The 115,343-nt window shown below is 57.7% G+C and carries 95 protein-coding genes and 1 pseudogene (1 of these 96 running past the window's edge); 64 read left to right on the top strand and 32 right to left on the bottom strand.

What is annotated here, in order from left to right:
- From secD to HUV26_RS00440, 8 genes are all read right to left on the bottom strand, one after another.
- Positions 1 to 1,503 carry the 5' portion of a protein translocase subunit SecD gene (gene secD, locus HUV26_RS00475; protein ID WP_174408140.1) on the bottom strand. Its footprint begins 96 nt before the window's first position, so only the first 1,503 of its 1,599 coding nucleotides appear in the window; its start codon is at positions 1,501 to 1,503; its stop codon lies beyond the left edge, outside the window.
- 236 nt (positions 1,504 to 1,739) lie between these two features.
- Positions 1,740 to 2,078 (bottom strand): preprotein translocase subunit YajC, encoded by a 339-nt coding sequence (yajC, locus tag HUV26_RS00470; protein WP_174408139.1) that lies wholly within the window; start codon positions 2,076 to 2,078, stop codon positions 1,740 to 1,742.
- A 176-nt stretch (positions 2,079 to 2,254) separates the two neighbouring features.
- Positions 2,255 to 3,013, bottom strand: coding sequence for a GltB/FmdC/FwdC-like GXGXG domain-containing protein (locus HUV26_RS00465; protein ID WP_174408138.1), 759 nt, complete (start codon positions 3,011 to 3,013; stop codon positions 2,255 to 2,257).
- A gap of 2 nt (positions 3,014 to 3,015) precedes the next feature.
- Positions 3,016 to 4,107, bottom strand: a complete 1,092-nt coding sequence (locus HUV26_RS00460; RefSeq protein WP_174408137.1) for a class II glutamine amidotransferase — start codon at positions 4,105 to 4,107, stop codon at positions 3,016 to 3,018.
- 25 nt (positions 4,108 to 4,132) lie between these two features.
- Positions 4,133 to 5,413: an NAD(P)/FAD-dependent oxidoreductase gene (locus tag HUV26_RS00455; RefSeq protein ID WP_174408136.1), complete on the bottom strand. Its 1,281-nt coding sequence runs from the start codon at positions 5,411 to 5,413 to the stop codon at positions 4,133 to 4,135.
- Between the two features lie 23 nt (positions 5,414 to 5,436).
- Positions 5,437 to 5,877: a 4Fe-4S dicluster domain-containing protein gene (locus HUV26_RS00450; RefSeq protein ID WP_174408135.1), complete on the bottom strand. Its 441-nt coding sequence runs from the start codon at positions 5,875 to 5,877 to the stop codon at positions 5,437 to 5,439.
- Between the two features lie 4 nt (positions 5,878 to 5,881).
- The gene (locus HUV26_RS00445) at positions 5,882 to 7,405 is read right to left on the bottom strand and encodes a glutamate synthase-related protein (RefSeq protein WP_174408134.1); all 1,524 of its coding nucleotides are present in this window, start codon (positions 7,403 to 7,405) and stop codon (positions 5,882 to 5,884) included.
- A 284-nt stretch (positions 7,406 to 7,689) separates the two neighbouring features.
- The gene (locus HUV26_RS00440) at positions 7,690 to 8,487 is read right to left on the bottom strand and encodes an alpha/beta hydrolase (protein WP_174408133.1); all 798 of its coding nucleotides are present in this window, start codon (positions 8,485 to 8,487) and stop codon (positions 7,690 to 7,692) included.
- Positions 8,488 to 8,631: 144 nt separating this feature from the next.
- Here HUV26_RS00440 and HUV26_RS00435 point away from each other — a divergent pair, with 144 nt between their 5' ends.
- The 14 genes from HUV26_RS00435 to dapA all read left to right on the top strand — a co-directional run bounded on the left by HUV26_RS00435 (position 8,632) and on the right by dapA (position 23,486).
- A complete protein-coding gene (locus tag HUV26_RS00435) occupies positions 8,632 to 9,951 on the top strand; it encodes an amidohydrolase (RefSeq protein ID WP_174408132.1) in 1,320 nt (439 codons plus the stop codon).
- Between the two features lie 142 nt (positions 9,952 to 10,093).
- On the top strand, positions 10,094 to 10,366 hold the full coding sequence (locus tag HUV26_RS00430; RefSeq protein ID WP_174408131.1) for a PxxKW family cysteine-rich protein: 273 nt from the start codon (positions 10,094 to 10,096) through the stop codon (positions 10,364 to 10,366).
- A gap of 161 nt (positions 10,367 to 10,527) precedes the next feature.
- The gene (locus HUV26_RS00425; protein WP_174408130.1) at positions 10,528 to 11,748 is read left to right on the top strand and encodes a M20 family metallo-hydrolase; all 1,221 of its coding nucleotides are present in this window, start codon (positions 10,528 to 10,530) and stop codon (positions 11,746 to 11,748) included.
- A 108-nt stretch (positions 11,749 to 11,856) separates the two neighbouring features.
- Positions 11,857 to 13,764 carry a tRNA uridine-5-carboxymethylaminomethyl(34) synthesis enzyme MnmG gene (mnmG, locus tag HUV26_RS00420; protein ID WP_174408129.1) on the top strand — a complete coding sequence of 636 codons (1,908 nt, stop codon included), beginning with the start codon at positions 11,857 to 11,859 and terminating at the stop codon, positions 13,762 to 13,764.
- 140 nt (positions 13,765 to 13,904) lie between these two features.
- Entirely contained in the window at positions 13,905 to 14,966 is a 1,062-nt protein-coding gene (locus tag HUV26_RS00415; RefSeq protein WP_174408128.1) for a PilZ domain-containing protein, read from the top strand.
- A 115-nt stretch (positions 14,967 to 15,081) separates the two neighbouring features.
- Positions 15,082 to 15,900, top strand: coding sequence for a hemolysin family protein (locus HUV26_RS00410; protein WP_174408127.1), 819 nt, complete (start codon positions 15,082 to 15,084; stop codon positions 15,898 to 15,900).
- 84 nt (positions 15,901 to 15,984) lie between these two features.
- Positions 15,985 to 17,511 (top strand): apolipoprotein N-acyltransferase, encoded by a 1,527-nt coding sequence (gene lnt, locus HUV26_RS00405; protein WP_174408126.1) that lies wholly within the window; start codon positions 15,985 to 15,987, stop codon positions 17,509 to 17,511.
- A gap of 9 nt (positions 17,512 to 17,520) precedes the next feature.
- Positions 17,521 to 18,631, top strand: a protein-coding gene (gene prfB / locus HUV26_RS00400; RefSeq protein ID WP_174408125.1) for a peptide chain release factor 2 whose coding sequence is annotated in 2 segments (ribosomal slippage) — positions 17,521 to 17,595 and positions 17,597 to 18,631 — 1,110 coding nt in all. Because the reading frame shifts where the segments join, the coding sequence is not laid out codon by codon here.
- Entirely contained in the window at positions 18,618 to 19,490 is an 873-nt protein-coding gene (locus HUV26_RS00395; protein ID WP_174408124.1) for a GGDEF domain-containing protein, read from the top strand. The genes prfB and HUV26_RS00395 overlap by 14 nt, the downstream gene beginning before the upstream one ends.
- Positions 19,491 to 19,505: 15 nt before the next feature.
- The gene (locus HUV26_RS00390; protein WP_174408123.1) at positions 19,506 to 20,324 is read left to right on the top strand and encodes a MinD/ParA family protein; all 819 of its coding nucleotides are present in this window, start codon (positions 19,506 to 19,508) and stop codon (positions 20,322 to 20,324) included.
- A 118-nt stretch (positions 20,325 to 20,442) separates the two neighbouring features.
- Positions 20,443 to 20,718 carry an HU family DNA-binding protein gene (locus HUV26_RS00385; RefSeq protein ID WP_174408122.1) on the top strand — a complete coding sequence of 92 codons (276 nt, stop codon included), beginning with the start codon at positions 20,443 to 20,445 and terminating at the stop codon, positions 20,716 to 20,718.
- Positions 20,711 to 21,628 carry a UshA-like (seleno)protein family 2 gene (locus tag HUV26_RS00380; protein ID WP_420705185.1) on the top strand — a complete coding sequence of 306 codons (918 nt, stop codon included), beginning with the start codon at positions 20,711 to 20,713 and terminating at the stop codon, positions 21,626 to 21,628. Before HUV26_RS00385 ends, HUV26_RS00380 begins: the two co-directional genes overlap by 8 nt.
- Positions 21,629 to 21,688: 60 nt before the next feature.
- On the top strand, positions 21,689 to 22,534 hold the full coding sequence (gene dapF, locus HUV26_RS00375) for a diaminopimelate epimerase (protein WP_243451194.1): 846 nt from the start codon (positions 21,689 to 21,691) through the stop codon (positions 22,532 to 22,534).
- A gap of 73 nt (positions 22,535 to 22,607) precedes the next feature.
- Positions 22,608 to 23,486, top strand: a complete 879-nt coding sequence (gene dapA / locus HUV26_RS00370) for a 4-hydroxy-tetrahydrodipicolinate synthase (RefSeq protein ID WP_174408120.1) — start codon at positions 22,608 to 22,610, stop codon at positions 23,484 to 23,486.
- Positions 23,487 to 23,561: 75 nt separating this feature from the next.
- On the opposite strand, the gene HUV26_RS00365 is transcribed toward dapA, so the two are convergent.
- From HUV26_RS00365 to modB, 3 genes are read right to left on the bottom strand one after another with little or no spacing between them, the layout of a single operon-like run.
- Positions 23,562 to 24,344 (bottom strand): ABC transporter ATP-binding protein, encoded by a 783-nt coding sequence (locus tag HUV26_RS00365; protein WP_174408119.1) that lies wholly within the window; start codon positions 24,342 to 24,344, stop codon positions 23,562 to 23,564.
- A gap of 59 nt (positions 24,345 to 24,403) precedes the next feature.
- Entirely contained in the window at positions 24,404 to 25,150 is a 747-nt protein-coding gene (gene modA, locus HUV26_RS00360) for a molybdate ABC transporter substrate-binding protein (RefSeq protein ID WP_174408118.1), read from the bottom strand.
- Positions 25,151 to 25,171: 21 nt separating this feature from the next.
- On the bottom strand, positions 25,172 to 25,834 hold the full coding sequence (gene modB / locus HUV26_RS00355; protein WP_174408117.1) for a molybdate ABC transporter permease subunit: 663 nt from the start codon (positions 25,832 to 25,834) through the stop codon (positions 25,172 to 25,174).
- Between the two features lie 589 nt (positions 25,835 to 26,423).
- Between modB and HUV26_RS00350 the strand changes: the two genes are divergently transcribed.
- The 13 genes from HUV26_RS00350 to HUV26_RS00290 all read left to right on the top strand — a co-directional run bounded on the left by HUV26_RS00350 (position 26,424) and on the right by HUV26_RS00290 (position 41,041).
- Positions 26,424 to 28,286, top strand: a complete 1,863-nt coding sequence (locus tag HUV26_RS00350; RefSeq protein ID WP_174408116.1) for a long-chain-fatty-acid--CoA ligase — start codon at positions 26,424 to 26,426, stop codon at positions 28,284 to 28,286.
- Between the two features lie 30 nt (positions 28,287 to 28,316).
- Positions 28,317 to 28,826 carry a D-aminoacyl-tRNA deacylase gene (gene dtd, locus HUV26_RS00345; protein WP_174408115.1) on the top strand — a complete coding sequence of 170 codons (510 nt, stop codon included), beginning with the start codon at positions 28,317 to 28,319 and terminating at the stop codon, positions 28,824 to 28,826.
- A complete protein-coding gene (locus HUV26_RS00340; protein ID WP_174408114.1) occupies positions 28,823 to 29,977 on the top strand; it encodes a PP2C family protein-serine/threonine phosphatase in 1,155 nt (384 codons plus the stop codon). The genes dtd and HUV26_RS00340 overlap by 4 nt, the downstream gene beginning before the upstream one ends.
- Positions 29,970 to 30,401 (top strand): ATP-binding protein, encoded by a 432-nt coding sequence (locus HUV26_RS00335; RefSeq protein WP_174408113.1) that lies wholly within the window; start codon positions 29,970 to 29,972, stop codon positions 30,399 to 30,401. The genes HUV26_RS00340 and HUV26_RS00335 overlap by 8 nt, the downstream gene beginning before the upstream one ends.
- The gene (locus HUV26_RS00330; RefSeq protein ID WP_174408112.1) at positions 30,389 to 30,733 is read left to right on the top strand and encodes an STAS domain-containing protein; all 345 of its coding nucleotides are present in this window, start codon (positions 30,389 to 30,391) and stop codon (positions 30,731 to 30,733) included. Before HUV26_RS00335 ends, HUV26_RS00330 begins: the two co-directional genes overlap by 13 nt.
- 13 nt (positions 30,734 to 30,746) lie before the next feature.
- Positions 30,747 to 31,865, top strand: coding sequence for a flagellar assembly protein A (locus HUV26_RS00325; protein WP_174408111.1), 1,119 nt, complete (start codon positions 30,747 to 30,749; stop codon positions 31,863 to 31,865).
- A gap of 8 nt (positions 31,866 to 31,873) precedes the next feature.
- Positions 31,874 to 32,626, top strand: a complete 753-nt coding sequence (locus HUV26_RS00320) for a motility protein A (RefSeq protein WP_174408110.1) — start codon at positions 31,874 to 31,876, stop codon at positions 32,624 to 32,626.
- Between the two features lie 3 nt (positions 32,627 to 32,629).
- Entirely contained in the window at positions 32,630 to 33,385 is a 756-nt protein-coding gene (locus HUV26_RS00315; RefSeq protein WP_174408109.1) for a flagellar motor protein MotB, read from the top strand.
- Between the two features lie 2 nt (positions 33,386 to 33,387).
- On the top strand, positions 33,388 to 35,184 hold the full coding sequence (locus tag HUV26_RS00310; protein WP_174408108.1) for a CgeB family protein: 1,797 nt from the start codon (positions 33,388 to 33,390) through the stop codon (positions 35,182 to 35,184).
- Between the two features lie 6 nt (positions 35,185 to 35,190).
- Positions 35,191 to 36,630 carry a glycosyltransferase family 9 protein gene (locus HUV26_RS00305; protein ID WP_174408107.1) on the top strand — a complete coding sequence of 480 codons (1,440 nt, stop codon included), beginning with the start codon at positions 35,191 to 35,193 and terminating at the stop codon, positions 36,628 to 36,630.
- 117 nt (positions 36,631 to 36,747) lie between these two features.
- Positions 36,748 to 38,526 (top strand): flagellar hook-length control protein FliK, encoded by a 1,779-nt coding sequence (locus HUV26_RS00300; protein ID WP_174408106.1) that lies wholly within the window; start codon positions 36,748 to 36,750, stop codon positions 38,524 to 38,526.
- 12 nt (positions 38,527 to 38,538) lie between these two features.
- Positions 38,539 to 39,258, top strand: a complete 720-nt coding sequence (locus HUV26_RS00295) for a flagellar hook assembly protein FlgD (protein WP_174408105.1) — start codon at positions 38,539 to 38,541, stop codon at positions 39,256 to 39,258.
- Between the two features lie 130 nt (positions 39,259 to 39,388).
- A complete protein-coding gene (locus HUV26_RS00290) occupies positions 39,389 to 41,041 on the top strand; it encodes a flagellar hook protein FlgE (protein ID WP_174408104.1) in 1,653 nt (550 codons plus the stop codon).
- 184 nt (positions 41,042 to 41,225) lie between these two features.
- Here HUV26_RS00290 and HUV26_RS00285 read toward each other — a convergent pair whose 3' ends face one another.
- Both HUV26_RS00285 and HUV26_RS00280 read right to left on the bottom strand, forming a co-directional pair.
- Positions 41,226 to 42,800: a methyl-accepting chemotaxis protein gene (locus tag HUV26_RS00285; RefSeq protein WP_174408103.1), complete on the bottom strand. Its 1,575-nt coding sequence runs from the start codon at positions 42,798 to 42,800 to the stop codon at positions 41,226 to 41,228.
- 205 nt (positions 42,801 to 43,005) lie between these two features.
- Positions 43,006 to 43,407, bottom strand: a complete 402-nt coding sequence (locus HUV26_RS00280; RefSeq protein WP_174408102.1) for a flagellar protein FlaG — start codon at positions 43,405 to 43,407, stop codon at positions 43,006 to 43,008.
- A 281-nt stretch (positions 43,408 to 43,688) separates the two neighbouring features.
- On the opposite strand from HUV26_RS00280, the gene HUV26_RS00275 reads away from it, so the two are divergent.
- The gene (locus HUV26_RS00275) at positions 43,689 to 44,582 is read left to right on the top strand and encodes a flagellin N-terminal helical domain-containing protein (protein WP_174408101.1); all 894 of its coding nucleotides are present in this window, start codon (positions 43,689 to 43,691) and stop codon (positions 44,580 to 44,582) included.
- Positions 44,583 to 44,662: 80 nt separating this feature from the next.
- Here HUV26_RS00275 and rnc read toward each other — a convergent pair whose 3' ends face one another.
- Positions 44,663 to 45,364: a ribonuclease III gene (rnc, locus tag HUV26_RS00270; RefSeq protein WP_174408100.1), complete on the bottom strand. Its 702-nt coding sequence runs from the start codon at positions 45,362 to 45,364 to the stop codon at positions 44,663 to 44,665.
- Positions 45,365 to 45,386: 22 nt separating this feature from the next.
- Between rnc and acs the strand changes: the two genes are divergently transcribed.
- Together acs and HUV26_RS00260 are read left to right on the top strand one after the other, a co-directional pair.
- Entirely contained in the window at positions 45,387 to 47,492 is a 2,106-nt protein-coding gene (gene acs / locus HUV26_RS00265) for an acetate--CoA ligase alpha subunit (RefSeq protein ID WP_174408099.1), read from the top strand.
- Positions 47,493 to 47,593: 101 nt separating this feature from the next.
- Positions 47,594 to 48,661 carry a phosphotransacetylase family protein gene (locus HUV26_RS00260; protein WP_174408098.1) on the top strand — a complete coding sequence of 356 codons (1,068 nt, stop codon included), beginning with the start codon at positions 47,594 to 47,596 and terminating at the stop codon, positions 48,659 to 48,661.
- 84 nt (positions 48,662 to 48,745) lie between these two features.
- On the opposite strand, the gene HUV26_RS00255 is transcribed toward HUV26_RS00260, so the two are convergent.
- On the bottom strand, positions 48,746 to 48,928 hold the full coding sequence (locus tag HUV26_RS00255; protein ID WP_174408097.1) for a hypothetical protein: 183 nt from the start codon (positions 48,926 to 48,928) through the stop codon (positions 48,746 to 48,748).
- Positions 48,929 to 49,179: 251 nt separating this feature from the next.
- On the opposite strand from HUV26_RS00255, the gene HUV26_RS00250 reads away from it, so the two are divergent.
- From HUV26_RS00250 to HUV26_RS00240, 3 genes are all read left to right on the top strand, one after another.
- Positions 49,180 to 50,382, top strand: coding sequence for an MFS transporter (locus tag HUV26_RS00250; RefSeq protein WP_174408096.1), 1,203 nt, complete (start codon positions 49,180 to 49,182; stop codon positions 50,380 to 50,382).
- A 57-nt stretch (positions 50,383 to 50,439) separates the two neighbouring features.
- Complete coding sequence (locus HUV26_RS00245) at positions 50,440 to 50,784, top strand: hypothetical protein (protein WP_174408095.1); 345 nt, start codon at positions 50,440 to 50,442, stop codon at positions 50,782 to 50,784.
- A gap of 131 nt (positions 50,785 to 50,915) precedes the next feature.
- Positions 50,916 to 53,501, top strand: a complete 2,586-nt coding sequence (locus tag HUV26_RS00240; RefSeq protein ID WP_174408094.1) for a TIGR03960 family B12-binding radical SAM protein — start codon at positions 50,916 to 50,918, stop codon at positions 53,499 to 53,501.
- A 47-nt stretch (positions 53,502 to 53,548) separates the two neighbouring features.
- Here HUV26_RS00240 and HUV26_RS00235 read toward each other — a convergent pair whose 3' ends face one another.
- On the bottom strand, positions 53,549 to 55,540 hold the full coding sequence (locus tag HUV26_RS00235) for an STAS domain-containing protein (RefSeq protein ID WP_174408093.1): 1,992 nt from the start codon (positions 55,538 to 55,540) through the stop codon (positions 53,549 to 53,551).
- 422 nt (positions 55,541 to 55,962) lie between these two features.
- On the opposite strand from HUV26_RS00235, the gene HUV26_RS00230 reads away from it, so the two are divergent.
- From HUV26_RS00230 to HUV26_RS00185, 10 genes are all read left to right on the top strand, one after another.
- The gene (locus HUV26_RS00230; RefSeq protein ID WP_243451193.1) at positions 55,963 to 58,725 is read left to right on the top strand and encodes a M16 family metallopeptidase; all 2,763 of its coding nucleotides are present in this window, start codon (positions 55,963 to 55,965) and stop codon (positions 58,723 to 58,725) included.
- A gap of 255 nt (positions 58,726 to 58,980) precedes the next feature.
- Complete coding sequence (gene ychF / locus HUV26_RS00225) at positions 58,981 to 60,081, top strand: redox-regulated ATPase YchF (RefSeq protein WP_174408092.1); 1,101 nt, start codon at positions 58,981 to 58,983, stop codon at positions 60,079 to 60,081.
- A gap of 64 nt (positions 60,082 to 60,145) precedes the next feature.
- A complete protein-coding gene (locus HUV26_RS00220; RefSeq protein ID WP_174408091.1) occupies positions 60,146 to 61,054 on the top strand; it encodes a transporter substrate-binding domain-containing protein in 909 nt (302 codons plus the stop codon).
- A 274-nt stretch (positions 61,055 to 61,328) separates the two neighbouring features.
- Positions 61,329 to 64,922 carry a PAS domain-containing hybrid sensor histidine kinase/response regulator gene (locus HUV26_RS00215; protein WP_174408090.1) on the top strand — a complete coding sequence of 1,198 codons (3,594 nt, stop codon included), beginning with the start codon at positions 61,329 to 61,331 and terminating at the stop codon, positions 64,920 to 64,922.
- Between the two features lie 135 nt (positions 64,923 to 65,057).
- Positions 65,058 to 66,737, top strand: a complete 1,680-nt coding sequence (pgm, locus tag HUV26_RS00210) for a phosphoglucomutase (alpha-D-glucose-1,6-bisphosphate-dependent) (RefSeq protein WP_174408089.1) — start codon at positions 65,058 to 65,060, stop codon at positions 66,735 to 66,737.
- A 70-nt stretch (positions 66,738 to 66,807) separates the two neighbouring features.
- A complete protein-coding gene (locus HUV26_RS00205) occupies positions 66,808 to 67,221 on the top strand; it encodes a response regulator (RefSeq protein ID WP_174408088.1) in 414 nt (137 codons plus the stop codon).
- A gap of 225 nt (positions 67,222 to 67,446) precedes the next feature.
- A complete protein-coding gene (gcvH, locus tag HUV26_RS00200; protein WP_174408087.1) occupies positions 67,447 to 67,830 on the top strand; it encodes a glycine cleavage system protein GcvH in 384 nt (127 codons plus the stop codon).
- Between the two features lie 317 nt (positions 67,831 to 68,147).
- On the top strand, positions 68,148 to 69,479 hold the full coding sequence (gcvPA, locus tag HUV26_RS00195; protein WP_174408086.1) for an aminomethyl-transferring glycine dehydrogenase subunit GcvPA: 1,332 nt from the start codon (positions 68,148 to 68,150) through the stop codon (positions 69,477 to 69,479).
- Positions 69,479 to 70,927 (top strand): aminomethyl-transferring glycine dehydrogenase subunit GcvPB, encoded by a 1,449-nt coding sequence (gene gcvPB, locus HUV26_RS00190; protein WP_174408085.1) that lies wholly within the window; start codon positions 69,479 to 69,481, stop codon positions 70,925 to 70,927. The genes gcvPA and gcvPB overlap by 1 nt, the downstream gene beginning before the upstream one ends.
- A gap of 9 nt (positions 70,928 to 70,936) precedes the next feature.
- Positions 70,937 to 72,298 carry a dihydrolipoyl dehydrogenase family protein gene (locus tag HUV26_RS00185; RefSeq protein ID WP_174408084.1) on the top strand — a complete coding sequence of 454 codons (1,362 nt, stop codon included), beginning with the start codon at positions 70,937 to 70,939 and terminating at the stop codon, positions 72,296 to 72,298.
- 63 nt (positions 72,299 to 72,361) lie between these two features.
- On the opposite strand, the gene HUV26_RS00180 is transcribed toward HUV26_RS00185, so the two are convergent.
- The 12 genes from HUV26_RS00180 to HUV26_RS00125 form a co-directional block, all read right to left on the bottom strand.
- Positions 72,362 to 72,547: a YegP family protein gene (locus HUV26_RS00180; RefSeq protein ID WP_174408083.1), complete on the bottom strand. Its 186-nt coding sequence runs from the start codon at positions 72,545 to 72,547 to the stop codon at positions 72,362 to 72,364.
- Between the two features lie 145 nt (positions 72,548 to 72,692).
- A complete protein-coding gene (ilvC, locus tag HUV26_RS00175) occupies positions 72,693 to 73,682 on the bottom strand; it encodes a ketol-acid reductoisomerase (RefSeq protein ID WP_174408082.1) in 990 nt (329 codons plus the stop codon).
- A 107-nt stretch (positions 73,683 to 73,789) separates the two neighbouring features.
- Positions 73,790 to 74,278, bottom strand: a complete 489-nt coding sequence (gene ilvN, locus HUV26_RS00170) for an acetolactate synthase small subunit (RefSeq protein ID WP_174408081.1) — start codon at positions 74,276 to 74,278, stop codon at positions 73,790 to 73,792.
- A 9-nt stretch (positions 74,279 to 74,287) separates the two neighbouring features.
- The gene (gene ilvB / locus HUV26_RS00165; protein ID WP_174408080.1) at positions 74,288 to 75,979 is read right to left on the bottom strand and encodes a biosynthetic-type acetolactate synthase large subunit; all 1,692 of its coding nucleotides are present in this window, start codon (positions 75,977 to 75,979) and stop codon (positions 74,288 to 74,290) included.
- Positions 75,980 to 76,210: a DUF465 domain-containing protein gene (locus tag HUV26_RS00160; protein WP_174408079.1), complete on the bottom strand. Its 231-nt coding sequence runs from the start codon at positions 76,208 to 76,210 to the stop codon at positions 75,980 to 75,982.
- Between the two features lie 24 nt (positions 76,211 to 76,234).
- A complete protein-coding gene (locus tag HUV26_RS00155; RefSeq protein WP_174408575.1) occupies positions 76,235 to 76,543 on the bottom strand; it encodes a DUF167 domain-containing protein in 309 nt (102 codons plus the stop codon).
- A gap of 2 nt (positions 76,544 to 76,545) precedes the next feature.
- Complete coding sequence (locus tag HUV26_RS00150; RefSeq protein ID WP_174408078.1) at positions 76,546 to 77,052, bottom strand: DivIVA domain-containing protein; 507 nt, start codon at positions 77,050 to 77,052, stop codon at positions 76,546 to 76,548.
- 9 nt (positions 77,053 to 77,061) lie between these two features.
- On the bottom strand, positions 77,062 to 77,364 hold the full coding sequence (locus tag HUV26_RS00145) for a YggT family protein (protein WP_174408077.1): 303 nt from the start codon (positions 77,362 to 77,364) through the stop codon (positions 77,062 to 77,064).
- 146 nt (positions 77,365 to 77,510) lie between these two features.
- Positions 77,511 to 78,188, bottom strand: a complete 678-nt coding sequence (locus tag HUV26_RS00140) for an HAD family hydrolase (RefSeq protein ID WP_243451192.1) — start codon at positions 78,186 to 78,188, stop codon at positions 77,511 to 77,513.
- A gap of 314 nt (positions 78,189 to 78,502) precedes the next feature.
- The gene (locus HUV26_RS00135) at positions 78,503 to 79,345 is read right to left on the bottom strand and encodes a hypothetical protein (protein ID WP_174408076.1); all 843 of its coding nucleotides are present in this window, start codon (positions 79,343 to 79,345) and stop codon (positions 78,503 to 78,505) included.
- Positions 79,346 to 79,553: 208 nt separating this feature from the next.
- A complete protein-coding gene (locus HUV26_RS00130; RefSeq protein WP_174408075.1) occupies positions 79,554 to 79,967 on the bottom strand; it encodes a hypothetical protein in 414 nt (137 codons plus the stop codon).
- Between the two features lie 122 nt (positions 79,968 to 80,089).
- Positions 80,090 to 81,769: a rhodanese-like domain-containing protein gene (locus HUV26_RS00125; protein WP_174408074.1), complete on the bottom strand. Its 1,680-nt coding sequence runs from the start codon at positions 81,767 to 81,769 to the stop codon at positions 80,090 to 80,092.
- A gap of 342 nt (positions 81,770 to 82,111) precedes the next feature.
- Between HUV26_RS00125 and HUV26_RS00120 the strand changes: the two genes are divergently transcribed.
- Complete coding sequence (locus HUV26_RS00120) at positions 82,112 to 82,306, top strand: twin-arginine translocase TatA/TatE family subunit (protein WP_174408073.1); 195 nt, start codon at positions 82,112 to 82,114, stop codon at positions 82,304 to 82,306.
- A gap of 208 nt (positions 82,307 to 82,514) precedes the next feature.
- Here the strand turns inward: HUV26_RS00120 and HUV26_RS00115 are convergent, their stop codons facing one another.
- Entirely contained in the window at positions 82,515 to 83,444 is a 930-nt protein-coding gene (locus HUV26_RS00115) for a hypothetical protein (protein WP_174408072.1), read from the bottom strand.
- Between the two features lie 22 nt (positions 83,445 to 83,466).
- Positions 83,467 to 84,537 (bottom strand): phosphoribosylformylglycinamidine cyclo-ligase, encoded by a 1,071-nt coding sequence (purM, locus tag HUV26_RS00110; protein ID WP_174408071.1) that lies wholly within the window; start codon positions 84,535 to 84,537, stop codon positions 83,467 to 83,469.
- Between the two features lie 86 nt (positions 84,538 to 84,623).
- Here purM and HUV26_RS00105 point away from each other — a divergent pair, with 86 nt between their 5' ends.
- From HUV26_RS00105 to HUV26_RS00085, 5 genes are all read left to right on the top strand, one after another.
- On the top strand, positions 84,624 to 84,956 hold the full coding sequence (locus tag HUV26_RS00105; protein ID WP_174408070.1) for a hypothetical protein: 333 nt from the start codon (positions 84,624 to 84,626) through the stop codon (positions 84,954 to 84,956).
- 14 nt (positions 84,957 to 84,970) lie between these two features.
- Complete coding sequence (gene amrS / locus HUV26_RS00100) at positions 84,971 to 86,005, top strand: AmmeMemoRadiSam system radical SAM enzyme (RefSeq protein WP_308483132.1); 1,035 nt, start codon at positions 84,971 to 84,973, stop codon at positions 86,003 to 86,005.
- Positions 86,002 to 86,505, top strand: a complete 504-nt coding sequence (locus HUV26_RS00095; protein WP_174408069.1) for a cob(I)yrinic acid a,c-diamide adenosyltransferase — start codon at positions 86,002 to 86,004, stop codon at positions 86,503 to 86,505. Before amrS ends, HUV26_RS00095 begins: the two co-directional genes overlap by 4 nt.
- Positions 86,505 to 86,945 (top strand): Hpt domain-containing protein, encoded by a 441-nt coding sequence (locus HUV26_RS00090; protein ID WP_174408068.1) that lies wholly within the window; start codon positions 86,505 to 86,507, stop codon positions 86,943 to 86,945. The genes HUV26_RS00095 and HUV26_RS00090 overlap by 1 nt, the downstream gene beginning before the upstream one ends.
- Before the next feature lie 470 nt (positions 86,946 to 87,415).
- Entirely contained in the window at positions 87,416 to 88,639 is a 1,224-nt protein-coding gene (locus HUV26_RS00085; RefSeq protein ID WP_174408067.1) for a tyrosine-type recombinase/integrase, read from the top strand.
- Between the two features lie 379 nt (positions 88,640 to 89,018).
- On the opposite strand, the gene HUV26_RS00080 is transcribed toward HUV26_RS00085, so the two are convergent.
- Positions 89,019 to 90,287: an HDOD domain-containing protein gene (locus HUV26_RS00080; RefSeq protein ID WP_174408066.1), complete on the bottom strand. Its 1,269-nt coding sequence runs from the start codon at positions 90,285 to 90,287 to the stop codon at positions 89,019 to 89,021.
- A gap of 161 nt (positions 90,288 to 90,448) precedes the next feature.
- A complete protein-coding gene (locus HUV26_RS00075) occupies positions 90,449 to 91,393 on the bottom strand; it encodes an MJ1477/TM1410 family putative glycoside hydrolase (RefSeq protein WP_243451191.1) in 945 nt (314 codons plus the stop codon).
- A 165-nt stretch (positions 91,394 to 91,558) separates the two neighbouring features.
- Here HUV26_RS00075 and HUV26_RS00070 point away from each other — a divergent pair, with 165 nt between their 5' ends.
- From HUV26_RS00070 to HUV26_RS00005, 15 genes and pseudogenes are all read left to right on the top strand, one after another.
- Positions 91,559 to 92,131 (top strand): CsgG/HfaB family protein, encoded by a 573-nt coding sequence (locus HUV26_RS00070; RefSeq protein WP_243451190.1) that lies wholly within the window; start codon positions 91,559 to 91,561, stop codon positions 92,129 to 92,131.
- 39 nt (positions 92,132 to 92,170) lie between these two features.
- Entirely contained in the window at positions 92,171 to 94,291 is a 2,121-nt protein-coding gene (locus HUV26_RS00065) for a polysaccharide deacetylase family protein (protein WP_174408065.1), read from the top strand.
- Entirely contained in the window at positions 94,288 to 97,146 is a 2,859-nt protein-coding gene (locus tag HUV26_RS00060; RefSeq protein ID WP_174408064.1) for a tetratricopeptide repeat protein, read from the top strand. The genes HUV26_RS00065 and HUV26_RS00060 overlap by 4 nt, the downstream gene beginning before the upstream one ends.
- 42 nt (positions 97,147 to 97,188) lie before the next feature.
- Entirely contained in the window at positions 97,189 to 99,351 is a 2,163-nt protein-coding gene (locus tag HUV26_RS00055; protein ID WP_174408063.1) for a tetratricopeptide repeat protein, read from the top strand.
- Positions 99,352 to 99,357: 6 nt separating this feature from the next.
- Positions 99,358 to 100,767 carry a diguanylate cyclase domain-containing protein gene (locus HUV26_RS00050; protein WP_174408062.1) on the top strand — a complete coding sequence of 470 codons (1,410 nt, stop codon included), beginning with the start codon at positions 99,358 to 99,360 and terminating at the stop codon, positions 100,765 to 100,767.
- Positions 100,745 to 101,884, top strand: a complete 1,140-nt coding sequence (locus tag HUV26_RS00045; RefSeq protein ID WP_174408061.1) for a HEAT repeat domain-containing protein — start codon at positions 100,745 to 100,747, stop codon at positions 101,882 to 101,884. Before HUV26_RS00050 ends, HUV26_RS00045 begins: the two co-directional genes overlap by 23 nt.
- On the top strand, positions 101,881 to 103,425 hold the full coding sequence (gene pelF, locus HUV26_RS00040) for a GT4 family glycosyltransferase PelF (protein ID WP_174408060.1): 1,545 nt from the start codon (positions 101,881 to 101,883) through the stop codon (positions 103,423 to 103,425). Before HUV26_RS00045 ends, pelF begins: the two co-directional genes overlap by 4 nt.
- On the top strand, positions 103,413 to 104,783 hold the full coding sequence (gene pelG / locus HUV26_RS00035) for an exopolysaccharide Pel transporter PelG (RefSeq protein ID WP_174408059.1): 1,371 nt from the start codon (positions 103,413 to 103,415) through the stop codon (positions 104,781 to 104,783). The genes pelF and pelG overlap by 13 nt, the downstream gene beginning before the upstream one ends.
- Before the next feature lie 157 nt (positions 104,784 to 104,940).
- Positions 104,941 to 105,066: a hypothetical protein gene (locus HUV26_RS16890; protein ID WP_274602445.1), complete on the top strand. Its 126-nt coding sequence runs from the start codon at positions 104,941 to 104,943 to the stop codon at positions 105,064 to 105,066.
- Between the two features lie 109 nt (positions 105,067 to 105,175).
- On the top strand, positions 105,176 to 106,258 hold the full coding sequence (locus tag HUV26_RS00030; RefSeq protein WP_174408058.1) for an HDOD domain-containing protein: 1,083 nt from the start codon (positions 105,176 to 105,178) through the stop codon (positions 106,256 to 106,258).
- 9 nt (positions 106,259 to 106,267) lie between these two features.
- A pseudogene (locus HUV26_RS00025) lies at positions 106,268 to 106,723 on the top strand (ISL3 family transposase); the annotation flags it as partial.
- Positions 106,724 to 107,132: 409 nt separating this feature from the next.
- Positions 107,133 to 111,686, top strand: a complete 4,554-nt coding sequence (locus tag HUV26_RS00020; protein ID WP_174408056.1) for a chemotaxis protein CheB — start codon at positions 107,133 to 107,135, stop codon at positions 111,684 to 111,686.
- Positions 111,687 to 111,799: 113 nt separating this feature from the next.
- Positions 111,800 to 112,276: a hypothetical protein gene (locus HUV26_RS00015; RefSeq protein ID WP_174408055.1), complete on the top strand. Its 477-nt coding sequence runs from the start codon at positions 111,800 to 111,802 to the stop codon at positions 112,274 to 112,276.
- Positions 112,277 to 112,279: 3 nt separating this feature from the next.
- Entirely contained in the window at positions 112,280 to 112,972 is a 693-nt protein-coding gene (locus tag HUV26_RS00010; protein WP_174408054.1) for a cobalamin B12-binding domain-containing protein, read from the top strand.
- Positions 112,965 to 114,881 (top strand): hybrid sensor histidine kinase/response regulator, encoded by a 1,917-nt coding sequence (locus HUV26_RS00005; protein ID WP_174408053.1) that lies wholly within the window; start codon positions 112,965 to 112,967, stop codon positions 114,879 to 114,881. The genes HUV26_RS00010 and HUV26_RS00005 overlap by 8 nt, the downstream gene beginning before the upstream one ends.
- Positions 114,882 to 115,343 lie beyond the last annotated feature (462 nt).

Below are 115,343 nucleotides of genomic sequence, written 5' to 3'. Positions count from 1 at the left end.
CAGACTCAGGGTGACGGCAAACCCACGAATGGGGCCGGTGCCGAACTGGTACAGGATTATGGCGGTCAGCAGCGTGGTAACGTTGGCGTCCATAATGGTCAGCGTCGCACGGCTGTAGCCTTCCGCTATGGCTGCAAGCGGAGTGAGGCCTCGCCGCAGTTCTTCGCGTATGCGTTCGAATATGAGCACGTTGGCGTCTACAGCCATGCCTATGGTGAGGATAATGCCTGCGATGCCGGGAAGCGTGAGCGTGGCACCGAACGCGGCAAGGCCCGCCATGATGAGCACAATGTTCAGGCACAGCACAAAGTTGGTCACAAGCCCGCTCATGCCGTAATAGATGACCATGAACACGAGAATCATGGCACCACCGATAAGAGCGGCATTAACGCCCTGATCAATGGATTCCTGCCCGAGGGAGGGACCAACGGCACGCTCTTCCAATATGGTAACAGGCGCAGGAAGTGAACCTGCACGCAGCACAATGGCAAGGTCGTGTGCTTCGTCACGGGAAAAGTTGCCTGTAATGGAGGCACGGCCGCCGCGAATCTTTTCCTGTATGACAGGTGCGGAATGAATTTTTCCGTCCAGCACTATGGCCATACGGCGCTCGGTGTATTCGCCGGTCAGCTGCTCAAAGCGACGGGCACCGCTTTCATTAAAATTGATGCCCACGTATGCCTGATTGAACTGGTCAAAATTCACGTAGGCGTCCTGAATGTACTCGCCGGTCATGGCTGCATCGCGTTCAACCACAAGAACGCTCTCATAGTAGCCGCCAGCCTGATTCCGCACCATGTAGGGCAGTGCTTCATGACCGGGAGGAACAATACCGCGCTGGGCGTTCTCCAGATTGGCGTCGTCCTTGACGATGCGGAACTCCAGATGAGCCGTCTTGCCGATAAGCTGTATGGCGCGCTCCGGGTCATCAAGACCCGGCAGCTGAATCTGTATGCGATGATCCTGCTGCTTACGGATATCAGGCTCCGCGACACCGAACTGGTCTATGCGGTTACGGATGGTCTTCACGGCCTGATCAAGAGCCAGATCAGCAAGATATTCACGGTACTGGGAGGTATAGGAGAGCGTGTAGCGCACCTTGCCGTCTTCAAGATCAACCGGATTCTCGTTGACCACGTTAGAAAAACGGTCAGCCAGCAGCTTGTTCAGTGCCGCTTTCTGGTCGGCGCGCAGCAGCACCAGTTCCAGCTTATCTGTTCCCACCATGCGGGGGCGCAGAATGTTAATGCTTTCATCCCGCGCCACGCTGCGGATGTCCTGTCCGGTCTGGGAAAGATTGTTTTCCACTGCCTTGTCCACATCCACCCCCAGGGTAAGGTAGATGCCGCCGCGCAGGTCAAGTCCCAAACTGATGGTGTCCTCGGGCAGTACCTTGCCCAGCGGGGAGTTTCCGACAATCGGAATACTCGGCAGCGCATAGGCAAGCCCCAGTACGGTCACGAACAAGGCGACCACAATGCGCCATCGCAGACCTTCTCTCATTGCAACTCCTTGACGCTGTTCCGTTTGTCTAACCAGGGGCCGTGCACGGAATCTGCATTCCGCAGAAGCAACGGTCGGAGGGAGCATATCGGGAAACAGCAAAACCCGAAGCGGCGCATGCCACCCGGGGCCAAATGACAAACGAACAACACTAACGCCCGTCTGCACGTAACGGCAGGCACAGCGCAAACGGCATTACCGTGCGCCCGTGCCTGCCGCAAAGAATATGCAGTATCCTACTTTTTCTTTTCCTTGGGTGCTGCGGACGGAGCCGAAGCAAGACCGGAAACGAACTGACGTCCAACACGCACGGTTGTAGACCCAAGGTCCACCGTAAGCACATCGTCCTTCACGTCCGTCACCGTGCCGTACAGACCGCCGGCAGTGATCACGACATCGCCCTTCTTCAGACCGTCGAGCATCGCCTTGTGTTCCCGCGCCTTCTTCTGCTGAGGACGGATGAGCAGAAAGTAGAAGATGGCAAACATGAGGATAAGGGGAACAAACGCGGCAAATCCGCCCTGCCCGCCCTGACCGGCATCACCCATTGCCCAAGCGGCATTAACAAACGACATGATGTGCTCCTTATTGGGGTAATCATGGAAGATGAAAAACTGTGTCGAACCGTGCATGACGTACCTGTTAGGCAAAAAACATGCAACCGTTTTTGCTGAAAATCCACCCTCGGGCAACAGCAAAGACGGTCCGGTCCGAAACCAAGACCCCCCGTTTCCGGGGGGCCTTAAGCAGTCTAGTTGGTTCCCACGTACATGTTGCCGTAAGGCCTTTTGGAGAAAGGCTTAACCTTGCGGAAGGCCCCCTCCATCACCTCTTCGGCATCCTTGCCAAAAGCTTTGGCCCAGTCTTCCACATGCTTGCGGATAAAGGCTATGTCCTCGTCTTCCAGCGGGTGAAAGCTGAGGCCAGGACCAAGCTGGTATTCCGGTACATCGCCCCGGATGTAGATAACGCCGCCATGCATACCGGTACCAAGACTACGCCCCGTGATGGGGGCAGCCTCAGGCATGGTGGAATCCATGCCGAGCAGGATGATCGCTCCGCCCGCCATGTATTCGCCTAAAAAATCGCCGGCTTTGCCGCCTGCCACAATTACGGGAGACTTGTCCATGTAGGCCTTCATATGAATGCCTACCCGGTAGCCCACGTCCTGCTTCACAAGCACCCTGCCGCCGCGCATGCCATACCCCAGAACATCACCGGCCATGCCGTTGATCTGGATTTCGCCGTCATCCATGGTGTTTGCCACGCCATCCTGTGCGTTGCCCTCCACACGAATGAACGCGCCGCGCATGAAAGCCGCCATATCTTGCCCGGGAACGCCGTGAATGGTAAACCGCACGGGCTTGTCTATGGCATTGCCGATATACCGCTGACCGCGCACATTCAGCAGCTCAATCTCATCCGCGCCGCCGCGCACGGCGTCACGGATTTTTTCGTTCAACTGCCTGTAGTAAACGCCGTCGGCGTCCAGAGTAATCCTGTTGCCCATGGTTACGCCTCCAGTCTTACGATAACGGGTTCACCGGCCTTAGGTGCCCATACGCGGTCAAGATCGCGACACACCTCACGGATGGAGCTTTCCTCGCTGGACATGAACACCATGGAATCCTTTTCCGCAATGACAAGGGGCCGCAGCTTCACCCTGTCGTTCAGGCCCATCATGGTGTTGGCATCGGTTACCAGAATGGCAAAAGGCCCGTTCAGGCATCCGGAACCATAGACCATTCGCAGCGCCTCGTAGAGCTTTCTGTCATCGGCATCCATGCGGTCTATCTCGTCCCAGAAGGGCGGTGCAAGCACCTTGCAGGCCATCTCATGCGTCATTCCGTGCTTGCGGATAAGCAGGTCCAGCATATAGGCCACCACCTCCGTATCCGTCATCATGGTACATTCGTAGTCATGCTGACAAAGATACCGGCGGTTTATGCCGTAAGAAGAAATCTCGCCGTTATGCACAATGGCCCAGTCCAGAATGGTAAACGGGTGCGCCCCGCCCCACCAGCCCGGCGTGTTGGTGGGAAAACGGTTATGCCCGGTCCAGATGTAGGCCGTGTATTCGTCCAGCCGGAAGAAGTCTGCGATGTCTTCCGGAAAACCCACCCCCTTGAACGCCCCCATGTTCTTGCCGCTGGAGAAGACAAATGCCCCCCCGATGCGGTTGATGAACATGACCACGTTCACCACATAGTCCTGTTCACCAAGCTCTTCCCATCTGGGACGCCGCGCCTTGGGCGTGACAAAGAAGCGCCACATGACGGGCGGATTCTTTATGCTCAGCACCCGGCGCGTGGGAATAGGCTCCGAAACGGAAATATCAAAGTGTTCCTTGATAACCTCTTCCGCCCGGTCCAGCGATGCCTTGTCGTCACACATGAGGTGAAAGGCGTACTCTTCCGCCCGCTCAGGGTATATGCCGTAGGCGGCAAAACCACCGCCAAGCCCGTTCCCCCTGTCGTGCATGGTGCACATGGCGTTAATGGGCATGGTGCCGGGTATAAGGTTCTTCTGCCTGTCAATAACGCCGAAGACACCGCACCCGGAGATATCCTTGTCAAATTGCCAGAAATTACTGGGAGCCTTCATATATCTTCTCCGATGGTGGCCGCCCCTACTCGCATTCGGGGGTCCACCTCGTCTCGAAATCGTGTTCGGGCCAGAGCAGCGCGGAAGGCCGCCCATCCTTGAGGTCCTGCTTCACTTCGTCGGTCAGCGGCAGCTGGAAACGGACAAACCCGGTGTACAACCCGGCAAAGTCTATATCTCCCACCAGCACATAGCCGACAAGCTTGTCATTGCGGAACACAAGCTTGCGGTACGACTGCTCTTCTTCATCCACAAAGGTGAAGACATCGCACCCGTCTTCCGGCGCAGGGTTCACAAGGCCCAGCGAGGCAGTGGCCAGCCCGTAAAAGGATATGGCGTTCATAGCCAGCCCGCCGGGATGCTTCTCGCTCTTTTTGCCGGTCATGTTCAGGCCCGCGTAATAGCCCTGACTGTAGGCGTTGGGCCATATGGGCGTCACACGGGCATCGTCCGCAATCATGTCGTAGGCCTCGGCCACGTCACCTGCGGCGTATACGTCCGTCGCGCTGGTGCGCAGGTAGTCGTCCACCTTTATGCCGCGCTTCACCTGCAATCCGGCTTCCTTGGCCGGAGTAAGGCTGGGCACCACACCTATGGCCACCACCACGGCTTCGCATTCAAGCTCCTCGCCGTTGGTCAGGCGCACGCCGATAACTCTGGAATATTCAGCGTCGCGCAGAATCTCTTCCACGGTATTTCCGCAGCGGATATGCAGCCCTTCATGTTCCAGCCTGCGGGAAACCATGCCCCCCGCCACATCATCGAATGCGGCGGAAAGAACCCGCGGGGCAAGTTCCACAATCGTTACGGAAAGGCCGTTGTCGAAAAGGCCTTCGGCAGCTTTCAGACCTATAAGCCCGCCGCCTATGACCACCACCTTGCGGATGCTCTGGGAAAGCGTGATAAGCTCTTCTGCATGTGCCAGGGTGGTGAAGTTGTATATATCCGGCCCTGCCAGCCCCTTTATGGGGGGCATGAACGGAATTCCGCCTGTGGCAAGCAGCAGGCTGTCATATGCAATGGTAGAACCGTCAGCCAGCGTTATGGTCTTTCCGTCCGGATTCAGTCCGGTAACGCGGGCTCCGAGTTTCAGTTCCACGTTGTTCCTGTCGTAGAAGTCGTCGGGTCGCAGACTCATGCGGTCCAGACCGATCTTGCCCGCAAGGAAGTAGGAAATAAGCGGACGGCCATAGGTGGGGGTCTGCTCCTCGCTCACCACGAGGATACGCCCTTCCTTGTCCACCTTCCGTATGCCCTCAATGGCCCCCACGGACGCGACACCGTTGCCGACGATGACATATGTCATGTTTCTCTCCCGAATGCTGGTTGCTAGCGGTCTTCGTAGCTCAGTGCGGCATTGGGACAGGCCTGAACACAGGCCGGCATATCCCGTCCTTCACACAGATCGCACTTGATGATCTTGCCCTTGGCGGGGTTGCGCCGAATGGCACCGAAAGGACATGCCATCAGGCACGACCAGCATCCCACGCATTTGGACTCGTCATACACGGTCCTGCCGCTTGCTTCGTCCTTGTACAGCGCACCGGAGATGCAGGCCGTAACACAGGTGGGGTTCTCACAGTGCCTGCAACTCAGCGAAACACATACGGGGCCTTTCTCATATACCGCCTTGCAGGGCCGCAGGCCCGTGGCCTGTTCCTCGCGCACGGCAATGATCAGGTCCTTGCTTTCCGAATGGGCGGTAAGACACGCCAACTCGCAAATGTGGCAACCGATGCAGAAATCCTTGTTGGGATACACTCTGCGCATACCGCTACCTCCCCGCGTGTTTGACACCAAGGATGTCAAGTTCCACTTCATTCAGGCCAATGCCGCGCAGCTTGTCGCGGTTGCCCCGCAGGCTCTCAATGGAGTTAAGCCCCATACCGCCGAGCATTTCCTGAATCTCGTGTCCCCACGCCCTGACCAGATTGGTCATGCGACGGGCCGCAATTTCGGGATTCTGGCGCTTCTTCAGACGTGCCTCGTTGGTGGCTATGCCCCACGGGCACTTGCCGGTGTAGCAGCGCCCGCACAAGGTGCAACCCACGGAGATGAGAGCGGCGGTCGCTATGTACACGGCGTCAGCACCAAGGGCTATGGCCTTGATAACGTCCGCCGAGCAGCGCGTGCCGCCTGCCACCACAAGAGAAGCCCAGTTGCGTATGCCTTCATCGCGCAGGCGGTTATCCACCTGAGCAAGGGCCAGTTCCACAGGAATGCCCACGTTGTCGCGGATCATGGTGGGAGCTGCCCCCGTGCCGCCACGGAAACCATCCAGCACCACAATATCGGCCCCGGCCCGGACAATGCCCGAAGCAATGGCAGCCGCATTATGCACGGCGGCTATCTTCACCGAAACAGGAACCCGGTATTCCGTGGCTTCCTTCAGGGCGTAGATAAGCTGCAGCAGGTCTTCAATGGAATAGATGTCGTGGTGCGGCGCAGGAGAAATGGCATCCGACCCGACGGGAACCATACGGGTCTTGGAAACTTCCTCGTCAATCTTCTCACCGGGCAGATGCCCGCCGATTCCCGGCTTGGCTCCCTGTCCCACCTTAATCTCAATGGCGGCACCGGCATTAAGGTAATCCTTGTGCACGCCGAACCGTCCGGAAGCCACCTGTACAATGGTGTTGGGACCGTATTCATACAGGGTGGGGTGCAGGCCGCCCTCGCCCGTGTTGTAGACAATGCCCAGCTCCGTGGCCGCCATGGCCATGGCCTTGTGCAGGTTGAAGTTGATGGAACCGAAGGACATGGCCGAGAACATGATGGGATATTCCAGCTTGATCTGCGGCCCGATTTTGGTCTTCAACTTCGGCCCTTCCGGGGTCTGCTCCACTTCCACCTTGTCCGGCTTGGAGCCAAGGTACGTCCGCAACTCCATAGGCTCGCGCAGCGGGTCTATGGAAGGGTTGGTCACCTGGCTGGCATCAAGCTGCAGGTTGTCCCAGTAAATGGGTTTGGCGCTCGGGCTGCCCATACCGGAAAGGAGAATGCCTCCGGTGTCGCCCTGCTTGTATATGTGCTTCATATACGTGGGCGTCCACAGGGCATTGTCGCGGAAATCCGCCGGGTTCTTTTTTATTGTCAGGCACCCGGTGGGACAGAGCGCCTCGCACCGGTGACAGCCGACACACTTGGTATTGTCGTGATTCACACACTGGCGTGCGTCATCCCAGAAATGGGCTTCATAGGAGCACTGGCGTACACACACTTCGCAGTTGATGCAACGCTCTTTGTCCCTGTCTATCACGAAATCGTTGAAATTCTGGCTAATCGGCTTGAAAAGCAAGACAGTCTCCTCGCTTTGCACGGAAGCAGCCCCGGAACCCTCTCCCCGTTCTTCCGGAACCGCTAACAATTTTGATAAAAAAAGCGAAAAAACGCTATGAGGGCATTTCTCATCGAACGGAGGTACGAATTACCGCAAAAATACAAAAATTGTCAACTCTGCAATTTCCCCTTCCCGGAGCAAACCCGCATTCATAGCTCTTTACTATGTGTTTTCAAATAGATAGAGTATACAGTTTCAATATTGTCACAAAATACGCTTTTGAAACCTGTTCACAATTTTGTCTAGTCACGCTGAATATCCCGCACAAACCCGCACACAAGCTCACGCACCCGCTCTCGTGTCTCCCTGTGCGTGGTGAGCATGTGGTGGGCGGTCACACGTTCACGGATGGGAATAAGCTCAATTCGCCTGCGCACGGACGAAACCCTGCGGGCTATCTCCCACACATTACCCGGAGGAGCGGTGCGGTCTGTCGGGCAATGCATGGCGAGAAGAGGTGCCGTCACCCTGTGCAGTTCTTTGCCCACGGCCCGAACCCCTTCAATAAGGCTCCACAACTGTGGCAGACTGGTTGCTCCGTCATATCCCTCCCATGGGGCTATCTCCTGCGCCTCGGCTCGTCTCGGCGTTCCCGGCCAGACAGGGCGCACATGCCGGAGAAGACGCACAAACGGCAGCCGCCAATCCTTCATCTCCGGCGGAAACAGTCTGTAGACATAGATCGGCGATGCCATCGTCACCACGCCGTCCACAGCATGGCGTGAGGCAATGTGCAACGCCAGCGTGCCCCCCATGGAAAGCCCTATCACAATAACGCGATCCGCCTCCTCCCGGAGTGTCATATACGCCTGCTCCGCCCCGTCGGCCCAATCCCGGAACCATGTGCGACGAAAGGCGTTAAAATCCCCTTCGTGCCCCGGCAACGTTACATTGCACACAAGGCATCCCATCGCCTGCAACGGAGCCACAAGCGGTTGCATTTCAAACGGACTGCCCGTCCAGCCGTGTATGAGCAGGCAACCTGTCTTCACATCCTCCCGCAGCGGCTCCGCGCTTCCGGCCTGTTTTTCTTCCAGCATATTTCCTCCCCGCGGCCCGCACGCTTGCATGCGCCGCGCCGATACTCTATTTTAGTCCAGCCTGCGGAAAAACAGGGTAACCCACCCTGCCGCACGACCTCACATTCACGCACCCCCTTCCGGCCCGAGCCCGAGGAGCCACCTATGCCGATGGTATGCGACATTCTCATACAGGCCAATACCATTCTCACTCAAGACCCGCAGCGCACCGTGCTTGAGAACGCCGGCGTCGCCATTACGGGCGACACCATTACAGCCGTAGGGCCGTGGGAAAACCTGAGTCGCCGGTATACCGCCGGACAAACGCTCAACCTCAATCACGCCATGGTCATGCCCGGCCTCATCAATGCACACACCCATGCGGCCATGTCACTGCTCCGGGGCGTGGCAGACGACCTGCCCCTTATGGAGTGGCTCACCAAACACATTTTCCCGGTGGAAAAACACCTCAGCCCGGAGATTGTGGAACTGGGGGCAATGCTTGCCTGCGCGGAAATGACGCGGCTCGGCACCACCTCGTTCTGCGACATGTACCTGATCGAAGACGCCACCTACCGCGCCGTGGACCGGGCAGGCCTGCGCGTGCTGGGCGGCGAGGGCATCTTCATGTTCCCGTCCCCGGCCTATGCGGATACGGAACGCGGCTTTGACCTTGTGCGTGAACTCCATGAACGATGGAAGGACCATCCGCGCATCCGCCAAGCCGTCATGCCCCATGCCGTCTACACCACCACGCCGGAGATACTGCGCCGCTGCCTGGCACTGTCGCAGGAGCTGAACATGCCACTGCATATCCACCTTGCCGAAACCGTTACGGAAACAGAGCAATGCCTTGCCGCCACAGGCCTGCGTCCGGTGCAATACGTGCATGAACTTGGTCTGCTGACCCCAAAAACCACCATTGCTCACGGCGTGGACCTTACCGAGGCAGAAATCGACCTGCTGGCCGGAACAGGAACCGTGGTGGCCCACAATCCGGAAAGCAACATGAAGCTGGCTTCAGGCATCGCCAATGTACCCTACATGCTACAACGCGGCGTTCCCGTAAGCCTTGGTACAGACGGTGCCGCCTCCAACAATGCCTTGAACATGTTTACAGAAATGACATCCTGCGCTCTGCTGCACAAGGTGCGCTGCATGGACCCCACCTGCGCCCCGGCACAGGCCGTGCTGGACATGGCCACTCTCGGCGGCTCCCGAACCATGTGCATGCCGGACATCGGCTATATTGCTCCCGGAATGCGGGCAGACATGGTAGCTCTGGACCTTCGGGCTCCCAACCTGCAACCCCTGCACAATCCTGTTTCGCATGTGGTCTATGCCGCCACAGGCGCAGAGGTGTGCATGAGCATGGTCGGCGGAGAGGTATTATATAATGATGGAGCCTTCCTGAAAATTGACTATCCTTCCCTGCTCAAAGAAGTGTCCGCCCTGCGCTCTTGGGTGCGCGAAAAGCTGTCCTGACGTGCTGCTTTTCCCTGTCCCGGAACGGACAACATCTTCCGATCCATATTTATGTTGACTTTTTCCCGAATCTGTTTAATTCAACCCTGCTTTCAGGAACAATATTCGCGCGCAGCCCGCGCGGTTTAAGGAGGACGATACAATGAGTGCCAATTTTGAAGGTGCAGTAAAGACTGCGGAAGGCGTGCTCTTCAACGGCGTTATCTGCCAGCCCGTAGTGGAAAAGTGCGAGGGCTGCGACCGTACCAAGCAGTTCGAAGATGCCACCTATTGCGGCAGCTACGCACAGCCCGCAGCCAAGTGGGCTCTGGGCGCATGTAACTTTGCCACCCACGTCAAGGCTTCCCTTGACAAGCAGGGCAAGGTTAAGCTTAACCCCCTCAAGGCTTCCAAGCGCGCTGCCAAGGGCCGCTAGGCTCCCTTTTTCAGCCGTCAAACGGGAAGGTGCGCAAACTGCGGTGCCTTCCCGTTTTTCTTTCACCCGCAAGCGGCTTCCGGCAGTTTTCAAGCAAACTGCCCAAAACTGCCCACCCAGCCGGTCGCATACCGGGCCGGCCAACCCACCGGAGCGAATCCATGCTGGAACAACTGTTCGCCTTTCTGGATCGGCAGCGCGACCTCGTTATCTCCCTGCAGACAGAAATGTCCGCCCGCCCTGCCCTGTGCCCCTCCAGCGGTGGCATAGGCGAAGTGGAAAAAGCCGCCTTCCTCAAGGACTGGCTCACCGCTAACGGCATCGCGTACATCGAAGAATTGCGCGCACCGGATAACCGCGTCCCCTGCGGTTACCGCCCCACTCTTATCGCGCGTGTTCCCGGAAAACAGAAGAAAACCGTCTGGATTCTCGCTCACACAGACGTGGTGCCCACCGGCGACCCGGACCTGTGGACCGGCGATCCGTGGGTGGTGCGTGTAGACGGCGACACCCTGTGCGGACGCGGCGTGGAAGACAACCAGCAGGGCATAGTCTCCGGCCTGCTTACCGCCAAGGCTCTGCTGGAGCTCGGTGTGCAGCCGGATTTGACGCTGGGCCTCATCTTCGTGGCCGACGAAGAAACAGGAAGCATCTACGGCCTCGACTACCTCATGCGGCAACGCCCGGACCTTTTCGCCAAGGACGACCTCATTCTCGTGCCTGACGTGGGCAACGCAGAAGGCTCCATGATTGAGGTGGCAGAAAAGTCCATCCTCTGGCTCAAGGTCACGGTCCGGGGCAGGCAGTGCCACGCCTCGCGCCCCGCACTCGGCGTCAACTCACTGGAAGCAGCGGCAGACCTCATCCTGCGTGTGCGCTCCCTGCACGATGCCTTCAACCGGGTAGATGAACTTTTCGAACCGCCCATCTCCACCTTCACACCCACCAAAAAAGAACTGAACGTGGAAAACGTGAACACCGTTCCGGGCATGGACGTGTTCTACATAGACTGCCGCGTCCTGCCCGGGTACGACATTGCGGACGTCCGTTCGGCTGTGCGCTCCCTTGCCGATGAGGTAGAGCGTGAGCGCGGTGTGAGCATAACCCTTGAGGATGTGCAGGCAAACCAGTCCACCGTCTCCACCCCTGCGGACTGCGAGGTGGTCAAACGCCTTGCCTCAGCCATACGCGCCGTATACGCTGTTGAACCCCGCGCCATGGGCATAGGCGGCGGCACCGTGGCGGCACATATGCGTGTCCACGGGCTTGAGGTAGCCTGCTGGAGCAAGCTTGGCGGTCAGGCGCACCAGCCAGACGAAAAAAGCCTTATATCCAGCAATATCAATGACGCCAAGGTCATGACAAGCCTGCTGTTCAAGTAACACGTTCCTTACGTATCCATGCCGCCTGTGCCGGGTTCTGGCGGCAGCCTAACCTGTCTATCCGCCCCGGAGTGTGCCAAAGCCGCTCCGGGGCATTTGAGCCAAATCATGCACAGCCACCCCAGTTCTTCCCGCCCGCTCAAGGCCATGCCCGACACGTTCGACGTCATCGTCGTCGGAGCGGGCCATGCGGGCTGCGAAGCCGCAATGGCCGCCTCCAGCCTGAGCCTGAATACCCTCCTGCTCACGGTCAATGCAGACCACATCGGCGCGCTTTCCTGCAACCCTGCCATAGGCGGCCTTGCCAAAGGCCACATGGTGCGCGAAATAGATGCCCTGGGTGGCATGATGGGCCTCTGGGCCGATGAATCAGGCATTCAGTTCCGTACCCTGAACACCAGCAAAGGCCCGGCCGTTCACGCCACACGCGCCCAGATAGATCGCGATGCCTACATGAGGGCCGTAAAAAGAGATATCTTCGCGCAGGACCATCTCTGGGTCTTTCAGGATACCGCCGAGGAAATTCTCGTGGAGAAGGAGCGCTGCGCCGGGGTACGCACCCGTCTGCAGCAGGTCTTCCGCTCCCGCGCGGTCATTGTCACGGCAGGCACCTTCATGCGCGGCCTTATTCACGTAGGCATGACCAGTTTTTCCGGCGGCAGGCTGGGTGATCCCGCCGCCATGGGCCTTTCCGCCTCGCTGGAATCGGTGGGCCTTGTGCTGGGAAGACTCAAAACAGGCACCACCCCACGCCTGCTGAGAGACAGCATTGACTTTTCCGTCATGGAGGTTCAACCGGGCGACACGCCGCCACCGCTGTTCAGTTTCCGCTCCACGGGTACGGGCATGCCGCAACTGCCCTGCCATATGACATGGACCAACGAACGCACCCACGCCGCCATCCGCTCCGGGTTCGACCGCTCCCCCATGTTCACGGGCGTTATAGAAGGAACAGGCGCGCGCTACTGCCCGTCCATAGAAGACAAGGTGGCCCGTTTTCCCGAAAAGGAACGCCACCAGATTTTCGTGGAGCCGGAAGGGGCAAACAGCCCGGAATGCTACCCCAACGGCATCCCTACCAGCCTGCCGCTGGACGTCCAAAAAGCCATGATTGCCACCATTCCCGGATTGGAAAAAGCGCAGATCGTCCGCCCCGGCTACGCCATAGAATACGATTACGCAAACCCCGTTCAGCTGCTGCCCACGCTGGAAACCAAATGCCTTCCCGGTCTGTACATGGCTGGTCAGGTCAACGGCACCTCCGGCTATGAGGAAGCTGCCGCGCAGGGGCTGTGGGCCGCGCTTAATGCCGCCAGCGCCCTTACGGGACACTCTCCCTTTCTGCCCGGACGCGATACGGCATACATGGCAGTGCTGGTGGACGATCTGGTAACCAAGGGAACCAAAGAGCCTTACCGCATGTTCACATCCCGCGCAGAGCACAGACTGCTCCTGCGCGAAAGCAACGCAGACAGCCGCCTCACCCCTCTGGGGCGCGAGATCGGGCTGGTAAAAGATGAACAATGGGCATGTTTTACCGCCAAGCACACGGCACTAAAAACGCTGCTCTCAGAACTGGAGGAACGCAGGCTCACCCCCGATGCCGAAACCCGCTCCCGGCTGGAAGCCATGGGCGAACCCGCTCCCACCAAGGCCATTTCCCTCGGCGATCTGCTGCGGCGCCCGGCCCTGCGCATCTCTGATCTGGCCCCGTTCTGGCCCGATCTGGCACATTTTCCGCATGATGCCTTGCAGGAAGCGGAAACAGTGACAAAATATGCCGGGTACCTTCGCAGGCAGGAAGAACTGGTGGAGCGTTTCTCCCGTGCGGAGACTCTGGTGCTGCCAGAAGACCTGCCCTACGCCGATGTCGCGGGACTCACCCGCGAAGCGGTTGAAAAACTCAGTGCAGTACGCCCCCGCACGCTCGGGCAGGCTTCCCGAATTTCAGGCATCACTCCGGCAGCCATATCCTGCCTGGAAATACACCTGAAAAAAATGGAACGGTCACGGTAACTCCATGCCGGCACTGGCATAATGCTTTTCACATTGCAGGATTTGCGGTATGCACGGCAATATATACATGGCAGATTTATGCTTCTGCATCAGGACACGGCGTTTTTTCGTAACTCCCCAGCAAGGATGATATTGCTACCGTGAATTTTCTCACCCCCATGGCGGCGGACAGAACCACCGACTATTTCTCGGAGATAGGACGCAGCTTTTCCCAATCCTCCATGCGGGACCAGCTTTCCATGCAGGTCATAGGGTTGCTTGCGATCATCGTAGCCATCCTTGTGGTCATCATTATCCTCATGTGGCTGCGCGCCAAGCGCAATGCGGTCTACATCCCTCATGGCTGGATTCTCACCCCCACGGATATCGAAGTTACGATCAGGTCTGCCATGGACCAGCGTAGTAAGTTTGAGGTGCAATTCCACTCGGAAACAGAAAAACGCCGTTCCACCTTCTGCACAGTAATTGATGTGGGCAACGGCGTAATCACCATGGAATGTTCCGGGCTTAAAAATATCAGCAAAAGCTGGATGGGCCGCATGGTAGATTGCTACTTCCGGGTGCAGGATGAAAAACGCAATCAAATGTACTACATGTTTTCCTCTTCCATTGCAGGCATACGCCCCGTCACCACAGAAATAAGCCATATCAGCATCACCATTCCTGAAAAGATTGAGCAGAAACAAAAGCGTGCTTCTTTGCGAGTGGACCCGCCGGAACAATACATCCTCGGTATAGCAGTCTGGAAAGAACGCATGCTGGGCGACGGCAACCACGACTTGAATATCAAGAACTGGGGCAAGCCACTCCTTAGCTTCATTCCCGGCAAGCGTGCTCAGGTGCGGCTCTCAAATATTTCCGCAGGCGGCATAAAATTGCACGTCAAGCGACAGGATGCCAAAGACTCCGGGCTGGAGTTCAATATTGGTGACAAGCTTTTCATCCTGCTGGATTTGTGGGAGCCTGAAACGGGCCAGCGTCAGCGCCACTGGTTGCTGTGCCGCCTGCAATTGCCCTATACCGATTTCGAAACCCGCGACGTGGACCTCGGCTTGCAGTTTCTGCACCGGGCAGAGATGAAAGAAGGCTCCAATTCCGAACTGGTTTGGGGCCCCTCCCTGCGCAGCAACGAGGTGGACGAAATAGGCAACTGGGCCATGCGCAGGCATCTTGAGCTTTACAGGGAGAAGGGGCTGGAATAAATGCAGCTTCACCCCAATTTGCACTTGCGTCATATAAAAGTGATGGATATTGTCGCACAATCCTAGGTGGCCGTCATGCACCTCATTTCAACAACTATTACCAAGGAGACAGGTTTTGGACGGAGGCTCTGACAGTCGACTCTGGTCACTGTTCTCAAACATTTTTCACAACAAAACCGGAGACAGCGTAGAAAAAGCCATTCTGGAGGCGCGTGAAGACGGTGAGCTGGAAGCCGTAGAAGGCTCCATGCTCCTTAACGTGCTCAGTCTGGATGAAACGCAGGTTGATGAAATCATGGTGCCGCGCACGGATATCCACTGCGCCTCCATAGATTCTTCACTCATAGACGTAGTGAAGATCATTGTCGAATCCGGTCATTCCCGCATTCCCATCTTCGAAGGCAACAGAGACAACATCATCGGCGTAGCGTATGCCAAAGATCTGTTGCAATATCTTTACGATCCGGCACGCCACGATACCCCGCTGCGCACCATCATGCGCAAACCGTTCTTTGTTCCGGAAACCAAGATGGTGAGCGACCTGCTGCAGGAATTCCGCGTACGCAAGCTGCACTTTGCCATCGCGGTAGACGAATACGGCGGCACTTCCGGAGTGGTGACAATAGAAGACATACTCGAAATCATCGTGGGCGACATCGATGACGAATACGATCTTCCTAAAGAAGACGACATCCAGCCGCTGACCGATACCAGCTACCTCCTTTCCGGGCGGGCACTGCTGGAAGAACTCGAGCCTGCCCTCGGAATCTCGCTGGCATCGGAACAGGTGGAAACCATCGGCGGATATCTGAGCGAACTCGCAGGGCATGTCCCTCAGGCCGGAGAATCATTCATGCTGGAAGGCTACCGCTTCAGCGTGCAGGATGCCAACGCCAAGCAGATCCAGTCTATCCTTGCGGAACGACAGGAATAATTGTGTTTCACGCAAAACACTCCTCCGGCTGCATGTCATTTGCCGCTTGACCTTTTACAAAAAACGCCTTTTCCTCTGCCCATCATGCACATATTCGCAACGGCCATCGCTGCCCTTGGCCTCTGGCTCGGCATGGCGAACGACCTTATTCAGGTTCCCCTGTTCGCCATGGCCTTTCCCGTGGCGCTGTACCACATTGCTCAAAACTCCCCCACATGGCAAAGCGCCCTGCGCTCTGCGCTTCTGGCGGGCACGGCTGGCTATGCCGCCTGCCTGTACTGGATAGTAATCCCGCTGAACACGCAGGCTGGCATCCCATGGCCCCTCGCCCTGCCCGCGCCGCTCCTGCTGGCCTTCTATCTCAGCCTGTATTGCGGCCTGTTTACCGTGCTCATACACCGCGTTGCCAAACGGCTTTCCCCGACCGTGCTCGGCGTTTTCGCCATGCTGCTGTGGGGCACGCTGGAACTGCTCCGCGGCACACTGTTCACCGGTTTTCCGTGGGCTGTCCTTGCGGCGGCTTTTGCTCCGTGGCCTGTAATGCTGCAGCCCCTTTCTTTTCTGGGCTCCTATGTCTATTCCGGGGTTCTTGCCGGTGTGGCATGCCTGCTGTTTGAATCGTACTCCACAAGGTCCGCCCGCCCTGCTCTTGCCGCTCTCGTCGTCATGGCCGCGTGCGCGGGGTGGTCATGGCATATGTGGAATTCCCCCATTGTCACCACTGCCCCGGTGCGCACTCTCATGGTTCAGGGGAACATCGATCAGGGGCAGAAATGGGCACCTGCCTACCAGAACGGCACTGTCCACAGATATGTGGACATGACCCGCGCCGGGCTGGATAAGCATCCTTCCGATCTGGTCATATGGCCGGAAACGTCCATGCCCTTCTACCTGCAGGAAAAGCAGGAATACCTTTCCATGCTGCGCGAACTGACCATTGAGACGCAAACCCCGCTGCTGGTCGGCACTCCCGCCTACGCCAACGGCACGCAGGGCAGACAGTGGGATACCCTGAACAGGGCATACCTCATGGGCAATGACGGCTTCCTTTCCGGGTGGTATGATAAAGAACACTTAGTGCCTTTCGGCGAGTACATCCCCTTTGGCATGCACATTCCATTTCTTGATGTATTTTTTGAAGGTACAGGCGACTTCCAAACCAGCTCTGCCACACACCCCATCATTCATGGCAACCTTGCCATGGGGGTTCTCATCTGCTATGAAACAATATTCACTGACCTTACACAGCAGAGGGTGCGCGATGGTGCCAATCTGCTTGTAAACATCAGTAATGACGCATGGTTCGGCAACACGGCAGCCCCTGAACAGCATCTGCAACTGGCCGTTCTGCGCGCTGTGGAACAAGGCCGCTATCTGGTACGGGGCACGAACACAGGCATAAGCGCCATTGTGGACCCGAAAGGCAGAATCCTCACCCGTGGCGCACTGTTCAAGGCAGAGGCCGTATACGGCACTGCCGCTCTGGTGCAGGGCACAACGCCCTTCCATCGCATGTACCCGAACCTGCACCTCGCCGTTCTGGGTGCATGCGCCCTGTTGCTTGCCCGTGGCGCGTTTGGCAGACCACATTCAACCCGTCGAAAAAGATAACATCCCCATATGCTACACCTTGCCGATATCCGCACCCGCAGCATAACGCTGGCTGAACAGTTCTCCACCTTGTGGAGGCGTCTTTGACCTTGCATCAAGCAAGAGCCGTCTGGATGAAATAGAAAAGCAGCTGTCCAGCCCCGGCGCGTGGGACAAACCGGAAAAACTCACCCCCGTGCTTCGGGAAAAAAGCACTCTCGAAAACGAGATAGCCCGTCTGGACGCACTGCGTCAGGCGCGTGAAGACCTCGACGAATGGCTCACCCTCGCGGAAGAAGACCAAAGCGCCGAAATTCTGGAAACCCTGTCCGCACAGGCGGACACTCTGGAAGAGCTACTTCAGGTCACAGAAATGAACATGCTCCTTTCCGCACCGGAAGACGGCAAGGACGCCATTCTGGAAATCCACCCCGGTGCCGGCGGAACAGAAGCTCAGGACTGGGCGCAGATGCTCCTGCGCATGTATGTCCGCTGGGCGGATGCACAGGATTTCAAAGCGGAGTATCTTGATTTTCTCGACGGTGACGAAGCAGGCATAAAAAGCGTCACCCTGCGCATACGTGGTGCCAATGCCTACGGCCTTCTCAAGGGAGAACGGGGCATCCATCGCCTCATCCGCATCTCTCCGTTCGATTCCTCAGGCCGCAGACACACCTCCTTCGCGTCTGTCGATGTCATTCCCGATGCAGGCGATGATATCACCATAGACATGAAGGAAACGGATCTGCGCATCGATTTCTTCCGTTCCAGCGGTCCCGGCGGGCAAAGCGTAAACACCACCAGTTCCGCCGTGCGCATAACCCACATTCCCACGGGCACTGTGGCACAATGCCAGAACGAAAAATCACAGCACGCCAACCGCGACTCCGCCATGCAGATACTCAAGGCCAGACTCTACGATCTGGAACTGCGCAAACGGCAGGATGAACGGCAGGCAGAGTACGCGAACAAAATGGACATCAGCTTCGGCAGTCAGATACGCACGTATACGCTTCAACCCTACCGATTGGTCAAAGATCATCGGACAAATACGGAAATCGGGGATGTCGAGGCCGTGCTCAACGGCAGGATAGACACATTCCTGCGAGATTTCCTCCTCTACCTCCATGCGGAAAACTAACCATGAAGGACCGCCCACCACAAAGGGCGAGCTGAAAGACCTCTCCGGAGAACTGGAGCAACTGCGCCGTCTTCTCGTCTCCCATGCGGCAGAATTGAAGGACGAAAACTGTTCTCAGCAGACTCTGGTGGCCATAACGCGCATCGTTCCCGGATTAACCGGCGAGAAGTGGGATGAACTGGCCGCAGCCCATGGGCTGGGAGACTGGATGGCGCTGGGGCTTGATGCAACATCCTGCGCCAATCTGCTCAGACTGCAGAAGGCACTGGAAGAACTTACGCATCAGACCGAGCACGACGCCCTTACCGGACTAGCCAACCGTCGCGCCTTCACCCGCCACATGCGCATGGAAATGGAGCGGGTGGAACGCAGCAACGGTCAGGTGAGCATTGCCGTTCTGGACATAGACGACTTCAAACAAGTTAACGACACCTACGGGCACGCCTGCGGCGACGAGGTACTGCGCGTACTCGCACAGGTCATGCGTGAAAACATCCGTGCTTACGATGTGGCCGCCCGCATCGGCGGCGAGGAATTCGCCCTCATCCTGCCCGGTGCCGCCGCGCTGAGCGCCAAAGCGCTGGTCGAGCGCATGCTGGAAGCGTTCAGAACCCGCAGCTTCCTCTGCCCGCCGTCGCCTCCTTTCCATTGCACCTTCTCCTGTGGCGTGTCCTGTATCCGGAGCAAATCTCTCATATCTTCCAACAAGCTGCTGGAGCTTGCGGACATGGCGCTTTATGAAGCCAAAGCTCATGGCAAAAACCGCGTTCATGTGGCCCGCCAGCAGGAAGCATCATTCGACCGCTCCACCATGGTCCATTCCAATGAAAAACAATTTCTCTTTTCCGGCACGGAATAACTCTGCGGTGACAGCATGACCAGCAACAGAACTCTCAGTGTATGCGTTCTCAGCGGCAAAGGCGGCGTAGGCAAATCCAACATTGCCCTCAATCTGGGGTATTGCATGTTCCGCGGCGGTTTTCCCCTGCTGCTTATGGATTGCGATCTGGGCTTGGCCAACCTTGATGTACTGCTGGGCGTAACCCCTGAATACGACATGCAGAAGCTTCTGGATACAGACATGGATCCCGCCCTCATTGCCGTGCAGGTGGAACCCGGCGGATTCGACTTCCTCCCCGCCGCCTCGGGCGTTCCCGAACTGGTGGAAATGGATGCGGATCTGCGCGAAATGCTGTTCCGCAAACTCTCGCCCCTGTTCTCCCGATACGACTACCTGTTCATGGACCTTGGCGCGGGCATCAACCCCACGGTACTGGAATTTGCCTCCATGGCCCATGTGCGGCTTGTAATCGTCACTCCGGAACCCACCTCGCTCACAGACAGCTACGCCCTCATCAAGGTACTGGCAACGCAGCACGGCGTGCGAGACTTCCACATCATCGTCAATCAGGTAGAAGACCGGCACGAAGAAGAAGTCACGTTCAAGCGTCTTGCCGCCGCCTGCGACAAATTTCTCGGCATCACTCCCGTCCTGCTGGGTGGCATCCGTGCAGACAAAATGGTTCCGGAATCCGTCCGCAGACAAAAGCCCCTGCTCAAAATGGCCCCCTCCTCCCCTGCTGCTCATGACCTGTTCGCACTGGCTGTAAAGCTGCAGCGGCTGCGCACCTCCATGCAGGCGGTTATCTCTGCCGGTCCGTTCGCCTCAGAGACACAACCTAATTTTGAATAACATCTTGAATATCAGGTTGATTTATTACATACTCCCATTGCCCGAGCGAAGTTGGTTTTTCTTTTTGATTTCTAACCATAGCGCATGTCTCCATGCCCGCATCTGCCCGGAGTAGGCAATGAACAAAAGCGAACTCATCAAAACCTTGTCAGACCAGAACGGCATCTCCATCGAAGAGGCGACAACCGTGGTCAACATCTTCGTGGACAGCATGAAAAATGCCCTTGCCAGCGGCGACCGTGTGGAAATCCGCGGTTTCGGCAGCTTCAAGCTCAAGGACTACGGCGGCTACACCGGCCGCAATCCAAAGACCGGCGAAATCGTCAAGGTCAAGCCCAAGCAACTGCCCTTCTTCCGGGCTGGCAAGGAACTCAAAGAATATCTCAATGAATAGTTTTTTCCGTTGTTGCGGTCTTGACCGCATGGCGTATTTCGCCTGCCTTCTCTGTCTTGCGACCACGCTTGCGCCGCTAAGAACAGCCGGGGCGGCAGACGCACACAGCGCGCAGAACACTCCCGTTCTGCGCATTGTGTTTTTTGCCAATACGCATGGCGAGGTACATCCCTGCCCCTCCTGAGGACGCAAAACGCTCGGAGGGCTGGCCCGGAGGGTCGGCGTGCTGGATGTATACCGTCAGGACGGACCGTTGCTTATCATCGGCGGGCCGGGTGAATTCACCCTGCCTGATGGCGCACCGCTGCATAGGGATGATGCTGGCACCCTTGCCACCATTTACAGTCGCATGGCTGTGGCGGCAGGCTGGCTTGAACCGGCGGCACGCGACTGGTTTCAGGCACACGGAGCGGAACCGCCTAACGGGTTTCACCCCGTTGACCAAACCCCTGTTGTGCAGCAGAGTGTTGTGCAGGGCAAAACCATAGGCGTTGTCCTGTTCCCCGCTGCCTTTGCGGGCAACCCGGAACAGGAAAATGAACTGCTCGCACTGGCCCAACGCCTGCGCGACCAATGTGACCTGATCATAGGCGTAAGCCCGTGGGGCACAAAGGCAGAAAGAACGTTCCTCCCCGCAGCCTCAGGGTATTACGATGTCATCCTCGGCGGCGGTGAAGGACAGGGCATGCGGGGCAATATGGATACCAAGGGCACAGTTCTCTGGGCCCGCGGATACGGCAAGGGCATGGCTCTCGCCGTTCTGGAACTTATGGAATGGCCCTCCCGTCAATCGGACAGACCGGACTGGGCTTGGGTCGAGGATGACAACGTTCGCTTCCCCGTTGTCCTGCTCGATGAAGGAATACGGCCCGACCCGCAGACAACCGAACTGCTGGCCGGGCAACAATAAAAACCACGGCTTGCGAAGAATACGGGCACTATATCGCACAGAGCGCAAGGAGCAAAAGCGGTGAGCGCAATTTCAGAATCTGTTGCCATCCATAAAATGCAGGGTTGCGGCAACGATTTCGTTTTCATAGACAACAGGCAGCTCAAACTGCCGGTTTCCGACATGCCGGAATGGGCACGCAAGGTTTGCCGCCGTTCTTTCGGCGTGGGTGCGGACGGGCTGGTCTTTCTGGAAGAGGCACCGGATACCTCCGTGGACTACCGCTGGCACTTTTACAATGCCGATGGCTCCCGGGCTGAAATGTGCGGTAATGCTTCCCGTTGCGCCGGACTGCTGGCGGTGAAGCTCGGCTTTGCCGGTCCTGTGCACACCTTCGGATCCGATGCCGGTCCCATCCGCGCAGAGGTAGATGCCCGAAACTGCGAAGTAAAGGTGCAGCTCACCCCACCCAAAGGGCTGGAACTCCACAAGTCCATAGATATGGACGGCAAGCCGGATGAAATTCACTTCGTGAACACCGGCGTTCCGCACGCGGTATACCTGCATGAAAACGCAGGTTCGCTGGATGTGAAAAAACTGGGGGCGCATGTCCGTTACCATCCTCTGTTTGCTCCTGCCGGAACCAACGCAAACTTCGTCACGGTGCATGACAAAGGAAATATCCATCTGCGCACCTACGAGCGCGGCGTGGAGGATGAAACCTACGCCTGCGGCACCGGAGCAGCAGCCGGAGTAGTAGTTACGCACGCGCTGGGACTGACCGGTCCGGAAGTAAACGTGCGCAGCTCCGGCGGAGAGATATTGGGCATTTCCCTTGAAGATGGCTGCGTCTTCCTCAAAGGCAAGGCACTGAACGTCTATTCCGGCGAAATGTATCTGGCAGCACTGGGCCTGACCCTGCCCTAAGAACATACGGCCCGCTCGCCCGCGTTTACGCAGGGCGGACGCACCGAGAGACCGAGCGAAGAGGAGGCTTTTTATGCAATTCAGGGGTGCGTTTACGGCACTGGTAACACCGTTCAGAAACGGTGCCGTGGATGAGGAACGCTACAGGGAACTGGTGGAGTGGCAGATCGAAAATGGAATTAACGGTCTTGTGCCCTGCGGCACCACGGGAGAATCGGCCACCCTCTCCCATGAGGAGCACCGAGAGGTCATACGCATCTGCGTGGAGCAGGCCAATAAACGCGTGCCTGTGCTTGCCGGTGCCGGTTCCAATAATACCAAAGAAGCCATCGACCTTACCCGCTTTGCCAAGGAAGCCGGGGCCGATGGTGCCCTGCTGATCACGCCCTACTACAACAAACCCACCCAGGAAGGGCTGTACCAGCATTTCAAGGCCATAGCCGAAGAGGTTTCCCTGCCGTTCATCCTCTACAACGTCCCCGGACGCACCGGCACCAACATGCTGCCCTGCACCCTTGCGCGCCTGAAAAAAGACGTTCCGCAGGTCAAGGGCGTGAAAGAGGCTACGGGAAATCTGGCGCAGGTATCCGACATTCTGGAACAGTGCGGCCCGGACTTTCAGGTGGTTTCCGGAGACGACTTCACGGTGCTCCCGCTGCTTTCTCTCGGCGGGTGCGGTGTCATCTCCGTTGTTTCCAACATCATTCCGGACCGCATGGCAGGCCTGTGCAAAGCCTTTGCGGAAGGAAATCTGGACGAGGCCCGCAGGCTGCATTTTGACATGCAGGGCCTGTGCAGAGCCATGTTCATTGAAACAAATCCCATTCCGGTCAAAACCTCGCTTTCCATGATGGGCAAAATCTCGCTGGAACTGCGCCTGCCCATGGTTCCGCTGGCCGAATCCAGCGAAAAAGCGTTGCAGGCCTGTCTCAAGTCCAAGGGCATCATCTAGTCTCTGGAGCGGCCATAACATCAAATGCCCGCCGGAAGTCCGTTCCGGCGGGCATTTTTCTTAATGCTTCAGGGTCTATACGTACACGGACCGCAGAACATCCCCAACTGTCCGGGAGACAGAATCCCCCTGCCGGGCCAGAGTCTCCGCACACAACACATCGTGCACGGTGCCGCCGGAATACACCACTACGGTCTGGGCAAAATACTCCGCTTCGTCCACATCATGCGTCACCAGAATCATGGGGATGGCAAAGTGTTCCAAAATCCTTGCCAGTTCGTTGCGCATACGGATGCGCAAAGGCTGATCAAGTGCAGAGAACGGCTCATCCAGCAACAGCATGTCAGGACGGCCAACAAGGGCACGCGCCAGCGCAACACGCTGGCGCTGACCGCCGGACAATTCATCGGGGCGCGATTCTGCAAGGCACCGGATGCCGAACACATCCAGCGTCTCATCCAGTATACGTGCCTGTTCCCTGCCAAGGCGCCATGTCCAGCGGGAAAGGCCAAAGGCCACATTCTGCCGCACCGTATAATGCGGAAACAGTGCGTAATCCTGAAACACATACCCCACGCGGCGCTGACGGGGCGGAATGTTGATTCCGGCTGCAGAGTCAAAATACACCCGGCCCCCCAGTGCAATCCGCCCGGAGTCGGGAGTCAGCAAGCCCGCTACCGCCTGCAATGTGAGAGACTTCCCGGAACCGGAAGGCCCGGCAAGCACAAGATGGCGCACATCTGAGACAATCCGCGTGTTCAGTGTAAAGCGGCGTGCCTCAGATTTGCCCATAAGCTCTTTCCACAACGGCAATCGCCGTGCGCCAACTGTTTTTCGAATATCAATGTCGAATTGCATGCCTACTCCAAAAACAGGTCAACCAGCCAATGTGAACGTGTGATATGCACCATTGCCCGTTACGGAGCAGAGAACCCGAAAGAGCGCAGCACCGCCTTGGCTTCTTCGCTCTGCAGAAACACCGTGAACCGTTTTGCCTCTTCCGGATGGGCAGAACCCTTGAGAGCGGCCATCGGATACTCTGCAGGTTCATCCAGCGCAATTTCCGAAGCAACCTCTACCGCTGCTCCGCCTTTAATGGCGTCAGAGGCATACACAAACCCGGCGTCCACCTCTCCGCGCACAAGATAGTCCAGCACCTGTCGTACAGACTCACCGTAAACGAGCTTGGGGGCCAGCGTATCCCACAGATCAGAGTTAACAATGGCCGTCTTGGCATATTCACCCGCAGGCACGGTTTCCGGCGTGCCCACTGCCACCAGCTTTACAGAATCAGAAGTCAGGCTCGCCATGTCGGTCACCTTGGCTTTATTCCCGGCAGGAACGGCAAGCACCAGCGCGTTTGTCAGCAGAACGGAAACATCCTCCCGGTTCACAAACCCGGCCTCCACGGCGGTATTCATCCATTTTGTGTTGGCGGAAACAAAGACATCCACCGGGGCTCCCTGCTCTATCTGCTTATAAAGCGGGCCGGAGGCGGCAAAGTTCATCACCACATCCAGACCGGGATGCTTCTCTTCATACATGGTTTCCAGCTTTCCAAAGGCGTCCGTCAGGCTGGCTGCAGCGGAAACAGTAAGTTCCGCCGCATGGAGCGGAATGTTCAGAAGAAGCACGCACATAATGGCCATCAGAATTCGTTTCATCAGATATCCCTTCCTAGTGCCTCATTTTGGGGAAAGCAGTTTCCCGGTTATCACCAATAGAACAACACAAACCACTGAAACTATTATTACAAGCGTGTTGGCGAGCGTGTCGTTGCCGGCCTGAACTGCGCTGTACACAGCAAGGGAAAGGGTCTGGGTGCGTCCGGGCAGATTCCCCGCCACCATGAGCGTTGCGCCAAACTCCCCCATAGCCCGGGCAAACGCCAGCATGGTTCCTGCCAGAATCCCTCTGAAAGCCAGCGGCAGCGTGATGCGCAAAAAAATCTCCCACTCACCTGCTCCCGCTATCCGTGCGGCATTCAGATAATTCTGCGGCACCCCCTCCAGTGCGGCTCGTGCTGATTTGAAAACCATGGGAAAGGAGACCACGGCAGCGGCGATAATCGCCCCCTGCAATGTAAACATGAGTGTAATGCCGAAGGTTCTGTCCAGCCATGCTCCCAACAGCCCATTCCGACCTATGAAGACAATCAGATAATATCCCAGCACGGTGGGGGGCAGCACCAACGGCAGGGTGCACGCGGCATCTATCCAGTCCCTGCCGGGAAACGCCCGCTTTCCCAGACAGTAGGCAGCAACCACCCCTGTCACGCAGGCTATTCCCGTTGCACAAAATGCCACCTTCAACGTCAGCAGCAAGGGAACCCATATCTCACCGGTCATCCCGCCTCCATCGTGCCGGACAGCACCTCGCCGCCATTTCTGCAATCATTCCGCACAGCAACACGCAACTCATGCCATAACAAAGCCATACTCCATCCATGCTGAACAAATATTCCTGCATCCCATCCCCTTCTCCCGGTTGCCGTGCCTGTCGTCACAGCAACCCACCGTCAGGCGTGGCTGCTCCCTATCCTTGCAGATAATGCAGTGCATACTGGCACAGCACGCCCGCAGGTGAAAGCCAACACCGAAAACATCCCTTTTGGTGATTTCAAGATGAGTGCCAAGAAAATATATTATTTGTTTACAGGCAATTACACATGGACGAATTTCCCGGCGCAGCACAATTCTACAAATTAGTATCCAGTTGCGACACAATGCCACACGCACCCGACAGAAATGTAGCAGGCCCCATATTGCCGCAAAGGGAGGATGCGGCACCTGCAACGCAGAGAAAATCTCCACGGTATCGGCATCTTGCGCTCTGTGCACGGGCATTGTATGATGAAATCCGTTATTTTGAGCCTGCAGCATGATGTTTTGCAGTGGGCACTCTCCATAGTTCCACCCTCTACTCTTCGTGAGCCGTATGAGCGAGCAAACCACTTCCTACGCATTCCCATGGCTGGCGCACTATGACGAGAATGTCCCGGCATCCGTCAACTACGAAAACATCCCCCTGTTCGCCTTTCTGGACAGAGCAGCGGAAACCACGCCCAAGAGAACAGCGGTTATTTTCAGGAACATGCGCATCTCCTACGGCAAGCTCCGCTTCATGGCAGAGGTGCTCGCCGCCAACCTGCGGCGGCAGGGAGTCCAGCCCGGCGACCGTGTTTCCGTGATGATGCCCAACCTGCCCCAGACCATCATCGCCTTCTGGGGCATTCTCAAGGCTGGCGGCGTTGTGGTAATGACCAACCCGCTCTACATGGAAAAAGAACTGGTCCACCAGATAGAAGATTCCGGTGCACAATACATGATCGCACTGGACCTCGTATGGCCCAAACTGGAAAAACTTCGCGACAAGCTGGGTATCCGCAAATATTTCATCACCCGCATTTCAGAGAGCCTCAAATTTCCGCTCAATTTCCTCTACACCCTTAAAGCAAAACGCGAGGGTTCGCTGCGCCCCATCCCGTTTGACGGAAACACCGTATTGCCATGGTCCGCCCTTACGTCAGGCAAGGAGACCCTGAGTGTTCCCGTAGACAATCCGGCGGAGCAACTGGCCCTGCTGCAATACACCGGCGGCACCACAGGCATAGCCAAAGGGGTCATGCTCACCCACCGCAATCTGACGGTAAACGTCCAGCAGTGCGCTGCCATGCTGCACGGGCTGGAATCAGAAACACACACCTTTCTGGGATTACTCCCCTATTTCCACGTTTTCGGCCTTACGGTCTGCCTTGCGTTTCCCACGCTGCTGCGGGCAACGGTCATCCCCTTCCCGCGCTATGTTCCCAAAGATGTTCTGGACGGCATTGCCAAGTACAAGCCCACCATTTTCCCGGGTGCCCCCTCGGTGTACATCTCGCTCATGCAGCAAAAAGAGATTGGCAAATACGACCTCACCTGCATCCGGTACTGTATTTCCGGCTCATCGCCCATGCCCGTGGAGCAGATGAAGAACTTCGCCAAACTGACAGGAGCCAACATCATAGAAGGCTTCGGCCTCACGGAAGCCTCTCCCGTCACCCATCTGAACCCCATCAACGGCCAGCACAAGGCAGGCTCCATCGGCGTGCCCTTCCCCGATACTGAAGCCCGCATCGTGGACATGGAGGTAGGCAGCGTCCCCCTGCCCCCCGGCAAGATAGGCGAACTGGTTATCCGGGGGCCGCAGATCATGCGCGGTTACTGGAACAGACCGGACGAAACCGCCTCCACCCTGCGTAACGGCTGGCTGTACACGGGCGACATCGCCACCATGGATGACGACGGCTATTTCTTCATCGTGGACCGCAAGAAGGATATGATCATCGTGGGCGGCTACAACGTCTACCCGCGTGAGATTGACGAAGTGCTCTACGAACACCCCAAGGTGCAGGAAGCAGTCACCGTGGGCGTCCCCCACCCCACGCGCGGAGAAATCATAAAGGTGTACATCGTTCCCAAGCCCGGAGAGAAGCTCACCAAAGGTGAGATAATGAGCCATTGCAGGGAGCAGCTTGCCAACTACAAGGTACCCAAACAGGTGGAGTTCCGGGAAGAACTGCCCAAAACCATCGTGGGCAAGGTGCTGCGGCGCGCACTGCGGGCAGAAGAAGAGCAGCGCATCTCAGATGCAGCACAGGCGGATAACGCAGGAGAAGCAGGCGGCATGGCCAACTTCCTGGTTCAGGATGATCTGGCAGACGCCCCGGCATCATCCCGGTGGCAGCAGGAAAGAGAAACTGCGTCCGAACCCGGCACCTCCACGGCAGACAAAAACGATCCTTCCGATAAGAACTGACCCTTCGCACCACAGGGAAGACGTAACCTTATGAAACTCCTATTGCAGCGCGTACGGTGCGGCAAGGTAACTGTGCACGGTAAAACCGTTGCCGAGATCGGACCGGGGCTGGTCGTGCTGGTAGGATTCGGGGCGCATGATACTGCAGACCTGCCGGACCGGAATATCTGGCAGACCATGTTGAGAAAAATGCTCGACTTGCGTATATTTCCCGATAGTGAAGGAAAAATGAACCGCAGCCTGAGTGAATTCGGCGGACAGATTCTGCTCGTGCCGCAATTCACCCTGTATGCAGATACGCGCAAGGGCCGGCGTCCTTCTTTCACCGCCGCCTGCCCGCCCGGAACCGCAGAGCGGCTTTTCAGCACCTTCGCCAGTGCCGTGCGCGAATCTATGTGTTGCAGGGATACTGCGCCGCAGGTAAATGAAAATCCTCCTGTGCAATGCGGCATATTCGGAGCAGATATGGACGTCTCGCTCACCAACTGGGGTCCGGTGACCATAAGTCTGACCGATGCGGACTATACAAGGGATTCATGAACACAGGCTCTCCCGCAACCCGGCTGCTTATAGCTGACGACTCCGACATAACCCGGATGATGCTCGCCCATATCCTGCAGGAAGGACGGGACCTGCGGCAGGCCACAAACGGCGAAGAGTGTCTGGCCGCCTACCGTGATTTTCGTCCGGATATTATCCTGCTGGACCTGAACATGCCGGAACGTGACGGCATGAGCGTCATCCGGGAAATCCGCTCCCGCCATGGGGACCACGATACCTTCATCATCGTGCTCACGGGAGAAGGCAGCCCGGATGCACTCTCCATCTCCCTGAACACCGGAGCCAACGACTTCCTGAGCAAACCCTTCGGCAATGCGGAGCTTCTGGCGCGCATAGGTGTGGCAGAACGTCAGGCCGCCCTTACCCGCCAGTTACGCAGCTACACACAGCGCATCCGCGAAGAGATAGAGCTTGTGGCCTCGCTGCAACAAAAATTGCTGCCGAGCCACTCACCTCTTTTCCCCGGGGTACGCATAGAGACCATCTACCGCCCTTCCGGTCACGCCAGCGGTGATTTTTACGACTATTTCGCCCTGCCGGAACGCAACACCCTGCGCACCGTCATAGCCGATGTATCAGGGCACGGTGCCAGAGCCGCCTTCATCATGAGCATTGTCCGCACCCTGTTCAGGCTCACTCAGACACGCTACTTCCCCCTCGCCACCACCGTCCGCCTCATAAACGACCATCTGCTGGACATCATCGGCACAGAGGAAGACTTCGTCACCCTGTTCTGCGCCGACATCCACTTCAGCACCAACACAATGCAGTATATCAACGCCGGCCATTGCCCCGGCATGCTGCGCACCGAAGAAGGAGCAACCACCCGGCTTGCCTCCTCCACCCCCCTGCTGGGTTTTTTCCCCATAACCCCGCAGGTGCAGCAGGTTCCCTTCCACGCTGGCAGCAGGCTGTTCCTGTTCACAGATGGCTTTTTCGACTGGCAGATGGACAACGGTGCACTTTTTTCCCTGCCCATGTTCTGGGAACAGGCAGCCGGTTGTATGGAACGCCCCAACAACTTTGTGGAAACCCTGCGCTATCGTCTGGCCATGCTGGCCGGTCACGGTGGCAGTTTCCGAGACGATGTCACCGCGCTCTGGATAGCCACAGGGAGCCAGCATGCATAACTACACCTTCCGCACGGCCGCCTATCCCGAATCATGCAGGGCTCTCACCAAGGCGGCACTGGCCGTCATGAAGGAATACATCCTGAGTGAAGACACCCTGCACTCCTTTGATCTGCTCCTCACAGAAGCCACTGCCAACTGCGCACGGCACGCCTACCGCTATTCCGATGTGGGCGATGTGGAAATCGTTCTGGAAATTGAACCGGGCCGGAATATCACCGCCAGAATCTCCGACTGGGGAGAAGGGTTCCCGGCCGAAACCATCCGGCCGGACAAGCCCGTGCTTTCACGGCCGGAGGCGGAAGGGGGGCGCGGCCTGTTCATCATCGCCTCGCTCTCCACACAGTTCCGGATAACCGGAGCAGACGGAAAAAACACCGTACATGCAACTCTAGACATACCGAGGGGATTATGGGCACGCTGACAATCACGCGTCAGGCAACGGCACTCATAGTGCAGCTTTATGGCGAGCTTACCCTGCAGACCGCACCGGACTTCCGCAAAGACATAGAGTCCGCTGTAAACGATAACCAGACGGAATACCTTGTGCTGGACCTAAGCAAGGTCAGCTTCATAGACAGTTCCGGCATAGGCATGCTGGTTGCCCTCAAAACCCAGATGACCAACCGGAGCATCAGCGTCTTTCTCCTCAATCCGTCCGAACAGGCCCGCACCACGCTGCAACTGGTACAGCTCACCAGCTTCTTCCACATCCTCACGGGAGAAGACGCCATGCTCACCATTTTGCCGGAATAAAGGGGAGCCGGGCATGCCGTATCAGCTCGTTCACCATTTTGATCCAAACTTCGACCACATGCGCCTCACCCCGCACGAAGAGGCTGAAGGAAGGGTCGATCACTACAATCTGGGCTACGTGCAGAACGTGGTCATGGGGCAGGTTCTCGCAGAACTGGTTCCCCTTGACAAAGACCTGCCCGCTGGCGCAAACCCTGCCTTTGTACGTCAGGCGGAGTCGCTTCCCATCGGTCCCAACACCACGGTGAACCCTGCTCAACCCATGCAGCTTGTCGCTTCGGCAAACGGCTACGTGTTCTATCACCAAAACCGCATTACGGTGAAGACACTGTTAAATGTTCGTCGCGATGTAGATTTTCACACCGGAAATATTGTCTTTGTGGGCGATGTGCGCGTACACGGCAGCGTGCGCAGCGGGTTCGAGGTCCACGGAAAAAACATCCTTGTCCAAAAAACGGTAGAGGGCGCGCGCATTATCGCTCAGGGAAGCATCACCAGCCAGAACGGAGTAAAAGGCGGCAAGACAGCCCTGCTGGAAGCCGGAAGCGACATCCGGCTCCCCTTTGTGGAAAATGCCGAAATCCGTTGCCGGGGCAATGTGCTCATTGATGCCTCGTGCATGCATACAGACGTTTGGGTAAGCGGCAAATTCGTGGTACGGGGCAGGCTGCAGGGGGGCGCGGTCTATTCCAACTCCGTGGTCTACGTGCAGGAACAACTGGGGGGAGGAATCGGCACGCCAACTGCCATTACCATGGGGTACGATCCGTTCATGCTGCGCCGCCTTAAATCGGTGGACGACAAAATTTCCCATCTGGAAGCATCTGCCGAACAGCTTGAGATGCTGTGCTCCAAAAGCGCAGTCCACAAGCAGGAATATTGCACAAAACTGAACACGGCACAGACCAAACTTGCCGCCTTCAGACGAGAGAGGGTAAGCCTATGGGAAACCATGCAGGCTTCACCGCATATGGGATCATGCAGAATACTCGTGCCGGGACGCATCCGTCCCGGGGTCGAGGTCAGCATCGGGGGGGCATACTGTACCATAAATGATTTTATGGAAAACGTGTGCATATCATCACGGGGCAATGAAATTGTCTTCGACACGCCAGCAATGAAGAGTAAGTAGAATACAGTATGGATATCGCAACTCTCGTCGGGATTCTGGGGGCACTGGGCCTCATTGTCGGTGCCATAGCCATGGGTGGGGCCATGGGAGGCTTTGTCGACATCCCTTCCCTCATCGTGGTGGTGGGGGGCACCTTCGCCGTCGCCTTCGTCATGTTTCCGCTCAAGACCATGCTCGGGGCCGCCAAGGTCATCATGAAAACCTTTTTCGCCAAGCCCCCGGACCTTACCCAGTCCATTCAAACCATCATCGGACTTGCCGAAAAAGCCCGTAAAGAAAGCCTTGTAGCGCTGGAAAAAGTCCAGGTGGACAACGCCTTCATGAAACGCGGCGTCCTGCTCGTCTCAGACGGCACGGAAGAATCACTGGTGCGTTCCATCATGGAAATGGAAATGGCCAACATGATCAAACGCCACCGCACCGGACAGGAAATCCTTAAAGGATTGGGCACCATGGCCCCCGCCTTCGGCATGATAGGCACACTGGTGGGTCTGGTGCAGATGCTCCAGAATCTCGATGATCCCTCGGCCATCGGCCCTGCCATGGCAGTGGCCCTGCTCACCACGTTCTACGGGGCCATCATGGCCAACTGTCTGTTCCTGCCCATGGCCAAAAAGCTGGAAGAACGCTCCAATGAAGAAGCACTGAACATGGAGCTCATCATGGAAGGCGTGCTGGCCATCCTGAATGGCGAACATCCCAGCATAGTACGCGAAAAGCTCAATTCCTTCCTGCCCCCGTCCCAGCGACAGGAGCGGTAGCACATGGCAAAGGACAAGGCACCGCCGCCGCAAAAGCGGCCCAGACCAGACCCGCCCAAGGACGAAGGGCTCCCGCCATGGATGGCCACCTTTGCAGACATGGTCACCCTGCTGCTGTGTTTCTTCGTGCTGCTGCTCTCCTTTGCCCAGCAGGATGCCAATAAATTCAAGACCCTTATGGGTTCCATCAAAAATGCCTTCGGCATCCAGATCCAGCGCAAGGAAGCAGAATTCGCGGCGTTTTCCCCGTCCCAGTTCGAACGCAAGGACGTGGAACTGAAAAAGGACGACCAGCAGATTCTGGGCATGGTGGTGGAGCTCAAGAACATCATCATAGAAGACCCGGACCTGCAACGCACGGTCAAGGTCACAGCCGAAGATCAAGGCGTGGTGCTGCGTTTTCCGGTCATCCTTTTCTTTGATCACGGCTCCGCGGAACTGAAACAGGAAGCCCTGCCCCTGCTGGACGGTGCCATTAAAATTCTCAAAGAGCGCAACGTAAACATGGTCGTGCGCGGACACACCAGCGATGTGCCGGAAACCGGGTCCCTCTACCCTAGCAACTGGGAGCTTTCCTCCTCGCGCGCCGCTGCGGTGCTCCGCGCCCTTATGCAGCGCGGCGACATCTCCGCCTCGCGGCTGAAAGCCGTGGGTTACGCAGATTCCCAACCCCTTCTGCCCAACAACTCCGAAGCAAACCGAGAAACAAACAACCGCATGGAGTTGTACCTCCACAAGCCGGAAGTGAAGAGCTGGTAACCATGTCCCACACATCGCAAGACCGCTACCGGGCAGAACCGGTGCTGCATGAAAACACCCTTGCGGATGTGCGCATCACCGTTGCGGGCAAAAGCATGCTCATGCTCGGTGCGGGAGGCGGCGAGCGCGAGCTGCATCTGCTGCGTTCCTTCCGGGAACAGGCAGAACCGTCCGGCACCCTGCCCGTCCTTTTAGGCAGCGGCATGGGGCATGCCCTGCGCGCCCTTCTGGAGCAGTATGACGGGCCACTGGCCGTGGTGGACAAAGAGCTGCCTATTCTGCAGATCACGGGCCTTTCAGACGGTGCCTCTGTGCAGATTGCCAGTACTCCCCCTCCGGCATCTGGTACTCCGGCCGCATCATCCGCCGGGCAGGACGTGCTCGCCACGGCACTCCGCGAGGGCCGCATCCTCTGGATAGCGGAAGACGATCCCGGGCGCGCTCTGGCCGGACTCACCAGATGGCAGATGGAACACGGCGGCAAACCCTTCCTTCCGCTTGCCCACCCTCTCTACCTGCGGCTGCAAAGAGACTATTACGGAACGCTTCGTGAACACCTGTCCGCCAGCGGCACGTTCGATTTCTGGGCAAAGGCGTCCTACAACAAATTTGCGGGCGGTCCGCCCCGGCTTCTGCTCATCACCAGCCAGTATTTCCTCATGGGAGAAATCATCACCGCCTGCCAGCGGCTAGGTTTTCCCTATCACCTGCTCACACTGGACAATGACGAGGTAGGCCATACCGAATTTGTGGAACGCCTTCTTAAAGCGGTACTTGAATTCAGGCCCGACTTCGCCTTCACCATCAACCATCTGGGCGTGGACCGCGAAGGCGTGCTCACCGACCTGCTGGAAAAGCTCCAACTGCCGCTGGCTTCATGGTTCGTAGATAACCCCCATCTCATCCTCTATCTCTACAACCGACTCATCAGCCCATGGACAGCCATTTTCACGTGGGATACGGACAACATAACCTCCCTGCGTGAACAGGGCTTCCGCCATGTGCACTACCTGCCCCTCGGCACAGACCCGGTCCGCTTCGCCAAGCCTTCCTCCGTACCCTCCGCCCATCCCCTCAAGCGTGATATTTCCTTCGTGGGCAACTCCATGGTCTTCAAGGTCGCGCACCGGATGAAGGCCGGAAAATTTCCCCGCGTCCTGCTCTCCAGCTACAGGCAACTGGCCGGGGAATTCGCGGAACATGAGGAACGCTCGGTCCGCGCCTTCCTCCGCAATCACAAACCGGAAATCCACGCCGCCTTCACCGCACTGGATTCCCCTGAAAGACAGCTTTCCTACGAAACCATGATCACATGGGAAGCCACACGGCAGTACCGAGCACGCTGCGTGGCCCAAACCCTTCCCTTCAGGCCGCTCATCGTGGGTGATAAAGGCTGGCGTCAAACCCTTCCCGAACAACCTCATCCTTGGGACCTGCACCCGGAGATAGGATATTACGACGAGTTGCCGCATTTCTATCCACTCTCAACCATCAATTTCAACTGCACCAGCAAGCAGATGAAAGGCGCGGTGAACCAGCGCGTCTTTGACGTGCCCGCCACAGGCTCCTTCGTTCTCACCGACTGGCGCGTTCAGATGGAAGACCTCTTCGACCCCGGCAAAGAGGTCGCCTGCTACCATACGCCGGAAGAAGCCCCGGACCTTATCCGCTTCTACCTGCGCAACGAGGCCGCGCGCACAAACATTATCCGGGCCGCACGCAAACGCATTCTGGCGGAACACAGCTACGAACAACGCGTCACCGCGCTGGTGCGGACCATGCGCGACATTTTCGGATAACCCGGCATGTCTGCAAAGCCCATCCTCATAGTACAAATGCAGCGAATGGGGGATCTGGTACTCACCTTCCCGCTGTTCCTGTGGCTCAGGCAGATGTTTCCTGCCCATCCCATCTGGGTTGTTGCCGAGCGTATGTTCTTTGAGGGCCTCATGCCGTTAAGTCCCGGCGTGACCTACTTCCCCGCAGAGGCAGCCCCCGCCCTTTCCCGCGAGCGTTATTCCATGGTCATCAACCTGAGCCACCGGGCAGATGCCGCGTCCCTTGCGGGCAAAGTACAAAGCGACTCCGTTCTCGGTGCCGTCACCTCAGGTTCCGGTGCCACGTACATTCACGGAGACTGGCAACTGTACCGGGCTAGTCTTGTGCACAACAACAGGCACAACCTGTTCCACTGGGCAGACCTGAACGGGCTGGACATGGTTCCCTCCGCTGTCCGCAATGCTATACATTGGCCTAAACCTGATGCAGACAGGCCCCATGCAGACCGGGTGGGACTATTTCTCGGGGCCAGTGACCCCGCAAAACGTCCCACCGCCGCCTTCATGCACAAACTTGTGCTTGCGCTGCTCAAACGGGGGCTCAAGCCCGTCCTGCTCGGCGGCAAAACCGAAATGCCTTTAGGCGCACAGGTCGCCTCACTTGCCCAAACCCCCGCCCTGAATCTGTGCGGCAGATTCTCCCTCACGGAATTTGTGGCCTTTACCGGCTCGCTCCGCTGCCTCATCACCCCGGATACAGGCCCCATGCACATCGCGGCCTGGATGGGCACCCCCACGCTCAACCTGTCCATGGGCCATGTCCATCCGTGGGAAACAGGCCCCTACCAGCCCGGTCACCATGTGCTGCGCACCAACATGAGTTGTGTGGGCTGTTGGCAGTGCAAGCACTCCACCGTGCTCTGCCATAAAGCCTTCACGCCAGACCGTGTTGCCGCGCTCACCCGCAGCCTCGTCAGCGTTAAATCGCAAGAGGGGCAAAAAGCGCCCCTGCCAAAACGCTCCATTGTTCCCGCGAGCCAAACCTTGTTTATCACCGGGCGCGATGCCTTCGGCCTCTATCATCTGGAAACAAACAGCGCAGAGGCTTCACCCCCCCCCCGGCAGATACTCGCCGAATTCTGGAAGAGCTACTTCGGCATGCGCTTCGGTCTATGGCCAGAATCCCACGTGCATGGGCAATGGCAGAATCTCTGTGCCGCCTCACCTGACCTTGCCCCTAAAATACGGGAACAGTTTCTCCGCCTGAGCAGGGAATTGCTGCCCGGTATAAAGGGCCGCACCGGCCCGACAACCACCGCTTCCTTCTGGAGCGCCCACCCCCCCATGGTCCGCCCGCTTACCGGCTTCCTGCACCTCCTTCTGCAAAACGCCGAACACAGCCTTGCCGGGTATGCCAAGGCTGTCTCCATGCTGGAAGAACTCATCGCCATCACTGAACCATACTGAACCGCAGACAGGGCAGCTAAGGCAAAGACTGCCTGTTCAGGGTTTGTTCACCCTGAAATAACAGCGTTTTTTCCATTGGAACACCTTTCGCATAGTGAGTGCCAAAGGAGTTTCAGGATGCAGCTTTTTCCCACCTTCATGCCCACCGTCATGTCATCCGTTAAGGCCGCACGCTCAAAGAGCGCGGCTGTAGACGGTTCGGCTTTCGCGGGCCTGATGCAGGGCTTCGGCGGCAAGGCGATATCGGCCACGCCCACCCAAGCCGCTCTGCTTGGTGGAAGCAGCGGCCTGAAAAGTTCCATTCTCAGAGACAAGCTGCTAAGCCCTTCCGCAGATGCAACCGGTACGGCGGATGTACGGGATACCCTTCTCGACCAGCGCACCCTGCGCAGCCTGAAAAGCCGCCTCTCCGCTTTGGGTGTGGATGATGCAACGCTGAAACAGCTTGATGCGGAAGCAGCCGAAGGCTCCCTTACGTGGAACAAGCTCCTGCACACCCTAGGAAGCAACCCCCAGTTTTCCGGTAAAGAAGCAGCCTCCGCCAAGCTGGACGAATCCACACGCAACGGCGCATCGGTCGTTCTGCAAAAGCTCGGGTTCTCGCCGGAAGAAGCGGATGAGACGGTTACCACCATGGAAGAAGGCAAGCTTGCTTCCGCATGGAACCGCATTCTTGAAAAAATCAACTCACTCGGTGCAGACGCCAGCGTTACCGTAACGCCGGAAGACCTTGAGCACCTTGGCAAGGCCATGCGTCTGGATGCGGGCGGCATCACGCGCATGCAGCAACTTTTTGCCGGGCAAAAGGAAGCACAGTGCGATTCCTCAACCCTCAAGGCAATGGTTGCGGAAATTTCCGGCAGCGTTTCCGCCAGACAGGCTGCCTCAGAATCACGCATCACGGAACTCAGAGAAGTCCTCGCCCCGGTCATGGAAAAGGCACTGGAACGTTCCAGCCAGCTTTCTGCGGCAGACGCCCGCACCAGCAGGGACAGCAGAGCCTCCGGCATCCTTATTAAAGACAGCGCCACTGCCGATGCCAACGGCTTTACGCATGCCGCAGCGCACTCCACTGCCTCCTCCACCCGCAAAAACACCCCGGCTGATGGCATGCAGGACAAGAGTGATGCGGAGGCTGCCCGTCATGATGCACGGGAAACAAATGCCTCCGTACGCCGCTCCGAGCAGGCTTCCGGATCGCAAGATAACGCGAAGGGCAACAATGCCCACGGATCTTTTGCAGGCAGGGATCAGTCAGACCAGTCCGGCAACACATCGGGTAACGCAGCAGGTCGGGAAAAGGATTCCTCAGGACTCCGCAATCTCTTGAGCAGGCTTGAATACCAGATGGTGCAACCGCAGGCGGAAATGGGTGCAACACAGCCTCAGTCCGGCAACACAACGTTCTCGCCCAACGCGGCTGCGGCAAAAGCTGCCGACCAAAGATTGTTCGAGCAGATCGAAAACGGGATGCTCAAAACCATGCGGGACGGCGCGCGCCAGATCACCATGCAGCTCACGCCGGAAGACCTCGGCAAGCTCACCATCATTCTTTCCGTAAAGAATAATGAAGTGAACGCCGTCATCCGCCCGGAGAGTGCAGAAGCGGCCAAAGCGATCAACGACCAATTGCACCAGTTGAAAGCCTCGCTCGAAAACCAGGGGCTTAAGGTAGACAACATCGATGTGCAGACAAGCCTGCAGAACAATCTCTCCGGCAATGGCTGGCAGAGTGCGGCAGACCACAACGCGCATCAGGAAATGACAAGAAAGTTCCTTAATCAGAGGCGGTTGCACGCATTGCGCGCCGAAGGCGACGGATTGGCCCGGGAAATGCAAATTGCAGATGAAACGGAAAGAAGTTCCTCCCGTACAGGGCTGGACATCATCGCGTAAGAGAGGTTTCCCATGGCATCATCAGTAGGTAGCGGAATCATCGGCAGGGCTGAACAGGAGTTCGGCCAATTGCAAATCAAGGGCAAGTCGGAGCTCGGCAAGGAAGACTTCCTCACCCTGCTGGTTGCCCAGCTTTCGCATCAGGACCCGATGAACCCCATGGACGACAAGGAATTTGTCTCGCAGCTTTCCCAGTTCTCCAGCCTTGAACAGCTGACCAACATTTCCGGCGGCATCAAGGAGATGAACGAGTCCACCACCCGCCAGGAAATGATCAGCGCCGTCAGCTTCATCGGCAAGGACATCCGGGCAGAAGGCTACGGCGTATCCAAGACTGCAGAAGGCGTAAGCTCCCTCTACTTCACGCTGAACGACCCGGTGGCAAACGGCTACATCAATATTTACGACCCGAACATGAACCTTGTGCGAACCGAAAGCATCGGCACCAAGCAGCCAGGCAACTACGAATACCAGTGGGACGGCAAGGACTACAAGGGTACAGATCTCCCCGAAGGCGTATACAGCATCGCCATGTATGCAGAAAGTCTGGACGGCAACCCCATTCTGGTCAGCACCGAGGTCAGCGGCACAGTGGTCGGCGTACAGGCGGAAGGCACAAATCAATACTTACGTCTTGCGGACGGACGCATGGTCCGATTCTCACACGTCAAGGAAGTTGTGGCCAAGTCTCCCACCAATACCCCGGAAGAAACACCATCGTCCGAAGAATAGCAACGCGAATTACATAACTTAACAAGAGCATACGCAGGCTTAACACACCTGCACACATCATAAAGATACCGTGCGGAAATAACGGGCCGCACACGAAAAGCACCCCGGTGCTTTTGCAAGGAGGTCGATCATGAGTCTTACCGCATCCATGTGGACAGGAATTTCGGGCCTGCTGGCACATGGCGAAAAGATGAACGTTCTCGGTAACAACATCGCCAACGTGAACACCATTGGTTTCAAGGGTGCTCGCATGGACTTCGAGGACTTCATCAATCAGGACATTAACAGCGCCGCTGGGGTAACCCAGGTGGGCCGGGGCGTTGCCATCGGTGCCATTTACGGCGACTTCAGCCAGGGTGCCTTCGAAACCACCACGGAAGCAACGGACCTCGCCATCGGCGGGAACGGATTCTTTCAGGTAAAGGTAAAGGGTGAAGAGTCTGTCTACTACACCCGCGCGGGCAACTTCCGTTTCGACAAGGACGGCTATCTGGTAGACCCGCACGGCTACGTGCTGCAGGGCTGGCAGATTTCAACCCCCCGTCCGTCCCTCGCCACGTCCACCGCACAGGTGACAAGCACCTCCTCCGCCATCAAGGGATCGGGCGTGCCCGTGGATATCCGCCTGCAGGGCTTCACGGCAGAACCGAAACACACTTCCAACGTAAGCATCATCACCAACCTTGATGCCCGCGACGGCGGTGATAAGTCCACTGATGTGAACAACCCGTTCTTCTCGTTGTTCAGCAACTGGAACGGCCAGCCCACGGCAAACAACCCCCCGCTCGGCGAAAACGCCTTTGCGTACCAGACCACCATCAAGGTATACGACGAGGGCGGCACCGCGCATAACCTCACCGTCTACTTTGACCAGGTCAACGTAGACTCCATCAGCAACGAGGCTAGCGGACGCCGCTACTGGGAATACATCGTCACCGTAGACCCTTCGGAAGACGGCAGAATCTTCAACGGCACAAAGGTAAACACCACCGGTGCCGCAGGCCTGCTCATGTCCGGCACCCTCACCTTCGACAGCTCGGGCCAACTGGTGGACCAGAGCGCCTATACACTGAAGAGCAATGCCGGTGCAGATCTGAAGCAGCTTTCCAACTGGTCGCCCACGGCGTTTTCCACCAACGGATACCCCCTGTTCACGGCAAACTTCTCCAGCCTGTCCAACGCCAGTTACGTCACTCCCGGCTTTGCGGAAGACGTGGGCGGCACGCTTATGGAACTGAACCTCGGGCTCAAATTCAAGGGAACCCAGACCTTCGCGGACCGGGCCAACTTTGATGCCTCCATGGTCGGCACAGATACCACCCAGCTCATGAGTCTGGGCAGCACAACAGAGCGGCAGTCATCCGCCACCACAAGCTTTGCAGGCGCATCATCCACCCTGCTGCAAAGTCAGGACGGCTACACCTTCGGCTTCCTGCAGAACGTCAGCGTGGACCGCGACGGCATCCTGCGCGGCAGATACTCCAACGGTGTCATTCTGGACCTCTATCAGATCACCCTGTACGACTTCCAGAGCGAGCACAACCTGCGCAGAGAAGGCGGCAACCTCTTCTCCGCCACCCGCGACTCCGGCGAAGCCCTGCCCGGCCCCGCGAACAAAAACGGGCTTGGTGCGGTCTATTCCAACTCACTGGAGCAATCCAACGTAGACCTTGCCAAGGAATTCGTGCACATGATCACCACCCAGCGCGGGTTCCAGTCCAACTCCAAGGTCATAACCACCACAGACACCATGCTGGAAGTGGTTATTCAGATGAAGCGTTAAGAACAGCCTGAAATGATCGACCATATTGGGCGGTCGCACCCGAAACCGACCGCCCGCCCGGAATGCCCGGCCTCCGCAAGGAGCCGGGCATTTGGCGTGGTCATGCGCAAAAAACCCGCGCCGTGCCAGACTGCCTGCCAGTCTGCCCACAGCGCGGGTTCCGCACGCCAAAGCGAAACCGCTCTCAATCCAGCGGCACAATGCCCTTGCCCGATACGCGGAAATACGCCATGGACATTTTCAGATCATCCGACTGCCCGGAAAGCGAACGCGATGTAGCCGCAATCTCTTCTGAGGCGGCGGCGTTCTGGTGCACCACGGAATCCAGCGCCTGAATCCCCTTGTTCACCTGCTCAGCCCCCTGATGCTGCTCCGCGCAGGCAGCAGAAATTTCCTGCACCAGCCCCGCCGTGGATTCAATATCCGGCAACAGTTCGGCAAGCATGGCACCGGCACGGTCCGCCACTTCCACACTGCTGATAGAAAGCTCACCAATTTCTTCCGCCACCTTGTTGCTGCGTTCAGCGAGCTTACGCACCTCACTGGCCACCACGGCAAACCCCGCGCCGTGTTCCCCTGCACGCGCCGCTTCAATGGCGGCGTTTAACGCCAGCAGGTTGGTCTGGCGGGCAATCTCCTGTATAAAGCGTGTTTTCTCCGCTATGTCCCGCATGGCGGTAACAGACTTACGCACCGCCTCTCCGCTCTGCCGTGCGTTCCGCAATGAGGAAACAGCCATTTCCTCGGTCCTCTTGGCATTATGTGCGTTCTGTTCAATGTTCGATGTCATCTGCTCAACAGATGAAGAAATCTGTTCCACGGCCGCAGCCTGTTGCGCAGCCCCCTCAGCCAGAGCATCAGACGCGCTGGAAAGCTCGCTGCTTCCCATGGCCACTTTATTAGTTGTTTCCTGCGCATCCAGAATAACGGTACGCAGCCTCTCCAGCATCCCCTTCAGGCTGGCAACCAGCTCACCCATCTCATCCTTGCCGGAATAGTCCACACGGGCATCCAGATTCCCCCCTGCAAGGTGGGCAACATATTCCTTCACAGAAGAAAGCGGATTCAGCAGGCTGCGTTTCAAAATCCCCCACGTGGCAACGGCAATCACAAGCAATATCCCGGCGGAAAGCATGGCCACGTTCAGCTGTGCAGCCCGTATCTGCGCGTTCACCTCATCCATGGAGCTTATTATTTCAAACGCCCCGTGCAGTTCTCCAGGCTTCCACCCCTCCTTCACGCCTCCGGTCACATCAGGCTCACCCGCAGGGCTGCCATGGCAGTACATGCATTCCTCGGTCAGCCGGATAGGACGAAAATACCGTATCTCGTTGCGCCCGAATATCACATGCTCCGCCAGCCCTTCGCGTTCAAGAAGCCGCAGCACCCCCGCCTCCAGTTCCGTTGGCGCATTGGCAGGATTTCTGGGGCTGTTCTTGGGAACCCGGAACTCGTACCCCGCCTCCTGCGCGTTCACCCGCGCCATGTTTATGGCAGTAATCACGGGCACAGCCTGCACCACATGCTCCCGGGGAATTTCGGCAAAGGGTTTCAGAAGCCCAAGCTCCAGTTTGTTCGCCATCTCATTGCGGGCGGCTTCCGCCATAAGCACCACTGCCCGGCTCTTTTCCACCACGCTCTGTTCCGCTCCCGCCCGTATGTCCCGCACACGCAGAACAGAAAGAACAACCGCCACAATCAGCGGCCCTATCACGGCAAGGGCAAGCATCTTCCCCTTCAGACTGACTCGCTCAAGCATATAGCCCCCTGCTCACAGCTACGAATTATGATAACACAATAACGCCATGACCTCATCCTTCCTCATGCCATAAACAATGCCCTATAGCCTGCACTCGCTGTATTATATCCTGTATTCGCAGATAAAAATTATGCGTGAAACAAAAAACGGCGGACATGGAAATCCCATGCCCGCCGTCGCTATGCGGAATATGCGGCAAAAAATGTCAGGAACGCAGGTTCAGAAAAACACCAATGGCAGAAGCTCCCTGCGCGTTGACCGTAAGCACCCCTTTCGGGGGAATGCGCATAAGCACCTTGTCATGCGCCTCATCGGTCACTTCCACCTCTATCCGTCCCTGTTCGCTGCGCACCACTTCAAACTTCAGGCGCACGCCCTGATCAGCCAGCCGGCTCTGCAAAGCACTGGCGGCGTTTTGAACAGCCTGCGTATCCACGGCGTGGTCCGATGCCGCGTGAAGTTCATTTCCCGTATCAACACCGTGCGAATGAGAGGGAGCACGTTCAGGATGAGGAGCGGTTGTGTTGCCTTCTGGGGTGGATGTTCTCGCGGTATCGAATTCGCCATAGCCATTCAGCAGACCGCTTTGAATTTCTAGCAGTCTCATGACGATTCCTCCCGGTACAATCCGGACAACCCGGCCAAACTTGTACTCTATACCTCGCCATATCGGTCACACGGTAAATAACTTAACCCATCCCAGGAAAAAATGCCCACCCGGCCTCTTTGTCGAAGAACCGCCGCACCGGGCGGAAAATATTGACCATCTGCGCGTTATCGTGCGCCTTAAGAGTTTTTAGCAATTCGCAACATGCTGAAAAACATAAATAAAAAACAGTTGGCACTTCGATTGCTAAGCAACGGTCAGAACAACAAGGAGGTTATACCATGTCTTTGGTCATAAATCACAACCTTATGGCGCTGAACGCCACGCGAAACCTGAACGCCAGCTACAGCCGACTGTCGGACTCCACACGCCGCCTCTCTTCAGGCCTGCGTATCGGTACCGCAGCGGACGACGCAGCCGGTCTGGCCATCCGCGAACTCATGCGGGCAGATATTTCCACAATGAACCAGGGCATCCGCAATGCCAACGACGCCATTTCCATGATCCAGACGGCGGACGGAGCATTGCAGATCATCGACGAAAAACTGATCAGAATGAAGGAACTGGCGGAACAGGCAGCCACCGGTACCTACAACTCCGACCAGCGTCTCATGATCGAGTCCGAATATCAGGCCATGGCTTCGGAAATTACCCGAATCGCCAACGCCACGGACTTCAACGGAATCCACCTGCTTAACGGCACGCTTTCCGGCAACGTCCACAACGGAAGCGGACTCAACTCCACCGGCAGGCTGAAGGTGCACTTCGGCACCGGCAACGACTCCGCGGAAGACTACTACTACATCCAGATAGGTATCTCCACGGCCTCCGCGCTCGGCATCGGCAACAGCGCGCTCCGGAACAGTGCCGGGTTTACCATCTCCACCCAGTCCGCCGCGCAGGCCGCCCTCAGCGGTATCGACCAGGCAATTATTTCCAAGGACAAGATTCGTGCGGCTCTCGGTGCCCTGCAAAACCGCCTTGAGAACACGATCTCCAACCTGTCCATTCAGGCTGAAAACCTTCAGGCTTCAGAATCCCGCATCTCCGACGTGGACGTAGCCACAGAAATGACGGAATTCGTGCGGAACCAGATTCTGACGCAGGCCGCAGTAGCCATGCTCTCGCAGGCCAACTCGCTGCCGCAGATGGCCATGCAGCTCATCGGCGGTTAAAAACGCCAAGGTTTTCGGTGTCAAAGGCGACCAAAGACAGAAAGGCCGGGGTGCTCCCCCACCCCGGCCCTTTCATGCAATCATTGGTCGGCGTCTGCTTCCAGTTGCCGCAAGGCAATGCCCGCCGCTTTCTGCTCGGCCCGCTTCACACTGGGGCCTTCGGCAATTAGCACACGGCCATCCGGCAGCGCCAATGATACCTCAAACACCTTGGCATGCTCCGGGCCGCTGCTTCCGGAAAGGGAATACACAGGCCGCTCCCTGAAGCGCTTCTGTGTAAGTTCCTGCAATCTGCTTTTATAATCCTTGCTTTTCCCGCCTTCGGGTTCCTCCGGCCAGCGGGAAGAAAAGAGCACATCCACCACTCCCAGCGCCGCCGCATATCCTCCGTCTTCAAACACCGCGCCAAGCACGGCCTCCAGCGCATCGCTCAGCAGCGAATGCCTGTCGCGCCCGCCCTGGCTTTCCTCTCCCCTGCCCAGCATCAAGCAGGATTCCAGCTTCAGTTCCAGCGCAATCTCCGCCAGAGAAGGCTTGCTCACAAGCTTTGCGCGCATGCGCGTCAGGTGGCCTTCCCGGGCCTGAGGAAACATGCTGAACAGTCGTTCAGAAACGCACAGCTCAAGCACGGCATCGCCCAAAAACTCCAATCGTTCATTATGTTCACCGCCCGTTCCCTGCTCATTGGCATGGGAACTGTGCGTCAACGCCGTCTCCAGCAGCTTGACTTGCTTGAAGCGATAGTGGATAGATTCCTGTAGTATCGACAGTTTTTTCACCATGTATTCTCCGCAGTGAGGGCCTATGGATTATCATGACAATATAGCGGCCCTGTTCAATCCTCAAAGCGTAGCCATTGTCGGGGCTTCAGCCACAACAGGAAAAATCGGCAACGTGGTGTTCGCCAATCTTCTGCAGGCGGGCTACTCCGGCCGGGTATACCCGGTCAACCCCAAGTCGGATACTATACTTGGTTGCCCGGTGGTGCGCAACATAGCGGAACTTCCGGAAGGAGTAGACCTTGCCGTGCTGTGCATCCCCCCGGCAGAAGTTGCCGGGGCAGTGGATGCCCTTGGACAAAGAGGGGTTAAAGCCGTTGTCGTCATCACCGCCGGATTCCGCGAGGTAGGCGGCGACGGCTGGTTCATGGAAGAGCAAGTCAAAAATTTGGCTAACAAGCATGGTATAGCTCTGCTCGGCCCCAACTGTCTCGGCCTTATCAACACGGGGGCCAATCTTAATACCACGTTTGCCGTGGGGCAGCCCCGCAAAGGCAATATCGCGTTCTTCTCCCAGTCCGGCGCGCTCTGCGTTTCCATTCTGGATTGGGCGCAGGAGCGCAACCTCGGTTTTTCCAAATTTATCAGCATAGGCAACAAGGCTGTGCTGGATGAGTCGGACATTCTTGCCTATCTGGCGGAAGACCCGGATACAAAAGTCATAATCGGCTATGTAGAAGGCGTGGAATCCGGCCAGCGTTTTCTCAAGGTGGCCCGTAGCGTCACCCGCGAAAAACCCGTCATCATGATCAAATCCGGCAAAACCAGTGCGGGTGCCAAAGCCGCCTCATCCCACACAGGGGCTATGGCCGGAGCAGATCAGGCATATGAGGCCGCCTTTGCCCAGACAGGCATCATCCGGGTGCATGCCCTGCGCGATCTGTTCAATCTGGCGCAGGCTTTTTCGCACCAGCCGCTGCCCCACGGTCCCAATGTTGCCGTGGTAACCAATTCCGGCGGCCCCGGCATTCTGGCGGCAGATGCCTGCGAACTTTCGCGTCTCATCATGGCCTCCATTTCTGCCCCCGCCGTGGAAAAACTCAAGGCCATACTGCCCCCGTTCGCCGCCTTCTATAATCCGGTGGATGTCATAGGCGATGCCAAGGCGGACCGTTTCGCGGGAGCCATGGAAATAGTGCTGCAAGAAGAAAACGTGCACTCCATGCTCGTGCTTGTCTCTCCCACCGCCCGCACGGGCGTGGACGATGTTGCGCGCGAGATTGTCAACGTGGCCAAGCGGCACACCAAACCCGTCTTTGCCTGCCTCATGGGCGGCCCTGCGGTTGCGGCAGGCCGCGATATCCTGCTCAACGCGGGCATCCCCTGCTACGACTTTCCCGAACCGGCCATTAAGGCCATAGAGGCCCTCAGCCGCTACCGCGAATGGCGGGAACACTCCCTGCCAGTAGAAGTTTGCTACCGCCGGGATATCGGCAGGGCCAAAGCTATCCTTCAGCAGGCCAGAGAGCAGGGGCTGCAGGAAATCGTGGAATTTCAGGCCCATGGACTGCTCAAGGCGTATGAACTGCCCATTCCGGAAACCCGCCTCTGCCGCACAAGTGACGAGGCCATCGCCGCTGCACGGCAGATAGGCTTTCCCGTGGTGCTGAAGATTGCCTCGCCCCAAATCTCGCACAAAAGCGACGTGGGCGGCGTCAAAGTCAATCTCAAGTCGCCGGAAGAGGTTCAGGCCGCCTTTCTGGATATCACCTCACGCGCGCAGCGCCTGCGCAAGGAAGCCTACATCATGGGCTGTCTGGTGCAGGGAATGGTACCGGGCGGCAAGGAGGTAATCATCGGCTTCAAGCGCGACCCGCAGTTCGGCCCCATGATCATCTTCGGGCTGGGCGGCATCTACGTGGAAGTACTCAAAGACATTTCCTGCAGACTTGCGCCCCTCTCGCTGGGAGATGCACAGGCCATGATACGAGAAATCCGCTCGTTCCCCCTCCTGCGCGGGGTACGGGGAGAAGATGCGGTCAACTTTACCGCCCTTGAAGACATTCTTTTAATAATGTCACAATTATCGCTTGATTTTCCAGAGATTTATGAGGCAGAATTCAATCCCGTCCTTGCCAGCAGCAAGGGCGCTTGGGTGGCGGATGTGCGCGTCATTCTCTCCCCCGACTAGCCGCAGCGTGCTGCGGCGGTTTCGGCGGGTGCCGCACGGGACACGCGGTAACGAATACGGTACGTCAACCGCCCGGACGGGCAACATTACAGGAGGACACTATGGCTGCCGGTATCTACATTGGTTCGACGGCCGGGTATTCCGGCAAGAACATGGTTGTCATGGGCATCGGGCTGCGCCTTCAGAAAGAAGGGCTGAACGTGGGCTACATGAAACCCGTTGGGGCCATGCCCGAAGAACGGGACGGCATCCTCGGTGACGAAGACGCCTTTTTCGTGCAGGATATTCTGGGGCAGGACGCCCCCGCCAATCTTGTCACGCCGGTAGTGGTCACGCAAGATTTCAAGGTCCGCGCCTTCAGCGGCCAGTGCGATGACCTCATGCCTGCCATCACCAATGCGTATGACACCTTAAAAAAAGATAAGGATGTCATGGTGGTCGCAGGCTCCGGTTCCATGTACTCAGGCCGCTACTGCAACGTGGACGGCATCCGGGTGGTCCGGGAACTGAACCTGCAGGCCGTCGTCATAGACCGCCTGCACAAAGAGTTGAACTACGACTATCTGGTGGTGCTCAAGGATACGCTGGGCGACAACATGGCAGGCGTGGTGCTGAACGACATCCCCCCCAACTTCATGAACGAGGTGGATGGCCTCATCCGTCCCTTCCTTGAGAAGAACGGGGTAAAGGTGCTGGGCGTCATCCCCAAAGACCCCCTCATGGGTGCCATAAAGGTGGGCGACCTCGCGGAACGGCTGGGCGGCAAGGTCATCTCCGCACAGAATAAGTCCGACAAGGTTGTGGAGAATTTCCTCATCGGCACCATGCAGGTGGAAAACTTCATGACCCACTTCCGCAAAAACAAAAATTCCGCGATCATTGTGGGCGGCGACCGGTCAGATGTGCAGCTCGTGGCACTGGAAGGCAACTGCCCCTGTCTGGTGCTCACGGGCAACCTCTACCCAAACGACATCATCCTCACCCGCTCAGAAGTGCTGAACATTCCCATCGTGGTGGTGCGGGACGATACCTACACCGTGGCCAAAAAGATGGAGATAATCCTCTCCCGCCACAAGCTGCGCGATGTCATAAAGATTCGTCAGGGCGCACAGCTGGTCAGTTCGTCCATAGACTTCGGCTACCTCAAGGAACGCATCGGACTAAAATAGACACCACGCAGCCCGCTCAGCGGCTCTGCACAGGTATGACAGGAAAAGGGGGCTATATGCCCCCCCCTTTTCAATGCCGCCGGATCAATTCCGAACAGCCCCTTCCATGGACATCACGGGCGAAACCGCCCGCCGCATGGAGTGCTGCCCCTGTCCCTTGGCAACTTCCGAAATCCGTTCGGAGTAGCTGCTGCCGGCACTCAGGCAGACCACAAGGAACCCGATCAGCAGCAACGCCTTGCCTACAAACGTTATTGCCTTACGCATGGCACGCTCCTTTCGGCTTGCAATCCGGCTGCAAGGCGAGCGGGTATTGACCGAACAGACAAGACCAGCCAAACCCCGCGCTTTTCCCCTTGCATTTCAAACCCGTGTGGATATTGTGCACTCGCAGTGCTCAGGCCCATATATCCATGAAGAGGCAATTTCTGCCGGATATGCGTTTGCGCAAGACACAGCAAATTCCGTGCTCAACAGACTGCCAATACTGAAAAAAAGCCTCAACCCGGCAGCATCCCATGCCCAGCAGCACCACCACACCCTCTCCCTCCGGCTCAGAAGCCCCTTTCCGCAAAGCCCTGCCATGGGTTCTGTTCATCACATCCATGTTCTTTCTGAACCAGATAGCGCGCATGCTGCTCTCCCCGCTGCTGGTGCCGTTGCAGGATGAATTCTCCCTGTCCCACGCGGCCACGGGCGGACTGCTGCTGTTTTCTGCGGTGGGGAACGCTCTCAGTATTTTCTGCAGCGGCTTCGTTTCAAGCCGCATGCACCACAGACGCGTCATCCCCCTTTCCGTGGGTTGTTACGGACTTGCCCTCCTCATGCTCTCGCAAGCTGCAACGGCCACCCATCTGCAGATAGGCTTCACGCTGTGCGGCATCGCAGGCGGACTCTACTTCCCTTCAGGCATGGCGGCCCTGGGTGCCGTTGCCGACCGGAAACACTGGGGAAAAAGCATCGCCGTGCACGAACTTGCCCCCAACCTCGCCTTCATCCTTGCCCCCTCAATGGCAGAAGTGGCTTTTCTGTTCACTGACTGGCGTGGTGCGCTGCAAGCCATGGCCGCCCTTTCCCTTACCGGCGCGCTCCTGTTCCTGCTGTTCGGCAGGGGCGGAAGTTTCTGTGGTGAACCACCCGGCAAAAATACCCTTCCCGCCCTGTTCCGGCGTGGTGAAACGTGGATGTTCCTTGCCCTCATCGGTGTCGCCGTTGCTATGGAATGGGCCCCGTTCAGCGTCATGACCCTGTTTCTGGTCAACAGCGAGGGCATGTCCCGTGCAGATGCCAACACCCTCATCGCCCTGACCAGGCTGCCCACCCCCCTGTTTGCTCTTGCCGGGGGCTGGCTGACAGACGTACTCGGCGAAAAGCGCATCCTCACGTATTCCTTTGTGGGGTGCTCCCTTTCCATCATGGCTCTTGCCTTTGCACACGGAACGCTGCTGGCAATGGTCCTGTTCGTTCAGGCCGCGTTGCCTCCGCTCATGTTTCCGGCCATTTTCAAGCAGTTTGCCGTATGCTTCGAACCCAGGGAACGCTCTCTGGCGCTCTCCATGACCATGCCCATAGTTTCGCTGCTGGCTGCCGGTCTCATCCCGGCCATGATAGGGCTATGCGGCGACCTGGGCAGCTTCGGCATCGGCTTTTTCCTGCTCGGCGTTACCGGATTCCTGTGCCTTCCGGTCGTATACCGCTTCGGTGCGCGGCAAGCGGCTTGACAGCAAAGCCCCTGCGCCATACCTATTGCGCGGAAGAAAACCCCAAGGAGAATATTCATGGCATACGTAGTTAAGCTGGTTAAGCTGATAAGCGGCGACATGGTCATCGGCAAGACCGGCGTGGAAGAAGGCAAGATGACCGAAGTCGCCGCGTTGCAGACCGTGCCCACCCAGCAGGGCGTGCAGATGATGATGCTGCCCTTCGGTTATCCCTTTGAGCAGGACTTCGACGGCAGCATCAGCCTTTCCCACGTGCTGTACGAATACAAAAACTGCCCTGAGGAACTGAAGACCAAATACATGGAATCCATCTCCAACCTCACCCTCAGCACGGGCGGTCTCGGCGGCATGAACCTGCAGGGCGGCGGAAAGGTTTCCGATATCTCCAAGCTGCTCAAGTAGCTTCCCGGCTGTCATCTCAAACGGTTTCCCGGGGCGGTGGCACACACCGCCCCTTTTCAGCTTTTTTCAGAATACTTCCGGATTGCATAATCACGGCCAACGCCGTTCCCCAACCATCAAGGAAACACTCCATGCGCGAACTGCTCCCGCTTGTTCCCAAGCCCACGCGATACCTGGGCATAGAAGAAGGTGCCGTACACAAACAGCTAAGCGCAGTCTCCCTGCATGTGGCCCTCGCGTTTCCCGATATGTACGAGGTGGGCATGTCCTACCTCGGACAAAAAATCCTGTACGGCATCATCAACGAGCGGGAAGACTGGTGGGCGGAACGGGTTTTCACTCCCTGTGTGGAAACCGCCACAGTACTGCGGCAACACGGCGCGCCCCTCTCCACGTTGGAGTCGGATACCCCGCTGCACAGCATGCACCTGCTGGGCTTTCATGTAACGCATGAGCTGTGCTACACCAACGTGCTCTACATGCTCGACCTCGGCGGCATCCCCCTGCGCAGCAAGGACAGGGGAAACACGCTGGATATTCCCGTGGTCATGGCGGGCGGCGGCTGCACGCTGGCTGCGGAACCCCTTGCCCCGTTCATGGATCTCATGGCACTTGGCGAGGGCGAAGAACTCATGGTGGAACTGCTGGAGCTTCTCCGGCAATGCAGGGAACAGGGCACCTCCCGGCAGGATTTCCTGCTCCGCGCCGCCGCCATTTCCGGTGTGTACGTGCCTTCATTTTTCCAACCGGAAGACAGCGATAAACCGCTCGTCCCCGTCCGCCCGGACATCCCGGTTCCGGCACGGCGCGTGGTTCCGAACATGAACACCGCGCCCTTCCCGGTTATCCAGCCGGTTCCGTTCGGTGCCGTGCACAGCCGTCTCGCGCTGGAAATTGGCCGCGGCTGCACCCGCGGCTGCCGCTTCTGTCAGGCGGGCATCATCTACCGTCCGGCGCGGGAACGCTCAGTGGAAGAACTGGAAGGCATCCTGCATAAGGCGCTCAGCGCCACGGGCTACGACGAGCTTTCCTTCCTCTCCCTGTCCACGGGCGATTTTTCCGCGCTGAAAACCCTGTTCACCCGCACGGTAGACCGGTGCAGTGAAGAACAGATTTCCGTCTCCCTGCCCTCCCTGCGCGTAGGCTCCATAGATGACGACATCATGGCACGCATGGCGGGCATACGCCGTACAGGAGCCACCCTCGCCCCGGAGGCAGGCAGCCAGCGCCTGCGCGACGTGATAAACAAGGGCGTAACCGAAGAACAGCTGTTGCTCCATGTGCGCAAACTCTTCCAGCACGGCTGGCAGCAGGTAAAGCTTTACTTCATGATCGGCCTGCCCACGGAAACAGATGCCGATCTGGACGCCATAGTAGACCTGTGCCGCAAGGTACGCGGGGCTGCGGGCTACGTGAAAAGGCTCAACGTCACCGCCTCCATTTCCCCCTTCGTACCCAAGGCGCATACGCCGTTCCAATGGGAGGCACAGATTCCCCTTACGGAAATCCGCCGCCGCATCACCTACCTGCGCAACGCGTTCGCCAAGGAAAAAAGCATGCGCATGCGCTGGCATGAACCGGACTCCAGCGCGCTGGAAGGCATTTTCTCGCGCGGCGACCGGCGTCTTGCAGATGTGGTGGAAACCGCCTACCGCAAGGGCGCGGTTTTCAGCAGCTGGATGGAGCACTTCGCCCTTGCCCCGTATCTGGAAGCCCTTGCGGAACACGGCCTTAGCCATGAAGAATATATCGCGGAACGCGACATACAGGCCCCCCTGCCGTGGGACCATATCAACAGCGGCATATCCCGTGAGTTTTTACAGAAAGAACGGGAACGCGCCTACGAAATGGCTGTGACGGATGACTGCCGCTATGCCGGGTGCCGCCTGTGCGGCGTGTGCGATGTGGGCAAACAGCCGTCCCTGCTGGACCGCCTTACTCCGCAGACCACATACGCCAACGTCCTGAATTTTCCTGAACGCGACCAGCAGGCCCATCAGCCGGAAACGGACGAGAGGGGCAACGTGCGACAAACGGCGGGAGAGAGCGGCAAGCCTCCGCAACTAGCCGCCGAATTGGGCCACAAGGCTGCGCATTACCGCATATGGTACAGTAAGGAAGGACCGGCAACCTTCCTCTCCCAGTTGGAGTTGCAGGCGGTGTTCGAACGCATATTCCGCCGTGCCCGCCTGCCCATGACCTTCTCGCAGGGCTTCCATCCCCTGCCGCTCATTTCCTTCGGCAAGGCGCTGCCCGTGGGCGTTGCCAGCAGGGCGGAATGGGTGAACATCTTCCTGCGCGAAGACATGCCCGCCCAGAACCTGTTTCACGCCATCGCCACCGGATTTCCCCGGGGCATGGTTCCCACGCGCATCCAGCGGCTGGATATGGGCAAACGCCAGTCACAGGCCATTGCCGAAGATTTTCTGCTGGAATACACAGGTCCGGCCGAACGCCGTCAGGAATTTCAGGAAGCGCTTGCAGCGTTCCGCCAGTCGGAATCCCAGATATGGACCCGGGAAACCAAAAAAGGGGAACGCACCGTAGATATCCGCCCGATCTTTCACAAGATATCGGAAGAAACGGAAGAAGGCACCATGCTCACGCTGGACTGGTCATCCACCTACGTCTCGCCGCTCAAGCTCGTGCTGGCGGCACTGCCCGGCTTCGGGTTGCTGGATTTCCGTCTCACCAAAACGGAACAGCATATGGATTGAGCCATGCGGTAAAGCCCCTCGCTGCTAATACAGGGGATGTTCCCTACTCAGGCCCCCACCCGCTGCATGGACACATCCAGCCCGCACTGCCGGAACACTTCCGCCACGGCCTGGCCCACCGGCTCTTTCAGGGCAAGGGCCACGCCGCGGGTTTCCGCCGTTTTGCGCGCGGCAAGCATCACCTGAACAAAGGTCAGGTCCGCACCTTCTGCGGCGCGGGCGTCCACCTGCACGCTGGCGTGCTCCTGCATAAGGTCCAGCAGGGCTTCACGTAAACGTCCGGCATGGGCAACGGTAATGTCGCCGTCCAGCAGAAGAACAGCCCCCTCTCCATCGGCGGAAACGGCAAACCCGTGCAGCGTCGCCTGGATCTTCTCAGTGCCCGTCATATCGGGTCTGTCTCCTGTCGTCTGCGCATCCACCTGCCATTCGTTCTGCGCCTCATCATCAAGCATAAGCAGAATCCCGCCGGAATCCGCATCCTCCCTGCCTGCGTCCAGATAGGAAAGATCCGGCACCCTTCCGGAATCCATGAACAGGTCGGCATCGGGCTCCGCCAGCACCTGCAGGTCCTGTTCAAATGTTCCGCTCACCGCATCCTCAGAAGAAAATTCGTCCGGCATATCCCCTATGCCCCCCGCCAATTCATCGTACGCGGCTTCAAGCAATATCGCTGAATAGTCTTCCGCTGCCCCGCTTCCGGCATCCTCCGGCATCATGGATGCATCGCCAACCCCGTCAGCAGCCGCTGCAAAGTCCCCGCTGTCGGCAAAACTGTCCGCCACGTCATCCGTAACTTTATCCGTAACGTCATATGCCAAGTCGCCCGCCAAATCGCCCAACGGGTTATCCACAAGGTCACCCATCAGGTCGTCCACCGGAGCAAGGTCTGCAAACACCCCTTTGCCCACCCTCTCCTCCAAGCCAGCCATCGCCCCCACATCCTGTCCGGCACCCCCGAAAACAGGTTCCGGCAGCAGCCATTCCTTTTCCATACCGACAAGCTCATCCGTCCCGCCATTCCCCCCTTCATCACTTCCGCCCCCCTGCACAGGCATGCCCAGTTCCAGCAGAGGAACGGTCTGTGCCGTCGCATAGTCATCCCACGGCTCAAAGGGAATACGCCCTCCCTCCTGCAAATCCGCCATGGCAAGATTATACGCCTGCACCAGTTCATCCACGCCTTCCATGGGTTCGTCATGCCCCTCTTCCGCATCGCCGGAAAGATATCCCCCCTCTGTGAGATTCCGCCACGAACCGTTTCCGTCCAGCACAGCCTGCACATCCACCGTGTGTATGCGCCCTCTGTCCATCATGAACACCGCATCCACAAGGTCAGGTTCCAGAATGGTGGAAAAAAGCACATGCAACCTGCCCCCACCCACCAGACAGGAGTCCACAGGCACATCAGCGTTCACCGCGCAGTGCGTGGCAAGCACATGTCCGCTCTTCTGCAAATATTCCAGAAGACTAAGGGGCGAGTTGTCCTTGGCAACAATATCCTCCCCCGCATGGAACTCGATAAGATACAGATAGGAACCGTCCCGCAGGCATTTTTCCAGTTCATACCTTCCCACACGCAAGGCGGGTGTCCCGTCAGGCAGAGGAACGGCATACTGTGTCTCCAGCTCCTCAGCCAGTTCGGAACCGGACTTGGCAAGCACGGCAAGCGTGTCATATGTCTGATGATACGCCAAAGAATCTTCCATATCCTCCTGTCCGTCCATGCCAAGGCGCACCATTTCTTCAAAAAGACGCCACGCCTTCAGGGAAGCCCGCACAATGTCCTGCGTCAAAACCAGCGCACCGTCCCGGGCCATGCTGAACACGCACTCCACCATACGGGCCAAGCGAACAGCGCGTTCCATGCCCAAAAGCTCCGCCCCGCCGCGCAGTCCGTGCACAGTGCGAATAACCCGTCCGAGCAGTTCGGCATCCGCCTCGCCTTCTGTCACTTCCAGTTCCAGAAGATACGGCTCCAACCCCTGCAGAGCCGCCTCCGCCTGTTCCCAAAAAACTTCCCGTAACGACTGTGCCATGCAACACTCCATCCGCTAATGCCTGCAGTTTTCCCCTTAATGGGCGCAACACGCTCCGCCCTGCGTACAGGGCAGCATTAAACTCCATACCTTTTTACAGGAACAAGGACAATATGCACCTTTCCTCCGCGCAGGCAAAGTATTCATAGAAAAACCTTGCCTTGAGGTGTTTGGCGATTATCTGTATCAAACCCGCACAGACACGTTGCGAACCGCCTGCCCCGGCGTTAGGGTATGCAAACGGTGCATGCAGCTGACTGCGGAAAACACCATTCCGCAGGGCGGCCAAAAATGGTACAAGCTCTCACGCACGTCATCTTCGGGCCTGCCGGACTGATACATGCCCGCACCGGCCTGAATCTGGTGGTTCCCATTTTTGCCAGCCCCTGAGCCGCACTGCCCGAATACACAGGAGCTTCACAATGTTTCAACGATTTTCCGGCTTCCTGTCAGGTCTGGTCATCATGATCGTCATGATATCCCTGTTCCACTTTGTGGATAAACCCTCTGAACTCACCAGCGAGGCCATGTTGCCCACTGCAAATACTCCCGTTTCCCCGATGGAATCGTCTCCTGCAACGGCCCCCCGGACATCCGCCGCATCCGTTGCCTCCGCTTCTGCCGCAGACATTCCGTCTTGGGGCGCAAACGTCACCCGCCTTCCCAACGGCCTCACCGTGCTTACTCTGGAAGACGCGCGCTTTCCCCTCGTCTCCGTAAGACTGTACGTCCATGCGGGCTCCGCCTATGAAACTCCCAAGCTGGCGGGCATAAGTCACCTGCTGGAGCACATGGTCTTCAAGGGCACGGAAAAGCGGCCCAAGGGCGGCATGGCAGAAGCCATTGAAGGAGCCGGAGGCTACATAAACGCGGCCACCAGCTTCGACTACACGGTCTACCTTGCCGATGTCCCGGACGCCCACTGGCGCACCGCCATGGACGTGCTCAAAGATATGGCCTTCCATGCCATCATAGACCCCGCCGAACTGGAATCGGAAAAAAAGGTGGTCATATCCGAACTGGAGCGCGGCGAAGACAACCCCAGCCAGCTGCTGTTCAAGCGCATTTCGGCCAAAACCCTGCCGGGCACGCCCTATGCCCATCCCATCATCGGCTACCACGAAACGGTCAACGCCATCACGCGTGAAGACATAAAGAATTACATCGCGGAATACTATCAGCCCCAGTCCATGCTGCTGGTGGTCAGCGGCAATATCCGTCAGGCAGAGGTGCTGCGCGAGGCGGAATCCATGTTCGGCGGCCTTAAAAACACACGCCCCGTCACCCCGCCTGCTTCCATAGACATCACCCCCTTTGCGGACGGCCCCACCGTAACCGTGGAACACGGCAAGTGGAACAAGGTGTACATGAGTGCCGCCCTGCCCATCCACGGCTTCAACGATGCGCGCGCCACCTCTCTGGAGGTGCTGGCGCAACTCATGGGCGGCGACCCCACTTCGCTGCTGTACCGCACCTTCAAGTACGAAAAGCAGCTTGTAGACAGCATCTCACTGGGAGCCTACGCCTTCGAACGGGTCGGCTTCCTGTACCTCACCGCCGTGCTCGACGCCGATAAAACGGAAACCTTCTGGAATGAGCTGGTGGCCATGCTTGCGGGGCTGAACGCCTCGCAATTCACCGATGAGGAGCTTGAGCGGGCCCGCATGAATCTGGAAGATTCCATGTTCCGGGTCAAGGAAACCCTGCCCGGGCTCACCTCCAAGATAGGCATGTTCCAGTTCTTTAATAACGGCGAGCAGGGCGAGGCCAACTACATCCTGCAACTGCGCCAGACAGGACATGCCCAGTTGCAGGAGGCCATCAGCGCCTATCTCCGGCCGGAAAAGATGCACGCCGTCTTCCTGCTGCCGGAAGAAGCCTCCTTAAGCGCCACGGCTCTGGAAAAAGCCACCCGTAAAATCTGGCCTGTCAACCCGGCTGCCGTAAAAAAGGCTGATGCGGAATCCCGTGGAACCGAAACAGAAATCGTGGAACTGGGCAACGGCCGAACCGTCATCCTCATTCCGGACGACACTCTGCCTTATGTCGCCATGGACATGGTATTTCAGGGCGGCGACAGCCTGCTCGAATCATCCCGGCAGGGCTTGGCAGAACTCACCGCCCGCACCCTGACCAAGGGCACGGCATCCTTCAACGCCACAGCCATGGAAGAATTCCAGTCCAACCGCGCCTCGGACATAGGTGCCAGTGCAGGCAGGCAAACCTTCACCGTGCGCACCAAGTTCCCGGAACGATTCAGCGACGACATGCTCGGCCTTTTCCGCGATGTGCTGCTCACACCTGCCTTCGCTGACGAGGAAGTGACAAGAGAGGTCACCAACCAGAAGGCCGCCATCAAATCGCGGGAAGACCAGCCGCTGGGCCTCGCCTTCCGGCACATGTTCCCCTTCCTGTTCCGCAACCACAGTTACGGCTATTACCATCTCGGCACGGAAGACGTACTGGATGCCTTCACCCGGCAGGACCTCACTACCTTCTGGGCCGAGCAGATGCGGCAACCGTGGACCATCGCTGTGTGTGGCCGGTTCGACCGTGACGCCATTCTCCGCATGGCAGCAGCCCTGCCCGTACCGCAGGCAGACAAGCTCTCCCTTCCCGTGCCGGAATGGGGAACAGATCCGTCCAAAACCCTGACCCTGCAAGACCGCAATCAGGCACACCTGCTCATGGTCTTCAAAACGGCTCCCATGGGCACTGAAGACGGCCCGGGGCTGGACCTGCTGCAAACCATCCTCTCCGGGCAGAGCGGCCTGCTCTTCAGCGACCTGCGCGACAAGCACGGGCTCGGCTACACGGTCACCGCCTTCCCGTGGCAGTCAGAACTGGCGGGCATTCTGGTGTTCTACATAGGCACAGACCCGGAAAAGGAAGAAGAAGCCCTCGCAGGCTTCCGCCGGGTCATCGCCGACCTGCACGCCAACCTCCTGCCGGAAGAACAGCTTGTCCGTGGTAAAAACCTGATGCGCGGCGATTACTACCGCAACCACCAGAGCCTCGGCAGCCGCAGTTCAGAAGCCGCAGGCCTCGCCTCCTCCGGCTTCCCGCTGGACATGAACCGGGCAGCCGTTGAAATGGCGGAAAAACTGACAGCAGAAGACCTGCGTACTCTGGCCCGCAAATACCTTACGCCGGATTCCGCCTACATCATCCGGGTCGTGCCGTAACAGGCTATCCGTATAACAACCACGGGCCGGCGGAACACTCCGCCGGCCCTTCCCGTTCATGGTAAAAAACGTTCCTGTCATCCGGCTTCCATCTTTCCCCACAGGGCTTAGGTCCGCCGCAGACTGCGGACACACTACGCCCTCCCCCCTGTTCCCTCCGGGAGGACATGCAGATTTCCTTTGTCTTTCGGACAAAAAGAACGTATTAGCCGCCCGGAACCGTGCGTTCCCATCTTTTTTCCCGGAGTAGATCACATGGCACTGAGCATCGGCATCGTAGGCCTGCCCAACGTGGGCAAATCCACCCTTTTCAACGCCCTTACCAAGGCGCAGAATGCGGAATCCGCCAACTATCCCTTCTGCACCATAGAGCCAAACAAGGCCACAGTCCCCGTGCCCGACCCGCGCGTGGACGTGCTCACGCAGATAGCCAATCCGCAGCGCACACTCTACGCCACTATTGATTTCATCGACATAGCCGGTCTGGTCCGGGGCGCAAGCAAGGGCGAAGGACTGGGTAACCAGTTCCTCGGCAACATCCGCGAGGCTGCCGCCATTCTGGAAGTGGTGCGCTGCTTTGATGACGAAAACATCACCCACGTGGAAGGCTCCGTAGACCCGCTGCGCGACATCGAAACCATAGAAACCGAACTGCTCCTCGCAGACATACAGGCCGTGGAAAAACGGCTGGACAAACTCCAGCGTTCCTCCAAGGGCGACAAAACCATGCGCCCCGCCGTGGAAGCCATGGAGCGGCTGCTCGGCTTTCTGAACGCCGGAAACCCCGCCGCCTCCTTCCCGGAGCGCACGCTGGACTGCCTTGCCCCCCACTTCCGTGACCTCGCCCTGCTTACGGACAAAAAAATCATCTACTGCGCAAATGTGGATGAAGACGGCCTGCAGGAAGATAACGAGCACGTCCGGCGTTTGGCCGACTTTGCCGCAGCCCGCTCCTGCGACATGGTGAAAATTTGCGCCAAGGTTGAAGAAGAACTGCAGGGGCTGGAAGAGGCAGAAGCAAAAGAGCTTCTGGAATCCTACGGCATAGGAGAAAGCGGTCTCGTGCAGGTCATCCGCACGGGCTACCACACCCTCGGGCTCATCAGCTACTTCACCGTAGGCGTAAAGGAAGTTCGCGCATGGACCATCCGTCAGGGCTGGACAGGCCCGCAGGCGGCAGGGGTCATCCACTCCGACTTCGAGCGCGGCTTCATCCGTGCGGAAGTTATCTCCTATGACGACTACGTGAAACACAAAACCGAATCAGCCTGCCGGTCTGCCGGTGTCCTGCGGTCAGAAGGCAAGGAATATATCGTCAAAGACGGAGATGTGGTTCACTTCCTCTTTAATGTCTAGTAGGGTTACCCCGTAGCCGCAGGCGCTGGCCGTCTGCGGACTCCTGCTGGAACGGGGTAACGCCATGCACAATAAATTCCATAGCCGGGGAAGACTGCTCATCCAGTGCTTCCTCGGCTTTTTTCTTTGCGCCATCACCTTCGCTCCCGCAGCACGCGCCGTCACGCCTGAGGAAATCAGCGCACGCGGAGAACTCAGGCACTTGGGCCTGCCCTACGCCAACTTCGTCACCGGCCAGCAGGACGGGCTGGATACCGACCTCATGCGGCTGTTCGCAAAACACCTCGGGGCAAAGTATGTCTTTGTGGAAACCCAGTGGGACACCATGTTCGCCGACCTCACGGGCAGACCTCAGTCACCGGGTGGCCCTGCTCCCGCAGAACCCAGAGGAGACATTCTCGCCAGCGGCATAACCATCTTCCCATGGCGTGAAAAGCTGGCCCGCTTCTCCACCCCCACCTTTCCCACACAGGTATGGCTGGTAACCAACGCCCAATCCCCGCTTGCGCCCATTACTCCCGGAGCCTCCGTGGAAGCGGATATCAAGTCCGTGCGCGCCCTGCTCAAGGGCATAAGCGTACTAGGCAAGGCGCACACCTGCACAGACCCCACACTGTATAATCTGGAAGATGAAGGGGCCCGCATCGTCATCAGTGAAATGAACCTGAACATGCTCGCCCCGGCCATTCTGCGGGACGAAGCAGACGCCGTGCTTCTGGACGTGCCGGATGCTCTGGTGGCGCTGAGCAAGTGGCCCGGCCAGTTCAAGATCATCGGCCCCATTTCGGACGAACAACGCATGGGAGTCGCCTTCGCTCCGGAATCAAAAGCTCTGCAGGAGTCCTTCAACGCGTTTTTCCGTCGCAGTCTGCTGGACGGCACCTACGAGATGCTGGTGAAAAAGTATTACCCGGATGCTATTGCATACTTTCAGACCTACTTCGGGCAGCTGCTGAATGACCAGCTCCCCTAGCGAACCTCGTGGGCTTCGCGTTGCGCACGAACCACACGAATCAAACGCATCACCCGAACCTCGTGATCTGAGTGATCGGGGTGATCGGGGTGACCGGGGTGGTCTGGGTGATCGGGGGGATCTGGGTAAGCAGGGCGAGCAGGAGACGCTTGGGGAAATGCCTTACGCTCAGGCCTCCGTCCCCACTGCGCCATCTGCGCTGTCCCCGCTATCCACACAATCCACGCCCCCCCCACCTGCCACAAATTCTGGTCGCCCCGCAGGCTGGCCCCGCGTGGCCCTCTACTGTGCTGTTTTCCTCATGGGACTGTTTCTCTTTCTGCTCATCGCCCTGCTGCATGAATCCAAAGAAACCTTGCAGAAAGCCCAGCATGCACGCGTGATTTCCGAGGCAGACAGAGAAGCACGCGCCTTTGCCCACTTCTTTCAGGAGCACCTCCACGCCCTGAACGGACTCGCCCAGTCACCGCTGTTCGCCTCGTATTACCAAAACAAGGGACTCGGCATGTCCATGAAATACGGGCTGGGGGCAAGCATCACGCAGATTCAGGCGCAGCTGGAACGCTTCGTCAACGGTCACAGTCTGAACGGCGTCCCCGCATACGATCAGATAACCTACGTGGACGCTAACGGAGAAATGACGCTGCAGGCCATCGCCAGAGAAGCCATCCTCGTCACAACACAGGACCGCCCCATCTCCACGCTTGCCTACCACGACACCACATCACCCACATTGCATCTGGCCGACTGGAATCAGGGGAGCGTGGCCATAATCATGCCCTACCTGTATGAAAACCGTACCCTCGGCCATATCATTGCCACAATTCCCCATGCCGCGCTGTCCGCCTATCTGTCTCTCGTAACAGCGGAGAAAAACCACGTTTCCTTCCTTGTGCACGGAAAAACCCATTCCGGGCCGCTTATGAAGCCAGACGCACTGAACAACATCTCGCTGCCCGATCATCACAGAATACGCTCAGGGGTCCTCGAAACTGTCTCCCTGCATGACGGTTCGGGTACTCGTATAGAAGCGCACGCCATCCGCAACAGAGTCGGCGGAACGAATTTCGACATCATCGCGCTGTACCCCTCCTTACATGAAAAAGAAGGCATGCTGCCGGAAAAAAACCTGCTCATCCTCTCGCTCATTGCCGCTGTCACCCTCATAACCTCGGTTGTTGCCGCCCGCATGGAACTGCGCAACGCCACCCTGCGTGCCCGCCTTGATGAAGCGGGACTGCACCGCAATCTCATCAGCCGCCAGAACAGGCTGCTGCAGGAAGAGATTGAGGAACGCAAAAAGGCAGAACGTATCGCCGTCCTTTCACGCAGACAGGCCGAGCAGCTCAACAGGGTGGTTCCCAGTGCCGTGTTCACCGTGAACGAACAACGCATTATTACCGCATGGAATGACAGGGCGGAGGAAATAACTGGGTATCCGGCAGCCATGGCCATTGGAGAAAACTGTTCGTTCATGATGTCCACCCCCTGCGCGTCCCATTGCCCCATACTGCACAACACCCCTCTGTCCAGCCGGGGTCTACAGTGCAGCATACGCACCCGTACCGGGCAAAAACGCACGGTCATCAAGAATACGGAACCGCTGCTGGATACGGCAGGTAACGTCATCGGCGCCGTGGGGAGTTTTGAGGATATCACCGACCAGCAGAACACTCTGGCCGCCCTCGCAAAAGCAGAGGAAAACTACCGTGCCATTGTGGAAAATGCGCCGGACGGTATCTATCAGAGCACCGAGGACGGAGAATTCACCAGCCTCAACCCGGCCATGGTTGCCATGTTCGAATACAACAGTGCCGATGAAATGTGTCAGGCCCTGAACAACAGAATGCAGATGTTCTATGCCTCTCCCGACACACGCGACACCTTCATCGAGCACATGAGGCAGGACGGCATCGTGCAGAACTTCGTCACACAGGCAGTGACAAAAACTGGCAGGCACATATGGGTGGTAGAAAACGCCCGCCGCATCCGCACCCATGCCGGCAAACCCGGGCTGGAAGGCTTCGTGCGCGACATTACCCCCAGCAGGCTTGCGGAGCAGCAACTCATCGCAGCCAAAGAGGCGGCAGAAGAGGCAAGCCGGGCCAAAAGCGAGTTTCTGGCAAACATCAGCCATGAGATACGCACCCCCATGAACGCCATCGTCGGCATGGCCGATCTCACCCTGCGTACGGAAACGGACCCGCTCAGAAAAAAGAACCTTACCGTGCTCCGCGATGCTGCCACCATGCTGCTCAAGCTGATGAACGAGCTGCTGGACTTTGCCCGCATGGAATCAGGCAACTTCTCGCTGGATCCCTATCCGTTCGACCTCGCAGACCTGCTGGATAACGTCCACTCACTCATGCAGGTGCAGGCCGGGCACAAACAGATATCCCTTACCACGTCCGCCGACCCGTCATTGCCTGAGTATTTCGTGGGAGATGCCGCCCGCATCAGGCAGGTGCTCATCAACCTTGTGGGCAATTCCATCAAGTTCACGGATTCCGGGTCCGTCTCCCTGCGCTGTTCTGCATCGCAGGCAATCACAGGCGCGGCGTTCCTCAAAAACATGCTGGATGACCGCATGTGGCTGCGCTTCACCGTCACGGATACGGGCATAGGAATCCCCGGAGACAAACTGGACACCATCTTCCAAAGCTTTGCACAGGCGGACGGCTCCGTCACCAGAAGGTACGGCGGCGCAGGATTGGGGCTGGCCATATCCCGCCATCTCGTGGAGAAAATGGGCGGCACCATTGAGGTGGACAGCACACTAGGAAAAGGCTCCGTATTCCAGGTGGATATACCGCTGTTCATAGCGGATGCCCCGCCCGCCAGTCTCCGCCCCCCCGCAGGGAACGTGCTTCCCCGTTGTACGGACAGCTCTGTCGGTGCAGAGGGCGCTGCCGCAAAATCCGGCCATGTCGGGGCCGACCATGAATACCTCCCCCTGTCTGCCCCCGGCCCTGTCATTTCCGGTCAGGTCATTACCGGTCCCAGCATTTATGATCCGAGCGTCTCCGGCCCGAGCTTTTCTCGTCCGAGCGTCTCCGGCCCGATCATTTCCGGCCCGATCGTTTCCGGCCTGAACCTCCTCGTGGCGGAAGACAATACCTTCAACCAGATGGTCATAACCCAGATGCTGGAAATCGACGGCCACAACGTCACTGTCGCCCAGGACGGGGACGAGGTGCTGCACTTCATGGAACATAACCGGTATGATGCCGTGCTCATGGACATTCAGATGCCCGTGCTGGACGGCATGGAGGCCACGCGCATCATCCGTTCCGGCACCCGGTCCGGCATTGCGCAGCAAGCCATCATCATAGCTTTATCAGCGCACATAGAGCCGGAAAACCACGTCCGGTATGAAGCAGCAGGAGTCAATGCCTGCCTGCCCAAACCGGTCACACTGGAAGAACTGCGCGCCACTCTCTCCGGCCTGTTTCCGGACAAGATACATACCTCCCTTCCCGCAGCCGGACAGCGATTCCCCTCTTCCGTTACCGCAGACGATACACTGAGTGATTTTCCCCTCATCTGCAAACAACTTGCCGGAAAAAAGCAGGTTATTTCCACCCTGCTTGCCGTCTATTCACAAGCGGCCCCTCAGGCCATACAGGAGATGGAAGACGCACTGGCAGGCGGCAATTTTGCAGATATCAGCCGTATGGCCCACTCCCTCAAATCCTCGCTGCGTACCCTCGGAGCTGAGCCGCTGGCAAAAATTGCAGACCAGATAGAAAGCCACGATGCCCCGGAAGACCTGCCGCGCCTGCTGGCAGCACTCAAAACCGGCGTGGAACAAACCGTGCAGGAAACTTCCGGCTACCTTGCAAACATACACGCCCTCCTCCCGGACTAACCGGCTTTCCCCCGCACCCCGTCCATTTGGCGTACCCCTGTTATAACTTAGCAATTTCCCTTGAGATGTCTTTCCCATACGGGTATAACCCGTTCCAATGTCGTTCAACATCTTCACCGTAGAACAGGATAACGCATGGCAGCTCATCCTCTGGCGGGAGAACTCAGCCCGGCCGAGCTTCTGATAAACATTCCGCAGCTTATATCCGCCTATTATCTGGAGCAGCCGGACATGACCGATCCGGCGCAGCGGGTAAGTTTCGGCACGTCAGGACATCGCGGCAGCGCGCTTAACCACGCCTTTAACGAAGCGCACATCCTCGCCGTAACACAGGCGGCATGCGATTACCGCCGCAAATGCGGCATACGCGGCCCGCTTTTCATGGGTAAGGATACCCACGCCCTGTCGGAACCCGCCCACTGCACGGCGCTGGAAGTGCTCGCCGCCAACGGCGTCACCGTACTCGTGGACCACAAGGACGGCTACGTCCCCACCCCCGTTATCTCGCACGCCATCCTCTGCTACAATAAAACCCGCAAGGATACCGCCGCGCAGGCAGACGGCATTGTCATAACGCCGTCGCACAATCCCCCGGAAGATGGCGGCTTCAAGTACAATCCGCCCCACGGTGGTCCTGCCGATACCGATGCCACCGCATGGATAGAACAGCGGGCCAATGCGCTGCTTGAGGCAGGAAACAACGATGTGGCACGCATTCCCCACCACAAGGCCCGCAAGGCCGACACGACACAGTACTACGACTACATCACCCCGTATGTGCGCGATCTGGCCTCCGTTCTGGACATGCAGGCCATACGCTCCTCAGGTATCAGGATAGGGGCAGACCCGCTGGGCGGCTCCTCCCTTGCCTACTGGGAACCCATCGCGGAGCAGTACGGGCTGGACATCACACTTGTGAACAGGGAAGTAGACCCCACCTTCCGGTTCATGCCGCTGGACAAGGACGGGAAGATACGCATGGACTGCTCGTCTCCCTGGGCCATGCGCAACATGATCCGCCTGAGCGATGCATACGACATCGCCTTCGGCAACGACGCAGATGCAGACCGCCACGGTATCGTCACCCGCTCAGGGCTGATGAACCCCAACCACTATCTTGCCGCCGCCATCCAGTACCTCTTCACGCACCGCAAGGGCTGGCGTGCAGATGCCGCCATAGGTAAAACCCTTGTCTCCAGCTCCATGATAGACCGGGTGGGCAAGGAACTGGGCAGGCCCGTGTGCGAGGTTCCCGTGGGGTTCAAATGGTTTGTGCCCGGACTGCTGGACGGCTCCTGCGGCTTCGGCGGGGAGGAAAGCGCGGGAGCGAGTTTCCTGCGCCATGACGGAACGGTCTGGACCACGGATAAAGACGGCATTCTCCTCAACCTGCTGGCGTGCGAAATGCTCGCCGTAACCGGCAAGGACCCCCACCAGTCCTACGCCGCCCTGACAGAACGCCACGGCACGCCCATTTACGAACGCCTGCAGGCTCCGGCCAATGCCCGCCAAAAAAAGGTACTCAAAAACCTTTCGCCCGATGCAGTCCGGGCTGAGCACCTTGCAGGCTACCCCATAACCGCCAAGCTCACCCACGCACCGGGAAACGGTGCCGCCATAGGCGGGCTCAAGGTGGTTACGGAAGCAGGCTGGTTTGCCGCCCGCCCGTCCGGTACGGAAGACGTTTACAAGATTTACACAGAAAGTTTTGCCGGGCAGGACCACCTGCGCCAATTGCAGGAAGAGGCCGGAACCATAGTGGCAGATGCGTTCAGGCTTGCGGAAAACCCTGTGCCCGGACTTGCGAAAGGATAGCGTATTGACGCCTCTGAATCCGGGGAGTACTGTTTCCCCGGCATGTTCCCGACTATTCTGGAGGGTAGGAATGAAGTTTCTGATCGTGGATGATGACTTTGACAGCCGCAGACTCGTGCAGAAGATATTGCACCCGTATGGGTATGTTGATGTGGCAGCAGACGGTGAGGAAGGCGTAGAGGCGTTCCGCACCGCCCTCAAGGATGGCGAACCGTACGATGTCATCACGCTGGACATCATGATGCCCAACATGGACGGGCAGGACACCCTGCGCGAGATCCGTGAAATAGAAAAGGAAGTGGGCGTCCCTGCGGAAAAAGCCGCCAAGGTCATCATGATTTCCGGCCTTGACGACTCCAAGGAAGTGCACGACGCATTCTTCCTCGGGCACGCCATAAGCTACATGGTTAAACCCATCCGAAAGCAGACGCTGCTGGACGAAATCCAGTCGATGGGTGTCACCTTGGAAAAATCCGCCGAGTAGCCTGTGAAAACAGTATTCCCCGGCCAGCCCCACCTATGTGTGTGCTGGCCGTCTTTTTTTGGTCACGGTGCTGCTTCTGGCATATTTTCCCTCTTTTTTTGCTGAAAACGCACATACACCCTTGCTCATCCCGGTGAGCAAATGTATGCAACAGCAACGGCAGCCACAGGCTGCCCCAAACCACACAACCACAACACCAACCCACCAAGCAGGAGGCGTAACCTCATGAAAACCCCTGACAATCTTTTGTACAACAAAACCCACGAATGGGCCGACATCGATGGAGACATAGCCGTCGTCGGCATCACCGACTTCGCACAGGAACTGCTGGGCGACATCACCTTCGTGGAACTCCCCGGCGTGGGCGATACCGTAGCCGCCGGTGCCGAAATGGGGTCCATTGAATCCGTCAAAGCCGCCAGCGAGCTTTACGCTCCCGTCAGCGGCGAGGTCATCGCCGTAAACTCCGCGCTGGAAGACTCCCCCGAAAAAGTAAACGAATCTCCCTACGAAGAAGGCTGGCTCATCAAGGTGCGCATTTCCTCCGAACCCGGCAACCTGCTCTCCGCCACGGAATACGCAGAACTCGCCGCCAGCGAGGAACATTAACAGGCTGAAAAAGTCGTTTCAGCAAGCCGCGTAAAAAGGTACAATGCCGGGTGCAGAGAATGTGCTGAAATACGGTGTATGTTGCCATACGCCCTATCCGTACATCTCCCGCAAAACCTGTGCACATTGCCTTTGTAAACGGCTGTTGCACGACATTTCGCCATCGCCCTGACCGTTGTGCCGTGCCGTCCGTGGACAGCACGGCATGGCGTCATGCGTATCGCGTGTTCTTGTCACCCGGCTCACCGCCGGATGCGCCCATCGTTCCTCAACCCTGCCGGCGCCGTCAGGTGCTCTTGCAGGCCACAGGAGGCCATATGCCTTTCGTTCCGCACACACCGGATGACCTCAAAACCATGCTCGACGTCATCGGCGTCAGAACCATGGAAGACCTGTTCGCAGACATCCCCGCCGCCATGCGCCCCAAAAGTTTCGACCTGCCGGAAGGCGTCAGCGAAATGGAAGTCTGCTCCCATCTGGAATCCCTCGCCGCCAAAAACCGCACAGACCTCGTCAGCTTTCTCGGTGCCGGGTTTTATGACCACCACATCCCCAAAGCCATAGAAGGCCTCATCTCGCGCGGCGAATTTTACACAGCCTACACGCCCTACCAGCCGGAATCCTCCCAAGGCACCTTGCAGGCGATTTTCGAATTTCAGACGGCGGTATGCCGCCTCACAGACATGGATGCCTCCAACGCCTCGGTATACGACGGCGGCTCCGCCATATTCGAAGCCATGATGATGGCCGTTCGCGCCACCAAGCGCAGCAAGCTCGTCATCTGTGAAGCGGTAAGCCCCATCTACCGCACCATGCTCGCCTCCTATACGTCCAACCTCAACCTCGCCTTTGTCACCGTCCCCCATGTGGACGGCATGACAGACATAGAGGCCCTCAAATCCGCCATAGACGAAGACTGCGCCGCCGTTGTGGTGCAAAACCCCAACTTCTTCGGCAACATGAGCGACTTTACAGACCTCTTCGCCCATGCCCATGCCAAAAAGGCGCTGGGCATCGTTTCCGTCTACCCGGTCATGCAGTCGGTGCTCAAAACCCCCGGAGAAATGGGAGCCGACATCGCCGTGGCAGAAGGCCAGAGCCTCGGTCAGCCGCTGTCCTTCGGCGGTCCTTACCTCGGCATGATGGCCTGCACGGAAAAGCTCATCCGCCAGATGCCGGGCCGCATCGTGGGCCGCACGGAAGACGTGGACGGCAAGGAAGGCTACGTGCTCACCCTGCAGGCCCGCGAGCAGCACATACGCCGCGCCAAGGCCACGTCCAACATCTGCTCAAACCAGGCCCTGTGCGCCCTGCGCGCCCTCATGCACCTGTGCCTGCTCGGGCCGGAAGGCCTCATCCGCACGGCGGAACTCTCCATGGAGCGCGCCCACTACCTTGCAGACCGCCTCACTGCCATTCCCGGCGTCTCGCTCCTGAACGACGCCCCCTTCGGCAACGAGGTGGCCGTGCGCCTGCCCATCAGCGCCTTTGAGGCCGTGGACAAGCTTGTGGAGCGCGGTTACGTGGCAGGCTTCCCCCTCGGCAGGTACTACAAAGACATGGACAACGTCCTGCTCATGGCCTGCACAGAGAAGCACACCTTTGAACAGGTCGGCATTCTGGCCGAAATGCTGGGAGGAATACTGTAATGAAGACCGTCTTCGCGCAATCCGTTCCCGGACGCTCCGCCTGCCTGCCGCCCATGCCGGAAGAGCGTGCGGAAAGCTTTATCCCCAAAAACCTGCTCCGCGCCCGCAAACCCGCCCTGCCGGAAATGAGCGAGCTGGATGTGGTGCGCCATTTTTCGCGCCTCAGCCGCCTGAACTACGGCGTAGATTCAAACTTCTACCCGCTCGGCTCCTGCACCATGAAATACAACCCCAAATTCACGGAGCATGTGGCCGCGCTGCCGGGTTTCGCCTCGCTGCATCCTCTGCTTCCGCAGATAAAAAGTGCCGGTCTGTACACGCAGGGCGCGCTTGAGGTCATGTACGAAGCCGAACGCCTGCTGTGCGAAATCACAGGCATGCACGCCTTCACGCTACACCCCATGGCCGGGGCGCACGGCGAACTTACGGGTGCCATGCTCATCGCGGCCTATCACAAGGACAAGGGCAACAAGAAGACCAAGGTCATCTGCCCGGACTCCGCCCACGGCACCAACCCCGCCTCCGCGGCCCTTGCCGGGTACGAAGTCGTGAATATCGACTCCAAAGACGGCATGCTGGACCCCGCCGCGCTGGAAGCCGTGCTCGATGACGAAGTAGCCGCGCTGATGATGACCTGCCCCAACACGCTCGGCCTGTTCGAAAAGCACCTGCCACAAATCGTGGAAAAGCTGCGCAAGGTAGATGCCCTGCTCTATTATGACGGTGCCAACCTCAACGCCATCATGGGCAAAATGCGCGTGGGCGATGTGGGCTTCGATGTGGTGCACCTCAACCTGCACAAAACCTTCGCCACCCCGCACGGCGGCGGCGGTCCCGGTGCCGGTCCCGTGGGCGTGTCCGAACGTCTGGAACCCTACCTGCCCATCTCCCGCGTAGACAAGCTGCGCGACGGTCGCTTCTACCTGAACTACGACTACCCCAAGTCCATCGGCTTCATGGCCCCCTTCTACGGTAACTTCGGCGTGGTGCTCAAGGCATACGCCTACATCCTGCGTCTCGGCGGCGAAGGCTTGCGGCGCGTGTCCGAATATGCGGTGCTCAATGCAAACTACCTGCGCAAACGGCTGGAAGAGCACATGCACATTCCCTACAACCGCATCTGCATGCACGAATTCGTGGCCTCCGCCTGCGACCAACAGGCCGCCTGCGGCGTACGCGCGCTGGATATCGCCAAAGCGCTGCTGGATAAGGGCTACCATGCGCCCACCATCTATTTCCCGCTCATCGTCAAGGAATGCATGATGTATGAGCCCACGGAAACAGAGAGCAAGGAAACGCTGGATGCCTTTGTAGACGACCTCATAGAGATTCTGGAAACCGCCAAGCGCGATCCCGTGGAACTGCAGCAGGCACCGGTAAAGACCCCCGTGCGCCGGCTGGACGAAACCAAGGCCGCCCGCGCGATGATCCTCATCGACCCGGCCTAGGATACCGCCATGAGCTACGATTGCATCGTCATAGGGGCGGGCCCCGGCGGCATGAGAGCCGCCATGCAGGCCGCACAGGCTGGCCTCAGCACCGCACTGGTAGAAAAGGAAGATCTGGGCGGCACCTGCCTGAACTGGGGGTGCATCCCCACCAAGCTCTTCCTCGGTGCGACGGCGGCAGGCCCCATGCTGCATGTCCAGCAGAAGCTGAAAGGGGCAGAAGGCCACCTGCGGTTCGATCTAGCCGCCATGCAGCAGCGCAAAGACCGCTTCCTCAAGGGCAGCCGCACAGCCGTAGGCAAGCAGTTGCAGGCGCTGGGCGTGGATGTGTTCAGCGGAACAGCCGCCTTCCGTGGCCCCGGCACCCTTGCGGTGACCAATGCGCAAGGCACAACCGAACTCGCATTCGCACAATGTGTCGTGGCCACAGGGTCCATGCCCGCAGCCTTCCCCGGTCTGGAGCCGGACGGCGACTGCGTGCTGCACTCCTCCCATGTGCTCACCCTGACCGAAGCCCCGGAATCCATGATCATCGTGGGCGCAGGTGCCATCGGGCTGGAAATGGGCGACTTCTTCAGCCGCCTCGGCACAAAGATAACCATCGTGGAAGGCATGGACCGCCTCGCTCCCACGGAAGATGCGGATATAGCAGATGTGCTGACCAAGCAGCTCAAGCGCGAAGGCTGGACAATCCACACAGGACGCAAGGTTGCCTCGCTCAGGACAGTGAACGGTACCGCCGTGCTGACCTTTGAAGATGGCGAAACCCTTACCGCTGCCAAGTCGCTCATGGCCGCAGGCCGCAAGCCCGCAAGCGCGGGTTTGCAGATAGAGGCTGCTGGCGGAACAACGGTCGGGTCCGGCTGGATCAAAACAGACGGCTGCCTCAGGGCGTCAGATACGGTATATGCCATCGGCGACATAAACGGCCGCACCCTGCTGGCCCATGCGGCGGACCATCAAGCCCGGTACGCGGTGCGGCATATGTGCGGCAAGGAGCAGGCGGAATATGCTTCCGGCCCCATGCCTGCCTGCATCTACGGGCATACAGAGGTCATGCGCGTAGGTACCACGGTGGCGGAACTGAAAGCGGCGGGCAAGTCCGTGGAGGTGTCTGTATCCCAGCTTATCGCCAATCCCATTGCGCAGTCATACGGCACCACGCATGGGTTTGTGAAAGTGCTGTGGGTAGAAGGCAAAATGGCGGGTATTGCCGCCGTGGGGCATGGTGTGTCGCATCTTGTGGCGGCTGCCACCATCATGGTTGCGCAGCAGTGGACAGAAAAAGATGTGCATTCCATTATCTGGGCGCATCCCACGTTGGATGAAGCGCTGGAGGCAGCGGCTACAGGGCCAAGGGTTGTCGTGTAAATACGTCTGGTTAGAGAGATTATGAAAGAAGCCGCCCATCGCGAGTTGGGCGGCTTCTTTCATTTACTCAAAGCTGCAGTCGCAACCGTTGCGTTGTGCATTGCTAATGCATTCGGACTTATTGACATATCCCTCTGTGGATGCTCCCACTATACGCCCATTCGATGCCGTTCTGCGCCATCTCCATTTTCCTGCGCTGTCTTTATACAACTCCCAAGTATCATGATCGGTTCCAACACATTTGCTCATTTGAGCCTCCTTGAAATATTTTCTATATCGATATATCTATGCTCGAGTTTATGCAACATTTCCTTGAAGCCTAATAGACATTCCATAAAAAAAGCCGCCCCTTGCGGGGCGGCCTCATAATCACTCGGTTGCCGTAGGCTCAGAACTACTTCTTAAGCCAGGGCATCATGTCGCGCAGACGCTTGCCTACCTGCTCAATGGGATGAGCAGCTTCAATGCGACGGCGGGCGGTAAAGGTGGGGTAGTTCGCCTTGGCTTCAAGGATAAAGTCCTTGGCAAAACGGCCGTACTGAATGTCTTCCAGCACGCGCTTCATTTCCTTCTTGGTTTCCTCGGTAATGATGCGGGAACCCGTCACATAGTCGCCGTACTCGGCGGTGTCGGATATGGAATGACGCATCTTGGCAAGGCCGCCTTCATACAGCAGGTCCACAATAAGCTTGGTCTCGTGCAGGCACTCAAAGTAAGCCACTTCGGGCTGATACCCTGCTTCCACCAGCGTCTCGAATCCGGCCTTGATAAGCGCGCTTATCCCGCCGCACAGCACTGCCTGTTCGCCGAAGAGGTCAGTCTCGGTCTCTTCCGAGAACGTGGTTTCAATAACGCCGGAACGCGCGCCGCCCACACCCTTGGCATAGGCCAGTGCCTTCTCCCGTGCCTTGCCAGTTGCATCTTGGTGGATGGCAAACAGACAGGGAACGCCGCCACCTTCGGTGTAGGTACGGCGGACGAGATGGCCCGGGCCCTTGGGTGCGACCATAAACACGTCCACATCCTTGGGGGGAACAATCTGGTTGAAGTGGATGTTGAAGCCATGCGCAAACACAAGCGACTTGCCTGCGTTCAGGTGCGGCTTCACGTCATTCTCATACACGGCGGCCTGAGACTGGTCGGGGAGTAGGATCATGATCAGGTCGGCCTTGGCGGCGGCATCAGCCGCGGACATGGGCGCAAAGCCGTGTTCCTTGGCAAGCTCATAGTTCGCGCCACCGGGGCGCTGACCGACAATGACGTTCACGCCGGAATCACGCAGGTTCTGCGCATGGGCGTGGCCCTGGCTGCCATAGCCGATAATGGCCACGGTCTTGTCCTTCAAGACTTCCAGGTTTGCATCCTGTTCATAATAAACCTTCATTACTACTCCCTGCCGCGCAAAACGCGGCGCACACGTTTAGGTTGCGGGTATAAAAAAACCCGCCTGAGAGCCGACCGGCACTCAGGCGGGTTGCCTGGCGTTGTTGTCTAACTCTCGGGTTGCATGGAACGGCGCATAGCCACGGTGCCGGTCCGTGCAATTTCCTTTATGCCGAAACGCGATAGTAGCGCGATGATCGCTTCAATCTTTCCATGGTCGCCCGTGGCTTCTATGGTCAGTTCGTTCATGCTCACATCCACCACCTTGCATCGGAATATGTCGGCAATGCGCAGTATCTCCGCCCTGCGGCTGTCTTCCGCATAGACCTTCATAAGTGCCATTTCTCGCTCTACGGCAGCCAGGTCCTGAAAGTCAACAACTTTAATCACCGTCACCAGTTTGCGGAGCTGTTTCACAATCTGCTCCACAATCTGATCATCCCCGGTGGTGGTTATGGTCATAAGGGATACCCCCTGCTCAAGGGTAGGCGCAACATTCAGGGAATCCACGTTAAATCCGCGTCCACTGAAAAGCCCCGCCACCCGCGAGAGCACCCCCGGTTCATTCTCTACAAGCACAGATAACACGTGACGCATGGATACCTCCTACACCAGCAGCATTTCTTCAAGGGAGGCACCGGCAGGCACCATGGGGTACACATTTTCCTCGCGCGCCACCTGCACGTCAATTATGCAGGTATTGGGCGCGGCAAAGGCCTGCTGCAACACGGGCACAAGCTGCGCTTCTTCCGTCACCCTGAACCCCAGCGCACCATAGGCTTCCGCCAGCTTCACAAAGTCGGGCTGCGCATCCATGCAGGTGTTGCAGTAGTTCCGCTTATAGAACAGCTCCTGCCACTGGCGCACCATGCCCAGATACCCGTTGTTCAGGATAACAATCTTCACAGGCAGGTTGTTGCACACGGCGGTCATCAGCTCCTGACTGTTCATCTGTATGGAGCCGTCTCCCGCAATGTCTATCACCAGCTTGTCAGGAAACGCCATCTGCGCCCCTATGGCCGCAGGCAGTCCGTAACCCATGGTCCCCAGTCCGCCGGAGGTAAGCAACGTCCTCGGCTTTCTGAACTTATAAAACTGGGCAGTCCACATCTGGTTCTGCCCCACTTCCGTGGTGATAATGGCCTCGCCCCCGGTAAGCTCGAATATGGTTTCCACCACCTTCTGCGGCTTAAGCGTACCGTTCTTGATGTAGGTAAGCGGCTGTGTGGCACGCCACTCATCCACCTGGGCAATCCACTCCGCATGAACACCGGCCCAGTCCTTTTCCGCAAACCGGGCATTCACAATTTCCTGAATACCGGCAAGGGCCTGCTTACAGTCGCCCACCACAGGCACATGCACTTCCACATTCTTGCGGATAGAGGTGGGGTCAATGTCTATATGGATGATCTTCGCTCCCGGCGCAAAGGAAGAGAGCTTGCCCGTCACCCGGTCGTCAAACCGCGCACCGGCGGCGATAATCACATCGGCGTTGCTCACAGCCTTGTTCGCCGCATACGTGCCATGCATTCCCAGCATGCCCAGCCACAGGGGGTCGTCACAGGGAAAAGCCCCAAGCCCCATAAGGCTGCCAACCACCGGCATGCGCAGTGACCGGGCCATTTCACCCAGTTCCGCGCTGGCGTTGGAGGTAATAACCCCGCCCCCCACAAACATGAGCGGCTTGCGGGCAAGCAGAATATGCTCGGCAGCACGCCGCAACTGGTTCAGGTTGGGCTTGTATGTGGGGTTATAGCTGCGCATCTTTATGTCTTCAGGATAACTGAACTCGCACAGCCTGTTCTGAACATCCTTGGGAATATCCACAAGCACGGGACCGGGACGCCCCGAGCGCGCAAGATAAAAGGCTTCCTTTATGGTGGAAGCCAGTTTGTTCACATCCTTCACCAGATAGTTGTGCTTGGTGCACGGTCTGGTGATGCCGACAATGTCCACCTCCTGAAACGCATCGTTGCCGATGAGCGGCGTGGGTACCTGTCCTGTCAGAACCACCAGCGGAATGGAATCGCAATATGCCGTGGCAATGCCGGTCACGGTGTTCGTGGCACCCGGTCCGGAGGTGACAAGACACACCCCCACCTTGCCGGAAGCACGCGCGTATCCGTCCGCCGCATGCACCGCGCCCTGTTCGTGGCGCACAAGCACATGCCTTATGTTCTCATGCCTCGGAAGCTCGTCATAGATGTCAATAACGGCACCACCCGGGTAGCCGAAAAGAACATCAACCCCTTCCTTCTTGAGGCATTCCAACAGGATTCTGGCCCCAGTCATTTCCATTTATGCCTCCGCATTGCGGTATTTTTCAAGCAGCATATGAAGACGGGTTTTCCCGTCCAGCTTAAGCTTTTTTATTTCCTTCAGGGTCAGTTCCTCGGCAGGCGTACGGAAGGATTTGTTCTCCAGTTTTTCAAGCTGTTTCTTGTAGATGATGTGCTCATCCCAAAGGGTTTTCAGTTCAACATCTTGCGGAAGAAACTTTTCAAGCAATTCGATGTCTCTTGCTTCCATAAGCCTGTCTCCTTCCTTTGGAGGTTATTCAGCACCGCCCATGCACAGCGAACTCCACACGGGTTCTTCTGCTGACTGTATACGAATCCTCTTCTGACGGCTTGTCTGGCCCGCCACCAGTTCCAGGCGGCTCGGCCTCACAGTCAGAAGTTTCGCAACAAAATCAAGGAGCGCCCTGTTGGCCTTGTTGTCCACCGCAGGCGCGTTGAGACGAATCTTCAAACGGCCCTGATGCACGCCGACCACCTCGTTCCTTTTCGCTCCCGGCTGCACCCACACCAGCAGCGAAAAGCCGCCGTCAGGCTCCGGGAGCACATACTCCGGCACATGCATGCTCAACTATTGTTCGTCTTCAGGTAGGCCACCTTCTTCTCGGCTGCGCCCGCCTGTTCCTCTTCCCGGCGGCTCAGGTCCAGAAGATGCTGGTGCGAGTCAATAACCGACTGCACCTTCATCTCAAACTGAGCGCGAACCTTCTTAAAGGAATTTATCTCCTCATGAACCTTCGCAAGGCGCTGATGCCCCTGATTCATCAGGTTCTCCGCCTTGGCGTAGGCTGCATCCAGAATAAGCTGCGCCTCGCGCTGCGCCGTGGCCTTAAGCTCGTCCGTCACCCGCTGCGCCGTGAGCATGGTATCCCGCAGGGCGCTTTCCCGCTCCCTGTAATCCCGCAGGCGCTCCTCCATCTCGGCCACACGAGCCTCAAGTCCGGCCCTCTCCTCGCTCAGGCGGCCAAGCGTGTCGGCAATCTCCAGCAGGTAGCGGTCCACCTGCTGGGCATTATACCCACCCACGGAACGGGGAAACTTCATGTTCAGGATATCAATGCGGCTGACAGACATGATCCCTCCTTACATGGCTCCCGCAAACTGGTACAGCGAGCGCACAACAAACATCTTGATGAACTGGATGCCGAGCAGCAGCACCACGGGCGAAAGATCCAGCCCGCTGATATAGGTAAAAGGCAACCACTTTCTCACTCTGTAGAAAGCCGGTTCCGTAAGGCCACGGATAATGCGAACAATGGGATTGTACGGGTCCGGATTAACCCAGGAGAGCACCGCCGATGCTATGATGATCCAGAAATACAGCGACAGAATCGCGTCCAGAATCCCGGCGATGCCCATAAGAAAATTTCCTGCTATCAACTCCATGAATCCTCCGTATGAACGAGGGGGCATGCCTGCCGGTAGGCTGATGACACCCCTTACTGTGCATATTTCCATTTCCTGCAAGCCGAAATCAAGCAAAAAATGCAAAAGCTGCGGATTAAAGAAAAAAAGAAACCTAAACCGAAGAGTTACAGGCAGTTCGGCTGCGCCTTCCACTGCAGGAACGCACGCCGCACACTCCAGAAATCCGTCACATGTCTGTGCGCGTGGAGCCCTTCGTTGCGGAATGCCCAGAAAGGTATGCCCGCTCCCGCTGCCGCCTGCTGGTCTGCATGGGAGTCACCAATAAAGGCAACCTCTCCGGGAGCCGTGCGCCATGCTTCCAGAATCCTGAAAGCTCCTTCAGGATGCGGCTTGCCCCGCACCTTCTGCGCCGTGATAACCGGATGAAAGAACGAGGAAATACTCCACCTATCCAGCACCAGTTCCATGGAGTTGGTTCGGTTGGTGTATACCGCCATGCGTATGCCCAGCGCCCGCAGCGTCTGCAAAAACTCAAAGAGTCCCGGCTCCGGGCGCATGTGCGGCATAATCTCCTTCACATAGTCCACGGACCGGCGCGCTTCCGGAATTTCATGCCACCGGCTGCGGGGAATGATGTGCTCAAGCGATGCCCCCACCGTAGCCACGTGCACATAGTCTTCCTGAGCCGTTGTCATGGGCGGCAGGTCCATGCGCTCAAGAATGCGGTTGTAGTATTCAACATTGCACTGGCGGGTGTCGAACATCACGCCGTCGCAGTCAAAAATGACTCCGGCTATGCCCAGCGGGTACGCCTCGTCAAGATTATGCGGAGTAACAAACACAATGCGCGCCCCTTAACGAACCGCAGAACAAGGCAGTCTGCTGTGTTGCGGCAAACCCTGTTCAGACCCGCGCCCCCCTCGGCATACGGCAGCCCTGAACATATGCTGCGTCTCGTTTCTTATCATTTGTGAACGGCCCGTAAAACATGTCGTTCAGCCGAAAAACAACATTTCCCTGTGAAAAAATTCTCGCCTGTGAAACAACATTCACCTGTGAAACAACTCTCTTCTGTGAAACAACGTTCACTGTGAAACAACGTTCACCTGTAAATGACATTCACCTGATAAATGACATTCAACAGGAAAAAATTCCGTCATTCACCCGGAACCAGTTCGGCAACGCCCTGCACACGGGAACAGAACAGCAACCGCACCTCACGGTCCAGCCACGGGCGGGATTCAGGAACACGGCTGTGCCCCAGCAGCAGCCACGCGGGAATGCGCGCCATAGAAAGTGCTTTCGCGGTAGCGGGGCACACTCCCAACTGGGCAGCAATATCCGCATCCGGCGGAACAATATCCGCTACATCCGCCACGGCACCCACTATGCGGGCATCGCCTGTGATGAATACAGCCTGCACAGGCGCAAACCGCAGCATGGCGTCAAACACGGTGCGCCACGCCATGGGTGCCACATCCTCCGCGTTGTCCGCGCCCTTGGACACCGGCGTGCCCAGCCCCACCGCTTCTGAAAGTTCAGAAAATTCCTCGTCCGCATCCTCAGCGCCTATGGACGTCCGCAACGATGCAGCAGCCCCGGCAAACCTATCCTTCAACTGCCGCAGTTCGTGCACCCGTGCTTCCAGACTCCACGCCAGAATCAATGCCTTCTGCGCTGCCGCCGCAGAGTCACGCGGGGCCGGTGCCGCTATCCTCTTCTTTCCCTGTCCGGCAGAACCGCCCGAACCGGCAGAATTGGCAGAACCGGCTGTCCCGCCCGAAGCTCCCTGCGAGCCGGAACCAATGCCCCCGGCAGACTCAGAGGAAAAAATATCCTCATCGTCAAAGCCTTCCAGCACCCCGGTTTCCGCAAACCGTTCCAGTTCCGCCATCTCACTGCGCAACGCCCGGTCGCCGGAATAAGGGTTCTCATCCGGCTGCAGGGCCAGCGTCACCAAATCTCTGGTGTTCCGGTACCCTTCACCGAGCGACAACATATCATTCAGATACGCCCGTGCTTCTGCAGGAGAAAAAACCAGCTCCGGCGATACAAAAAACCTCTCCCCCGCTGCCCCGGGCAGCCCCGGTGAAACAAACTGCACACACTGCGGCAAACCGGAACAGGCAAGTTGCGGTTGCAGCCCCGGAACATGAAAAATTATGGGTGTCGTGTTCATTGTCATTTCTTGTCTCAGGTTTCTGCGGTCATTTTTTACAGCAAGCACTGCCGGGTGCCGACTCGCGCGGTACAAACCGCTGGCACCTCCCCTCACATACGGGCATCAGCAGCACACAGGCATGGTCCATCGAATACATGCAGCCGATGGCGGCAACCAAATCCGTAAACGCCCCGTCCGGCGGGTCCGCTGCACCGCCCTCTTCTTCCGCACGTCCTTTTTCGTCCTGCGTTCGTCCACCTCCGCCACAGCCTTTGCAGCCTCCCCCGCGGGGGGCAAACGCCGTGCAACCGGCTCCCGGCGCGGGCATCGTGGCACAACGCCCCTGCCACATGCCCCCCAGTTCGTCCATGGAAAGAGAAAACCGCTCCCCCTGCTCCATCAACAAATCATACGCCGCCACATAGCGCACAAGCTCACGGCAGTGCCAATTGGTTTCCAAACCGGGATTCAGCCTTTCCGCATGCAGGCAGTGCCCGACAGCATACAAAGCGCACCGATCACCCGGCATGCGCAGCACGGCGGAACATGCTGTTTTTTTTGAGGATAAAGACACGAACTCCGCTACCCCTTAGCCACGGCAAAGGGCCACATTTCCATGCCGCCATCCAGAACGTACAGATCAGAAGCACCCAATCCGCGCAGATGGCACGCCACGGAATAGGCGGCATCTGAAGTGCGACTTATAAGCACAATGGGAGTAAATCTGGGCACTTCATCCTGCAGCCGCTTCTTCAACTGTGTGAACGGAATATTGTATGAATCCGGTATATGTCCGTTTTTCCATGCAATATTGTCGCGCAGGTCCAGCATAAAGAAGTTGGCCCCCGCCTCTTTGGAGGCAAGCAGCTCGGCTGCGGAAACGCCGTATACTCTGTACAGCAGCTTGTTGGAAAGAACTGCAGCCGCACGGACCAGCAACTCACCGCCTCCTCCGGCGAAATCAAGCGTCGCAAGACGCTCAACCATCATGGACGCGGCAAGGGCAGTGACTACACCATTGGCGATGGAATCCGCCCATTGACACCCTTCCTTGGCAACAATCTGTGCACCAAGAATCGCATGGGAATGCTTGTCGCATAGCAGCTTTACGACAACAGGATCTCCCTGTTCCGATGCAAGGCCGGGGGATGATTTCAACAGGCCAAACTCCGGCTCAAACCCAGCCTCCACAGCTTCCTTATGCGTCAACCCAACCTTGCAAGCCAACACACCCGCACCTGAGAAGCGCAATGTTCCGGCACAGCCACCCCAGCTACCGTTCTCGCTCACAAATCCGGCGAGATGGTTGGCCACCACCCGTGCCGATGCAAGCACCGCTTCATCTCCGGAGGCAATGGCAGGAACCGCCTGTCCCAAAGGCTGCCCGGAAGCCTGACCCGGCACCTGAAGCGGCAGCCGCGGCAGGGCTACCCCGGAACCAATTATATACAACCCATCGGGACCACAGTGAAAATGCTCGTCCACTGCGATAAGGCCGGAAGCATCCAGTTCAACTCCCTGCTCTGCAATAATGGGGTGCAGCGCGCGCTGAGGTTCCGTCCAGAAAAACACATCGCCTTCCACCACTCCGCCCCGACCGTCCTGAACTGCCTGAAGTGCGCCGCTCTCAGACAAAACCGGCATAAGCGACTCCAGCCGAACTGCAGACCAGTCTTCGACGGTAAGCCTGCCGTTTCCTGCTCCCGCCATCCTGTCCATCGCTTCCCACATGTAGGCATCGAATCCGGCATCGGAAGTACGCACCCAAGTGACGTTAAGGCCGGCTTCCAGCAACGGAGCAAGAAGGCCAAGAGAAGTCGCGCCGCCCACAATGACGGCCTTTTCCGGAGCGGTTTCCGCTATCCACGCATCCAGCATGCCTCCATCTTCAAACGGCCACGGAACAACATTTTCCGCCGAATGCAGTGCACGCGGCAGGCGTGGCGAGGCATCCACCTCCAGCACCACCTGATTGAACCGTATCTGGATAAGGCCACGGGAGGCCTGAACAGTCACAACTTTTTGGGCAAAATCGATCTGTACGTTTCGCGCCTTGATAACTCCAACCTGACGCGCCTCCATCATGGTTTCTGAAACCTGACGGGCTGCCGTAATGCGTGCAAAGGGTCCGGAACCGCCCGTTGCACGTTCTTCGCCACCGGGAATGACGAGGTTAACTTCCACCTCCGGGGCAAACCGCTTTATGCGTGCGGCCGCCTTGGCACCCGCAAGACCGGAACTGACTACGACTATGCGTTGCATGAAAACCTTCCTCTCAAATATGGTTTGTTTCATCCCTGCAGCATGGGTAACCTTGAGGGTGACTGGAACACCGATAAAACCCTTGGCTGCAGCGAGAGCACTCTTGTCATTGCAATATGTTATGCACCCTACACGCTCATGGCTTCGGGCACAAGTGAAGGAAAACACCCTGTATGCCCAATGCCGCGTGAGAATATATTTCTCGCTAGCTGCTGCTAACGAAGTCCGGGCTTGCAATTACAGCCAGTTAGCGGAAGGAATACCCGCCGCAAGCGGGACTTTCCCTTGACCTTAACCCTCCCCCTGTGTATAGCCTGCATCAATATCCCACGGAGGCAATGTATGTTCGGATTAGGTATGCAAGAAATTCTGTTGATACTCCTTGTGGTACTGATCGTCTTCGGTGCCAACAAGCTCCCCGAAATCGGCGGCGGACTTGGCCGCGCGATTAAAAATTTCAAGAAGGCCACCACCGAGCCTGACGAAATCGATGTGACCCCTTCCTCCAAAAAGAAGAAGGATGACGACGAAGCCTAGTCCACAGACATCTGTTCCGCCTTATTCTCGTGATTACGCTCATAAGAAAACCCGAAGGGCCAACGCTCTTCGGGTTTTGTTATTACGATTGCGGTACCGGAAAGTCATGGGAGTGCGCCCCCTTCATAGCGAAAAACACCGCACAGGCCCCTGTTCGCAATCATGCAAAGGGTCTGGGTCGAGAGAAAAAGCAATGACTTTTGGCGCCTTATCTGTCCTTCAGTGAGTATGAGAGGCGCCGGTTGGCAGCATATTCGGCAAGCCGTGATTCCAGACGCGCCTTGTCCAGCACGGTGACCGTCCAGCGGCCGGATATACCGGCGGATTCCATGCGCACATCCTGAAGGGAAACTCCATCCAGCACGTCGGTCCATTCCAGCAGCATGGTGTCAAAGGCCTCAACTCCGTCCGGCGTGAACCACCCCTCAACGCCCAGTACCACAGAGGACGTCTGGACGGAAGAAGCCGCCTGCGCTGCAAAGAGACTTCCCCAGGCCTTGTTCCATGCCTCTTCCAACTTAGCTGCCTGCGCAAAGCGGGGTGCGCCCGCTCCATCATGCAAAGAAATTGCCCACAGCTTGTTCGCGTACTCCAGACGTAACTCTAACCGCGCACCGGAGTCCGGACGCACACCGTAGAGCACATGCAACCTGCCCAGCGCTTCCCATGCCTCCGAAGGCAAGGTACCGTAGACAGGCTTGTAGCCGACCGGCACGGAGAGGGTGGCGGGAATGCCGAGCCTGCGCAATTCCTGCCTCACTGCATCGCGGTTCACCTGCACGTCAACGGAAAGGACCTTTCCCCCTGGTGCTTCCTCCACTCCCAGTTCGGAGTAGCTGACCACAAAGGACGTCGCTCCGGGTACAAGGTGCTCACGCAGAAGAACCAGTCTCTCTTCGGGTATCCCGCCGTGTGTCAGGTCTGAAGCCTCAGCGGCAACAGCTTCCGCAAAGGCAGCAACACGTGCCGCATCTCTGGTTGCTGGCGGCGGAGAGGTAAATCGCCCATCAGCCGGAGGCGTTTCGTACCACATTGCCTGCACCACGCGTGCATGGGCAGCAGGCGGAGACACAAAGCCCCCCCCTGCGCACAACATTACAGCCACCAACGCTACGGCGCGGAAAACCATACTCAACATGTCCGTCCCGCCTTCTATTTGGCTAGCAGGAGCACTCATCGGGAAAAGCCACCTGCACCTGCTCCACATCTTCACCAGCACGACGATCTATCGAGCCAATGACCCAGGCTGGCTGGTTAAGGGCTTCCAGACGCGCCATCACATCTTCCTGAATATCCGGGCTGACAATAAGAACATAGCCTATGCCCGTGTTAAATATCTGCAGCATTTCCGGCCATGAAAGGTTATCCTGTTCCTTCAGCCATTGGAATACCGGCGCAATATCCCAACTGCCAAACTTGATATTGGCCTGTACAGTAGAGGGCAAAACGCGCGGCAAATTGTCATAAAATCCACCGCCGGTAACATGCACCATGCCCTTAATCTCGAAATCCCGCTGCAAATTGCGCACGGTTTCCACATAAATGGCGGTGGGTTCCAGCAGAACATCCGCAACCGTGCGCTCCGTGCCGGGGAAAATGTCATTCCCGGACAGCCCGCTTTGCTCCAGAATCTTGCGGATAAGCGTAAAGCCGTTTGAATGCGCGCCAGTGGATGCAAGGCCGATGACGACATCATGCACGCGGATTCCGCTGCCGTCCACAATGCGGGAGTTATCCGCTATGCCAACGCAAAAACCCGCCAGGTCGTATTCGCCGTCTGCATACATGGAAGGCATTTCTGCGGTTTCACCGCCCAGCAGTGCCGACCGGGCACGGCGACAACCTTCCGCCACTCCGGCAACTACCTGTTCCGCCTTGTCCACATCCAGCTTGCCTGTTGCGAAGTAATCCAAAAAGAACAGCGGCTTGGCACCCTGAACAAGAATATCATTCACACTCATGGCCACTAGGTCGATACCCACGGTATCATGCTTATCAAACAAAAAGGCCAGCTTGAGCTTGGTTCCCACACCATCTGTGGAGGCAACGAGCACGGGGTCCTCCATCCCGGAGAGGTCAGGCTTGAACAGACCGCCAAACCCTCCGATATCGGAAAGCACACCGTTGGTATGGGTGTTGGCAACAATGCTTTTGATTCTGTTCACAAGGGCGTTACCGGCATTGATATCCACCCCCGCCTCGGTGTACGCTCTCGCACGATCTTCAGGCATGTACATAGCTCCTTACACAGCGTATCTTCTAGATTTTCGGAAGCCTTTAATAGGCGTTTAAGCCCCAAAGAGCAAGGAGAAGTCGCATGTGCTTATTTTTTCTTACAATACAAAATGTTAGCAAAACAGTACGCACTTTGGGGGGCTTTCTGCTTGTCATGGCGTTTTTGCTGCCTTTCCTGCCACTGAACCTGGCGGCCGGACAGCAATCCCCTGCCGAGCACAGAAAGGACCCGGTCCTCGGCACGTCGTCTGGAGGAGTATTCATTGGCCGTGACGAAAATTCGGGCGACCCGGTAATGCGCACGGCACCACTTCCGAGATACGATGCCAATGCCACGGATGATATCATGAACCAGCCCGCAATCAACATTGAAATAGCCCCTCGCCTCAAGTATCCTGCACCATCAAAACCCTAAGTCAGGAGAGGGGCATGATGTACCCGGCAGCCATGTGGAAACCGCTGAAGGATGCAACAGTGCAGTGCTGTCTGTGCGCACACGCCTGCGTCATCAGGCCCGGCAAGAAAGGACAATGCGGGGTACGCAGCAACCATGACGGAGCACTCTTCACGGAAACGTACCATGCTGCCGCAGCCCTTAATCTTGATCCGGTGGAAAAAAAACCGCTGCATCATTTCCTTCCCGGCAGCGCAACCCTGTCTTTGGGGACCATGGGCTGCAATATGCGTTGCGATTTCTGCCAGAACTACTCCCTTTCTGCTCCTCCACGCACAGGCAAGCCGATTACCGGACAATCCATTCCTCCCGCCATGCTGGTGGCGGAAGCCTTACGGTGCGGGGCAAAATCCATCTCCTACACCTACTCAGAGCCAACGGTTTTTTTTGAACTCATGCAGGATACAGCCCGCCTTGCCGCAGATAACGGCCTGCTCAACATAATGGTCTCCAACGGATTTCAGAGCACGGACTGTCTTAATGCCCTAAACGGCCTCATCCACGCCTGCAACATTGACCTTAAAGCGTTTTCCGACGTCTTCTACAAGGAGCGATGCGGCGCGCGCCTCCTGCCTGTTCTGGAAAACCTGCGCCACATACGCCGCATGGGGTGGTGGCTGGAAGTAACCACACTGCTTATCCCGGATGCAAACGACACGGATGCTGAAATACGTGCCATGGCAACCTTCATCCATGATGAACTGGGCAGCGATGTGCCCTGGCACATATCGCGCTTCCATCCTGCCCACAAAATGCTTTCCACACCGCCCACCACGGCGGTTCAACTGGAACAGGCATGGCAGATAGGTAAAGACACAGGCCTTCACTATGTATACATCGGCAACCTGCACGGGCACCCTTCCGAGCACACGTCTTGCCCTTCATGCGGAAACATTGTAGTCCGTCGAACCGGCTACAAAACAACCGTTTCGGGCATTCCGGCATGCAGCAAATGCGGCGTGCTCATACCCGGCATATGGAATTCTCCTCCTGGGAGCGGTAAGGCATGATTCTCGTATACACCGGCAACGGCAAGGGAAAGACATCAGCGTCTGTGGGGCAGACCATTCGCGCCCTCGGACAGGGCTTTGTCGTAGCCTTTGGACAGTTCATGAAACGGGCAGACCAAGCGGGAGAGCAGAAGATTCTGTCTTCGCTGCTGAAGGAACGCTTTCATGCCGAAGGCAAAGGCTTCCTCACGCGCCCCGACCAGTTCGCCGAGCACAGAGAAGCCTCGCTTCAACTGCTCCTCTGGGCTACGCATCAACTGGAAGACGTGGACATGCTCGTGCTGGATGAGGCGCTTTACGCCTTGAAAACAGGCCTTCTCCATGAAGAGGAACTGCGGAGCCTGGTCGATCAAGCCCGGACTCAGGAGGCCCATCTTGTGCTCTCCGGCAGAGATTGCCCGCAGTGGCTGACGGACGCGGCGGACACGGTGACGGAGATGACGGAAATTAAGCATCACTACGCGCAGGGCATTCCCGCGCAAAGAGGCATTGAATTCTAATGGATCCCATGGTGCCGGTGCTGAATACAGAAGCTGCGCTGCACCGCATGTGCGGCAACACGGAACTGCTCCGCCTGCTCCTGGACACCTTTCTGGAAGACGCTCCCGGCAAGGTGCAGCGCATCCAAACCTATGCAGAAGCAGGAGACGCCTTTCACGCCTCCACGGAAGCCCATGGGCTGAAAGGTGCCGCAGCCACTGTGGGAGCAGAGCGCATTGCCCAACTGGCTCAATCTCTGGAAAAACTGCTCAGGGAATACATGCCCCCCGCCGAAACTCCCCGGAACCATCATCAGAAGGAAAGAACAGACGCCCAAGTCCTGCCGGATGCCACGCGCCCACCCCTTTTTGCCGGGCATGAAGGGCAAACCTTTCTCGCCATGCTGAACACCATCAGCGAAGAACTGGAGCGCATCCGCACATTTCCGCTTCCATTCTAATTGCCCGCACCCGGGGACCGCATCACCACCAGACTGCCGGATCCCTGCTTCTTGCCTGATAACCTGCCCGCCAACGTCACGCTGCAAATGAATGCTTAAAGGCGATTGCTCCGCTGTCCATGCCATTCGAGGCACCAGGCTCCCTGATACAGAAAACAAAAAGAGCTTACAGACAGTATCTGCAAGCTCTTGATTGTCGTATGGTCGGAGAGACAGGATTCGAACCTGCGACCCTCTGGTCCCAAACCAGATTCTTATGTTTCACAGGTTGTCATACTTTTTTATTTATTATTAAATTTCAGTGAAATATAAATTGCATGTTTCACAGATTTTCATTGAAAATCACCATCCATTCAACTATTTTGGTAGGGAGATGGTAGGGAGAATTTACCATTTTGCGACCCTCTGGTTCTGATGGCAAAATTGATATTATTGACTTTTTTGTTACATAGTAGATTGCAGGAGCGAAGATGAGTAAGTCCAAAAGAGAGCGTACGGACTACCCCGGTGTGTATGGCACACCACACCCGACACGCAAGCACGGAATTCGTGCTGATTTATATATTGAAATCACTTATAGACTTGATGGAAAAAAGAAATGGGAGGGGCTTGGGTGGACATCCCAAAACATGACCCCTCTCAAAGCGTCGAAGATCCTTCATGACCTTAAGGAAGCGCACAGGACAGGTAAAGGCTTACGGACGGTTGCTGAGCAGCGGGAAGTTGCTGCAGCTGAAGCAAAGGAAAGAGAGGTGGCCAAACAGCAGGCTGAGCGTGACGCCACAACGTTTCAGGAATTCTGGACTGATTGCTACCTTCCTCTGCAAGGCGAGAAGAGTGCTCGTTCCCGGGCAACGGAAGCATCTCTATGGAAACTCTGGATTGCACCGCAGTTGGCAGAGATTTCTTTGCTCAAGCTGGTCCCGTTTCATCTGGAAAAAGTAAAGCAGGAGATGATTAGGGCTGGTAAATCCCCTAAGACAATCAAGTACGCCATGGGGGTGGTTTCGCAAGTGTGGGGCTTGGCTCTACGTGATGGGTACGTTTCTGCGCCTTTCCCCGGTCTTCAAGTTAAGCTTCCCCAGAAAGACAACCAACGGCAGCGCTTCTTGACGCCTGCTGAAGCCATGCTCTTGCTGAAAGTGTTGGCTGAGCGTTCTCCAACATCTCACGACATGGCTGTAATTTCATTGTTTTCCGGGATGCGCTTTGGCGAGATTGCTTCATTGGAATGGCAAGATATTGACTTCCCTGACGGACGTATTTTGATCCGGGATACGAAGACCTCGCAAAACCGTTATGTATTCTTGACCAGTGAAATAACAAAGGTGCTGCGAAATCGCCATTCTGGACAGCGAAGCGGCTTGATATTCACCAGTCGCACCGGTGGTAAGGTTGATCGCATTTCAAAGGCGTATTCCCGCACTGCAGACGATTTATTTAATGAAGGCGTTGCTGACTCCCGACAGCGTGTTTGCTTTCATACCTTGCGGCACACCTATGCGAGCTGGCTGGTACAAAAGGGGGTGGACCTCTACAGCGTAAAAGAGCTCATGGGGCATGCTGACTTCAAGATGACCACGCGGTATAGCCACCTCGCCCCCGAGGGGCTGAGGCGGAAGGCCAAGGTGCTTGAAGGAAGTTTGGAAGAGAAGGCAGAGGTTTGGACAGGAGTTTTGAAGGGTTCTTGCTAAAAAAACCGATTACTCAAAACAATACAGCATAGTAGCTCTTGATTTTTTTTATAAAACCCCACGCGCCACTTCATGGTCAAATACAGTCAGAATTTTGGCTTGTTCCGGGGGGGGCGGTTCTTCTGCAAAAGAACGTCCCTTGCGGGAGACATAAAACGGATCACAACATTCCTCGACGAAACGGTCGACTCTGGCCTTGGGCAACACAAATTGAAGCCCATCATAAAATGCATGTCCCGGAGATGTAGTTTGCTAAGACATCGGTATACCCAAGTGACGGGGGGGGTATCGAAAGCGTGCATGGGCGCGAACCTGTGGTTCGCGCCCATTTCAATTTTCGTATGAATGGCACTACCCAAGTCGGCGGGCCCATACCCCATTATGCGGCGGTTCGTTCAGCCTGCTCTTCTTCGCGGTCGAATACAAAGCTCGCCCGCTCAAATTCCTCATATGCCTGCCGTCCGATGCCACCAAGGTCGGCCATGGTGATGCCGAGCAACATCCATGCCCCACCGGAAGGCGGCAGCACATGGCTATCGTGCCAGTATCCATAGCCAAGCGCCCGCGCCATGCAGTCCGCCACCGCAACAACTGCAGCGACTTCCGGGTGCTCCATGTTCCGCTCCTGCGCATGGTGTTCACGCACGGCCTCAGTCAGTGCCCGGTCAAGGTTCCAGCGCTCCATCAATTCTGCGCCAACGCGGCCGTGTTCAAACCCGAGCACCCTGCGCTCTGCAAGATGGAAGGGAGTATTATGTGCGGCGGCATCTCCGTACAGCGCCACCACGTCCCGCCCCAATCTATCCACCAGAAGCAGGCGGCCCACGTCATGCAGCAACCCCGCCGTAAAAAATCGTTCCGGATCGTCAAATCCAGCCTGCCGCGCAAGCGCACTGGCAAGGCATGCGGTCATGAGGGAATGGCGCCAGAATTCTCGCAGCGAAAGCCCGTGCATAGCCATCTTGCCGCCTCCTATCTCCGCCGCCGCAAGCGCAAGACTGGCTAGTTGGCGCCCGCCCACAATGGCAACAGCTTCACGCACGGTCGCCACATTGCGCCCGCCCCGCCGTTCTTCATAAAGCGGGCTGTTCACAAGGCGCAGCAAGGAAAGCGTCAGAGCGATATCGTGCCGGATGATGTGCCCGAGCCGTTCGTCGCTCGCGTTGCCGTTCTGCTCTTCAGTATTGCCGCCCGCGAGAAAATCCGTGAGGCATCGTATTGTACCGGGCATGGAGGGGATATGCAGCCGCCCCTGCAGGAGAGACTGCGGAGTATGACTGCCGGACACTAGGCGGCTGCCCAGCGGCAGAACGTTACCTGCCGCCTCTTCGTCCGCAAAGGCACTTTCATCCATACGCAGCATCACTTCCGCATTGGCCAGGGCAAGTTCCCGCATCTTCTCAAGCAGGGACCGTTCCGTCCCGCTCATGGGCACGTTCCGCGCATGGCGGAAACGCCGTCCCACAATGCGTCGCGCCTTCAACTGGGCGGTATCCTGAACGGCATCCGGTCCGGATTCTATCCCTGCAGGTGTGGATGGTATTGCCGCCCAGAATTCCGACACACCGGTCTGGTAGCTGTCCTGCAATACAGAAGGCACGCCTGCTTCATGGCGCTCATGGATAATCTGTGCAGCTGTGTTTCGCATAATCTTGTCCCCTTTTTGACGCTGGCAGACAAAATAATGCAAGAACCATTCTTAATAAGAAAAATTCAGTTATACAGGGATAGTACTCTTAAAAAAAAGGCGTCAGCCCGGCAGTATCTGCCCAGCTGACATAACCATGACGCGACACCGCGCGGGAAGGGCTACTGCACAGCCAGGCTGTTCAGCGCGGCATCCGGTTCACCACGATACGGCAGGATGGGGAACGGCAGTGCGGCCATTTTCGCCCGGTATTCACCCATTTGGGACAGGGGGATATATTCGATGTTCAGGACGGGCTTGCCCGCCTCTGATACGCGGTGAAGGATTCCACTACGGTAGGCACTGTCCTCCGGCGTGACATTGAAGAGCAACGATTCCACCCCGATCATGTCAATATGGCGCATATAGCGCGCCACCGCGTCCTCAGGGGCATCATTGAAAATGCCCTCCGCATTCTGCGGGCAGACTATCTTGTTCGGCCCGCCCCGCTCGCGCAGGTAGGTGGCGATGCGCGCGACAAGGCGTATCATTTCGGAGGCGCTGGTGCTCAGGTCGCGTCCACCTTCCGCATGCCAGAACCAGTAGGCATCCACAATATCCAGATACACCCCGTCAAAGCCTGCATCCACAATGCGGTCAAGATACGGCCGCAGGGCCATGTCCCACCACTGCTCGTGCCAGTAGCGCACCTTGTAGTTCTCCGGCCAGTCAGGATTCTCCGCCCCCATGAAGGGCGGAGGGGCGTCACGCCACGCCTTGTTCCAGTAGAAACGGTAGCTTTCCGCCTCGCCGATGGAAAAATAGCACAGCACCCTGCGCCCGCCGCGCTGCATGAGCGCCACATCTGCGCGGGTGAAGGCCCCCGCGTCCGTGCCGTCCACGGAATAATCCACCACGGCAAGGTCTGAGGCAGAACTGGCAATGGATTGCGGATCAACCCCCTGCAACCAGTACACCCACCGTTTGGGCGGAGCCACAATCCGCTTCTGCTCCGCTGCGTCCTTTCCGTTCCGGGTGGTCACCTGACCGGGCTTTGCCGTCTGCGTCCGTTTTTCCACAGGCACCGTGCACCCCCAAAGAAGCATCAGGGTCATGGCAAGCGCCATGGGTATTGCGCCTGCACGTATTTGCTGTATGTTATACATAGTCGGTATAGTAGCGCATTGCTGCGCAGGTTACAATTATTCAAGTGGCGTTAGCGCCCTTGATGATTGTCATTTGCCCCATCGGCCTGTATACAGAATCAAACCTGCAATATCAGGGGGAACGCAGTGAAATCCATTTCCAACTTGCTCATCATCATGAGCCTTGTCCTGTTGCTGAGCGCCTGCAACGCCACACGCCAGCAGCACTACCTGAATACGGAAGCCATGCCTTCGGGGGATCGCACGGCCGCTGTTCTGCCCTTTGTCAACCTGACCACGCACCCCAATGCGGGGCGCATTGTGGGAGACGTTCTTTCCACCGAGCTCTACGGTCTGCCCGGGTACACCTTCCTTGAGTCCACTGCCATGCTGGAATCCCTGAAAGGTGGCGAAGAAGACCTTGAGTACATACTGGATAAAACCGTGGCCCAACGCGTAGGCAACTCCCTTGGCGTGGATACCGTGTTCTACGGCTCGGTCAGCGAGTTCCGCTACAAGCGCGGGCTGGACCAGAGCCCGGTTGTCGGCATCAACATCCGCATGCTCGACGTGAGAACCGGCACGGTGGTCTGGGCCGCCTCCCTCACGCAATCCGGGGGCTGCTTCTACGGCTGCGACACCTCGCTCAACCTGCTCACGCAGCAGATATGCCACGAGGCAGTGAAATCCGTCGGCGCGACCATCGCTGCCGGACAATAACGCCATTTGCCGTCATACCCGTGACGGTCCGGGGGGAATATGCCACGTCGCCATACCCTGCCAGACCGGCAGCCGCACCGTGTCCTCTGGCTTGCGGGCGTGCTTGCCGTTCTGGTCCTTACCCTGTGCTGCCAGAAGGCGGAAGCGTCTGAGGTCGCCCGCAGGGTACTTGTCCTCTACAGTGAAACCGCTGACCAGACTCCCGACCAGAACATCTGGCGCAGGGGGTTCGACATGGCGGCCAATTACCACGGCCTGCTCTCCGAATACCGCGCCGTGGAGCAGCCCGTTCCGGAACCGCTTGACCCGCGCGAGTGGCGCGCCATTGTCTGTGCCTATGCCGCCCCGAATATGGAGGACCCACAGGCCTACATGGATTGGCTGCTCGCCTCAATGAACCGTGACATCCGGGTCATCTTCCTCACGCCGCCCCATGCTGTTTCAGCAGGTGCGCCCCCTGCCGTGCGCACCCGCGTGGACATGATACTGGAACGCTTCGGCCTTGCCTACACACAGGAACAGACCACGGCGGGCAATCTGCTGGCCTACGGCACCACCGGGCCGCACATGCAGTATGAACGCCCCCTGCCTGCTGTTCCCCCGCTCTTCGACGGATACGTGCCCACCAAACCGCAACGCCACACTCCATGGCTCACCGTACGCAACACATCCAGCCCATCCGGCAATGCGGAAGGGATTGCGGTTGCCGTTTCCCCGGCGGGCGGGCTGGCACTGCCGGAGTACGTATATTGGATAGACCCAGCGGACTACCGGCACAAATGGTATCTGGACCCCTTCGCCTTCCTTTCCGCCTCACTCGGGCTTGAGGGAATGCCCGCCCTTACCCCAACCACGCTGAACGGAAAGCGCATTGCCATGTCGCACATCGATGCCGACGGGTTCAGCGGCTTCACCAATGTGGACAAAAAAAGCAACTGCGCCACAGTGATGATGGAAGAGGTGCTGAAAAAGATTGATTTCCCCGTCACCGCCTCCGTCATTCAGGCTGAGGTGGATCCCGAGCTTTCCGGCAACGTACGCCTTATGGAGACCGCCCGCGCCATATTTGCCCTGCCCAATGTGGAACCGGCCTCGCACAGCTTTACCCATCCCTTTTACTGGGATGCGAATGATAAGCAGAAGATAGCGCTCTTCCGGGACAAGCTCGGGCTTGAGCAGTACGGCATTCCCGTTGCGGGGTACAGCTTCGACCCCAAGCGGGAAACCGTAGATTCCTGCCAATGGATAACCGACCACCTCACCCCGGCGGACAAGCCCTGCCGCATGATGCTCTGGTCCGGCTCATGCGACCCCAAGCCTTTTGTCATGAAGCACGTTTATGATGCGGGCCTGCTGAACATAAACGGCGGCGACACCATATACGACCAGCACAACGACTCGCTGACCGGTGTATCCCCCCTGTTCAAGTTCGTGGGGCCGTACGTGCAGGTCTTCACGGGACAGGCCAACGAAAACATACTGACTAATCTGTGGACGGGCCCGTACCACGCCTACCGCTACATCACCCGCACCATGGAACGTACTGGCTCGCCTCGCAGGCTCATGCCCATTGACGCCTACTACCACTTTTACAGCGCGGAGTACGATGCCTCGCTTCAAGCGGTGAAGGATGTGTACGCATGGATAGCCACACAAGATGTCGCAAAAGTGTTCACCTCCGCCTACATTCCCATGGTCATGGATTTCACGCAGGCAACTGTCGAACGCGATGGCGCGGCAGATGTGATTTCCGGTTACGGCACCTGCCTCAGCGTGCGCTATGAGGACACCTCAACCCTGCCCGACCTTGCCCGCTGCACCAACGTGCTCGGGTACGAGGTGCAGCCGCAGGGCCTGTTCGTCCACCTGAAACGCGGCGCAGGTCAGGCGCGCATCGTGCGTGCCGCCTCTCCGGACAACAGACAGCCCTATCTGCAAAGTGCCACGGGCTGGGTGGACGACTTTTCGCATAGCGCAGACACCATCCGCTTGCGATACGAGGGGTTTGGCAACGGAACAGTCACCCTTGCGGGACTGCCCGCAGGAAGGGCGGCAATTGTGTCACACAACGGCACGGCGCGCAGCCTCATAACTTCTCTCACAGGCACGCTCACCATTGGCCCCGTGCGCTCGGGCACGCTGGGGATACACCTGAAGTGAGGATTCATCCGCTCTATGTGCTGACCTTTTTCGCGTCCATGCTTCTGCTGACGCTGCTCATCTATCCCAGCCAGCGGGACATGGCGCAGCTGTATCTCGACAGCGGCAGCATCCAGCGGGCCTGGGATATTCTGGAAAAGGTGCTGCCGGAGCGGACGGACGACTATGCCCTGCACATAACCGCCTCAGAGATTTATCACCTTTTGGGCAGGCCGGAGCGCGCCATAGACATGCTCATACGGGCCCGGGAACTCAAGCCGCGCAACGTGGCCATGCTCACCCGCCTTGCCCGGTATCTGGAATGGGACATGCGCCCGCGCGATGCCCTGCCCATCTACGAGGAGATTGCGGCCTCCGCACCGGACCGCACCGATGTGCTGCGCACCCTTGTTTCGCACTACCGCTATTTTGGCATGCCCGACAGGGAAAGCCACGCACTGGCGCGCCTGCTGATGCAGGATGCCTATGCGGAACCCCTGCGCGGCATACCCCTGCTCGTGGTGCTGCGCAGCGAACTCACCGCACTGGCACAGCAACGCCTTGCCGGGGAATATACCCCGCTGCGTGATCTGCTCATGCAGCAACTGTTCATCATCGGCGACCAGTTCGCCGCAGCCGTGCAGGAAGGCGAGCAGGCTGACGAGAAACAGTATGCCACCTACTGCCTTGAAGACTACCTTAAAACAGGCCATCTGCCGAAAGGTGCTGTCTTCGCGCAGGCCATGGATTCCCGACGCGGCGGCGTGGACATACGCCTGCATTTCGCCACCATCATGCAGTGGAACAACCTGCTTGGAGAAGCCGTAGCCTACCTGCGGCAGGTGCACAGGCAGGTTCCGGGCAACGAGGCGGTGCTGATTGCGTTGAGCAGCGCGGCACGGAATGCTGACGATCTGGAAACCGTTGAATTCGCGCTGGAAGCCCTCACCCGTAGCGCGCCGGAAAACCGGGAGTATACGGAACAATTGGCGGAGGTGTACCTGGAGGGCAACAAGATCGCCAAGGCCATTGAGATGTTCGATGCGCTGCTCCAATCCGCCGTAGACACCTTCCGCGTGCTCGGACGCATGCTCACGGCGGCACTGTTCTCCGGCGAGCCGGAGGTGATGCGGGTGGTGCTGGAAAAGGCCGAATCCTATCCCACGGACAGAAAAGACATTCTTGAATCCCGCATTGAGCTGCATCTGGCGCTGGACCAGACGGGCAAGGCTTACACGCTGCTGCGGGATATTCTGAAGGATGGCACCCCGGACCACGCACAACTGCTGCGCCTCATGGAGATCGCGCAGTTCACCGGCGATGCGCCCACCATATTGGACGCCGTTGACTTTGCCCTCAGGCATGAACCGGAGAACATCGATTTTCTGCGGCAGGGCTCGGATGCCCTGCTCGCCACGGAACGGCCGGGCGAGGCGTTCACCCTGCTCAAGAGGCTTGCCCGCATAAGCCGCAACACTGCGGACGCGCTGGCAATGCTGGAAACAGCGGGATTCACCGCATCAACGGCACTCGTTGATGAAGCGGCGGACATTGCCCACTCCCTGCACCCGACCTCCGCCACGGTCATGGACCGGATAACCGAGGTGTATCTGTGGCTGGAATCGCCGCTCAAGTCCCTACCGTATGCTGAAAAGGCCGCCCGTCTCTCACGAGGGGACAGGGCTTTAACCCTGCGTATGGTAGAGGTGGCCTCCTATACGGGTGATGGTGAACGATTCCGCAAAGCTCTCATGCTGGCCGGCAAGCTGCGCCCCGATGACGAGGAAATCGCCCTCGCCTCGGCGCAGGCACTGGCGGCAGGAGGCGAGGGGGCGGCGTTCGAGGCGCTGCTGGAACGCTTCATGCGCTCCGGCAGCAACGTGAACCTCATCCGCAAATGGGCTGCCATTGCGGAGAACGCGGGCCTTTCGGAACAGGCCTTCCGGCTGTGGTATCAGGTTCACAAGGCGAGCCCACATGACTCCGATTTACGGGAAAAGGTGGCCCGACTTGCCTTCAACACAGGACGCTACAGCATATCCGCAGACCTGTGGTCACGGATTGCGGACAACTCTCCCGCAGCCTTCGATCCGGCCTTTGCCGCAGGCAGCGCATGGGCAGCAGCCGGAAACGTGGAAAAAGCCTTTGTCTACTTTGAAAAGGCCCTTGCCCTGCGTCCCGATAACAGGCCCGCCATGCTTGAGTTTGCCCGAAACGCCGCATACTCCGGGCGCTACAGTCGGGCCGTGCAGGCATTCGAGCGGCTCGGAACGGCCTCGCTGGAAGAGAACGACCGCATCCTGCTGGCGGAAGCATACGGCAACACGGGCAAGGCCAGAGAGGCGCTCGCCCTGTTCGGCCCCCTACTGAACAAGGACCCGCTGCCCAAGGAGAGAGCCATTCTCATCACGCAGCTATACAACGCGGCGGAGCAGCGCGCCAAAGCAGCAGCCCTGTATCCCAAACTGGGCAACGCCTATGGCGATGACCCGGCCTTTGTGGCCCGGCTGGGTGCGGAGGCGTTTTTTGCGGAGCATTCTGCCCCGGCGCTTGCGCTTTTCAGCAAAGTTCTTGAGAGTAAACCGGATGATGCAACGGCACTCAAGGGGTCGGCACTCGTGCATGCGGAAAACAGCAACGTCCGTTCCGCCATCGACTTTTTCAGAGAGTACATCAGGCGTTATCCCGGCGACGGCGACGCCCACTTCCGTCTGGCGGAACTGTACACCATCCTCGGCAAGGAAGGTCCGGCCCAACGGGAATACCGCGAGGCAACACGATTGCTCAAGGAAAAGCTGCGCTCTCCTCCCGCTCCAGATGCCGCCCTCCGGAAGCGACAGAACCGCAAAAACGCTCTGGACTCCGCAACGAACTAATAGGAAGACCGTTTTCAAACTTGCACCAACCGCACGCCACGTATGACACAAATGACACGCCGCATCGCCATACTTCTTCTCATCCTGACCGCCACCCTGCAGGGGGTGGGGGCTCCGCTGCATTCCGTGGCGGAAGAAACCCCGAACGCGGTCCGGGCAGAGGCCACCACGCTCTGGTCCGTGCGCGCCAGTTCGTCGCGCAAGGCCACCGGTGCCGTAGATGCCGTGCGGCGACTCCACGCAGCGGGCATGCCTGATGCGGGTATGCTAATGCTGTTCGATGATGCCGGGACCCTGTGGTATGTGGTGGAAATTGCCCACACGGACAACAGGGAAGATGCCCGGCGGATTGCAGACACCTTCACGGCCGAAACGGGCACCCGGTGCCTCATCCGCAGCATGGATGCGGCTCTGCACGCCACGCGGCGCGTTTCCGGAGAGGGGCTGCGCAACAGCGAGCTGATCCTCCCCCCTGTCGCCCCGGACACCGACCCCGCCACGCCAGCTGCCACAGCGGACGCTGCGGACATCGCTACAGCATCCGAACCGGCCCCCGGCACGATTTCCTCCCCAGCTTCAGGGTCGGACGCGGTAACTGACATCACCCATCCCGATACATTGGTCACGAACACCGACATCGCCCCTGCGCCGGAACGCATGGTAAAATCCGCAATGACACTCTCCCCGCAAATGGCCCTTCCCCGGCCTGCAAGTAATGTCGGAAACGGCACCCCCGCACTCGCTGAAGTCCCGCTTCGCCGGAATCCCGATGAACGCTCCCCGCTGGGTATTACGGAGGAAAGCACCGGAAAGACGCCCGAGGCAGAGGCAGCCACCCCCTTCACCTTGGATACAAAGCAAGCCGAAATCATCCTTGCCCGCAGCCTCTACCGGCAGGGCGACCTTGAGGGAGCTCGCGAGGTGTACCGCCAGTTGCTGCTGCGTCACGGCCAGGACGAAACCATTCTGGAAGGGTACACCGAAACGCTAATGGATGGCAGGCGCTGGGCCGAAGCGGATGCGGAACTGGTGGCATGGCGCGCCGCAATGCCGCACAGCATCAGCGCGATCCGGCAGACGGCACGCCTGCATCTTACCATGGCAGAGGAAACTGGCAACTACGAGGCCAGCTTTCCATGGCTGGAACAGCTCATGGAGCACGCGCCGGAGGACACCTGGGCGATCATGGACTACGCCTATGCACGGCGTAACGCCGGAGACTGGGAGGAAGCACTTCGCCTTTTCAGCGCCGTGTACGATGCCAACCCTGACGATGAAAACGCGGCGGAAAACATACAGACCATTCTGCGAGAACGCGGGCCGCAACTTGCTGCGGACTATCGTTCGGAAGTACAGGCGGGCGATGTTTCCATAAACACGTTCACGGTGGACTACAGCCAGCAACTGTCCTCGATGTGGCGGGCGCATGTCGCTCATACCCGCAGCCGTCTGGACAGGCGCAGCGATGAAGACGGCACCGCAAGCATTGCCCGCGAACTGCGTCTGCATGAGGCGGGCGTTACCTATGAGCCCAGCCGCCGCTGGCTGCTCGGTGCGGGCATCCAGTATTATGAAGGTGTCGGCGAAGGCGTTGCCCCCAGCCTTTCCTTGGAGCACCGGCTCAACGTCAGCGGTCTGGTACGCCTGAATACGCAACTTGAGGCGCCATGGTACACCACACTGGATGCCGCTAACCGCGACGGCACAACAGACACCTTCACCCTGACCTTGGAAAAACCGCTCACCGACAACTGGTACCTTGCGGCGTCCGCAGGGGCGCAGCGCTACTCGCTGGAGGGGCTTTCCGGCTACGCGTGGCAGGAGCGTGAGGAGTTGGCACTCACCCGCCGACTGCACTTCATGCCGGACGTGACTGCCAGCTACATCTTCACGCGCACGCGCATGAACTACCGCCAGAACAATCCGGGTGAAAGACCCGTGGACCTTGTGGACAAGGAAGACATCCACACCCTGCGTGTGGAGATGCTGCACTGGTACAACGAGTACATCGCGCTCAGGACATTCGGTTCCGCCGGGTACGATGTGTTCCGCCTCTCTCCCCTGCTGGGCACGGGGGGCGGGGTACGGCTGCGCCTCGGCCAGCGGCTGGATCTTGATATCGGCGCGGAATACAACAATGACACGGGACAGCCCGGAGGCGGCGAATCCAAGGCCTTCACCACGTCCATCATCTACCATTTCTAGGAAAGCATGGCAGTCACTCGTCTCAATCCCAGCAAGGGCAGGCTGACCTTTCTCGTGGAGATCATCCTCGGCCTCATGCTCATCACCGTGCTCAACATGCTGCTGTTCCGCAACGATGTGGGATTCCTGAACGTGCAGCCGCATCCCTACTGGATCGTGGTGCTGCTCATCTCCGTCCGCTACGGTTTCTTGCCGGGATTCCTTGCGGGGTTGAGTTCCGGTCTGCTGTTCCTTCTCTTCCGAGCCGCCACCATTCCGGACATCTCACTGCTGGAGCTGCGCTCCATGGAACTGTGGGGCACCCCCCTGCTGTTCTGGACCACCGGCATGGCTCTTGGAGAAATCCGTCAGGGACATATTAGAGAACACACTGCCACGCTTACCAAGCTGCGGGACAACATGACCGTTTGCGAGACCCAGCAAAAGGAACTGCGGGCACTGGAACAGGCCAAGGTGGAGATGGATACTCGCATCTTCTCGCAGGAGCATACCCTCTCCACCATCTACGAGGCAGCGCAAGCCCTGCGCACGCTGGATTCGGAATCCATCTACATGGCCATACTGGACCTGCTGCGTCAGTATCTTGGCGTGGAGGAATGCTCCATCTACATGCTGGAGAACAACGTCTTTCAGCTCAAGGCCTTCAAACGAACCGTCTCGCCCAAGCCACGCGCCACCATCGCGCTGGAATCGGAACCGCTCTGGTCCGTATACCGTGAACGGCGGACACACACGCTGGATGCCGCCCTTCGCAGGGAACAGCAGACCACGGGTATACTCATTGCGGCCCCAGTGCTCACCTCCAGCGGCATGGAAGCCATGGGCGTGCTGGTTGTGGAACGCATGCCCTTTCTCAAATTCAACCCCACCTCCATCCGCATGGTGGAGCTCATTTCCGACTGGTGCGGCTCCAGCCTTGAAAACGCCCTGCTGCATAAAAACACTCGCGAGAAACTCATCACCGATGATATTGCGGACGTGTACAATGCGCGGTACCTGCGCCGCAGGCTGGGAGAGGAGTTCGCCCGCGCCAAACGCTACGGCCTAGAACTTTCTGTCATCTATCTGGAGATTCCCGGTTTTCAGGAACGCCTGCCCGAAGAACAGCAAGCCACGCGCATCGCCTTTGCCTCGGTCATCCAGTCACACCTGCGCAACATAGACCTTGTCTTTCTGCACGAAACCCCAGGCGCATTTGTAATACTGCTGCCCACCACCCCCATGCAGGGCGCGCGCGTGGTGGTGAACAACATTGCCCGCGCATATCAGGCCCTTGTGATCATGAGCTTTGAACTGGATGCCCACCTCATGTCGCTGCATGTAGGAGTAGCCGCGCTCACGCCCGAGATGAACGACATGGAGGAACTGCTCGCCGCCATGACGGAGGATATCCATGACACAGTCACCTCCGCGTAGGGTCGCACCGCATCTCAAGGCGGTCATCTATCTGCAGTGCATGTTCGCCGCCTCCCTGCTGCTGGAAGCGGGCGGCCTGTACCTGCTGTTATCCCCGCCCCGCCCCGCTGGGCAGCAGCAATGGCTGCAGGCAACCGCGCTGCACCTGTTGGCCGCCGCCGTACCGCTGCTCTACCGCTACCGCCCCGCGCGGTTTCCCTCAGCGGGCTGGTACCTGCCCAAGCTTACCGGCCTTATCACCCTGTTCCTGCCCGTAGTGGGCATTTCCGGCATGTTCCTGACCGTGAACCTGACCAAGCTCCTCATCCGCCCCAAGGGCCTTGCGCACGAATTCGAACAGGAAAAAATGCACCTCACCCATTTGGATGCTGGCACCATCACACGCACCATGGACGACATGCTGCGCGAAGAACTGGCCACTCAACCCATTGTGGACATCCTACTCGGCTCGGACGACGACCTGAAACGCGGTGCCATCATGCTGCTGAAACGCATGAAAAGCCCGCGCGCCGTCACACTGCTGAAGGAGAGCTTATCCGATGCCTCCGCCGAGGTGCGCTTTTTCGCCCACACGGCCCTGACACAACTGGAGGAGGATGCCGTGGAGCGGTTGGATAAGGCCGAAGAGCTTGCCGCATCGGGCGATGCCGCACTGGTGCGGGCCTTTGCTGAAGCCTGCCGGGAATACGCGCGCAGCGGCCTGCCGGAAGACACCATGCGCTCCTATTACCTTGCGGAATCACGCAAGCAGTATCTGCGCTACATGTCCATTGAGCGGCGAGACCATATGGCTTGTGTGGAGCTTGGTCATGTCAGCCTTGAACTCAAGGACTACGAGTCGGCCCTGCGCATGTTCACCACAGCACTGGACTACCCCGATACCCGTCTGGCAGGCAGGCTTGGACGCTGCTGGGCCTTTTTCGAGCAACGCGACTGGGTTCGCCTTTCCCGCGAGATGGCGATAATGCGCTCTGCCATGCCAGAAGCGGACGAAGCGGACGAGTTCAGCCGCGCACTGTATGTGTTCTGGGCTCAACACACCACGGATGGGACCACAGCCCCGCACGCCCTGCAAGCACGAACCAGGGCATGCGACATGCCGGGGGCAACGGCATGAGCGCAGACATCTGCCTGATACTGGAGGGATCATACCCCTTTGTGGCGGGAGGGGTGTCCTCATGGGTTCACAATATCATTAAGGGGTTGCCGCACCTCACCTTCACAGCGGTGTGTATTCTGCCCTCAGCGCGGGAACCGCATCCCTATAAATACGAGTTGCCTCCCAACTTCATCCCTCCGGAGGTGCTCTATATCCACGATGTGGACAAGCCCCGCCGCTCCCTGTTCCGCCGCTTCAGCAGCAGGCATGTTGAGGAAATTCGCGCCTTTCACAAGGGGCTGGCATCATTGTCCCATAACGACCTCGTTACTATGATAGATGCCTTCCGGCAGGGCCGCTATCCTCTGTGGGACCTTATGCACGGCAAACCCGCATGGGACCTGCTTATTGAGCAGATACAGGAACGCGTGCCCGATGCCCCGTTCATGAACTATTTCTGGACGTTCCGGTTCACGCACCTGCCTATGTTCAAAGCCATGGGTGTGCGCCTGCCGGAAGCCAAAGCCTACCATGCCATCTCCACCGGCTATGCGGGCCTTATCGGCACCGTGGCACGCATCCGCACCGGACGCCCGCTCCTGCTGACCGAGCACGGCATCTACACAAAGGAGCGCAAGATAGAAATCGCCCAGTCCGAGGCTCTACAGCAGAACGATGAAGACCGCATGCGTATAAGCAAGGATCTGGGCCTGTACCAGCAGCTCTGGGTCAGGTTATTTTATACGCTCGGGCGCATCACCTACCGCTATGCGGAACGTATTGTCACCCTGTACGAAGGTAACCGCCAGATGCAAATCAAGGACGGGGCCGACCAATGGCGCACCGAGGTCATACCCAACGGCATCGATCTGGAAGGATTCCAGAACCTGAAGCCTGCAGACTATCCTCCAGAGGAGCAGGACAGCTTCATCGTCGGATTTGTGGGCCGCGTCGTACCTATCAAAGATGTGAAGACCTTCATCCGCGCATGCAAAGCCGTTTCGCTCAAGTTTGCCAACGTGCAGTTCTGGATCATGGGCCCCACGGAAGAAGACGAGGAGTATTACGAAGAGTGCATTGACCTGGTCAAGATACTGCAAATGCAAGACAAAATATTGTTCCTCGGTCGCATCAACGTACGCGAATACTATCCCAAGCTGGACATGGTGGTGCTCACCTCCATAAGCGAGGCGCAGCCGCTGGTGGTCATGGAAGCAAACTGCGCCGGCATTCCCGTTGTAGCCTCCGATGTGGGAGCATGCCGCGAACTGCTGGAGGGCCGCCTGCCGGAAGACAAGGCACTCGGACCTTCCGGCGTGATCACGCGCGTTGCAAACCCGGCGGACACAGCCGCCGGAATGCTCGGCATCCTCACCAACTACCCCTTGCGCAAACGCATGACCCGCGCGGGCAGGGAGCGCATCGCCCGTTATTACAGTGAGGCATCGCTGAACGCGCGCTACGACGCCCTGTATAAGGAGCTGATGGAAATGCCTCAGTGGCACGGGCCGGGAGGCACCGATCACGATGACGACGAGGAGGGCACATGGCAGGTATAGGATTTGAACTGCGCCGCATTCTGGGCAAGGGCTCCTATCTGGACGAGCTTGGGGCCTATCTGTACGCCGCACTCATATCCTCAGGCCCGTGGCTCATGAGCATTTTCACGCTCTCCGTGCTCGGGCTGTTCAGGGAGCGGACCCTCTCCAACATTGACCACGAGATTTTCCGATCCACCATTATCTACACCTACGCGTTCTCACTGGTGTACGTGGGCTTTTTCCAGCTTGTGGCCACCCGTTATCTTGCGGACGAATTCTATTTGGGCAATCTGGAATCCTCCATGCGCGCCTTCTGGACCACATCCGCCGTTGTGCTTGTCACAGGTACGCCCCTTGCAGCCTTTGCTTACTGGCAGTTCGAGATATCGGCCATATACACATTGCTCGCGGTCATGCTTTTCATCGTGGTTTGCCTCATCTGGCTGGCCATGATCTTCATCTCCGCAGTGAAGGACTACATTCACATTGTCATCGCCTTTGCCGCAGGTACCTTCATCAGCATTGGCGGGGCCCTGCTGCTCAGCCGGAACCTCGGAGCTGAAGGCCACATGCTGGGCTACCTCGCCGGGCAGGCGGTGATCTTCTTCTGGCTTGTGGCACGCCTTATCGCTGAATTTCCCACCAGCTCCATCTGGGATGCGCGCCTCTTCACCTATTTCCGCAAGTACTGGGAACTGGCGCTGGTCGGCGTGATATACAATCTGGCAATATGGATAGACAAAATTGTATTCTGGCTGGCTCCGGACGCTAGAACAATCGTTCCCCACTTCCGGACGCATGATTTTTACGAAGGTCCCATATTCTTTGCTTACCTCACCATCGTGCCCACGCTGGCCATCTTTTTGATGAAGGTGGAAACATCTTTCTACGACCATTACAGATTGTACTACGCCAAGATCATGGACAACCTGCCGCTAGGAACCATTCTGGAAGAAAAAGACAGGCTTGTGGAATCGCTGCACGCTTCCCTACGTGAAATACTCATCATCCAGGGGGCCATAACCTGCCTGTGCATCGCCTTTGCGCCGGAGATCATTGCCCTTGCCCAAATGACCCCCATCCAGATCCCTATCTACCGCGTGGCCCTTGTGGGTGCCTTCTTGCAGGTCCTGCTCTCTGTTGTTATCATCATATTGTTTTACTTTGATCTGCGAAGGGATGTTCTCATCGTATCCGCCCTGTTTCTAGTCACCAACGGCATCTTCAGTTGGCTTTCGACCCGCATGGACGTCGCTTTCTACGGATACGGTTACTGCTATTCCTGTTTCACGGCGCTGTTAGCCGCATACTGGATACTGGACTGGAACATCCGTAACCTTGAATACATCACCTTTGCCAGACAACCCATCGGCTAGGGAGGTGGGAACATGCGTATTACCAGAAGGGCCGCCTGCCTTGTCACCGGCTGCGCCGGGTTAGACGCACGACTTCAGCTACGCTTCCGATGTGGTGCAGGCCTACCTGCTGGCGGCAGGTCTTATTCCAAATCCGGTAACCGGAAAGGTTGCCCCCATGTCCGGCATTTATAATGTGGACATAGGCTCGCGCCTTTCCATCAACGAACTAGCGCAGCAGACCGTTGCGGAAGCCGGAGCCCAGCCCCCCACGCCACGAGCCTGCACTCGCAGGCAGGCGTAACCAAGTTCGCACAGACAACCATGTTTTCACCCTCCGTGCCTTACCGGCAAGGACTCACGAAAACCATAGAATGGATGCGCGCGAAGTAGCGCCCGCATCGGTACCCGGAATGATATCAAACGAAGAGCTTGAATCCATTGCCCCGGAAGCGCGGGAAAAGGCCAAGGCCACGCTGCGTATGCGCTTTCGCTTCACCAATCACGACCACCCGTTCGTGGCTCAGTTGGTGCGCTTTGCATACAGCGAACTTCTGGAACGCATAGCACAGGGCATAGAGAGCGGTGATTCGCCCCCCTTGACTCTCCCATCAGAGCGCCAGCCCGCACCACATTTCGGCAAGGTCTTTTCCATGGAGGAGCTTCTCAGGCACCGCATCAATCTCGTTTCTCTACCGCAACTTGTGGTACAGTTGCAGGGGGCCATCAATTCGCCTAAGGCTTCAGTAGAAGACATCGCCAAAATCATCAGCAACGATGTGAAGCTGACCGCGTCTCTGCTCAGGCTGGTGAACAGCCCGTTGTATGGGCTTGTAAACAGGATTGAAACGATATCACGGGCAGTTGCCATCATCGGCTTACGGCCTCTCACCAGCCTTGCCATAGGGGCTACGCTCATCAGCAATCTCAATAAGCAGAAGACCGGTAGTGCCATGGAGGAATTCTGGTTGCACAGCATCGCCTGTGCTTCCATTGCCAAGCGCTTTGCGGAGCAGTGCAACAAGCCTGAACCGGAACGCTACTTCGTGGGCGGCCTGCTCCATGACATTGGCCGGCTTTTCATGCTGGGCGCCTTCCCTGATGAGGCAGAGACTGTATACAAATACGCCGTTTCGCGCGGCATTTCTCTGCATCAGGCGGAGCTTGCCGTATTCGGCTTCAGCCATGTGGACATAGGGGCGCGCATTCTGGAAATGTGGAATTTGAGCGAAGCCACTACCTCCGCCATCAGGTTACACCACACGCCGGAGGACGAGCCCGGCAATCCGTATGACGACCATCATGTCATCCACCTAGCGGACGCCATGGCCAAGGCGCTGGGCTACTATGCCAGTGGGGACTACTATGTTCCCAAAATTTCCGGTCTGTCATGGACCGCTCTTGGGCTTGATACACAGATGCTGAATGAGACCATAGCGGACCTGCATCTGGAGATTGAGACGGTGGCGCATATCATGTTACGGTCATCGGTTTGATTGTTTCATGAGGCCAAACGTGTGGCTCACGACAATAAAGCTCGAAAAGTCATCAAAGGCTCGCGCTGGTTGTTGCTGAAGAACAAGGAAAACATCCTCCGCACGGATGACCGGGTACGGCTGGACGAACTACTGCAAGCCGATCGGAACTTGATGGTGGTTTACGTACTCAAAGATGATCTGAAACGGTTATGGCAGTACCGCTATCCCAAGGCCGCCTTGCGATTTTGGCAAGGGTGGTATCGCAGAGCTATGCGGAGCAAGATTGAGCCGTTACGCATATTTGCCCGGAGACTTCGCCCATATCTTCCGGGATTGCTGGCCCACTGTCGCCATCGGCTGCACACAAGCCTTCTGGAAGGTATCAACAACAAAATCAAAGTGATAAAAAGAATGGCCTACGGGTTCCGAGATGACGAGTATTTCTTCCTGAAAATCAGGGCAGCCTTTCCCGGAATTCCGTGAAGAACCCCAAAAGCCGTCCTTCGCCCGAAACAGTGAAAACCCATTGCGAGAAAAACCACACTTCAAGTATATAGGTACCATGGGACCGATTGCACAGACCCGGAACTGTAACAAGAGCGTCTGCACACTCCAACCGCACAAGGAGAGGTCTCCACTTTAGAAATGATAGCATGCACCCCTTTTGTGCGGGTACAGACTGCTTGCAAAACTGAGAACGCCATACAAAATCATGCAGGCATCCAGTCCGTGCACGCACAAACAGGCCAGCAATCCCTTTTAGCCTTTGGAATTATAGTGGAAAAGCAAATGCAGCACTTGATTAACACTCGTCTGTATTGACCGAACAACCCCGGAAAGGTACTGTGACTACAATTTTACAAAAGTGTACACATTATAGCGGGGGGCTTTCATGCAGGACAATGTAAATAGAGACGACAAAAACCTATACAACAATGCACAACCCAATACGCAGACTTCCGGTATAAATACGCTCAAGAGCAATGAGGGCGCTGCCGATCCAGCGGATAATGAGCTATACATCGCAGGCATAGGTGCTTCTGCCGGGGGGTTGGAAGCACTTGAGCATTTCTTCAACAACGCGCCTGTAGACAGCAGGATGGCATTTGTTGTCATTCAGCACCTGTCGCCTGATTTTAAAAGCCTCATGGACGAAATTCTCGCCCGCCAGACCTCCATGCCCATCCACCGAGTAGATGATGGCATGAAAATCCTTGGCGGAAATATCTATCTCATCCCGGCCAAAAAGGCGATGACCGTCCGCAACGGGCACCTCTACCTCACCGACCGCGACACCACCCGCTCGCTGGAAATGCCCATAGATATTTTTTTCCATTCCCTTGCGGAGGATGCAGGAAAACGCGCCATAGGCATTATCCTTTCCGGTACGGGTACCGACGGTTCTCGCGGCATTGCCTCCATCCGCCGTGCGGGGGGGCTGGTACTGGTTCAGGCACCGGAAACAGCAAAATTCGACGGCATGCCGCGTAGCGCTCTGGAAAGCGGCACGGTTAACCTTGTGCTCTCACCGGAAGAAATGCCGGAATCTCTTCTCAAACACGTCGCAGACCCGAACTCGTTGGGCGAAAAAACCGTCCATTCAAGCAAATGCGGTATTGATGAAGATGAAGGAGATGCGGCACTGGCCCTGCTGAAAAAGCACTACGGCATAGACTTCGCTTACTACAAACCCACCACCGTAGGCCGCCGCCTGGAACGGCGCATGGCCCTCAGCCAGATTCCGTCTCTTTCCGCCTATCTCACCTACATCCGGGAGAATGCAGAAGAACTGAACGCGCTGTATAAAGATCTTCTCATCGGCGTGACCAGTTTCTTTCGTGATAAAGAGTCCTTTGAACGGCTTGAGCAGCAGGTCATCCCGGCCCTGTTCGAACGGGCCGCGGAACAGCCGGACCAGAAAGACATCCGCTGCTGGGTTGCCGGCTGCGCCACCGGCGAGGAGGTATACTCCCTCGCCATCCTTCTCACAGAAGAGGCAGAGCGGCGTAACTTTTCAGGAAAAATCACTATTTTCGCTACAGACGTGCACCGTGAATCTCTGGACATAGCCTCTGCAGGCATCTACGAGGCAAACCGGCTGGAAGTGGTCTCCCGCAACCGCATGCAGCGCTTTTTCAGGCAGGAATCAGATAACTCGTTCCGTGTCAGTTCTGAACTGCGCGGCATGGTAGTCTTTGCACCGCACAACGTCATCAGCGATCCGCCTTTCACCAAAATGGATCTCGTCACCTGCCGCAACATGCTCATCTACCTCATGCCCATTGCGCAGGAAAAGGCCATTTCCATGTTCCATTTTGCGCTGCGGGTAGGGGGCGTCCTGTTCCTCGGCTCCAGCGAAACGCCGGGGGCTCTGGCTCCGGAGTTCGATACCATAGACGCCAAGGCCAAGCTCTACAGGAAAAACAGGGACGTCAAACTGAATATTGATATGCGGGTAAATCCGGCGGACAAACCCCGCAGGCTCGTGGCTCCCATGCGCGCCATGGCCACGCTGGACCGCAGCCTTCTGCGCGACTACGACCTGCTGCTGGAACGGCATCTTCCCCCGGGAATCATCGTGAATGAGAATAGAGAAATCATACACATTTTCGGTGATGCTTCCCGCTATCTGGTTCGCATGTCAGGCCGCATGGATCGCGATATTCTCGATATGACCGAAGGCGACCTCAAGCTCGCTCTGGGAGCCGCCCTGCATCGGGCCGCTCAAGAAGAACGCAAGATAGTCTTCAGCAACATCAAAGTTGCGCTGGGCAGCAAAACAGAAAGCATGGACCTCACGGTAGAAAGCCTGCACGACGACAGACCTGGCCAGCAGCACTTCCATGTGTCGTTTTCCGCCAGCCAACCCGGCCATCCCGCAGTGGATAAAAAAGCCGCTGCAGCCGCAGACGGCAGCCTCTACACCGACAGCGAAGCGGCATGGCAACGCGTATCGGAACTGGAGGGCGACCTGCAGACCACAAGAGAGAATCTTCAGGCAACCATAGAAGAACTGCAAACCACCAACGAAGAATTACAGAGCACGAACGAAGAACTGCTCGCCGCTAACGAGGAGCTGCAAAGCACCAATGAAGAACTGCACTCGGTAAACGAGGAACTCTTCACGGTAAACGCGGAATTCGAAAAGAAAAACAGGGAACTGAAAGAACTTAACGACGATCTGGATAACCTGCTCCGCAGCACTGAGGTGGGCACCCTGTTTCTGGACGCTGCCCTGTGTATACGAAAATTCAACCCCGCCATCATGCGCTCCTTCCGCCTTCTGCCGCATGACATAGGCAGACCGGTAGATCACATTGCCTACCAGCATCCGGGCCGCGAGCATATGCTAAGATCGCTTGAAGAGGTGCTGCAATCAGGCGATTCCGCAGAAGAAGAGATAAGAGATGCAGAAGGCAACTGGCTGCTCAGACGGGTTCTCCCTTTCAAGGACAGCGAGGGAAACACCAACGGTGTGGTGCTCACCTTCCTGGACATTACCAGCGTGAAGATTGCCGAAGAGGAACGCAGGCAACTGGATTTCATCAAGGCCCTCGCCTCCAGCGTTCCCGGACTTGTCTTCCAGTTCCAACAGCCCCCGGATGCCGAAGGAGGCTACACTTTCGTCAGCGACTATGCCCGGGCCATGCTTGGGCAGCAGACCACCCGCATGCTCAGCGCGGCAACCTCCATGGCCGCTCTCGTGCATGCAGATGACCTTCACGTCTTCCGGGAAGCATTGGCCGCCGCACTGAAAAACGGAACCACCATGGAGTTTGAGCACCGCTGCCAGACAGACAACGGCTGCGTATGGCTGCACACGCGCGGCACCTCTGTCAGAATATCAGACGGCACCACCATATGGAACGGGGTCTCCATAGACATCACGCCACGCAAACTGGCCGAGGCCAACCTTGCCAAAGCGGCGGAGTTCTATCTCTCAATACTGAACAAAGCCCCGGCCCTCATCTGGCGCGCCGGTCAGGACGGCCTGTGCAACTGGTTCAATGCCACCTGGCTAGATTTTACCGGCAGGTCCATGGAACAGGAAATGGGCAACGGCTGGGCAGACGGCGTGCACCCGGACGACATGCAACACTGCCTCACCACCTACACCGAAGCCTTTGCCAGGCACGCTCCCTTTGAAATGGAATACCGCCTGCGCAGACATGACGGCGAATTCCGCTGGATTGTAGACTTCGGCTGCCCCATTCAGGGGCTGGACGGTGCATTCATGGGCTACATAGGCTACTGCTATGACATCAGCGAGCGTAAGCAGGCTTTGGCAGATCTGGAACTGGCCCGGCTGAACGCCGAAAAGGCCAGCAAGTCCAAAAGCGAATTCCTTGCCAACATGAGCCACGAGGTGCGTACCCCGCTTAATGGCATCCACGGCATGCTCCAACTGGTGCTGGATGGCGCGGCGAACGCGGAGCAGAGAGAGTATGCCGAAATCGCACTGCAGGCGTGCAAGCGGCTCACCCACCTGCTTACAGATATTCTGGATCTCTCCCGGGTGGAGGCGGGCAAACTGACCATTCAACAGCAACCCTTCACCCTTAGGGAAATCATGGATCACGTGGGTGACCTGTTCCGCCCCAGTGTCATCAAATCCGGTGTCATTCTGGAAACACACGTTTCTCCTGCCATCCCGTCCATGCTCGTCGGTGATCCCATCCGCCTGCTGCAGGTTCTGAACAACCTCGTCGGCAACGCTTTCAAATTCACCACGGCGGGCCGGATTCTGGTGGAGGTTCACCCGCTGCCTTCCGGCAATACGGGAACAGTCCGTGTCTTCTTTGCCATAACGGATACCGGCATCGGCGTGCCCCGGGAAAAGATCGACACACTCTTCCAACCCTTCACACAGGTAACAAACGGGTATAACAAACAGTATCAGGGAGCCGGATTGGGGCTTTCCATTTGCAAGCATCTGGTCGCACTCATGGGAGGCGACATCTACATGGAAAGTGAGCCGGGAGAAGGCACAACGGTCCTTTTCTGCTGCACATTCACCCAGTGTGAGTGCGGCACGCGCGAGGACACATGCGCTCTGCCCATGCCGCAGCCCCGCTCCATGCGGATACTCCTCGCGGAAGATGATGCCGTAAGCCGCCTTTCCGCCCAACGGCAGCTTGAGCGGGCAGGATTTACAGTAACGCTGGCGGTTAACGGACTGGAAGTGCTGAGAGAATTGCAAAAAGACACGTTTGATGTTGTGCTCATGGACATACAGATGCCCTACATGGACGGGCTTGAAACCACGCGGGCCATCCGCGCGGGAGAAGCAGGAAAGCGTGCCGCAGAAATCGCCATAATTGCCATGACAGCCTACGCCATGGCGGGCGACAAGGACACGTTCATTGAAGCGGGCATGAACAGCTACATCGCAAAACCGTTTGAAACGGAGCAACTGGTCGAGCTCATGCACCGACTCGTAGATTAGACCCTAAGCAGTATCAGGTAGCAGGCGAAGACACAGAGAATCCTGTTCAGCAATGTGCTGCGCAACGCCTATGACAGTTCAGTCTTCCGCAGGCATTGGGGGAGAGAGGAGCCATGGAGAAATCACAACTTATCCTTTCCGCAACGAGTCTTCCGTCCGTTTCGGAATCCGTTGCACTGACTCTGACAGACAGGGCAGATCATCATGCGGCAGCACTGAACGCGGCGATGACGGCTATGCCGGATTTCGCCGAACTGATCGGCCCGGGCAACGAGAATCTGGCGCGCTCCAATCACCTGAACCACTTCCGGTACATGGCCTCCCTTGCCTCCGTATTCGACCCGGTTTCCTTGGTGGAGGCTGTCGTCTGGGTGCTCCGCACCTACCGCGCTCAAGGTTTTCGCCTCGCCTACTGGGACCGGATGCTCCCGCAAGCCATGCAGATACTCCGCGAAGATCTGCCCCCGGAGCACGCGGCTGAAGTTTTACCCATATACCAATGGCTCATAGACCACATGCACCACTTCGCCGAGCTGAGCGAAAAAACCCCGTCGTTCTTCGAGTCGCTGGGCACAGTGCCGGGAGAATAAGCAGTGGAACATCTCACCCAAGAGCAACAGCAACGGGCGTCCGGGCTCAAAGAAATCTATCTGGAGCACCTCCTTGAAGCACGCAGAAGAACCGCCTGCGCCGCTGTCTTGCAGGAGGTGGAGGCCGGATTTCCCATTTCTGCCGCCTATCTGCGCGTCATCCAGCCCGCCATGTATACGGTTGGCAGCATGTGGCAGAATAATGAAATTGATATTACCACGGAACACTACTGCACCGCCGCTACACAACTCCTCATGGCCCAACTCTTCCCCTATGCGCTGGTGCAGCCCCGCAACGGGCTAAGCATGATCGGCTGCTGCCTGGGGAGCGAACTCCACGAAATGGGCATGCGTATGGTATGCGACTTTTTCGAATTTTCCGGCTGGGACACTTACTTCACCGGTGCCGTAACCCCCGGCGACGACATCGTGCGCGCCATTGCCTCCCGCGAACCGGACCTCGTCTGCCTTTCAGCCACCATGTTCACCGGTATGCCTCAGGTGCGCGATGTTGTTCACGCGCTGCGGCAGCGGATGAAAGACCGCGCCCCCAAAGTCATGGCTGGCGGACTTGCCTTTATGGTAAACCCGAACCTCTGGCGCGTCGTTGGTGCGGACGGCACCGCCCGCAATGCCCCACAAGCCGTGGCAACGGCAGGCGCGCTTCTCGGAATCGGAAAAACCGCACATGCTTAACAAAAGCAATCAGGGGCACGCCTTTGCCTTTGCCTGCGACGGGCAGGGAGGCAACTGCACCCTTGTGCTGGACAAAAAGGGATACTTTTCAGACAGGGAAAGCGCTTTTTCCACCATGTCCATGCCGGACGACCTCGCCCGCAAACAGTTCGGCAAACTGTTGCTTGAAGCTGCAGAATCAGGCTTCTCCCTTTGCGACCAAGTGATGTTGCCCAGAGAAAATGGACGCTGCGAAAGGTTCTCTCTCTTTGGTATCAAGCGCATCGATCACGTTTTCGTCATCGCCGTACAGTCGCCGCAGCATATCTTCCCCTTGTATGAAGACCTGATGAAGATGATCAACGAGCAAAGCCAAATGCTGCGCGAGACGCAACGCCGCTCGGTAACAGAACCGCAGGCTGCGCGATCACCGGACAGAAACATCGACTTCCTGCAGGAGCTGATGGAACTGAACAACGAACTCGCCAACATGCAGAGGCAGATCGCGAAAAAGAACAGCTTACTGCAGGAACAGGAAAAACGGTTCAGAAGTCTGGCAACAGCCACCCCTGATCCGCAGATTGTCCTTGCTGCGGACAACACCTTCCTTTTCCTTAACCCGGCGGCGGAAGCCATTCTCGCCAGACGCAACGAAGATTCCGTGGGCATCCCCTGCCTGCTGGATTTCAACAGTTCGCCCGAACTCTGTTTTTCCTCAAGTGGCAACCATATATGTGTGGAAGTCCGCAGCACAGAGATTCAGTGGAATAACCAGCCTGCGCGTCTTATCTCCCTGCGGGATATAACTGAACGCAAGCAGGTGGAGCAGATGAAGGAAGACGTGCAGCGCATTGCCCAGCACGACCTCATCTCTCCGCTCAATCCCATTGTCAACATTCCGGAATTACTCCAAAAAGACAACAACCTTACCCGTGAGCAAAAAAACATGCTGCGCACGATCTCACGAGCGGGCGTCCGCATGCTGCACATGATACGCCTTTCGCTGGATCTGCATAAAATGGAGACGGGCCGCTTTGAGTTTTCCCCTGAACCTGTGGATCTTCTAGAAACATTCCATGACATTCTTGCCGACCAGTCCCAGAACATGCTCTCCCGGCAAGTCGAAGTAGCCCTGCATGTGGATAACCGCCACGCCTGTGTGGACGAAAAACTCTATGTCTCAGCACAGCCCATGCTCTGCTACTCTCTTTTTTCCAATCTGGTGCTCAACAGCATGGAAGCGTCGCAACCGGGAGACACGGTCCTCATATCTCTGCATTCCGGAAACGATGGACGTGTACGCACAGACATTCACAACAACGGGGCCGTACCGCATGCTGTCCGGGCCCGTTTTTTTGATAAATACGCCACAGCAGGCAAGACGCATGGAACAGGTCTGGGAACATACTCTGCGCGACTCATTGCCAACACACTGCACGGAAACATCGCCATGCACACATCGGAAACGGCAGGAACCACAGTCACCGTGCACCTTCCCGCTGCCCGGCAGGCAGACATGCCAGAACCTCTTTCCAGTCCTATTCCAGACCAGCTCTGGCATTGTGCCACAATACTTATTGCCGATGATGAACCCGTTAACCGTCTGATCACCAAGCGACTGCTGGAAAAATCGGGCTTCAGGGTTCTGCTTGCGGAAGATGGAGAACAGGCACTGCAACGTTTACGCCAGCATCCATGCGATGCCGTGCTTATGGATGTGCAGATGCCTAAACTGGACGGCATTCAAGCAACAAAAGCCATCAGACACGGAGAAGCAGGCAAACATCACGCCGCCATCCCCGTTATCGCTCTCACGGCCTTTATGCACAAAGAAGAACTTGCCCCCTGCATGGAGGCAGGCATGACCACCGTGGTCAGAAAACCTCTGGATATGGATGAACTGCTTACCGTGCTGCGCAATCTGCTCTAACGACGCACCATCACCTCATCAATTTCCCCGCCCATCCCACCAAAACTCCGCGCCGCAGCCCTTTGCCGCCGAGGGTACGGCATACAGACGCGCAACAAAGCCGCATCCGAGTGCAAAGGGCGCAGGCAACGGGCTGGCAGACAGCGCGAGACGTGAGGCAGCGGAAGGCCTGTCAGGAGCAAAAAAGCGCGGGGGGAGTGGAGAGGGGGCAGCGCGCCGGCGGCCCCCTCTCCCCGCCGGAGGCTTAGTCTGATCGGGGTAGTAGCGAATGGGATGCTGCAAGATGAAGCACGGCAAGTGCTGCCTTGTTAGTGCGCCCACGCCCCTCCTGCAAACGCAAAAAACTCCGGCCCTCATCGGTACCGGAGTTTTTTATGATTGAAATACGTCTTGGCGGCGGCCTACTTTCCCACCAGCTCCCTGGCAGTATCATCGGCGATGGCGGGCTTAACTTCCGAGTTC

It is taken from the genome of Desulfovibrio psychrotolerans (assembly GCF_013340305.1).
GTDB lineage: Bacteria > Desulfobacterota > Desulfovibrionia > Desulfovibrionales > Desulfovibrionaceae > Halodesulfovibrio > Halodesulfovibrio psychrotolerans.
This window is presented reverse-complemented; position numbering and strand designations above follow the sequence as displayed.

Excerpts from the sequence above, each read along its gene's own strand:
- yajC (WP_174408139.1), bottom strand. The coding sequence starts at position 2,078 with ATGTCGTTTGTTAATGCCGCTTGGGCAATGGGTGATGCCGGTCAGGGC.
- HUV26_RS00465 (WP_174408138.1), bottom strand. The coding sequence starts at position 3,013 with ATGGGCAACAGGATTACTCTGGACGCCGACGGCGTTTACTACAGGCAG.
- HUV26_RS00460 (WP_174408137.1), bottom strand. The coding sequence starts at position 4,107 with ATGAAGGCTCCCAGTAATTTCTGGCAATTTGACAAGGATATCTCCGGG.
- HUV26_RS00455 (WP_174408136.1), bottom strand. The coding sequence starts at position 5,413 with ATGACATATGTCATCGTCGGCAACGGTGTCGCGTCCGTGGGGGCCATT.
- HUV26_RS00450 (WP_174408135.1), bottom strand. The coding sequence starts at position 5,877 with ATGCGCAGAGTGTATCCCAACAAGGATTTCTGCATCGGTTGCCACATT.
- HUV26_RS00440 (WP_174408133.1), bottom strand. The coding sequence starts at position 8,487 with ATGCTGGAAGAAAAACAGGCCGGAAGCGCGGAGCCGCTGCGGGAGGAT.
- HUV26_RS00435 (WP_174408132.1), top strand. The coding sequence starts at position 8,632 with ATGCCGATGGTATGCGACATTCTCATACAGGCCAATACCATTCTCACT.
- HUV26_RS00430 (WP_174408131.1), top strand. The coding sequence starts at position 10,094 with ATGAGTGCCAATTTTGAAGGTGCAGTAAAGACTGCGGAAGGCGTGCTC.
- HUV26_RS00425 (WP_174408130.1), top strand. The coding sequence starts at position 10,528 with ATGCTGGAACAACTGTTCGCCTTTCTGGATCGGCAGCGCGACCTCGTT.
- mnmG (WP_174408129.1), top strand. The coding sequence starts at position 11,857 with ATGCACAGCCACCCCAGTTCTTCCCGCCCGCTCAAGGCCATGCCCGAC.
- lnt (WP_174408126.1), top strand. The coding sequence starts at position 15,985 with ATGCACATATTCGCAACGGCCATCGCTGCCCTTGGCCTCTGGCTCGGC.
- HUV26_RS00395 (WP_174408124.1), top strand. The coding sequence starts at position 18,618 with ATGCGGAAAACTAACCATGAAGGACCGCCCACCACAAAGGGCGAGCTG.
- HUV26_RS00390 (WP_174408123.1), top strand. The coding sequence starts at position 19,506 with ATGACCAGCAACAGAACTCTCAGTGTATGCGTTCTCAGCGGCAAAGGC.
- HUV26_RS00385 (WP_174408122.1), top strand. The coding sequence starts at position 20,443 with ATGAACAAAAGCGAACTCATCAAAACCTTGTCAGACCAGAACGGCATC.
- dapA (WP_174408120.1), top strand. The coding sequence starts at position 22,608 with ATGCAATTCAGGGGTGCGTTTACGGCACTGGTAACACCGTTCAGAAAC.
- HUV26_RS00365 (WP_174408119.1), bottom strand. The coding sequence starts at position 24,344 with ATGCAATTCGACATTGATATTCGAAAAACAGTTGGCGCACGGCGATTG.
- modA (WP_174408118.1), bottom strand. The coding sequence starts at position 25,150 with ATGAAACGAATTCTGATGGCCATTATGTGCGTGCTTCTTCTGAACATT.
- modB (WP_174408117.1), bottom strand. The coding sequence starts at position 25,834 with ATGACCGGTGAGATATGGGTTCCCTTGCTGCTGACGTTGAAGGTGGCA.
- HUV26_RS00350 (WP_174408116.1), top strand. The coding sequence starts at position 26,424 with ATGAGCGAGCAAACCACTTCCTACGCATTCCCATGGCTGGCGCACTAT.
- dtd (WP_174408115.1), top strand. The coding sequence starts at position 28,317 with ATGAAACTCCTATTGCAGCGCGTACGGTGCGGCAAGGTAACTGTGCAC.
- HUV26_RS00340 (WP_174408114.1), top strand. The coding sequence starts at position 28,823 with ATGAACACAGGCTCTCCCGCAACCCGGCTGCTTATAGCTGACGACTCC.
- HUV26_RS00335 (WP_174408113.1), top strand. The coding sequence starts at position 29,970 with ATGCATAACTACACCTTCCGCACGGCCGCCTATCCCGAATCATGCAGG.
- HUV26_RS00330 (WP_174408112.1), top strand. The coding sequence starts at position 30,389 with ATGGGCACGCTGACAATCACGCGTCAGGCAACGGCACTCATAGTGCAG.
- HUV26_RS00325 (WP_174408111.1), top strand. The coding sequence starts at position 30,747 with ATGCCGTATCAGCTCGTTCACCATTTTGATCCAAACTTCGACCACATG.
- HUV26_RS00320 (WP_174408110.1), top strand. The coding sequence starts at position 31,874 with ATGGATATCGCAACTCTCGTCGGGATTCTGGGGGCACTGGGCCTCATT.
- HUV26_RS00315 (WP_174408109.1), top strand. The coding sequence starts at position 32,630 with ATGGCAAAGGACAAGGCACCGCCGCCGCAAAAGCGGCCCAGACCAGAC.
- HUV26_RS00310 (WP_174408108.1), top strand. The coding sequence starts at position 33,388 with ATGTCCCACACATCGCAAGACCGCTACCGGGCAGAACCGGTGCTGCAT.
- HUV26_RS00305 (WP_174408107.1), top strand. The coding sequence starts at position 35,191 with ATGTCTGCAAAGCCCATCCTCATAGTACAAATGCAGCGAATGGGGGAT.
- HUV26_RS00300 (WP_174408106.1), top strand. The coding sequence starts at position 36,748 with ATGCAGCTTTTTCCCACCTTCATGCCCACCGTCATGTCATCCGTTAAG.
- HUV26_RS00295 (WP_174408105.1), top strand. The coding sequence starts at position 38,539 with ATGGCATCATCAGTAGGTAGCGGAATCATCGGCAGGGCTGAACAGGAG.
- HUV26_RS00290 (WP_174408104.1), top strand. The coding sequence starts at position 39,389 with ATGAGTCTTACCGCATCCATGTGGACAGGAATTTCGGGCCTGCTGGCA.
- HUV26_RS00285 (WP_174408103.1), bottom strand. The coding sequence starts at position 42,800 with ATGCTTGAGCGAGTCAGTCTGAAGGGGAAGATGCTTGCCCTTGCCGTG.
- HUV26_RS00280 (WP_174408102.1), bottom strand. The coding sequence starts at position 43,407 with ATGAGACTGCTAGAAATTCAAAGCGGTCTGCTGAATGGCTATGGCGAA.
- HUV26_RS00275 (WP_174408101.1), top strand. The coding sequence starts at position 43,689 with ATGTCTTTGGTCATAAATCACAACCTTATGGCGCTGAACGCCACGCGA.
- rnc (WP_174408100.1), bottom strand. The coding sequence starts at position 45,364 with ATGGTGAAAAAACTGTCGATACTACAGGAATCTATCCACTATCGCTTC.
- acs (WP_174408099.1), top strand. The coding sequence starts at position 45,387 with ATGGATTATCATGACAATATAGCGGCCCTGTTCAATCCTCAAAGCGTA.
- HUV26_RS00260 (WP_174408098.1), top strand. The coding sequence starts at position 47,594 with ATGGCTGCCGGTATCTACATTGGTTCGACGGCCGGGTATTCCGGCAAG.
- HUV26_RS00255 (WP_174408097.1), bottom strand. The coding sequence starts at position 48,928 with ATGCGTAAGGCAATAACGTTTGTAGGCAAGGCGTTGCTGCTGATCGGG.
- HUV26_RS00250 (WP_174408096.1), top strand. The coding sequence starts at position 49,180 with ATGCCCAGCAGCACCACCACACCCTCTCCCTCCGGCTCAGAAGCCCCT.
- HUV26_RS00245 (WP_174408095.1), top strand. The coding sequence starts at position 50,440 with ATGGCATACGTAGTTAAGCTGGTTAAGCTGATAAGCGGCGACATGGTC.
- HUV26_RS00240 (WP_174408094.1), top strand. The coding sequence starts at position 50,916 with ATGCGCGAACTGCTCCCGCTTGTTCCCAAGCCCACGCGATACCTGGGC.
- HUV26_RS00235 (WP_174408093.1), bottom strand. The coding sequence starts at position 55,540 with ATGGCACAGTCGTTACGGGAAGTTTTTTGGGAACAGGCGGAGGCGGCT.
- HUV26_RS00230 (WP_243451193.1), top strand. The coding sequence starts at position 55,963 with ATGTTTCAACGATTTTCCGGCTTCCTGTCAGGTCTGGTCATCATGATC.
- ychF (WP_174408092.1), top strand. The coding sequence starts at position 58,981 with ATGGCACTGAGCATCGGCATCGTAGGCCTGCCCAACGTGGGCAAATCC.
- HUV26_RS00220 (WP_174408091.1), top strand. The coding sequence starts at position 60,146 with ATGCACAATAAATTCCATAGCCGGGGAAGACTGCTCATCCAGTGCTTC.
- pgm (WP_174408089.1), top strand. The coding sequence starts at position 65,058 with ATGGCAGCTCATCCTCTGGCGGGAGAACTCAGCCCGGCCGAGCTTCTG.
- HUV26_RS00205 (WP_174408088.1), top strand. The coding sequence starts at position 66,808 with ATGAAGTTTCTGATCGTGGATGATGACTTTGACAGCCGCAGACTCGTG.
- gcvH (WP_174408087.1), top strand. The coding sequence starts at position 67,447 with ATGAAAACCCCTGACAATCTTTTGTACAACAAAACCCACGAATGGGCC.
- gcvPA (WP_174408086.1), top strand. The coding sequence starts at position 68,148 with ATGCCTTTCGTTCCGCACACACCGGATGACCTCAAAACCATGCTCGAC.
- gcvPB (WP_174408085.1), top strand. The coding sequence starts at position 69,479 with ATGAAGACCGTCTTCGCGCAATCCGTTCCCGGACGCTCCGCCTGCCTG.
- HUV26_RS00185 (WP_174408084.1), top strand. The coding sequence starts at position 70,937 with ATGAGCTACGATTGCATCGTCATAGGGGCGGGCCCCGGCGGCATGAGA.
- HUV26_RS00180 (WP_174408083.1), bottom strand. The coding sequence starts at position 72,547 with ATGAGCAAATGTGTTGGAACCGATCATGATACTTGGGAGTTGTATAAA.
- ilvC (WP_174408082.1), bottom strand. The coding sequence starts at position 73,682 with ATGAAGGTTTATTATGAACAGGATGCAAACCTGGAAGTCTTGAAGGAC.
- ilvN (WP_174408081.1), bottom strand. The coding sequence starts at position 74,278 with ATGCGTCACGTGTTATCTGTGCTTGTAGAGAATGAACCGGGGGTGCTC.
- ilvB (WP_174408080.1), bottom strand. The coding sequence starts at position 75,979 with ATGGAAATGACTGGGGCCAGAATCCTGTTGGAATGCCTCAAGAAGGAA.
- HUV26_RS00160 (WP_174408079.1), bottom strand. The coding sequence starts at position 76,210 with ATGGAAGCAAGAGACATCGAATTGCTTGAAAAGTTTCTTCCGCAAGAT.
- HUV26_RS00155 (WP_174408575.1), bottom strand. The coding sequence starts at position 76,543 with ATGCATGTGCCGGAGTATGTGCTCCCGGAGCCTGACGGCGGCTTTTCG.
- HUV26_RS00150 (WP_174408078.1), bottom strand. The coding sequence starts at position 77,052 with ATGTCTGTCAGCCGCATTGATATCCTGAACATGAAGTTTCCCCGTTCC.
- HUV26_RS00145 (WP_174408077.1), bottom strand. The coding sequence starts at position 77,364 with ATGGAGTTGATAGCAGGAAATTTTCTTATGGGCATCGCCGGGATTCTG.
- HUV26_RS00135 (WP_174408076.1), bottom strand. The coding sequence starts at position 79,345 with ATGTTGTCGCTCGGTGAAGGGTACCGGAACACCAGAGATTTGGTGACG.
- HUV26_RS00125 (WP_174408074.1), bottom strand. The coding sequence starts at position 81,769 with ATGCAACGCATAGTCGTAGTCAGTTCCGGTCTTGCGGGTGCCAAGGCG.
- HUV26_RS00120 (WP_174408073.1), top strand. The coding sequence starts at position 82,112 with ATGTTCGGATTAGGTATGCAAGAAATTCTGTTGATACTCCTTGTGGTA.
- HUV26_RS00115 (WP_174408072.1), bottom strand. The coding sequence starts at position 83,444 with ATGTTGAGTATGGTTTTCCGCGCCGTAGCGTTGGTGGCTGTAATGTTG.
- purM (WP_174408071.1), bottom strand. The coding sequence starts at position 84,537 with ATGCCTGAAGATCGTGCGAGAGCGTACACCGAGGCGGGGGTGGATATC.
- HUV26_RS00105 (WP_174408070.1), top strand. The coding sequence starts at position 84,624 with ATGTGCTTATTTTTTCTTACAATACAAAATGTTAGCAAAACAGTACGC.
- amrS (WP_308483132.1), top strand. The coding sequence starts at position 84,971 with ATGATGTACCCGGCAGCCATGTGGAAACCGCTGAAGGATGCAACAGTG.
- HUV26_RS00095 (WP_174408069.1), top strand. The coding sequence starts at position 86,002 with ATGATTCTCGTATACACCGGCAACGGCAAGGGAAAGACATCAGCGTCT.
- HUV26_RS00090 (WP_174408068.1), top strand. The coding sequence starts at position 86,505 with ATGGATCCCATGGTGCCGGTGCTGAATACAGAAGCTGCGCTGCACCGC.
- HUV26_RS00085 (WP_174408067.1), top strand. The coding sequence starts at position 87,416 with ATGAGTAAGTCCAAAAGAGAGCGTACGGACTACCCCGGTGTGTATGGC.
- HUV26_RS00080 (WP_174408066.1), bottom strand. The coding sequence starts at position 90,287 with ATGCGAAACACAGCTGCACAGATTATCCATGAGCGCCATGAAGCAGGC.
- HUV26_RS00075 (WP_243451191.1), bottom strand. The coding sequence starts at position 91,393 with ATGGCGCTTGCCATGACCCTGATGCTTCTTTGGGGGTGCACGGTGCCT.
- HUV26_RS00065 (WP_174408065.1), top strand. The coding sequence starts at position 92,171 with ATGCCACGTCGCCATACCCTGCCAGACCGGCAGCCGCACCGTGTCCTC.
- HUV26_RS00055 (WP_174408063.1), top strand. The coding sequence starts at position 97,189 with ATGACACAAATGACACGCCGCATCGCCATACTTCTTCTCATCCTGACC.
- HUV26_RS00050 (WP_174408062.1), top strand. The coding sequence starts at position 99,358 with ATGGCAGTCACTCGTCTCAATCCCAGCAAGGGCAGGCTGACCTTTCTC.
- HUV26_RS00045 (WP_174408061.1), top strand. The coding sequence starts at position 100,745 with ATGACACAGTCACCTCCGCGTAGGGTCGCACCGCATCTCAAGGCGGTC.
- pelF (WP_174408060.1), top strand. The coding sequence starts at position 101,881 with ATGAGCGCAGACATCTGCCTGATACTGGAGGGATCATACCCCTTTGTG.
- pelG (WP_174408059.1), top strand. The coding sequence starts at position 103,413 with ATGGCAGGTATAGGATTTGAACTGCGCCGCATTCTGGGCAAGGGCTCC.
- HUV26_RS16890 (WP_274602445.1), top strand. The coding sequence starts at position 104,941 with ATGTCCGGCATTTATAATGTGGACATAGGCTCGCGCCTTTCCATCAAC.
- HUV26_RS00030 (WP_174408058.1), top strand. The coding sequence starts at position 105,176 with ATGATATCAAACGAAGAGCTTGAATCCATTGCCCCGGAAGCGCGGGAA.
- HUV26_RS00020 (WP_174408056.1), top strand. The coding sequence starts at position 107,133 with ATGCAGGACAATGTAAATAGAGACGACAAAAACCTATACAACAATGCA.
- HUV26_RS00015 (WP_174408055.1), top strand. The coding sequence starts at position 111,800 with ATGGAGAAATCACAACTTATCCTTTCCGCAACGAGTCTTCCGTCCGTT.
- HUV26_RS00005 (WP_174408053.1), top strand. The coding sequence starts at position 112,965 with ATGCTTAACAAAAGCAATCAGGGGCACGCCTTTGCCTTTGCCTGCGAC.